Raw genomic sequence first — 114,806 nt, 5'->3', positions numbered from 1 at the left:
GCCGGACGCCGGACGCCGGACGCCGGACGACGGTGCGCAGCCGCCCGCGCCGTGGGGTGCTGGACAGCGGTCCTTCAGCCGAGGTGCGTCACCGTGAACTCGTTGCCGTCCGGGTCGAGCAGGAACGCCCGGCCGCGGGCCTTCTCACCGGCTGCGGAGCGGGTCGCGCCGAGCGAGAGCAGGCGGGCGGTCTCCGCCTCGAAGTCGGCGTCGGCGGGCAGTGCGAGCTCGAGGTGGAGCCGGTTGGCGCCGGACTTCGGCGCCACCGGGGGACCGCCCCAGGTGATCTTCGTGCCGCCGGCCGGGGACTGGATCGCGGTCTCCTGGTCCTGGTCCCAGACCAGCGGCCAGCACAGCGCCTCACTCCAGAAGTAGCCGACCTCCTGCGTGCCGTCGCAGGCCAGCGCTCCGACGGCGCCGGTGCCGGCGAGGAAGTTGTTGCCCGCCTCGATGACGCAGAACTCGTTCCCGTCCGGGTCGGCGAGCACCACGTGCCCCTCTTCCGGGAGCTGGCCCACGTCGATGTGTTTTCCGCCCAGTCGCAGGGCCCTGGCCACCGTCGCCCGCTGGTCCTGCGGGGACGCGCTCGTGAGGTCGAAGTGCGCCCGGTTCTGCCCGGCCTTCGGTGCCGGGCCCGGCAGGAACCTAAGGCGGTACCCGGCGCCGTCAGGGGGCAGGACCGCGAGGTCGTCGTCCGCGCCGGCGGACAGCTCCCAGCCCAGGACCCCGGACCAGAAGCGCGCCAGGTCCGAGGGCACGGAGGTGTTGAAACAGATCGCGAACAGCTGACTGGTCATACGCGGTGCAACCTCGATCCATGACGTGGTTCGCCCGTCCCGTGGCCGCAGCCTAGGGGTGGCCGGGCCGGCCCCGCATCCGGGTTTCCGGCCCGGGAGCGGGGGAGAGCGCGCCGTCCCTCATCCACATCCGGTACTTCTGAATCCAAGAAACCACAGCTGTTGGATTTCTGGATCAGCGGTTCCTAGAGTGAGCGCGGGGGACCCGCGCGGCACCCGCGCTCACGAGAGCGTCCAGGACGAGGAGAGCCATGCAGCAGCGCACCATCGGCGGCCGGTCCGTCTCCGCGATCGGCCTCGGCGGGATGCCGATGTCGATCGAAGGGCGCCCGGACCCGGAGCGGTCGATCGCCACCATCCACGCCGCGCTCGACGCCGGCGTCACCCTCATCGACACGGCCGACTCCTACCACCGCGACGCGAACGAGGTGGGGCACAACGAGGAACTCATCGCCCGCGCGCTGCGCGAGTACGGTGCGGCCGGCGCCGACGTCCTCGTCGCCACCAAGGGCGGCCACCTGCGTCCCGGTGACGGCACATGGACGCGCAACGGGGACCCCGCATACCTCAAGCGTGCGGCCAAGGAGTCCGCCCGTCGCCTCGGCGTCGACGCGATCGGCCTCTACCAGTTCCACCGCCCCGACCCCGCCGTCCCGTACGCCGACTCGGTCGGAGCCCTCCGCGAACTGCTCGACGAGGGCGTCATCCTGATGGCCGGGATCTCGAACGCCGGCATCGCGCAGATCGACGAGGCCCGCGAAGTCCTCGGCGGGCGACTCGTGTCGGTGCAGAACCAGTTCTCGCCCGCCTTCCGCTCCAGCCGGTCGGAGCTCGAACACTGCGCCGGGCTCGGTATCGCGTTCCTGCCGTGGAGCCCGCTCGGCGGTATCGCCAACGCCAAGGAACTGGCGGCGCGGCACGGCGTGTTCCAGCAGGTCGCCGGCGAGACCGGCACCAGTGTCCACCAGGTCGCACTCGCCTGGCAGCTGGCACTCGCGCCGGTGGTGATCCCGATCCCCGGCGCCTCGCGCCCCGCGAGCATCCGCGACTCCGCCGCCGCGGCCGACCTCGAACTCACCCGCGACCAGGTAGCGCTCCTGTCGGCCTGATCCGTCTCCGCCCGATCCGTCTGCCGCCCCGCCCGAGCCACAAGCGAAAGAGCCGCATGAAGACCTTCACCCTGCCCGGCACCGACATGGTCGTGCCCAACATCGTCCTCGGCCTGATGCGCATCCAGGACATGAACGACGACGAAGTGCGCACACTCGTGCACACGGCACGCGACGCCGGCATCACCTTCCTCGACCACGCGGACGTGTACGGCACGGGCAGCCACGGCTGCGAGCGCCGGTTCGCCGAGGCCCTGAAGCTCAGCCCCTCGGAGCGCGAGCAGTTCGTCATCCAGACGAAGGCCGGCATCGTCAAGGACGGTCCGTACTTCGACTTCTCCCACGAGCACATCGTGGAGTCGGTGAACGGCTCGCTCGAGGCACTGGGCACGGAGTACCTCGACATCCTGCTGCTGCACCGTCCCGACGCGCTGGTCGAACCGGAGGAAGTGGCTCGCGCCTTCGACGAGTTGTCCGCGGCGGGCAAGGTGCGTGCCTTCGGCGTCTCGAACCAGACGCCGCGCCAGCTCGACCTGCTGCGCAAGTACGTGCGGCAACCGATCGTCGCGAACCAGCTCCAGCTCTCGGTCACCCACGCGCCGATGATCGCCCAGGGCATCGCCGCGAACATGCAGGGTCTCGACCAGTCGGTGGTGCGCGACGACGGAATCGTCGACTACTGCCGCCTGCACGACATCACCGTCCAGGCCTGGTCGCCCTTCCAGGCCGGATTCTTCGACGGCCCCTTCCTCGGCTCGCCCCGCTACCCCGAGCTGAACGCCGTGATCGACCGGCTGAGCGAGAAGTACGGCGTGCCGGCCGAGGCGATCGCGGTCGCCTGGATCACCCGCCACCCCGCGCGGATGCAGGTCGTGCTCGGCACCACCACGCCGGAGCGGGTCGAGGCGGCCGCGCTCGGCTCGGACCTCCCGCTCACCCGGCCCGAGTGGTACGAACTGTTCCGCGCCGCCGGCTACACGGTGCCGTAACCGACGGCGCGGCCACAGGGGACGACGAGACGCGGAAAGGAACGAGGTGGCCCGGACGGGAACGACGGCGGTGCTGGCGCTGCTGCCGGACGCCGAACCGCTGTTGCGGGCCGCCGCCGCGGTGGACGGGTCGGCGGTGCGACCGGGCCTGCCCGCACACGCCACCCTCCTTTATCCCTGGCTGCCCGCCGACGAGGTGGGAGAGCCGGAGCTGCGGCGACTGCGGGCCGCCCTACCGGTCGGCCCGGTCCCCGTCCGGCTGGCCACGGTCGAACGAACCGGCGGGTTCGTCGGTGTCCCGGTGCCCGGACTGGACCAGGTGGCCGACGCCGTTCGCACGGCCTTTCCGGCGCAGGTGCCCTACGGTGGCCGATTCGGCCCCCGCCCCCAGGTGCACGTCACCGTGGCCCTGGACGCGGCACCGCAGGCCGCCGCCGACATCGCCCGCCGTACCGGCGCCGTCCTGCCGATCGCCACGGCGGTCAACACCTTGCACGTGGTCACCCTCGCCCGGGCGGGGTGGCGGGGCCTCGCGGAACTGCCGCTCAGCCGTCAGCACGGCGAGCCGCAACCCCTGGCACCCGATTCCTGACCCGACATCGGTGCACCCCAGCAGGGCGCTTCGAAAGTGCTGCGATCCGGCCAACCTCCGGCCATTTCCCACCTTCTGGACAACCGGGCATCCGAGCGCTCCCTCTCACAGCGCGGGCACAGCAAGTGCCCGCCTGCTTCCTTCCCCACGCACCCCCCCAGCATCTGAAGGACGAGGGATCGATGACCAGAACGCGCACCACCCGGCTGCGGCGTCCACTGCTCACAGGCATCACGGCGGTCGCCGCCATGGCCGTGACCGCCGGACTCGTGGCCGCCACCGCGGAGCCGGCGAAGGCGGCGACAGGGCCCAAGCTGAGCCTCATCGCCGCGACCACCTCACTCACGCTCACCTCCTGGAAGGAGGACCCGGGCGTCTACCTCGACCTCGGCACCTACCTCACCGCCGAGGGCAGGCCGCTGGAGCTGAAGGTGACCCGGAAGTCCTACAAGGACCCGGTGACCGTCACCCAGACCGTGTACGAGGGCGGCAAGGCCAAGGCCAAGACGCTGCCCAAGGGCACGGTGAAGGACTTCTCCGGACTGCCCGGCTTCGCGGAGATCACGGTCACCGACAAGGCGGGCAAGAAGGTCCTCAACCGGACCGAGGACTTCTGCCCGAACAACGCCAGCGGCCGGGTCCGCCCCGACGCCCCCGCCACCTCCAAGTATCCGGAGAGCTGCCCCACCAACCCCTTCACCCTCGGTTCGGTGTGGGGCGTCGAGCAGGGCTGGGCGGCCAACACCTACGCGGGTTCCTACACCGAGCCGGTCGCACTGGCGGCCGGGACCTACACCGCCAAGGTCGGGGTCGCCAAGAAGTACCGAGACCTGTTCGGCATCGCGAACAAGCCGGCCACCGTCAAGGTGACCGTCGTGGAACGGAGTTACGAGGACGACCAGGGTGCCGCCGGGTCGGCCGCGTCCCGGTCCGCGACGGCGGGCGAGCACGCCGGCCACGAGGCCGCCCACCAGGCTCCGGCCGCACACGCGGGCCACGGGCCGGGGCACGCGCCGATACCCGCGCAGGCCGCCGCGCCGGTCACGAGCGGTGCGGGTGCCTCGTACAACGTGGGCCACGGGCCCCTCAGGGCCGCGCCGCCCGCCCTGCCGTGGGCGCTGAAGAAGCAGCAGGCCGCGCGCTCCGCGCCGGTCGGCGACAAGGGAGGCCAGACCGACGGCTCGCGCAAGGCCCCGGCGCTCCAGCCGCTGGCGGAGCGACCCGCCGGCAAGGCCTCCGTCCCGGACGTTCCCAAGCCCGACCTGCGCTCGCTGCCGGCCTACGGCATCGTCGTCACCGACGGGGAGGAGGACATCCCCGGCAAGGACTACCTGGCCTTCAGCGCCAACGTGTGGAACGCCGGTCCTGCCCAGCTGGTGGTGGACGGCTTCCGGTCGCCCGGCAAGGCCAAGATGGACGCCTACCAGTACTTCTACGACGCCAAGGGCAAGCAGGTCGGCTACGCCCCGACCGGCACCATGGAATGGGACCCGCGTCCGGGGCACGTGCACTGGCACTTCACCGACTTCGCCAGCTACCGGCTGCTGAAGGCGGACAAGAAGGAGGCCGTGCGCAGCGGCAAGGAGGCCTTCTGCCTGGCCAACACCGACGCGATCGACTACACGGTGAAGAACGCCAACTGGCACCCGTTCAACACCGATCTCTCCACCGCCTGCGGTGAGGAGAACTCCATCTCCGTCCGCGAGGTGCTCGACGTCGGCTCCGGCGACACGTACTCCCAGGACCTGCCGGGCCAGTCCTTCGACATCACGGACGTGCCCAACGGCACGTACTACATCCAGGTGCTGGCCAACCCCGAGAAGCGGCTCAAGGAGACCAACCTCGACAACAACAGCGCGCTGCGGAAGATCGTGCTCGGCGGCAAGCCGGACGCCCGGACCGTGACCGTACCGGCACACGACCTGGTGAACGCGAACTGACCCGGCCTCGGGGCCGCCGGTGTCCCGGGCCGAGGAGCCGACGGCCACCACCTCGCGGTGGCCGTCGGCTCCACGCACCGAACGCCTCGGGGAGGCGGTCGACGTGGTCGAGGAAGACGAAGCCCTCCCTGCTCACCCGCCGTTCTCGGTGATCAGATCGATCAGGCCCTGAGCCGTGTTGTCGGGGGAGTCCATGCCGATCATGTCGTCGCCGGCCGCCTCGGCGCTGCGGGGGAACATGGCCCGCTCGTACTCGGCCAGCGCCGCCTCGACGTCGCCCGGATGAGCGGCGAGGGCCGTACCCAGTTCCGCCCCGTCGAGCATCGCGAGGTTGGCGCCCTCCCCGTTGGGCGCGGCGAGGTGGGCCGCGTCGCCCAGCAGGGTCACCCCCGGCACCCGCTCCCACCGGTGTCCGGTCGGCAGAGCGTGGAGGGCGCGCAGGGCCGGCGCGACATCGGTGTCGGTGATCAGCGCGGTGAGCTCCGTCGCCCAGCCGTCGAATTCCCGGGCGATGCGTGCGGTTGCCGCGGCGCCGTCGGTGAAGTCGATCCCGGTGAACCAGTCCAGCGGCCGGGACAGCCCCACGTAGGCGTGCAGGGTGTCGTCCTTCTCCCGGTGCGCGAAGATCTCCTTGCCCGGCGCGGGAGCGATCAGCATCCCGCCACCGACCGTCTTGGCGGCCACCGGGTGGCGTGTGCCGGCGTCGAACAGGTAGGTCTCGACCACCGACTTGCCGACGTACTCGGGTGTGGCGGAGGACAGCAGCGGCCGGACACGTGACCACGCCCCGTCCGCCCCGACCAGCAGGCGGGTGACGACCGTGCCGCCGTCGGCGAACGTCACCTCGTGGCGGCCGTCGCCGAGCGGACGGGCACGGCTGACCTTGTGACCCCACCGCACGGTGCCGACCGGGAGCGAGTCGAGCAGAATCTGCCGCAGGTCGCCGCGCTGCACCTCCGGGCGTCCACCGGTCCCGTCGTCGGCCCGGTCGAGCCGGACGGTGCCGTCCGGGTCGAGGACCCGCAGTGCCTGGCGGCCCTCCAGAACAATGGCCCGGAACTCGTCCGTCAGCCCGGCCGCCTCGACCGCGAGCTGCCCGTTGTAGTCGTGGATGTCCAGCAGTCCGCCCTGGGCGCGTGCCGAAGGTGACGAGTCGGCCTCGTAGACGGTGACCGGGATCGCGTGGACGTGCAGGACGCGGGCCAGTGTGAGTCCGCCGAGCCCGGCGCCGATGATCGTGACAGGGGTGTGCATGCTGGCTCCTTCGGGATCGAGCCGTCCGGTTCTTCTCCGGCCGGCCACCTCTCGAAGGTGACGGCTGTCGCCGACGAGCCACCGACATCCGACCGACAGCCCCTGACATCGCTCCTACGCGGTGTCGGCATGACACCGACACCGAAGGTCGGACGACGGGTTCAGGTGCGGCGGGCGCGGATCACGACGGCCGCGCCCGCCGCGACGGCGAGCACCGCCGCGCCGCCGAGGAACGCGGTCCGTCCGCTCGTGCCGGTACTGGCGAGGCTCGGCCGCGCGTCGCCCGCGGCCCGCAGGATCAGTGCGGTGACGTCCTCCGGGTTGGTCTCCATGACGGCATGCGGGGCGTCGACCTCGACGGTGGTGGCGTCGGCCCGCTTCGCCATGAAACGCAGGTTGTCGGTGCCGATGGTGCGGTCGTCGGTGGGGACGAGGTACCAGGACGGGATGGTCTTCCACGCGACGGCCCGCGTCGGTTCATTGCCGGACGCGGCGGTCGCGGGCCGCTGGGTGGCGGCCAGCACCTCGACGCGGCTCGCGTCGAGCCGGTCGCTCAGGAAGACGTCGCTGAACTTCTCCGGCTTGAGGTACAGGTCCACGTTCGTGGCGTCGCCGCCGAGCGGTACGGCGTTCAGCGCGGTGGGCACCGGCGCGTTCGGGTCGTCCGTCACCCGGCTGCCGGGGAACTTGGCCGCGAGCTGGAAGGCGGACTCGCCCATGTCGGGCGCGAACCCGGCGATGTAGACGAGGGACTTGACGTTGGGGTTGCCGGCGGCGGCGTTGGTGATGACGGCTCCGCCGTAGGAGTGCCCGACGAGCACGACGGGTCCCTCGATGGCCTTGAGCCGCGCGGCGAGGTAGTCGGCGTCGCCGGAGAGGCTGCGCAGCGGATTCGCGGTGGCCACCACCGGATAGCCCAGAGCCCGCAGGTGCCCGACGACGCGGTCCCAGCCGGAGGCGTCCGCCCAGTACCCGTGCACCAGTACGACCGTCGGCCTGTCGGCTCCGGACGTTCCACCGGGGGGTGTGGTACCGCCTCCGCTCTCGGACGCCAGACAGGGGCCTGCGGCCATCAGGGCGGCCGCGGGGAGGAGGACGGCCAGGGGTAGCGCCCGCCGGGTGGCGGCGCGTCGTATGTGCTCCATGAGTCTGCTTTCTCTGAGGGGAGGGACTGCAGACCACACTGCGTTCGGGTGATGGACGCGGCACCACGGATATGCCCGAAGGAGTGAAGATCGGTCACGGAGCGCAAAGGAGTGCCTCGCGCACCGGCGCGTTGTCGCCTCGACGTCGCGGCCGGTGGCGGAGCATGCCACCCATGCTGTCCGGTCTCGTGGCCAGATTGGTCAAACTGCTGCTCGGGCGCCACGGCGGTGCGCTGCACTGGAGGGCCGCGGGTGCCGCGACGGTCCTCCTGGTGATCGTCCTCCTCGCGGGCTCGTACTTGGCCGTCCTGGCTGAGCGCGGCGCACCGGGCGCGCAGCTGATCACGTATCCGCGGGCGCTGTGGTGGTCCGTGGAGACCGCGACGACCGTCGGCTACGGCGACCTGTACCCCGTGACTCTGTGGGGCCGGCTCGTGGCCGTGGTGGTGATGGTCGCCGGGATCACCTCCTTCGGTCTGGTGACCGCCGCGCTGGCCACCTGGTTCGTCGGCCGGGAACAAGAGCGCCGGGGCCACTTCGTGCGCCACTCCGAGAAGGCCGCCGAGGAGGCGTACACCCGGACGACCCGGGCGCTGCACGAGCGTTTCGACCGTTTGGAGCGAATGCTCGACGACAACCGCCGGTGACTCCGACGGTGAATCCCCGCGCGGACGCCGCACCGATGAGTCTGCGGCGGTTGTGCGGTCTACCCGTCGACGAAGGGAGCGCACCATGCGCAAGATCATCGTTTGCACGTTCCTGACGCTGGACGGCGTCATGCAGGCGCCGGGCGGCCCGGACGAGGACGCCGAGAGCGGCTTCGAGCACGGCGGCTGGCAGAAGCCGGTGGACGACGACGAGGTCGGCACGGCCATCGCCGGCTGGTACGAGGACTCCGACGCCATGCTCCTCGGCCGCAAGACCTACGACATCTTCGCGTCGTACTGGCCGACCGCCGACCCCGACAACCCGTTCACCCATCGGATGAACAGCATGCACAAGTACGTGGCGTCCCGGACCCTGACGTCCCTCGACTGGCAGAACTCGACCCTGCTGGAGGGCGACACCGTCGACGCCGTACGCAGGCTGAAGGCGTCCGACGGCGGGAACCTCAACGTCGTCGGCAGCGGCGACCTCGCTCAGACCCTCATGCGGCACGGCCTCGTCGACGAGTACCGGCTGACCATCCACCCGGTGATCATCGGGACCGGCAAGCGGCTGTTCGCCGACGGGGCGATTCCCACCGCACTGGAGCCGGTCAGCGTCTCGGTGACGAAGGGCGGCACCGTCGTCGGCGTCTACCGGCCGAGCGGTGCTCCCAGCTACGACAGCTACTAGGACGCCGGAGGAACCGAGGTGCCCCGGCGGGTCGGGGTCCGGTACTGTGCGGCTCATGTCGAGTCCCGAGTCAGACAGGGTGGGGGCTTTCGGTCACCCGTCAGCCCCCTGAATCACTGAGTGAGCAGCCCTGCGTCGTCGTACCGCTCCCGCCGGTCGGACGAGCGTGCGCATGGGGGCCGGCCGTGGTGACGAGATGACCCTTTCTCGTGCTTCTCCTCGCCTCGGAGCCACTCGATGCCTCTTCCGCTGTACCTGCTCGCCGTGGCCGTCTGCGCCATGGGCACCTCGGAGTTCATGCTCGCCGGTCTCGTGCCGGACATCGCCTCGGACCTCGGCGTCACCGTCGGGACCGCGGGCACACTCACCTCGGCCTTCGCGACCGGCATGGTCGTCGGCGCTCCCCTCGTGGCGGCGCTGGCCCGCACCTGGCCCAGGCGTTCCAGCCTCCTCGGATTCATCCTCGCCTTCGCGGCGGCACACGCCGTGGGGGCCGGCACCACGAGCTTCCCCGTCCTGGTGGCCTGCCGGGTCGTGGCCGCGCTCGCGAACGCGGGATTCCTCGCGGTCGCACTGACGACTGCCGCCGCACTGGTCCCTGCCGACAAGAAGGGACGCGCGCTGGCCCTGCTGCTGTCCGGCACGACGGTGGCCACGGTCGCCGGCGTCCCCGGCGGGTCACTCCTCGGCACATGGCTCGGCTGGCGGGCCACGTTCTGGGCCGTAGCCGTCTGCTGCCTGCCCGCGGCGTTCGGCGTGCTGAAGGCAATCCCCGCCGGACGTGCGACGGCAGCGGCGACCGGTGGGCCGCCGCTGCGAGTCGAGCTCGCCGCGCTCAAGACCCCCCGGTTGCTGCTGGCGATGCTGCTGGGCGCGCTGGTGAACGCGGCAACCTTCGCGAGCTTCACCTTCCTGGCCCCCGTCGTGACCGACACCGCAGGGCTGGGCGACCTGTGGATCTCTGTCGCCCTGGTGCTCTTCGGCGCCGGTTCCTTCGCCGGCGTCACCGTCGCCGGACGACTGTCCGACCGACGCCCCGCCCAGGTGCTCGCCGTCGCCGGTCCGCTGCTGCTCGTCGGCTGGCCCGCGCTGGCGATGCTGGCCGACCGGCCGGTCGCCCTGCTGACCCTCGTGTTCGTCCAAGGCGCACTGTCGTTCGCGCTGGGCAGCACGCTGATCACGCGGGTCCTCTACGAGGCGGCGGGAGCACCCACCATGGCCGGTTCGTACGCGACCGCCGCCCTCAACGTGGGCGCCGCGGCCGGACCGCTCGTCGCCGCGACCACTCTCGGCCACACGACCGGCAACCTCGGGCCGCTGTGGGCGAGCGGGCTCCTGGTCGCCGTCGCGCTGCTCGTCGCGTTCCCCTTCCGCACGGTGATCACGACGGCCGCACCCGCCGACGCGACCCGGTGAAACCGCCACCCGACTGGCGTGACCACGTCGTGTCCCGCGCACACCCGAGCGCGGCCCCGGGCGGCGGCCACGGTCCGGAGAGGCCACCATCGGACCGGGGGCGGTCACATCGCCTCGGCGCATGCGTCGACGTACGCGCAGAGCCGACGAACGAGACTCGGGAAGGAGGGGGTGGGGTCCGACCATGCCGAAGGACGCCGTGGCCGTGGAGCTGATCACAAGGCTCGGACGTCACGGCGTCCAGTGGTGGCGGGCGCGGGTCATGTCCACGCGCGCCCCGCGCATCGGCGTGCCCTCGTCCCGCAGAAGGACCGGTGCCCGCCCGCCGTGGCAGGAGGGCGGCGTCCCGTCCGTGTACACGACACGCCACCACGGCACGTTCTCGTCCAGCAGGCTCATGGCCCGACCCACCTGCCGTGCACCGACACCGACCCGTTGACCGACGTCGCCGTAGGAGGCCACGGCACCCGCGGGGATCGAGCACACCGCGTCCCGGACCTCGTCGACGACAGTCACGGCAGCTCCGCGTCGGGCGGTGGGTAGGTGAGGTGGCCGTCGCGGACCCGTGCGTGCTCGTTCAGGACCGCCGGCTTCGTGGCCGTCCGCGACATGATGTGCACGACCTCCACCCCGGCGACCAGCAGCGCGTCAGTGATCAGCCGGCGGTGGCAGCGCCACGGCACCGCCTCGCTGCACATGATCGCGGGCCGCTCGTGCCGCGCCAGCCCGATCAGCTCGTCCAGGCCCTCCGCGAATTCGTCCCCCGCCATGTAGTCGGCGTAGTCGCGGAACGCCTTTACGCGCCACGCACCGTTTTCACTGGGGACCCCTTTGGGGGTGTGTCGCCGACCGCCGAGCCGGGAGATCCAGCGGTACTCGATGTCGGGCGGCAGATTCTCCACGACAGCGGACTGATTCCACTGGGGATGTTTTCTCGACGACGGGTACGAGCGCACGTCGACCAGGCAGGTGATGTCATGGCCGCGCAGCATGTCCAGCACCTCGTCGAAGGCACGCGTCGAATGCCCGATCGTGTGGACCCGGCTCACCTCGGCCCCTACGCCTTCTTCAGCGCTCCGCCCTTGTGCATGGCGACATGGTCGGTCTTGTCGCTCCTGATCTCGTACTGCGGGTCGTCCGCCGAGCAGTGACGGGTACGGCCCTTGAATTCCACGTCGCGGGTGTGCTTCTTGACGACGACGCCCTCGACGTACCCGGCCTCGGAGTTCCAGCGCACGTGGTCTCCCACGGAAAAATCGTCCGCCATGCGATCCAGAGTCTCATGTGTGCAGGGCAGCGGCTATCCGGTGAATGGCTCAGTCCGCCGGGGGCGAAGTGGCCCACCCGGGCGGAGTGGCGGGAGCATACGGTCGAGGGCACGGCGCATCGCGTGCCCCCGTGACCGCGAGCGGGCACCGTGTGCGTGACGACTGCCGCTCGACCCCGAGGATCCGCTATGCAAGCCGTCTCCGTCCATGACCGTGACGCGGGCGCCGAAGGGCTCGCCCTGACGGACATGCCCTATCCGCACGCTGCCGAGAACGACGTCGTCGTGCGTGTGCATGCCGCCGGTTTCACCCGCGGGGAACTCACCTGGCCGGGTACGTGGACCGACCGTGCCGGACGCGACCGCACACCGAGTGTGCCCGGGCACGAGCTGTCGGGCGTGGTCGAGGAACTGGGGTACGGCACCACCGGCCTCACCGTCGGCCAGCGGGTGTTCGGCCTGGCCGACTGGACGCGCAACGGTTCGCTGGCCGAGTACACCGCGGTGGAGGCACGCAACCTGGCCCCGCTTCCCGCCGACGTCGACCACACCGTGGCCGCCGCGCTGCCCGTCTCGGGGCTCACCGCGTGGCAGGGGCTGTTCGACCACGGACGGCTCACGACGGGGCAGACGGTCGTGGTCCACGGCGCTGCCGGCAGCGTCGGTTCGATCGCGGTCCAACTCGCCCGCGAGGCGGGTGCCCGGGTGATCGCCACCGGTCGTGCCGCCGACCGGGACACCGCTCTCGGGCTGGGCGCCGAGGCCTTCCTGGACCTCCAGTCGGACCGGCTGGAGGACGCGGGAGAGGCCGACGTCGTGTTCGACGTCATCGGCGGCGAGATCCTGGACCGCTCGGCCGCCCTGGTACGTCCCGGCGGAACCCTCGTCACCATCGCCGCGCCCCCCGTCGTCAGGCCGGAGAACGGGCGTGCGGTCTTCTTCGTCGTCGAACCCGACCGGGTCAGGCTCGCCGACCTCGCGCAGCGGGTGAGGGACGGGCGGCTCAGGGTGTCCGTCGCGGAGGTGCGCCCGCTCGCCGAGGCACCCGCCGCCTTCGCGTCCGGCCGGGGCAGGCACGGCAGGACGATCATCCGCGTCGTGACCGGGGGACCCGACGAGGCGGCGGGCCTCCGGTGACCCGTATGTCGCTCGACGCCCTGCCCGTGCCCGGCAGCCCGGCATCGGCCGCCGCCCTGGACGTCGCGACCGCCTACCTTCCGCCCGCGCTGCTCAACCACTCGCTGCGCGCCTACGTGTGGGCGGCCGCCCGCGGCACGGCGGACGGCCTCACGTTCGACCCGGAACTCCTCTACGTCGCCGCGCTCCACCACGACATCGGGCTGGTCCCGGCGTTCGACAGCCACACCGTCGCGTTCGAGGAGGCGAGCGGCCACGTCGCCCGCGTCTTCGCGGCGGGCGCCGGATGGCCGGCGGAGCGCCGCGAGCGCCTGGCGGACGTGATCGTCCGTCACATGGCGCCGCAGGTGGATGCCGCCACGGACCCCGAAGGACACCTGCTGGCCCGCGCCACCGCGACCGAGATCACCGGCAAGGGCGCGGACGACTACCCGCCCTGCTTCCGCGACGAGGTGCTGGCACGCTACCCCAGGCTGGACCTCACCGAGCGGTTCCTGGCGTGCTTCCAGGCCCAGGCCGCGCGCAAACCCGGAAGTTCCGCGGGCGGTGCGGTGCGGTCCGGGCTCGCCGACCGGATGGCGGCCAACCCGCTCGGCCCCTGAGCCCGGCTCATGTTCTCCGAACCGGGCCCGTGGGCCGTGCCGGTTCAGCGCGAGGGCGTGAGGTAGCGCAGCAGCAGGGTGTCGTCCTCGGCGAGTGCGGTGGCCAGGCGCAGGCCGGTGGGTGGGATGGGTGGCCCGGTGGCGATCCGGCCGGCCGGCGTGCTGGCCGAGGCCGTCGCCGCGGACGGCTCCGGGGCGGTGCGGGAGGCCGTGGCCGCCGCCGCGCACGCGGCGGGCAGGTCGGCCGGTGGCGAGGACCTGACGGCGGCGCTGCGCGGCTGCGGCTACGAGCCCGCGACGACGGCCGGGGGAAGCATCGACCTGCGCAACTGCCCCTTCCACCGGCTCGCCCGCGAGCACACGGAACTGGTGTGCTGGCTGAACCTGCACCTGGTACGGGGCGTGCTCGAGGCCGGCGGACACCAGCCCGGACGCGCGGTGCTCGCACCCCGCCCCGGCCGCTGCTGCGTGGTCGTCGGCCCGCCGAGCAGGAGTTCGAAGCGGCCGCCCGACGTCCGCGCGGGGGCGGTCGGTAGCCCCTCGGAGGTGAGTCGATGACTGTCGTGGAAACGCCCGCCGTGCGCGGCGCCCGAGTCGTCCTCGTCTCCAGGGCCTCGGCCTGAACTGCGCCCGACCCTCCCTCGTAGGAGCGGATTCGGCATGCCTGTCGGGCGAACCGCTGTGCACCTGGACCGGTGACCACCCAGTCACGGGCACCGCAGTGGACATCAGCGCCACTGCCGTCGCCGGCTTCCTGGAACGGACGACGAACCGGCGCCCGAGGTGCGGGATGGTCTTGCCACCGAGCCCGTCCGCTACGCGCGCGCCGCGCGGGGCCGGAACGGCTCAGGCCAGCGCGTTCACCGCGGCCGAGAACACGCGGGGCAGACGAGCGGCGGTGGGCATGATGCGGGGGGCGAGCGCGGGCTGCAGGCGGGCTCGCAGCAGGAGTTCGGTCAGCAGCCGGTGCCTGCGGGTCGCCCTGCGCCAGTCGGCCTCGTAGCGGCCGGGTGTGCCCCGGCGCAGGTTGGCGACCAGGGCTTCGGCGCCGACGAGGGCGAGGGCGACGCCCTCACCGGTCAGGGCGTCGACGTATCCGGCGGCGTCGCCGACGAACAGGACCCTGCCGTGGGCCCGGGTGCGGGCCCGCTGCCGCAGGGGTCCCGCGCCCCGCACCGAGGTGACCGCCCGGTCCGGCGGCAGGCGGGCCGCCAGAGCGGGAAAGCCCTCCAGGTGGCTGGTGAAGGAGGCGCGCCGGGTGGTCAGCACGGCGATCCCGACGAGCCGGGGGCCGATCGGGGTGACGTACGCCTCCGCGTCGCTGCCCCAGTGCACTTCGACGTACGGCGACCAGGGCGCCACCGCATAGTGCCGGCGCAGCCCGTAGCGGGGCGCGCCACGGGTTCGCACCTCCAGGCCGAGGGAGCGCCGCACACGTGAGTGCAAGCCGTCCGCCCCGACCAGCCACCGGGAGCGCAGCCCCATGCCGGGCACGCTCACGCCCGCACGGTCCTGCCGCACCTCTGCCACGCGCAGCGGCAGCACCGGCACCCCGGCCGCCAGCACGGCGCGGTGCAGCACGCCGTGCAGGTCGGTGCGGCGCACGCCCATGCCGGGGCCGTGGCGGAACGCGGCCTGGACCCCGCGGGCGCCCTGGACGTAACGGATGCCGCTGACGGGGACGCCGGGGACCGCCAGGCCGAGCGCGGCGAGCGAGCGGACCGCGCCGGGCATCAGCCCCTCGCCGCATGCCTTGTCGACCGGCGCCGGGCGGGGCTCGACGACGACCGTGTCGAGACCGGCGCGCGCCGCGTGCAGGGCGGTGGCGAGACCGGCGGGCCCGCCCCCGACGATCACCAGGTCGTGGCGGGCACTCACGCGGGCGCCAACTGGGCGAGGGCCGTGTTCTCACAGCGCAGGCGGACGGTGAGCAGCATCGCGTTGGCCGCGGTGAGAACGGCCGCGGTCAGCCACGCCGAGTGCACCAGGGGCAGGGCGGCCACCTCCACCACGACCGCGAGGTAGTTGGGATGCCGCAGGAAGCGGTAGGGGCCGGCGCCGACCGGACGCGTTCCCGGAACGACGATCACCCGGGTGTTCCAGTAGGGCCCGAGCGTCGCGATGCACCACCAGCGCAGGGCCTGCGCCAACAGCGCGAGGGCCAGCATGGGCCACCCCAGGGCAGGCAGGAACGGGCGGTCGGCGAGCAGGGGTTCGAGCAGACAGCACGCGAGCAGCCCGGTGTGCAGGGCGACCATCACGGGGTAGTGGCCACGGCCGTGCTCCACTCCGGCGCGGGCGAGCGTCCACGCCGCGTTGCGGCGGGCGACGACGAGTTCGGCCACGCGTTCGACGGCGACGGCGAGGACGAGAAGCGCGTACCACGGCATGAGAGCACCTCACCAGCGCAGCAGGACGAGTTCGGAGCAGAACCCGGGGCCCATCGCCAGGAGCAGGCCCCAGGTGCCGGGCTCCGGTGCACGGCGTGCCCGGACGTCCTCCAGGATGTGCAGCACGGACACGGACGACATGTTCCCCACCGCCGCCAGGGAGCGCCGTGAGCGGTCCAGGGCGTCCTCGGACAGGCCGAGGGTCTCGCTCACCGCCGACAGGATCCGCGGGCCCCCGGGGTGGCAGATCCAGGTTCCGATGTCGTCGACGGTCAGCTCGTGCTCGGCCAGGAACGCGCGCAGATGCCGGCCGAAGTGGCCCCGGACGATGTCCGGGACGCCGGCGTCGATCACGACACGGAAGCCGGCGGCGCCGATCTCCCACCCGAGAAGCCCCTCGGTACCCGGGTACAGGTGACTGCGCGTGGCGACCACGCGGGGACCGGACGCGGGTGCGACCGTGCCGCTGCCGCTGCCGCTGCCGCTGCCGCTGCCGCTGCCGCCGTCGTCGGTGTTGACGCCGTCGGTGTTGCCGCCGCGGGCGACGAGCGCGGCGGCGCCGTCGCCGAAGAGCGCCCCGGCGACGAGGTTGGCGCGCGAGGCGTCCCCGCGCTGGAGCGTGAGCGAGCACAGCTCCACGGTGAGCAGTACCGCGGTGTCCTCGGGGTGCCCGCGGAGGTGGTCGTGCACCCGGGCGAGACCGGCCGCGCCCGCCACGCAGCCGAGCCCGAACAGCGGGAGCCGCTTGACGTCGGGCCGCAGCCCCATGCGCCCGGCCAGCCGGGCGTCGAGCGACGGCGCGGACACGCCCGTGATCGAGGCGAACACCAGCAGGTCGACGTCGGCCGGCGTCAGCCCCGCCTCGCGCAGCGCGCCCGAGAGGGCCTCCTCACCCAGTTCGAGACCCGTCTCGAGCCACGCGCCGTTGCTGCGCCCGAAGTCACCGAGCCGGGCGTACCGCTCGATCGGCAGGGCGAGGTGACGCGTACGCACCCCGGCGGACGCGTGCACACGGTGCAGCAGGGCGCGGTCCGCCCCGGGGGACAGGCACAGGTCGCCGATGGGCCCGGTGAGCTCGTGCTGGGCGTACCGGTGCGGGGGCAGCGCGCACCGCACGGCGGCGATGCGGGGACCCGCCGCGGACGGTGGCGGCGGGCGCCGCGCGACGGAAGCGGGAGCGGACGGCGAGGGAGCATGCTCGACGAGCACGGGGACACGCATGTCGTTCATGCCTTCCTCGGCCGCCGGCCCCACTACCGTGCGTATGTGTCACTCCACCCGTCCGGGGCTCTCCCGCGCTCGTCCGGCAGGGTCCTGGCGCTGCTGCGCGCCTGTCATCCGGAACCGACGGTCGCCGTCACCGTCTTCGTGGCGGTCCTGACGGTCGGAGCTGGCCGCGGGCCGGCCGGGTCGGTGGCCGTGGTGCTCGCCGTACTGGCCGGCCAGCTCTCCATCGGCTGGTGCAACGACGCCGTCGACGCGCGGCGCGACACGGCCTGCCGACGCGGTGACAAGCCGGTGGGCACCGGGGAGCTTCCGCGGGCCGCTGCCGCCGCCGCGGCGGGCACGGCCCTGGCCCTGTGCGTACCCCTGTCCCTGGTCTGCGGGCTCGCCGCGGGAGCGGTCCACCTGGTGGGGGTGGCCGCCGGCTGGGCGTACGACCTGCGGCTGAAACGGACGGTCCTCTCGCCGCTGCCGTACGCGGTGGGCTTCGCCTCCCTGCCGGCCTTCGTCACCCTCGGTCCGCCCCTGTCGGCCTGGCCCGCATGGTGGGCCACGACCGCCGGGGCCCTGCTGGGCGTGGGTGCCCACCTGGCGAACGTGCTTCCGGACATCGAGGACGACCTCGCCACGGGGGTGCGCGGGCTGCCGCAGCGGCTGCACCGGCCGGCCTGCCGCCGGCTGGCGCCGGTCGTGATGTCGGCCGCCGTGGGAGTGCTCGTCGTGGGACCGCCCGGTGCGCCCGGAGTCATGGACCGGGTGCTGACGGGGGCAGCCGTGGTCGCCGCCGTGGCGGGCACGGCCGTGCGGTCGGGAACCCGCAGCCGGTGGCCGTTCCGGACGGCCATCGTGGTGGCCGGCATCGCGGTGGCGCAACTGCTGCTGCACGCTCCCGACATGAGCTGAGCGCGGGCTGCGAACCCGGACCGGCCGCCCCGGAACGTGCCGGCGGCACCGTGCGCGGTCGGCCGCACTCCGAACAGACGCGGTGCGTTGGTCGGTTCGCGAGTCCTGGGGTGCACTGAGTCCGGTGGCCCCGAAGCGGGGCCGCGTGCTGCCCCGCGGGGCGGCCTACGGTCGAGGAGACCTTCATGAAACGCATCAGGACAGCCACCGCGCTGGCCGCGGCCCTGCTGGTCGCCGGCGCGGCGGCAGGGTGCTCGGACGACGGCGGCGCAGGCAGCGCCGGCGGTACGGAGACCCGCAACGCCGCGGACGCGCCGGACACCGACGTCGTCCCGGCCGCGACCTCGTCGAGCGCCCCCGCGGTCGACGTCAAGGACGGCACCTACGGCAAGTCGCTCGTCGACGAGAAGGGCCGGACCCTCTACCTCTTCGAGAAGGACTCGAAGGACAAGTCGAAGTGCGACGACGACTGCGCCAAGGCGTGGCCGCCGTTCACGGTCAAGGCGACCCCGACCGCGGGCAAGGGGGTGAAGAAGGACCTGCTCAAGACCATCAAGCGGGACGACGGCTCGGAGCAGGTGACGTACAACGGGCACCCGCTGTACCGGTTCGCCGACGACCAGAAGCCCGGTGACGCCAACGGGCAGGACGTCGACGCCTTCGGTGCCAAGTGGTTCGTCGTCGACCCCGACGGCGACAAGATCACCACCAAGCCCAAGACCGGCGACGGCGGCTACTGACCTCCGGCCGGACCGGCCCATCAGCGCTCGGAGACTCCATGCCGTTCCCGTTCCCCACCGGTGCCGCCCGGCTCGCCGCGGCGGCCTGCGCGCTCGCCCTGACCGCCCTCGTCGGCTGTTCCGACGGGGGAGGCGGTGGCGGCGGCGGCGCGACCGAGTCGGCCACCCGCTCGTCCGCGAGCGGCGGGACGCAGGTCACGATCAAGGACTTCACGTTCGAGCCCGCCTCCCTGACCGTCTCTCCCGGGGCGAAGGTCACCGTCGTGAACAAGGACTCGACCACGCACACCCTGACGGCGTCCAAGGGCGGTTCCTTCGACACCGGGGACATCGCCCCCAGCAAGAGCGCCACCTTCACGGCGCCGTCCACGGCGGGCGACTTCCCCTACGCGTGCACGATCCACCCGTTCATGAAAGGCACGCTCACCGTCCAGTGACCCCGGCCGGTGACCCCCGGCCGCGAGAACGGAGACCTGCCATGTCGTCACAGCCCACCGCTCCGCCCCCGCGCCGAGGCGGCGCCGGCCGGGTCGTACGGGGTGCCGTGCGAGTGCTCGCCGCGGCCGGTCTCGCCGTGGACGCGTATCTGCACGCACACCTCGCCGACCGGTACGACGCCATCGCGTCGAGTGTCGGCCAGGGCACCCTCTTCCGCCTCGAGGCGGCCCTCGCGGCACTGGCCGCCCTGCTCGTCCTCCTCTGGCGCCGCCTCCCCGGGGACCTCTTCGCCGCGTCGGTGGCGGTCGGCGGACTCGCGCTGCTGCTCGTGTACCGCTACGTGGACGTCGGCGAACTGGGTCCGATCCCGGACATGTACGAGCCGGTCTGGTACGGCGAGAAGGAAGTCACCGCGGTCGCCCAGGCGGTCGCCGCACTCGCCACGCTGTTCCTGCTGCTCGTCCGGCCCCGAGGCGGACGCGGCCGCTGAGCCCGCGGGCACGCCGCCGGAGCCCTCCCGAAGCCGTCGTCCCCGGTCGGGGAGAGCATTGGTGCGCGGCAATGGTTGAAGATGAATGTCGTTTTCTATTAACGTCTGACCATCGCGTGTCGGCCGCGCCCGCGGCCGCAGGGGAGGGGCCCTCATGACCTTGGCAGGCCAGGCGTTCGGATCCGGGAGAGTCGGCGCCGAGCGGGACCGGTGTGTCGGGGCGGGGCAGTGCGTCCTCGCCGCGCCGGGTGTCTTCGACCAGGACGAGGAGGACGGGCTCGTGCGCGTCCTCGCCGAGAGGCCCTCCGCGGCCGAGTCGGACGCCGTGCGCGCGGCCGTACGGGCCTGCCCGTCCGGAGCGCTCACTCTTCGGTAGCCCCCGCGGGCCGTCCCTCTTCCGGCCCCCCGCCTCGCCCACCGCCTCACTTCAGGCGCCGCAGGTGTCCCGCGGCGCCCGGTTCAGCTCAGCAGAACGTCAAGGAGAAGCATGTCCAGACAGATCGATCGCCGGTCCTTCCTCCGTCGCGGCGCGGCGGGCGCCGCGGCTCTCGCGGTGGGACCCGGCCTGCTGGCGGCGTGCTCCACCGACGAGCCCGGCTCCGCCGGAAACCCCGGACCGGGGTCCTCGCCCCGTTCCGGCGGCACGCTCCGCGCCGCCTTCGTCGGCGGCGGCGCCGCCGAGACCCTCGACTTCTTCAACGGCCCCTCCGCACTGGACCTCGTACGGGCCCGGGCCTGGCACGGCACGCTGGGCAACCTCGATCCCAGCGGCCCCGACGGGGTGCGGTACGGCGTGCTCAAGGGAATCGACATCGCCGACGACCTGTCGGCCTACACACTGCACGTGCGGCCCGGCGTCCGCTTCACCGACGGCTCCCGGCTGACCTCCGCCGACATCCTGCACTCACTCAGCGCGCTCGCGGCCCGGAGCAAACTGCCCGTGTACCGGCTCGCCGCCGCCAACTTCGACCTCGCGCGCGCCAAGGCCGACGGCGACCTGAAGGTCGTACTGCCCACCCTGCGGCCCATAGCCGACGGCCGCCTGATCCTCTGCCAGGGAAACTTCCTCGTCGTCAAGGACGGCACCAAGGCCTTCCGCGAGTCCATGCCCAGCTGCGGCCCCTTCCGGCTGACCGGATTCACGGCCGGTCAGGGCTCGGCGTTCGAGCGCTACGACGACCACTACGGTCACGTGCCCCACCTCGACGGCCTGGAGCTGCGGTCCATCGCGGACTCGACGGCCAGGGCGGGGGCGCTCACCGGCGGCGCGGTCGACTTCGCCCACGACCTCTCGCCCGTCACCGCGCGCACCCTCGCGGACGACGCGAAGGTCGAACTGGCCCCCACGAAGAGCCCCTACCTGGTCGGTCTCTCCTTCCAGCTGAACATGAGCGCCGAGCCCTTCGACGACCCGCGGGTCAGGGAGGCGTTCAAACTCGCGGTCGACCGCGAGGCCATGGTGAAGACCGTGTTCTACGGCAACGCCGAGATCGGCAACGACCTGCCCTCCCTCGGCTTCCCCGACTACGCCGACGGCATCCCCCAGCGCGCCCACGACCCCGGGCGCGCCCGCGCCCTCCTCGAGGAGGCCGGTGCGGACGGGGTGAAGGTCCAGCTGACCACCGGCCCCGAGACGCCGGGCATGGTGGAGATGGCCACCCTCTTCGTCGAGGACCTGAAGAAGATCGGCGTGCGGGCGTCCGTCCGTGAGCTGCCCCCGGGCCAGCTCTACGCCGACTTCCCCGCGTACTCGGCACTGCCGCTGGCCGGCTCGTACCAGATGCCCGTTCCCGCGCTGTCGACCTACCAGATGAACACGGCGGGCGGATCGCCGTCCGCGTTCGGCTGGAAGAAGTCCGAGACCGATGCCCTGGTGGCCCAGGCGCGCGCCGAGCGCGACCCGGAGCGGGCGAGGGAACTGGGCACACGGGCCCAGCGCACGCGTTGGGACGAGGGCAACCAGGTGGTGCCGGTCTTCAAGCCGAACCTGAACGCCCAGGCCAAGGGGGTCGACGGGATACCCGACGACCTCTTCGAACAGTTCCCCGGCTTCTCCCGGGCGTCGCTGGCGTGAACCTGCTCGCCTTCGCGGCCCGTCGCCTCGCGGGGGCCGTCGTCCTGCTCGTCCTGCTGTCGGCCGCGGTCTTCGCGGCCACGGCGGTCCTTCCCGGGGACGCCGTCAGCGCGGTCGCCGGCGTGGACGCCTCCGAGACGCAACGCGCCGAGGTCCGGGCCGAACTCGGGCTGGACCGGCCCGCCGTCCAGCGGTACGCCGACTGGGCGGCGGGCGCGGTCCGGGGGGATCTGGGCCGGGGCTTCGTGGGGGAGCGGCCGGTCGCCGACGTGCTCGCCACCCGCCTGCCCAACAGCCTGCTCCTCGCCGGACTGACACTCGCGGTCACCGCGCCGCTCGCCACGCTGCTCGGCCTGTGGACGGGGCTGCGCGGCGGCGTCGCCGACCGGGTCGTCTCGACGTCCGCCCAGATCCTGGCGGCCGTACCGGAGTTCGTCGTCGCCGCACTGCTCGTCGCGGTACTGGCGGTGTGGCTGGAGGTGCTGCCGCGGGTCTCCGTCATCCCCCTGGGAGGCACCCCGCTCGACGTCCCGGACGCGCTGGTGCTGCCCGTACTGACGCTCAGCGCGGTCGGCCTGGCGGTGGCCACCAGGCTGCTGCGGGCCTCCGTCGCGGACACCGCGGCCAGGCCGTACTGCGAAGCCGCACGGCTCAACGGCGTGCGCGGCGTGCGACTGGCGGTACGCCACATCCTGCCCAACGCGGCGGGACCGGCCGTGCAGGCGCTCACCCTCACCACGGGGGCCCTGGTCGGCTCCGCGGTGGTGGTGGAGAACGTCTTCGACTACCCGGGCATCGGCCGGGAGCTGCAACTGGCCGTCGCGGCACGGGACGTACCGATGGTGCAGGGCATCGCCACCGCCCTGGTCGCGGTGATGCTCGCGGTGCTGCTCCTGGGCGACGTCTGCGCGCGTCTGCTGGGAGCGCGGGAGGGGCACGGCCGATGACGACGGTACTGACACCACCGCGGCGGCGGGCACGCACGGCCCGCACCGCAGGACGCCGGCGACCGCCGCTGCTCACCGGGGCCCTCACGCTGCTCGTCCTCCTCCTCGCCCTCCTGGGGCCGCTGGTCGCGCCGCACAGCCCCACCGCGCAGCTCGCCGCACCCTTCCAACAGCCGGACGGGCGCTTCCTCCTCGGCACCGACGTGCTGGGCAGGGACGTGGCGAGCCGGGTGCTCGGCGGCGGCCGGACCATCGTGCTCACCGCGCTGGCGGGAACGGCAGGGGCCGGCGCCGTCGGCATGACCGCCGGCGTCCTGGCCGCCATGGTCTCCCGCCGGCTGGGCGACCTGACGGTCCGCTGCGTGGACGCCCTCGCCGTGCTCCCCGCCCTCCTGGTCGTCCTCGTGCTGGCCGCCGGTTTCCCCGGCAGCGACGCCGCCCTCGTGACAGCCGTCGCCCTGGCCACCGCCCCCTTCTCCACCCGGGTGCTGCGAGCCGCGGCGGACACCGTGCTGCACAGCGGGTACGTCGAGGCTGCCCTGGCCCGGGGCGACACCCGCAGGGCCGTGCTGCGCCACGACGTGCTGCCCAACATCGCCGGACCGGCCCTCATGGACACCGCGCTGCGCCTGGTCGCCTCCCTGCACCTCACCGCCACCGCGGGCTTTCTCGGCCTGGGACGGGGCGGAGCAGCGCCCGACTGGGGACGCATGGTGAGCGAGAACGTCCCCGGGGCGACACTGGCCGCCGCGCCCTTCCTCGCGCCCGCCCTGCTGCTCGTACTGCTCTCCGTCTGCGTCGGTCTGCTCGCCGGACGACTGGCGGACACGGTGGGGAAGGGAGCCGCATGACCGGGAACGCGACCGCCCGCCCGGTGGGGGCGGACCCGCTGGCCGAGATCAGCGGGCTGTCCCTGGGACCCGTGCAGGGCGGACCGCCCGTCCTGCACGACGCGCGCCTCACGGTGCCGCGCGGACAGGTGCTGGGGGTGGTCGGCAGGTCCGGATCGGGCAAGAGCAGCCTGGCGTACAGCCTGCTCGGGCATGTCCGCCCCGGCCTGGAGGTGCGCTCGGGAACCGTCCGCGTGGCCGGCCTCGACCCGTTCGACCGCGCGGACGCCCGCCGACTGCGGGGCCGCGTGGTGTCGTTCCTGGGGCAGGACCCCGCCTCCGCGCTCAACCCCGCACTCCGGATCGGCACGCAGATCGGCGAAGCGGTCCGACTGCGCTCGCCCGCCAGGCGAGCGCACGAGGTCCGTGCACAGGTCGAGGAACTGCTGCTGTCCGTGCGGCTGCCGGCCGACCGGGCCTTCCGGCGGCGGCTGCCGAGTCAGGTGTCGGGAGGGCAGGCGCAACGGGTCGCCCTCGCCCTTGCCCTGGCCGGTACGCCCGCCCTGCTGGTCCTCGACGAGCCCACCAGCGGTCTGGACACGGTCCTGGCGGACCGGATGCGCGGTCTGCTGGCCGAGGTCCTGTCCGGCGGGGACCGCGCCGCGTTGCTGGTCAGCCACGACCCGGCGTGGGTCGCGTCCGTGGCGCACGAAGTCGTCCGCCTGGAAGGAGGCCGGATCACCGGTGCCGGAACGCCCGACGCGCCGGTGCCCGCCCCGCGGTCGTCCGCCGGCTTCCCGGCCGGCGGCGGCCCCGGCCCGGGCCGCGCGCCGGGTGCCGGCTCCCGTGAAGCGCCGCGTACCGAGTCCCGTGAAGCGCCGGGTGCCGGCTCCGGCGGTGCGCTGTCCGTGCGCGGGCTGCACGCGGCCCACGGGCGTGTGTCCGTGCTGCACGGCGTCTCCCTCACCGTCCCGGCAGGTTCCTGCACCGCCGTCGTGGGCCCCTCGGGTTCCGGCAAGACCACCCTCGCCCGGTGCCTCGCGGGGCTGCACCGGCCCGCGCGGGGGACCGTCGAGTGGCGGGAGGACGGTGCCGAGGGAGGCCACGGCGCCCCCGTGCAGCTCGTCGCGCAGGATGCGCGCGGCGCCCTCAACCCGCGGGAGTCCGTACGCGCCGCGCTCATGCGGCCCCTCGGGCGGCGCCATTCCGCCGCCGACGCCGCCCGCGAAGCCGCACGGCTGCTCGACCTGGTCTCGCTGGACGCCGACCTGCTGGCCCGCCGGCCGGGGGAGCTGTCGGGAGGCCAGCGCCAACGCGTCGCGCTGGCCCGCACCTTGGCCGCGCAGCCACGTGTCCTGGTGTGCGACGAGATCACCTCCGCGCTGGACCGGGAGACGGCGAGCGGGATCCTGGCCCTGCTGGGCTCGCTGCGCCGGACGCTGGGAGTGACGGTGGTGATGGTGACGCACGACCTGACGGCCGCCGCCCACCACGCGGAGCGGGCCGTCGTCCTGGACGCGGGCCGGGTTGCCGAGGCCGGGCCCGTGGACCGGGTGCTCACCGCCCCCGAGCACCCCGTCACCAGGGCACTGCTCACCCATGCCGACGGCGTTGTCCTCGCCGTACCGGATCAGCGGCGGTGAGCGGCGTCTTACGACAGGCGGGAGGAGCACCCCGGTCACCGGGGGCTCCTCCGCGCCGGGTCTCACGGCCGGGGCAACTGCCGTGCCAGTGCCGCCTTGTCGACCTTCCCGACCGCGGTGAGCGGAAGCCGGGGGACCCGCACCACCTCGTCCGGAGCCTTGTACCCGGCCAGCCCGCGCTCCTTCAGATGGGCGGCGACCGCCCGGACGCCGGGAGCCGCGCCCGTACACACGACGAAGGCGACCGACCGCTCGCCCCACCGCTCGTCCGGCACTCCGACCAGCGCCGCCGCCGTGATCGCGGGATGCGTCAGCAGCTGCTCCTCCACCTCCACCGCGGCGACCTTCTCGCCGCCGCGGTTGATCTGGTCCTTGAGCCGCCCCACCACCACGAGGTGACCGGACGGCAGACGCCGCACCACGTCTCCGGAGCGGTAGTAGCCGTCCGGCGTGAACGCGGTGCGGTTGTGCTCCTCGGCGCGGTAGTAGCCACGCAACGTGTACGGACCGCGGGTGAGCAGCTCACCCTCCGTACCGTCCGGCACGGGCCTGCCGTCGGCGTCCACCACGAGCACCTCGTCGTCCGGCGAGACCGGCCGGCCCTGGGTGGCGCAGACCAGGTCCTCGGGGTCGTCGAGGCGGGTGAGGTTGATCAGGCCCTCCGCCATGCCGAAGACCTGTTGCACGGTCACCCCGAGCGCCGGTCCGAGCTTGCGGGCGTGGTCCTCGGGCAGCCGCGCCCCGCCGACCTGCACCACCGAGAGGCTGCCGAGGTCCCAGGAGCCGGACGCGGCCTCGTCCGTCCAGTGGGGGACGAGCGGGGGCGTCAGCGAGGTCAGGGTCACGCCCTCCCGCTCGACGAGGGCGAACGCCGTCTGCGGGCTGGGGTCGGGCGCGACGACGACGGTTCCCCCGGCCATCAGGGTGCCCAGCACACCGGGGCAGGCGAAGGCGAAGTTGAACCCGAGGGGCAGCACCGCGAGGTACACGGTGCGTGCGTCGAGTGCGCAGACCTCCGCGCAGGCACGCGCGTTGTAGGCGTAGTCGTCGTGGGTGCGCGGGATGAGCTTGGGAAGACCCGTGGTGCCGCCGGACAGCAGCAGGAGGGCGACATCGGAGGCGTCCGCGGCGTCCTCGCCGGATGCGACACCGGATGCGGGGCCGGATCCGGGGGCCGACGCGGACGATGTGTCCGTCCGCAGCGCCTCGAAGGGGACGAAGCCCTCGCCGGTCCCGGGCTCGCCGACCACCACGACGTGCCGCAGCGAGCCGCCCGGCCCCTGCTCCGCCCGTACCTCGCGCATCAGTTCGCGGTGGTCGAACCGGGCGTGCCGGTCCGGCACCACGCAGGCCACGGCGCCCGCCACGCGCACCAGGTGACCGATCTCCAGGCGCCGGTGACCCGGCATGGCGTGCACCGGAACGGCACCGACGCGCTGCAGTGCGAACCACACCAGCACGAACTCCGCGCAGTTGGGGAGCTGGACCACCACGCGGTCACCCCGCCCGATCCCGAGCTCTCGCAGCCCGCGGGCGACACGGTCCGCCTCGGCGTCCAGCTCCGCGTAGGTCCACCGCCGGTCGCCGTCGACCAGGGCGACGTGCCCTGCACGGACCGCCGCACTCTCCCGCAGCAGGGCGGCGAAGGTCACCCCCTGCCAGTGCCCGGCGGCACGGTAGTGCGCCGATTCGGCTTCGGACCAGGTCCGTTGAGTCTCGCTCACGGGCTACGCCTCTCATTCATTTCCCGGGCCCCCGGCTCTGGCGCCGAGTCCCGTCGTGTGATTACGATGTGAACTATAGAAATGATAATCATTTCTATCTAGCACCGTCCGACCGGAAGGCAGCACCAGTGAGCGATGAAGCAGTCGTCGAGGCGCGGACAGTGGAAGGAGACGCCGGCAACCGCGACCGCCACACCCCCGCCGCGGTACGGGAAGCCGTGGCAGGCGCGCTGGAGATCGCACCGGAGGAGCTGGACGACGACCGCGACCTCTTCGAACTCGGCCTCGACTCACTGGCGTTGATGTCCCTGGTCGGTACCTGGCGGCGCGAGGGCAGCACGGTCACCTTCCAGGACCTCACGAGCAGGCCGACCCTGCGGGACTGGACGGCCCTGCTCGCGCGGGCCGCGAACGACGACACGGCCACCACCGTTCCGCCCGGGCCACCCGCGCCGGTGACCGGTGCGGATCCGGACACGGACTCCTTCCCGCTGGCCACGATGCAGCACGCCTACTGGATCGGACGCCAGGACGGACAGCCCCTCGGCGGCGTCGCCGCGCACTTCTACGTCGAACTCGACGGCCACGGCGTCGACCCGGCCCGGCTGGACACCGCCCTGCGGTCGCTCGTGCTGCGGCACGGCATGCTCAGGGCCGTCTTCGACGAGGACGGCCGTCAGCGCTTCGGGGCCGCCGGAGCGCCGCTCGCCGTCCACGACCTGCGGGAACTCGCCCCCGTCGAGGCCGAGTCCGAGCTGGAGCGCCTGCGCGAGCGCAACACCCACACCCGCCCGGACATCGGCGCCGGTGACGTCTTCCGCACGGCCCTGTGCCTGCTCCCCGACGGCAGGACCCGCCTCCAGATCAACCTGGACATGATGGCCGGAGACGCGCTGAGCCTGCGGGTCCTCCTGTCCGACCTGCGCCGCTTCTACGAGTGCCCGGACGAACCGCCGCGCGAACTCGGGCTCGACTACCGGCGCTACCTCGCGGAGCACGACGCCCGACGACGGACCGAGCGAGAGCGGGACGCCGCCTGGTGGCGCGAGCGGCTGCCGGATCTGCCGCGGGCTCCGCGACTGCCGACGACCGTCGACCCGCTGACCCCGGTCACCGCGGACGACGGCACGCTGACCCACTCCCGCCGCCTGCACCACTGGCTCGGCCCCGCCGACAAGGCCGCCCTCCTCGGCGCCGCCCGTCGGCACGCCGTCACCCCCGCCGCCGCCCTGGCCACCGCCTTCGCCGAGGTGATCGCCGCCTGGAGCGACAGCCGGCGCTTCCTCCTCAACCTGCCGCTCTTCGACCGGGAGATGTTCGCACCCGAAGTCGCCGGACTCGTCGGCGACTTCAGCAGCTCGGTCCTGCTCGACGCGGACCTGAGCGCGCCCCTTCCCTTCTCCCGGCAGGCCCGCGGCCTCCAGGAGCGGTTGCAGGCCGGAATCTCCCACGGGGCGTACGGCGGTGTCGAGGTGCTGCGCGACCTCGCCCGCGCCGAGGGAGCACCGGTACTGGCCCCCGTCGTGTACACGAGCGCCATCGGACTGGGGGAGATCTTCGAGCAGGACGTCCAGAAGTCCTTCGGCCACCCCTCCTGGATCATCTCGCAGGGCCCGCAGGTGTATCTGGACGCCCAGGTCACCGAACTCGACGGCGGTCTCCTCCTCAACTGGGACGTGCGGGACGGCATGTTCGAGGCCGACGTGCCCGACGCCGCGTTCGACGCCTACCGCCGCCTCGTCACCCGCCTGGTGACCGACCCCGACGCCTGGGACCGGCCCGTGGACGGCCTGCTCGCCCCCGGTGTCCTGCCCCGGCGCGCGGCGGCGGCCCTGCCCGCCGCGCCCGTCGCGGACCGCGCCCTGCACACCCGCTTCTTCCGGCTGGCCGAGACCGAGCCGGGCCGCACCGCGGTGGTCCGCACGACCGGCGACACCCTCACCTACGGCGAACTCGCCCACGCCGCACGGCGGATCGCCGCGCTGCTGCACGACCACGGCGTGCGGGAGGGCGACACCGTCGCCGTCACCCTGCCCAAGGGCGACCGGCAGATCACCGCGATCCTCGGCATCCTGGCCGCGGGCGCGGCCTACGCCCCTGTCGGCGTGGAACAGCCCGCCGTGCGCCGGCAGCGCATCCACGCCGTGGCCGGCGCCTCCGCCGTACTCACCGACCGGGACCACGCCCACCTGTGCGAGGCCGCATCCCAGGCCCCGGTGGTGCTCGTGGACGACGCCGCGGGACTCCGGCCCGCACCGGTCGTCCGGCCCGACCCCGGCCTGGCCGCCTACGTGCTGTTCACATCCGGCTCGACGGGGCGGCCCAAGGCCGTCGAGGTGTCGCACCGGGCGGTCGTCAACACCGTCGAGGCGATGGAGGCACAGCTGGGGCTCGGCCCGGCGGACCGCACACTCGCCATCTCCGCGCTGGACTTCGACCTCGCCACCTGGGACGTCTTCACCCCGCTGTCCCTCGGCGGTCAGGTGGTGGCCGTAGGACAGGAACACCGCCGCGACGCCCACCACTGGGCGCGGCTGGTGCGCACGCACGGGGTGACGCTGGTCCAGTGCGTGCCCGCCCTGCTGGACCTGCTGATGGCCGCGGGGGAGGACGAGGGACTCGGGGACTCGCTGCGCATGGTGCTGCTCGGCGGCGACTGGATCGGGCTCGACCAGCCCCGCAGACTCCGCGCGCTCGTCCCCGGCTGCCGTTTCGTGGCGCTCGGCGGCATGACCGAGGCCGCCGTGCACTCCACGGTGTTCGAGGTGGAGGAGACCGACCCCGCCTGGAAGTCCGTCCCCTACGGCGTTCCGCTGCGCAACATGCGGGCCCGTGTCGTGGACGGACGCGGACGCGACTGCCCCGATCTCGTCCCGGGCGAGCTGTGGATCGGCGGCCCCGGCGTGGCCAACGGCTACCGCGGGGACCCCGGACGCACGGCGGAACGCTTCGTCGACCACGACGGCGAACGCTGGTACCGCAGCGGCGACCTGGCCCGCTACCGGCCCGACGGCGTGCTGGAGTTCCTCGGCCGCGCCGACCACCAGGTGAAGATCGGCGGCCACCGCATCGAACTGGGGGAGGTCGAATCCGCGCTGGAGGACGACCCCGCCGTCCTGCACGCGGTCGCGACCGTCCTCGACACCCCCGTACGCCACCTCGCCGCGGCCGTGTCCGCCCCCGCCGGGGCACCGGCCCCGGACGAGATCCGCCTGCGGGCGGCGGAACGCCTCCCCGCCCACATGGTCCCCGAGCGCGTCCTCGTCCTGCGCGACCTGCCGCTGACCGCCAACGGCAAGCTCGACCGGACGGCCGTCCGGCAGGCGCTGACCGAGACCGCCGGCCGGCCCGGACCCGCCACGTCGGCGCCGGCCGGCCCGGTGGAGACCGCCGTCGCGGCCGAATGGGCCGACCTGCTCGGTGTGGCCGAAGTGGGACGCGAGAGCGGCTTCTTCCTGCTGGGCGGCGACTCACTCGTCGCGACGCGCCTGATCGGCCGGCTGCGCGCCGCGGGCTTCCCGGGCGCCCGCGTGGCCGACCTCTTCGCCCGCCCCGTACTCCGGCACTTCTGCGAGACGCTGCGCCCCGCCACGACCACCGCCGAGGAGCCTGCCGCGGGCGCTCCTCCCGTCCTCGTGCCCGATCCGGACCACGCGCACGAGCCGTTCCCGCTGACCGACGTCCAGGCCGCCTACCACACCGGCCGCGACCCCCGGTTCACCCTCGGCGGCGTGGGCACCTGGCACTACACGGAGTTCGACGGCACCGACGTCGACCTGGACCGGCTGGAGCGCGCCTGGAACACCCTGGTGCGACGGCACGGCATGCTCCGCGCCGTCGTCGAGGACCGACACCAGCGTGTCCTGCCCGACGTACCTCCGGTGCGCATACCCGTGCACGACGCCCGAGCCGGTGGCGCGGCCGAGGCCCTGGCCGGCCTGCGCGCCCGCCTGTCCCAGCAGGTCCGCGACCCCGCCCGCTGGCCGCTGTTCGCCATCGAGGCGGTGCGCCACCGCGCGGACGAAGACACCGGCGAGAAGGGCGCCGAGACGCGGACCCGGATCGGCATCGGCCTGGACTACCTCGTACTCGACGCGCTGTCCATCACCACGCTCTACGCCGAACTGAACGCGCTCTACGCCGACCCGGAACACCAACTTCCCCCCGTCGGCGTGTCGTTCCGCGACTACCTGACCCGCCTCCCGGCCGACCCCGAGTCGACCGCGCGGGCCCGCGCCCACTGGCAGGCCCGCCTGCCGGAACTGCCACCGCCGCCCGCCCTCCCCTTCGACCGGGACCCGGCGACGCTCGACGCCCCCGTCTTCACCCGGCGCCGGCTGAGCCTGCCGGCCGGGGACTGGCAGGCCGTCAAGCGGGACGCCGCCCGGCACGGCCTGACCCCGTCCACCGTCCTGCTCGCCCTGTACGCGGAGGTCCTGGCGGCCTGGAGCGGGGCCGACGCCGTGACCGTCACGCTCACCCTCTTCAACCGGCGCGACGTCCACCCCCACATCCACCGGGTACTGGGCGACTTCACCTCCCTGTCCCTCGCCGGCTACCGGCGCGAGGGCGCCGACTGGCCCGCGGCGGCCGCCGAGCTGCAACGCCGCCAGGCCGAGGACCTCGACCACGCCGACGTGCCGATCGACTGGCTGCTGCGGGAGTTCGGCCGGCGCACGGGCACGGTGGACGCCGCCGCACCCGTGGTGTTCACCAGCGCCATCGGAGTCGGTGACGCGACGCTGGCCGGACCGGGCACCGGACTCCCCCCGAAGGTCTGGGGCATCTCCCAGTCGCCGCAGGTCTGCCTGGACAACCAGGTCACCGAGGAATCCGGGAACCTCGTCGTCACCTGGGACGCCGTCGAGGAACCGTTCGCCGAGGGTGTGCTGGACGCGATGTTCTCCGCGTACGAACGGCTGCTGCGGCACCTCGTGGACGGTGACTGGCAGGCACCCCTCCCCGACCTGGTGCCCGCCGCCCAGTACGAACGGCGGGAGGCCGCGGCACGGGAGGCCGCCCTGGAACCGGTGACACCGCGCCCGCTGCACCGGACGTTCTTCACCCACGCGGCGGCCACCCCCGACCGCACCGCCCTCGTCACGACGGCGGGCGAGGAGACGACCTACGGAACCCTCGCCGCACAGGCGCTGCGCACCGCCGCCGCGCTCGCCGCCGCCGGGGTGCGGCCCGGCGACCTCGTCGCGGTCACCCTGCCCAAGGGCCCGGAACAGGTCGCGGCGGTCCTCGGCACGCTCGCGGCCGGCGCCGCCTACGTCCCCCTGAGCCTCCAACAGCCCGCCGCACGGCTGGAGCGGGTGCGCGCCACGGCCGGTTTCGACGTCGTCCTGGGCGGCTGGCCCGCCACGGACGGCGCCGGCCCCCGCACCCTGTCCCCGGCCGACACGCAGGGCGCCGAGCCGCTGTCCACGCCGGTCGGAACGGCTCCCGACGCGCTCGCCTACGTGATCTTCACGTCGGGCTCCACCGGCGAGCCCAAGGGCGTCGAGATCACCCACGCCGCCGCCTGGAACACGATCGCGGACATCAACGCCCGCCACGGCATCCGTGGCGACGACCGCGTCTTCGCAGTGTCGGCACTGGACTTCGACCTGTCCGTGTACGACGTCTTCGGCCTGCTCGCCGCGGGCGGCTCCCTCCTGCTGCCCACCGAGGACCAACGCCGTGAACCGGCCCGCTGGCCGGACCTGATGGACCGGTACGGCGTGACCGTCTGGAACACCGTCCCCGCCCTGCTCGACCTGCTGCTCGACGCCGACGGACAGGAGGGACGGGAGGGCCGCCGGATCGCGGGGCTGCGAACCGCCCTGGTCTCCGGCGACTGGATCGGCCTGGACCTGCCCGCCCGGCTGCGCGCCCGAACCGGGCGGTCCTGCGCCTTCGTCGCCATGGGCGGAGCCACGGAAGCCGCCATCTGGTCCAACACCCTCACCGTCACCGAACCCGACCCCCGGTGGGTGTCCATCCCCTACGGCCGCCCCCTGACCGCCCAGCACTACCGCGTGGTCGACCGGGACGGCCGCGACTGCCCCGACTGGACGCCCGGCGAGCTGTGGATCGGCGGCGCGGGACTGGCCCGCGGCTACCTGGCCGACCCGGCCCGCACCGCCGAGAAGTTCGTCGAACGGGACGGGCGGCGCTGGTACCGGACAGGAGACCTGGGCCGGTTCCGGGACGACGGACTGCTGGAGTTCCTCGGCCGGCTCGACAGCCAGCTGAAGATCGCCGGCCACCGCATCGAGGCCGGCGAGGTCGAGGCCGCGCTGGAGGCCCACCCGGCCGTCGCGCGCGCCGCCGCCCTGGCCGTGGGGGAGCGCACCGCCAGACGCCTGGTGGCGTTCGTCGTACCGCACGAACCACCGCCCGCCGAGGAAGCCGAGCCGGTCGAGAACCCCGGACTCACCGAGGACCTCCTCGGCCTGCTGGCCGAGCGGGTACCGGTCTACGCCGTCCCGTCCCGCATCCTGTCCCTGCCCGCACTGCCCCTCACCGCGAACGGCAAGGTCGACCGGGCCGCCCTGACCGGCCTCGCGGGACCCGAGGCGGTCTCCACCGTCGCCGAGCCGCCACGGGGCGAGACCGAGACGGCCCTCGCCGCCCTCTGGCACGCATGCCTGCCGCACGGGTCGCCGGACCGCAACGCCAACTTCTTCACCGCCGGCGGCGACAGCCTCACCGCGCTGCGCCTGCTCACGGCGATCGAGCGCCGCTTCGGGGCCGCCGTCCCCGCCCGCCGCTTCTTCGCCGCACCGACCATCGCCGCGCTCGCCGCGGACATCACCCGAACGCTCGCGGCCCACGGGACCGCCTACGAGACCGGAGAGCTGTGAACATCGCTGAACTGCTGGCCCGATACGCGGACGAAGGCGTGGTGCTGTGGGCCGAGGACGGACAACTGCGGTTCCGGGCCCCGCAGGGCCGGCTCACCGACACGCACCGAGCCGAACTGCGCACGCACAAGGAAGCCGTCCTGCGCCATCTGGAAGCGGCGGAACCGGCGCTGCGGGCCGACCCCGACCACCGCCACGAACCCTTCCCCCTGACGGACATCCAGGCCGCCTACCTCATCGGCCGCACCGACGCCTACGCCTACGGGGGCGTCGGCTGCCACGCCTACGTGGAGCTGGCATATCCCGACCTCGACGTCGACCGAGTCACCTCCGTGTGGCGGCAACTGGTCCAGCGGCACGACATGCTCCGGGCCGTCATCCACCAGGACGGCCACCAGCGGGTCCTGCCCGAGGTGCCCGCGCTGTCCGTCGGGACCGACGACCTGACCGCCCTGCCGGCCGCCACCGCCGAGGCACGGATGCGGCACACCCGGGCGCGGCTGTCCGCCCGCGAGGCGCCCACCGACCAGTGGCCCCTCTTCGACGTACACGTGACCCGGACCGACCGGCGGGCCGTACTGCACCTCTCCTTCGACATGCTCGTCGTCGACCACGCCAGCCTGCGGATCCTGCTCGCCGAGTTCCGGCGGAGCTACGGCGGCACCGCCCTCACCGACGCGCCGCGGATCACTTTCCGCGACTACGTCCTGGCCCGCCGCGCCCTTGCCGACACCGACGGCCACGCCCGCGACCGCGCCTACTGGACCGAACGGCTCGACACCCTGCCGCCCGCCCCCGAACTGCCCCTCGCCGAAGCCTGGCAGGCCGCGGTGGACGACCCGGCGGAAGCGGGCCGCGTCCCGGCGCCCGGCGGCGACGCGGTGGCGTTCCGCCGGCTGGAGGTGCTGCTGCCCGCGCCCGACCGGGACCGGCTCACCGCACGTGCCGCGCGGCGCGGGCTGACCCCGTCGACGGCCCTGCTCACCGCTTACGCCGAGACGGTCGGCGCCTGGTCGCGCTCCAGCCGGTTCACCCTCAACGTGCCCACCGTCGACCGGCCCGCCCTGCACGAGGACATCGACCGCCTCGTCGGCGACTTCACCTCGCTCGAACTCCTCGCCGTCGACCTCGACACCCCGGCCACCTTCGCCGAACGGACCGGGGCGGTGGGCGAACAGCTCCTCGATGACCTGGCCCACCCGCTGTTCACCGGCTCGGAGGTGCTCGCCGAACTCTCCCGCAGGGCCGGCGCTCCGGTCCTCATGCCGGTCGTCTTCACCAGCGCACTGGGCGCGGGTGCCACCTCCGAGGGCGTGCCCCCCGAGGTGGAGTACGCCGTGACCCGGACACCGCAGGTGTGGCTCGACTGCCAGGTCATGCACCGCGGCGACACCCTCAGCCTGTCCTGGGACATCCGGGAGGGCGCGCTCGCCCACGGGACGGCCGACGCCATGTTCGAGGCGTACACGGCACTCGTGCGTTCGCTGTCGGCCGAGGGCGAGGCAGGCGAGAAGGCCTGGGACGCACCCGTCCGCATCCCGCTGCCCGCGGCACAGGCGGCACGCCGGGCCGCGGTCAACGCGACCGAGGGCCCCCTCCCGGACGCCCTGCTCCACGAACCCGTACTCGCCCGGGCACGGACCACACCGGACGCGATCGCGGTCCGCACCCCCGAACTGGCCCTCTCCTACCGGCAGCTCGTCACCCGCGCCACAGGACTCGCCCAGCACCTGACGGCCTCCGGACTGCGCCCCGGGGAACCGGTGGCCATCTGGATGGACAAGGGCTGGGAACAGGTCGTCGCCGTCTTCGGCACCCTCATGGCGGGCGGCGCCTACCTGCCCGTCGACACGGCCCAGCCGGCGGCCCGCCGGGACACGATCATCGGGGACGCGGGCGTCCGCACCGTCCTCACCCAGTCCTGGCTCGCCGAACTCGAGGACCTCCCCTCGACGGTGTCGCCGGTCGCCGTGGACCTCGTCGGGGAGGCCACCGCGGACCTCCCGCCCGCCGCCCGCCGGGACCCGGACGACCTCGCCTACGTCATCTACACCTCGGGCTCCACCGGCACGCCCAAGGGCGTGATGATCAGCCACCGGGCCGCCCTCAACACCGTCGAGGACATCAACCGCCGCTTCGCCGTCGACGAGCGCGACCGCGTCCTCGGCATCGCCGGACTCGGCTTCGACCTGTCCGTCTACGACCTCTTCGGACCGCTCGCCGTGGGCGCCACCCTCGTCCTGCCCCGGTCCGACCGGCGCGGCGACCCCTCCCACTGGGCCGAACTCGTCCGCGACTTCGGCGTCACGGTGTGGAACTCCGTACCGGGCCAGCTCCACATGCTGTGCGACTGGCTCCGCTCCGAGCCCCCCACCGACGACGGCTCCCTGCGCCTGGCGCTGATATCGGGCGACTGGATACCGGTCGCACTGCCCGACCAGGCCCGTGAACTCCTGCCCGGACTGGAGATCGTCTCCCTCGGCGGAGCCACCGAGGGCTCCATCTGGTCCATCGCCCACCCGATCGGCGAGGTCGACACCGCCCGCCCCAGCATCCCGTACGGCAAGCCCCTGACCAACCAGACGTTCGCCGTGCTCGACCGGCACCTGCGGCCGCGGCCCGAGTGGGTGCCGGGCGAGCTGTACATCGGCGGTGCCGGTGTCGCCCTGGGCTACCTCGGCGACGGCGAGCGCACGGCACAACGGTTCCTCACCGACTTGGCCACCGGAGAGCGGCTCTACCGCACGGGCGACCTCGGCCGCTACCTGCCCGACGGGACCATCGAGTTCCTGGGCCGGGAGGACGCCCAGATCAAGATCCGCGGATACCGGGTCGAACTCGCCGAGGTGGAGGCCGCCGTACAGACCCACCCCGCGGTCGCCGCGGGCGCGGTCGTCGTGGACGACTCGGCGGCGGGCGGGCGGCGCCTGGCCGCGTTCGTCGAGACGGCACGCAAGGACGCCGGGCCCGCCGTGACGAGCCGCGCACAGGCGCGCACGGCAGCCGCCGAAGCGGTACGCGAAGCGGGCGCGGCCGTCGGCGCCGCGCGGCTCACCGACTTCCTCGCCGCCCTCGACGACGTTGCCGTCGCCGAGATGACCCGGGTCCTCGCCGCCTCCGGAGTGTTCGACTCGGCCGCGGCACGCACCGCGGAGGAGGTGGGCACGGCACTGCGCGCCACACCGCGCCACCGGCACATCGTGCGCCGCTGGCTGCGCGCCCTCGCCGCCCGGGACCGGCTCACCCACCGGGACGCCGACGCGACCTACACCGGCCTGCGCCCCGTCTCCGCGCCCGAGGCCGAACGCCGGTGGCGGCGGGCCGCCGACCTGGAGCACGAGATCGGGTGGAGCACCGAACTGCTCACCGTCATGCGCACCTGCGCCGAGCGGCTGCCCGAGCTGGTCTGTGGGGACGTCGGCATCCGGGACCTGCTCTTCCCGGGCGCGGCGACGGAGGCCGCGGACGCCGCCTACCGGGACAACCTCGCCATCCGGCACCTCAACCGCGCCGTGGTCGCCGCGCTGCGCGAGATCGCCGCGGGCCACACCGGCGAGGAGCGGCTGCGGGTGCTGGAGGTCGGCGGCGGCGTCGGCGGTACCACCGGCGAACTGGTGCCCGTCCTCGCCGAGTACGGCGTCGACTACCTGTTCACCGATCCCTCGGCGTTCTTCCTGAACGAGGCCCGCGAGCGCTTCGCCGACCACGCCTGGGTCCGCTACCAGCGCTTCGACGTCGACGAGGACCCGCGCGCCCAGCACCTGCTGCCCAACACCTTCGACGTCGTGGTCTGCGCCAACACGCTGCACGCGGCAGCCGACGCGGACGCCGCCGTGGGCAGGCTGCGGGAACTGCTCGTACCGGGCGGACAGCTCGTGTTCGTCGAGAACACCCGCGACGAGAACCTCCCGCTGCTGGTCTCCATGGAGTTCCTGGAGGTCGCCGGCCGGACCTGGACCGACGTGCGCGAGCACACCGGGCAGTCCTTCCTCACCCACACCCAGTGGCGTGCCCTCCTCGACGGGCACGAGGCGTCCGGGGTCACCTCGCTGCCCGACGCCGGGGACGCCCTGGCCGGCACCGGACAGGAGGTGTTCATCGCCACGATGAAGGACGACCGGCACCACGTGCCGGTGGGGGAACTGGCCCGAACGGCGGCCACCCGGCTCCCGGAGTACATGCTCCCCGCGGTGTGGCAGGTGGTCGACGCGCTGCCCCGCACCGCGAACGGCAAGACCGACCGCGCGCGCCTGCGGTCCTGGCTGCCCCGGGAGAGCGCACCGGTCGTCGTGGACGAGCAGCCGAAGGACGAGCTGGAGCACAGCCTGGCCGACCTGTGGGCGGAACTCCTCGCGGTCGAAGGCGTCACCCGCAACGACGACTTCTTCGACCTGGGCGGCGACTCGCTCCTGGTGGCCCGGATGGTGGGCCGGCTGCGGGAACGCGTACCGCAGGCGGCGGACCTGGAGTGGGAGGTCGTCCTGCGCCACATGCTGCGCCGCCCCACGGTCGCGGGTCTCGCCGCGTTCCTGCGCGCTCTGGCCGGTCCCGAGGACGCGCCCGCGGCCGGTGCCGTACGCACGGACCCGGTGATCCACCTGCACGGCTCCCGCTCCGAGGACGAGCCGACGACCGTGCTGGTGCACGCCGGAACCGCCACGATCATGCCGTACCGGGCGCTGATCACCGAGATCAGGCGCCGCTCCCCGGGCCTCGCCGAGGTCGTCGGTGTGGAGGTCCCGGACCTGAGCGGATTCCTCGCCGCACCCCCGGACGGACTCATCGAGCGGATGGCGGCCGACTACGCGCGGGCGCTGACGGCGGACGGCCGCCGCCGCTTCCACGTCGTCGGCTACTGCCTGGGCGGCCTGATCGCCACCGAAGTGGCCCGCAACCTGGCCGAGTCGGGCGCGGAGGTGGAGAGCCTCACCGTCATCAGCAGCCACAGCCCCCGCTTCCGCCTGGACGACGAACTCCTCGCCGAGTACTCCTTCGCCGTCATGATGGGCATCGACCCGGCCGACCTCGGGTTCCCGGACGACCAGTACCGGGTGGCCGCCGCGGCCGACGCCGTCCTGGCCGCCAGTCCCGGCGTCCTGCCGGACGGCGGACTCGCCGCACTGGGCGAGGAGTTTGAGGACGTCGCGAGCCGCTTCCGGCGACTCGCCGACGTCCCCCGCGCCACCCGTATCGCCCGGATGTGCGAGGCGGTTCCCGCGTCGGCCGGCACCTACGAACCCGACCACATGACACGGCTCTTCCTCGCCTTCCGCCAGAGCGTCTTCGCCATCACCCGCTACCGGGCGGAGCCCTACGCGGGTGACATCACCTTCCTGCGCCACGACGGCGCCTACCCCTTCCCCGGCAGCAAGGACGCCGTCACCGCCTACTGGGAGGAACTGACCCTGGGAGACCTGGACATCGTCGACATCGGCGGAGACCACTACAGCTGCCTGTCCGTCGAACACGCGCCCGGGATCCTCAAGACCCTCGGCGAGCTGACCCAGGGGGCGATCACCCGATGACCAAGCCCGTGATCGGAGTCCTGGGCGCCTCCGGGGCGGTGGGTCGCGCCGCCGTACGCGAGTTGCGCGCGCTCGGCCACACCGGGCTCCGCCTGGGCGGCCGGACCGTCTCCACCCTGCGCGCGGTCGCCGAGGAGGGACCCGCGGGCCACGACGAGACCGTGTGGGCGGACGCCGACGCACCGGACGGCCTGCGTGCCTTCACCGAGGGCTGCGACATCGTCCTCAACTGCGTCGGACCCACCTACCGGCTGCGTGCCACGGTGGCCTCCGCCGCACTCGCCGCCGCGGCGCACTGCGTCGACGTGGCCGGGGACGACCCGGCCGCCGAAGACCTCCTGGCGGCCGGTGATCCGGCCCGCGACGGCCGCACGGTCGTCCTGTCCGCCGGCGCCCTGCCCGGCCTGTCCAGCCTCCTGCCCCGCTGGCTGGCCGGGCAGGGCCTGGACGGCACCTCCGCGCTGACCGCGCACTGCGGCGGTCTGGAGACCTGCTCGCCGACGGTGGCGCGCGACCTCATGCTCTCCCTCACCTCCGGAGGCGCGGACGGCGCGGCCTACGGCGAGGCACTCGCCGCCGTCCGCGGCGGCCGGCGCGTCCCGCGCGCCCTGCGCACGGCCGAGGACACCGAACACCGGTCCTTCCCGGGCCGGGTGGCCCTCCAGCCCTACCTCAGCCAGGAGAGCGAACGCCTCGCCACCGTCCTCGGCCTCGACCGGCTCGACTGGTACAACGTCCACCCCGGCCCCGCCGTACGGGCGCTGCTCAACCAGCTGCCGGGCCGCCTCGCCGCCGGGGACGACCCGGCGGAGCTGGCCGGCCGGCTGATCCTCGCCGCCGACCTGGACCTGGCCGGACGCAAGCCCTGGTACGTCATGGACTTCGAGCTGTCGGGCACCGCGTCCGGGCGGCCGGCCACCGCGGGGCTGACCCTGCGCGCGGCCAGCAGCTACCGGCTCACCGCGGCCGTGGGCGCGCTCGCGGTGGACGCGGTGCTGCGGGCCGGAGTACCGGCGGGCGTGCACTTCGCCTGCGACGTACTCGACCCCGAGGCCGTGGTGCGGCACCTGCGCGAGGGGAACGTCGCCGACCTCCGGCCCACCGGAGCGGCGGTCGGCGCCGACCGGGTGGAAGAGGGCGTGCTGTGAACACATCGACGCCCTTCAGGGTGCTGGTCTGCGGCACCAACTTCGGCCGCTTCTACGCCGAGGCGGTCCACCGGCGCCCCGGATACGCGCCGGCCGGCATCCTGAGCCGGGGCTCGGCCGCCTCGCGGGCCTGCGCGGAGCGACTCGGCGTCCCCCACTACACGGACGTCGCCGACCTCCCGGCCGGCATCGACGCCGCGTGCGTGGCGGTGAGCTCCGCCATCTCGGGCGGGCAGGGCACCGAGCTGGCCCGGGCGCTCATGGACCGGGGCATCCACGTCCTCCAGGAACACCCCGTCCACCTCACCGAGTTGACCGACAACCTCACCCACGCACGCCGCCGGGGAGTGCAGTACCGCCTCAACACCCACTATCCGCACGTCGCCCCGGTCCGCGACTTCGTCGAGGCCGCCCGCCGGCTCGTCGCACAACAGCGACCGCTCTTCGTGGACGCCGCCACCCCGGTCCACCTGATGCACCCCCTGGTGGACATCCTCGGGCGGGCGATGGGCACCCTGCGGCCCTGGCGCTTCGCGGACCCGGCGCCGCTGCCCGCCGACATCGGTCCGCAGCCCGTCCGCTCCCTGCACGGCATGCTGGCGGGCGTACCCCTCACCCTGCGCGTGCACCACCAGCTCGACCCGTCCGACCGGGACAACCACGCCCTGCACTGGCACCGGATCTCGATCGGCACGGAAGGCGGAGTCCTCACCCTGGCCGACACCCACGGCCCCGTGCTGTGGAGTCCCCGGCTGCACGTCGGACGTGACACCGACCGGCGCTTCGTCCTCGACGGACCCGGCACCGGCCACCTGGGCCTGGGCACCACGGCCGTCGTGGGGACCACGGGCACCTTCCGCACCGTCTTCACCGACCTGTGGCCGGAAGCGGTCGGCCACGCTCTCGACGGGCTCCGCGCAGCCGTCGAGCAGGGCGGCGACGCCCTGCGCGCGGGGCAGTACGACCTGGCCGTGTGCCGCATCTGGACCGACCTCGCCGCACGGCTCGGGCCACCCGACATCGTCCGTCCGGCCACCCCGCGGCCCCTCGCGGTCAGCGACGTCTTCCCCGCCCCGCGGCAGACTCGCGCCGACGTGCACCGTACGGCCACGGACGGGGCCGACACGCACCGCACCCGCGTCCCTTCGAGTGCCTCGCCCTACACCCCGTCGGCCGAGTTCTTCGACCTCGTCGCCGCCGAGCACACCGCGACCGCGAGCGCACCCGCCGTCGCCGCGCTCCTGGCCGACGCCGACCTGAGCGGCGGCCCGGTGGTCGACATCGGCGCCGGCACCGGTCTGGTGACCGAGGCCGTAGCCCGTGCCCGGCCGGACGCCGAGATCCTTGCCTGCGAACCGGCGGTCGGCATGCGCGCGGTGCTCACCAGCCGGGTCTTCAGCGACCCGGACCTGCGCTCCCGCGTCACCGTCACCGCGGACGCAGCGCCCGGCCTGGAGCTCCCGGACCGGGTGAGCGCCGTCCTGCTGTGCGGTGTCCTCGGCCACCTCGACGCCGACGGACGGGCCAGGCTCTGGCGACGGCTGAACCGGCGGCTGGCACCCGGTGGACTGGTGGTCGTCGAACTCATGCAGTTCGAGGAGCCGCTGACCCTCCCCGAGACCAGGCTCGCCACGGCGACCGCCGGGCGGCATCGCTACGAGTGGTCGTTCGGCGGAGCGCCGGACGAGACCGAGGACGGCGTGATGCGCCTGCACTCCACCTGGCGCGTCTACCGCGACGACGCCACCGAGGCGGAGCGCGAGGTGCACGACTCCTACCGGTGGGCGCCCTTCGGGCTGAAGGACGTGGTCGCCGAGTCCGGGATGACCGCCCGCGCCCTGCCCACCCGCCCCGGAGCGCCCCCGCTGGCCGTACTCACCCGGGCACCGGACGCCCCGAACACCCCTGCCCCCGTTTCCACCTCCACGCACGGCTGAGGACCACGATGACACCCCCCGAATCCCCGACGGCCTCCCACACCCCCGGCGCCACCCCGCCCCGCGACTTCCCGATCCAGCGCGGCTGCCCCTTCGCCGCGCCCGCGGAGTACGCCGCGCTGCGCACCGACGACCCGGTCGCCCGCGTCACCCTGCCGACCCGGCGGGAAGCCTGGGTGGTGACCCGCTACGACGACGTACGGGAACTGCTCTCCGACCCGCGCGTGAGCGCCGACATCCGCCGCCCGGGCTTCCCCGCCCTCGGAGAGGGCGAGCAGGAGGCCGGGGCCAGGTTCCGTCCCTTCATCCGCACCGACGCCCCCGAGCACACCCGCTACCGGCGCATGCTCCTGCCGGCGTTCACCGTGCGCCGGGTCCGCGCGATGCGGCCCGCCGTACAGGCACGGGTGGACGAGATCCTGGACGGCATGCTGGCCGCCGGCGGCCCGGTGGACCTCGTGAGCGCGTACGCCAACGCCGTCTCCACGTCGGTGATCTGCGAACTGCTCGGCATCCCGCGGCACGACCTGGAGTTCTTCCGGGACGTCACCCGGATCTCCGGCTCCCGCAACAGCACAGCCGAGCAGGTCTCCGAGGCCCTCGGCGGCCTGTTCGGCCTGCTCGGCGGGCTGGTCGCCGAGCGCCGGGAGGAACCCCGCGACGACCTGATCTCGAAGCTCGTCACCGACCACCTGGTCCCCGGCAACGTGACGACGGAGCAGCTGCTGTCCACCCTCGGCATCACCATCAACGCCGGCCGCGAGACCACCACCAGCATGATCGCCCTGAGTACCCTGCTCCTCCTGGACCGTCCGGAGCTGCCGGCGGAACTGCGCAAGGCCCCCGACCTGATGCCCGCGGCCGTCGACGAACTCCTGCGCGTGCTGTCCGTCGCCGACTCGATTCCGCTGCGCGTCGCCGCCGAGGACATCGAGCTGTCCGGCCGCACCGTCCCCGCCGACGACGGCGTCATCGCGCTCCTGGCCGGTGCCAACCACGACCCCGAGCAGTTCGACGACCCCGAGCGGGTCGACTTCCACCGCACGGACAACCACCACGTGGCCTTCGGCTACGGAGTGCACCAGTGCGTCGGCCAGCACCTGGCGCGGCTGGAGCTGGAGGTCGCCCTGGAGACACTCCTCCGCCGCGTCCCCACGCTGCGCCTCGCGGGGGAGCGGGACCAGGTCGTCGTCAAGCACGACTCGGCCACCTTCGGCCTCGAAGAACTGATGGTGACCTGGTGACCGCCGCCTTCCCCGCGCGTTCCTCCGCCCGCGCCGGGCGTGCCGACAGCCCCTGGATCAGACGGTGGAACGAGGCTTCCGCCTCCCGGCTCACGCTGATCTGCCTGCCGCACGCCGGCGGCAGTGCGGGCTTCTACCGGCCCTGGGCGGCACTCATGCCCCCGGAGGTCGAACTCGTCGCCATCCAGTACCCGGGCCGCGAGGACCGCTTCGACGACCCGGAGAGCGCCGGCATGGGCGAGCTGGTGACCGCGGTGGCGGACGCCGTGCTGCCGCTGCTCGACCGGCCCTACGCCCTCTTCGGACACAGCATGGGCTCCGCCGTCGCCTGGGAACTGGCCCACGAACTGGACCGCCGCCGGGCCCCCGGCCCGCGCCGGCTCTTCGCCTCGGGCCGGGCCGCCCCCGGCACGGCGGTGACCGGGCATCTGCACCGCCAGGACGACGACGTGCTGTGCGCGGAACTGGCCCGGCTCGGCGGCACGAGCCGTGAGGTCCTCGACGACCCGGGGCTGCGCTCCCTCGTCCTCACCGCCGTCCGCCACGACTACCGGATCATCGAGACCCACCGGCCCGAGGCGCGGCCGCCGCTGTCCTGCCCGATCCACGTGCTGACCGGCGACGCGGACCCGGAACTCGGCGAGCGGCGCAGCCGCGCGGGGGCCGGCGGCTGGGCGGACCTCACCACCGCCCGCACCGAGGTCCGGGTCTTCCCCGGCGACCACTTCTACCTCACCCCGCGACGCCGCGAGGTGGTCGCCACCGTGCTGCGCAGGATGGACCCCTCGCTGACCACGGACGCGCGGCGCACCTGGCCGAGCACCCCGTGAGGAGACTGTCGTGATCGACTACTACTCGACCTCGGCCGAGTTCTACGAGCTGGTCGCCACCCGGCACACCGCCAGCAGCGGCCCCCCGCTGACCCGCGTCCTGACGGGCCTGGACGTCACGCACGGCCCGGTCCTGGAGATCGGCGCGGGCACCGGACGCGTGACCGAGGTCGTCGCCGCCGCACTCCCCGAGGCGGAGATCCTCGCCGCCGAACCGTCGGCCACCATGCGGGCCATGCTCACCTCCCGGGTCGCCCGCGACCCGGACCTGCGGCGCAGGGTGACGGTGGTCGACGGCGCCGCGCAGGACCTCGTCCTGCCCGAACGGCTGTCCGCCGTCGTCATCTTCGGCGTGGCCGGCCATCTCACCGTCCCCGAACGCGTCGCGCTGTGGAAGCGTCTGGCGGACCGCCTGCCGGACGGCGCGCCCATCGTCGTGGAACTGATGGGGGTCTCCTCGCCCCGCCACATCCCCCCGGTGATGTCCCTGAGGGAGACCATCGGCCGCCAGACCTACGAGTGGTGGATCGGCGGCGAACCCACCGAGGGCGACGCCATGCGGTTCACCACGACCTGGAAGGTCCTGCGCGACGGCCGCACCGTGCGCGAGGTCGCCGACAGCTACGACTGGCACACCTTCGACGTCGCCCGCCTGGCCCGCGAGGCCGGCATGACCAGCCGCCGCATCACCGAGGCGGGCGGCCGGCCCATCCCCGAAATCGGAGTACTCGTCAAGTGAAGTCACAACCGCCCGAGACCGGCCCGGACCCGGTGGCCCGGACCCCGGCAGCCCGGACCCCGGCAGCCCCCGGCGCGGGCACCGGGTCACCCCCGCGCCCTCCGCGTCCCCTGCGCGAGCTGACCGGTCCCGTCCGGAACCGACTGGCCGTCTCCGTCGGCCTCCAGACCGTCGCGGCCCTGGCCGGAGTGGTGCCTTTCATCGCCGTCTCCGAGATCGCCGGCCGACTCACGACGGGGACCCCCGCCGACGGTGACACCCTGTGGCCGCTGGTCGCGCTGGCCTGCGCGGCGGGGCTCCTCGCCCTGGCGTGCGGCACCGCGGCCGGCGCCCTCGCCCACATCGCCGACAACGACCTCCAGCTCGCCCTCCGCCGCCGGCTCGCCCGGCACGTCGGACGGCTGCCACTGGGCCGGCTCACCGACCGGGGCACCGGCGAGGTCAAGCAGGCGGTGCAGGACGACGTGAGCGCACTGCACACGCTGTTCGCCCACACCCTGCTCGACGTCGTCGCCGTACTCACCGCACCGGTGCTGGCCCTGGCCTACCTGTTCACCGTCGACTGGCGCCTGGCCCTCGTCAGCGTCGTCCCCCTGCTGCTCGGCGTGCTCCTGTTCAGCCGGGCGATGGCGGGCGCCGCTGCCCAGATGGCCGAGTTCGGCGCCGCGCTGGGGCGGATCTCCACCGCCGCCGTGGAGTTCGCCTCCGGCATCGCCGTCTTCAAGAGCTTCGGCCGCGGCCGCAAGGCCCACGAGCGTTTCGTCGACGCCACCGAGGGCTTCGCCGACTTCTTCTCCCGCTGGGTCCGCACCACCCTGGTCAGTTCCACCGCCGCCGTGCTGGTGGTCGCCCCGGCCGTGGTCCTGCTGCTCCTGACCGTGGTGGGCGCCGTGCTCGTCACCCAGGACTGGCTGACCGGCGCCGAACTCGTCCCCTTCCTGCTGCTGGGCCCCGCCGTCGCCGCCCCCATGGGCGTCGTGGGCCCCCGCATCCAGCAGATCCGGGCCGGCCAGGCCGCCGCCGTACGCATCACGCAGCTGCTGCACGCCCCGACCCTCCCTGAGCCCGCCACCCCCGTCCTGCCCGACGGCCACCACGTCCGCCTGCGCGGGGTCACCTTCTCCTACGACGGGCGCACCGACGTCCTGCGCGACGTCGACCTCGATCTCGCGCCCGGCACGGTCACCGCCCTGGTCGGCCCCTCCGGCTCCGGCAAGTCCACCCTGGCCTCGCTCCTGCCCCGCTTCCACGACGTCACCGCCGGCACGGTGACCCTCGGCGGCGCCGACCTCCGCGACATCCCCGCGACCGAGCTGTACCGGCGGGTCGGCTTCGTCCTCCAGGACGTACGGCTGCTGCGGGCGAGCGTCGCCGACAACATCCGCCTGGGCCGCCCCGAGGCCACCGACGAGGAAGTCGAGCGGTGCGCCCGCGCCGCCCGCATCCACGACCGCGTCACGGCACTGCCCGACGGCTACGCGACCGAACTCGGCACGGCCGTCACTCTCTCCGGCGGTGAGGCACAACGCCTCTCCATCGCGAGAGCCCTGCTCGCCGACGCCCCGGTCCTCGTGCTCGACGAGGCGACCGCGTACGCCGACCCGCACTCCGAGGCCCTGATCCAGGACGCGCTGTCCGCGCTCGCGGCCGGCCGCACCCTGCTCGTCATCGCCCACCGGCTGTCGACCGTCCGCTCCGCCGACCGGATCGTGGTCCTGGAGGACGGACGCGTCACCGAACAGGGCCGCCACGACGACCTCGTCGCCGCGGGGGGCCGTTACGCCGCCCTCTGGGACGCCCAGAGCAGCAGCGCGGACGACATCCGAGAAGGAAGTGCACGATGATCCGTCAGCTCTACCGGGTCCTCGGGCCGGAAGGCTCCCGCCCGCTGAACCGGCTGCTCGTCCTCCAGTGCGCCGCCGCCGTCCTCCAGGGGGTGGCCTTCGCCCTCCTGGTGCCCGTCCTGCGTGCCCTGCTCGGCCCCGCTCCCGACGACGTGTGGCCCTGGCTGACGGCGTTCGCCGGCTGCGCGCTCGCGCACGCGGTGCTCCAGGGCGCGGCCGTCAGCGGCGGGTTCACGGTCGGCTCCCAGCTCTCCCGGGTGCTGCACCAGCGCATGGCGGACCAGGCACTGCGCCTGCCGCTGGGCTGGTTCGACACCGGCCGCACGGCCGAGTTCAGCCGGCTCGCCGGACAGAACGTCATCCAGGTGATGAGCACACCGGCCCACCTGCTGCGCCCGTTCATCAGCTCCCTGCTCACCCCGGCGACGCTGGTGGCCGCCACGTTCTTCTTCGACGTCCGCACCGCCCTGGTGCTGCTGGTCTGCGCGCCCGTGCTGTTCGCCGTCCAGGCGGCGAGCAGCGCCGTGATGCGCCGGCTCGACCTGGGCCGCGACGCCGCGATCGGCGAGTCCGCCGACCGGGTCCTGGAGTACGCGCGCAACCAGCCGGTACTGAGGGCGTTCGGCCGGACCGCCGAGGGATACGGCGCCCTCGACGACGCCCTGGTGGCCGAGGCGCGCGCGGACCGGCGGCTCATCGCGCGGGGGCTGCCCGGACTGGTCTCGTTCTCCTTCGCCACCCGGCTCGTGTTCGCCCTGCTGCTCGCCCTCGGGGTGTCCTGGCAGCTCGACGGCTCCCTCACCGGGCCCACCCTGCTGGCGCTCCTGGTGCTGCTGGTCCGCCTGATCGACGGCGTGTCGTCGGCCGCCGAGGCCGGCGCCGGGATGCGCATCGCCCGCAACACCCTGGAACGCCTCGGCGCGGTCCTCGACGAACCGCCGTTCCCCCAGCCCGCCGAGCCGCGGACGCCGCGCGACGCGAGCGTGGAGTTCGACAAGGTCGGCTTCCGCTACGACGGCGGCGCCGACCCGGTGGCCGGGGCAGCCGCACGACCGGTCCTGAACGACGTGACCTTCCGCCTGCCCGAGCGCAGCATGACGGCGCTGGTCGGGCCCTCCGGCGCGGGCAAGACCACGATCGCCCACCTGCTCGCCCGCTTCCGGGACACCACCGAGGGCACCGTCCGCATCGGCGGCGTCGACGTCCGCGAGATCGACGCCGACGACCTCGCGGACCACGTGTCCCTCGTCTTCCAGGACGTCTACCTCTTCGACGGCACGATCGAGGAGAACGTCCGCATCGCGGCCCCGCACGCGGACTCCGGCCAACTGGCCGAGGCCGCGGCACTCTCCGGCCTCGACCGCGTGGTCGAGGAGCTGCCCGAGGGGTGGGCCACGAAGGTGGGCGAGGGCGGCGCGCGACTGTCCGGCGGACAGCGACAGCGCGTGTCCATCGCCCGCGCGCTCCTCAAGGACGCCCCGATCCTCGTCCTCGACGAGGCCACCGCCGCCCTCGACCAGGAGAACGAGGCGCTGTTCGCCCAGGCCGTGCGGGCCCTGGCGGCCCGCAGGACCCTCCTGGTCATCGCGCACCGGCTGAGCACCGTCGTGGGCGCCGACCAGATCCTGGTCCTGGAGGACGGCGAGATCACCGAACGGGGCACGCACGACGACCTGGTGGCGGCGGCAGGCACGTACGCCTCCTTCTGGGAACGGCGCGCGCAGGCCCACGGCTGGCGACTGGAGTCGGCCCCGTCATGACCCCTGACCCGACAGCCACGACCACCCCGGCCCAGCGGCAGAGAGAAGGCACCACACGATGAGCACCGGATCCCGGAACATCTGGGAGGCATGGGCGAGGTCCGTCCCACCACTCGTGTGCGCGAGCACCCGCGAGCCCTGCCACGACCCGGCCGCCACCGCCACCCGCCTCGCACGGGCGGGCCTGGCGGGCCAGTACGTGGTGTACGAGTCGGAAGGCGGGGTCTGGCACTTCGCTGCGGGCTCCGACGTCAGCGTCACCGCGGATGCCACCGGCATCACCGCGCGGGCCGCCGGGCGTACCTGGACCTCGCGCACGCAGCGGCGGCCGTTGACGGCGTTCGCCGACGCCCTGGCCGCGTTGCCGCCCGTGTCCGGCTTGCCCGACGAGAGCGGCGAGGAGCGCCGCTTCTACGGCTGGGCGGCCTTCGAACTCGCCCACCTCCTGCACGCGGACCCCGCGACGGCCGGAGACCGGCCGCTGCTGCACGCCCTGATCCCGTCCGTTGAAGTGACCCTCACCGGCGACTCGACGGTGATCCGCGCGGTGGACGAGGCCTGGGCGCGCAAGGTCGCCGACCTGCTCGCGGAGCCCGCGGCCGAGCAGACCCCCCACGACGAACCGGCGCGGGACCGGACCGAGGACGTCATCGCCGTCGGTACCGCCGCCTACGGCCGAGCGGTCTCCCGCACGGTCCGGGACATCCGCGCCGGGTTGCTGGAGAAGGCCGTCGTCTCCCGGCAGGTCCCCCTGCCCGCCGAGCCGCGCCCCGACTTCCCCGCGACCTACCTCGCGGGCCGCCGGGCCAACACACCGGCACGTTCCTACGTGCTGGACCTCGGCGGTTACCGGGCTGCCGGATTCAGCCCCGAGACCGTTCTCGAGGTCGAAGACGACGGGCGGGTCAGCACCCAGCCGCTCGCGGGCACGCGCGCCCTGGGCGCCGACCCGGCGGAGAACGAGCGCCGGCGCGCGGAACTGCTCAGCGACCCCAAGGAGATACACGAACACGCCGTGTCCGTACGTCTCGCCTGGGAGGAGATGGCGGCCGTGTGCCGTCCCGGCTCCGTGGTGGTCGAGGAGTACATGGCGGTCCGCCCACGAGGATCGGTGCAGCACCTGGCCTCACGGGTGACGGGCCGGCTCCGGCCGGACGCCGGACCCTGGGACGCCTTCGCCTCCCTGTTCCCCGCGATCACCGCCACCGGAGTCTCCAAACGCGCCGCGCTCCAGGCCCTGGCCCGCCACGAGGAAGGGCCACGCGGCCTGTACGGCGGGGCGGTCTTCCGGGGCAGCACCAGCGGCGCCCTCGACGCCGCCCTCGTCCTGCGCACCCTGATCGGCGCGGGCGACGAGGCGTGGCTGCGAGCCGGCGCCGGGGTCACCGCCCAGTCCAGCCCCGAGCGGGAGACCGAGGAGACCTGCGAGAAACTCCGCAGCGTCGCCCCGTACCTGAGGTTCTCCCTGACCTGACCGGACTTCCGCGGTCATGCTCGCCCTCGTCCACCGGCAGTCGTCATCGTGCGGGGCCGGTGGTGGCTGCCGGGGCGTTGCGCGGGGAGCGAGCGCCTGTGCGCCCCACAGGCCCTCTCCCCGACGTGGCGCGGTGCGGCGCACGGTCGGATGCATGGGGCATACAGGTGAGGCGTGCGCGGGACGCGGAGACGGCACGGACTGCCCGAACGGGGAGGACGCCGTCGTGGACGGGCCGCGGTGCGAGGAGTGCCGGTACCACTGGGAGCTGGACCAGACCGAACCCGGCCGGCGTGCGGCCCCGGACGACGGGATGACCCGGCCACTGGGGGAGCCGGGGGAGGCCGGGAAGGAAGGCGCGTGGATTCGGGCTCATGATCGGCACTTCCGTGCCGAGAGGTCAGGAGCGCAGCAGATCGGTTGAGACGGTCCACAGGCGCTTGGCGGCGGCGGGATCAAGCGCCCACTCCTTGACACCGTGCGGGTGCTGCGCGAGGTCGGCATCGTTCGGCACCGTGTAGGCCTCCTGCCCGTCGTCGAGGTAGTGACCGCCGGAGTGGGCGAACTCGGGGGCGACGGCCGCGACGACACTGGTGGCGGCTCCCTGCTCGACCGTCTTGTACGTGAAGACTCCGGCAGCCTCGGCCGCGTCGAGCGACGCCTTCTGTTCCGGCGTGAAGTTCCGCTGCAGACCCGTCGCGACACCGCCGGGATTGACCGCGTTGGCGACGATGCCGGCGGACCCCCACCGGCGGGTCGCCTCGACGGCGAAGAGGGAGTTCGCCGTCTTCGACTGTGCGTAGGCGGTCTGCGGGTCGTGGCTGCGGCGCTCGAAGTGGAGGTCGTCGAAGTCGATGCCGGACCGCATGTGCGCCGTCGAACTGACCGAGACGATCCGTGCTCCGCCGCGCTCGGCCGCACCGCGGGCCAGGGCCTGGTGCAGCCCGGTGGCCAGGGCGAAGTGGCCGAGATGGTTCGTCGCGAAATGCAGCTCCCAGCCCTCGGGCGTCCGTTCGAGCCCGCCGGTCACCACGCCGGCGTTGTTGACGAGCAGGTGGAGCGGGCCGTCCCACGCGTCGACGAACCGGGTGACGCCGGCTCGGTCGGCGAGGTCGAGTCGGACGACGCGGGGCGGGGCCGCTCCGGTCGACCTGGCGATCGTCTCGGCGGCGGAGGCACCCGCAGCCGTGTTCCGCACGGCGAGCGTCACCTCCGCCCCGGCCGCGGTCAGCGCACGAGCCGTCTCGATGCCGAGTCCGGAGGACGCTCCCGTCACGATTGCGCGGACACCGGTGAGGTCGACGTCCTCCAGTACCTCGTCCGCGGTGCTGGAGGCGGTGAACGGCGTGGAGACGAGCGGGCGGGTATCCATGGCTCAACTATACGAACTGGACATGATTTGTATAGTGCGGTCCATGCTCGTATGCTCGCCGCATGAGCAGGAGCGACGCCGGCCGCCCGGCCCCGACCGGCGCGGATGCCGACCGACGGACCATGGTTCTGGAGTCCGCCATGGCGACGTTCGCGCGTTTCGGATACCGGAAGACGTCGATGGAGGAGGTGGCGCGGGCGGCGCACATCTCCCGGCCGGGCCTCTACTTCCTGTTCTCCACGAAGGAGAGCCTGTTCCGTGCCGCGGTCACCCAGGCCCTGCACCGCGACATCACCGCGGTCGAACAGGCCCTGGCCGACGGTGACCGCCCCCTTCCGGAGCGCCTCGTCGAAGCCTTCGACCACTGGGCGGGCCGCTACGTCGGCCCGCTGACGCGTGACGTCGCGACGGTGATCGAGGCCAATCCCGGCATCCTCGGAGAGGTCGTCGAGGTCCTGCCGCGACGTTTCGAGGAACTGGTCACGGACGCCATCACCGTCGCGACAGGGCGGGAGGAGGCCGTCCGGATCGCGCAGACGATGATCAGCGCATCGACGGGACTCAAGCACCAGGTCGGGTCGAGGGAGTCGTACCTCGAACGCCTGACGGTGGCCGTCGGCCTCCTGCTGCGCTGAAACGCTCCGGCGACGCCCGCGTTCCGCGTCGGTCGGCGCGGCGTTCCGCCGGTCAGGCGCGGTCGTGGAGGGTGACGTGGTAGCCGTCGGGGTCGGCGAAGGTGAACGTCCGGCCGAACGGGCCGTCGACCGGTGCGGACACGATGGTGTGACCGTCGGCGACGAGGGCGTCGTGGATGGCCTGGACGCCGGTGCCGTGGAGCCAGATCGCGGCACCGATGCCGGGCTGCGCGACGGAGGCGAGGTCGGTGCCGGGAACGACGTCGCGGAGTGCGAACGCGATCGGCTTCGTCTCGAAGACGACGGCGTGCGGCGGCCCGGCCTGCGAGCGGACGAGGCCGAGGTACTGCTCGTAGAACGCCTGCGCGGCGTCGAGGTCGCGTACCTGGAGGGAGACGAAGTCGGGACCGGTGACGGGCATGGTGGTGCTCCTTGTCTTGGCGTCGGACCTTCGTGTCAGATTCCTGACACAGGTCAAGCTATGTCAGAATGCTGACATGAGTCAAAAGGGCGCCGGCATCGACCTGGACAAATCACTGGGCTACCTGCTCAAAGAGGCTTCGAGCGCCCTGCGCGCAGCCATGGAGGAAGTACTGCGGCCACTCGGGATGAGCGTGACGCACTACTCCTGCCTCGAACTGCTGGCGCAACGGCCGGGCCTGTCGAACTCCGAGCTCGCGCGGGGGGCGTTCGTGACCCGCCAGTCGATGAACGTGCTGCTCCAGGCCCTGGAACGGGACGGCTACGTGACCAGGCCCGCGGAGGCGCCCGTCGGGAAGGCGCTTCCCGCGCGGCTCACTCCTCGCGGCCGGCGGAGCCTGGAGAAGGCGACCGTGGCGGTCCGTTCCGTCGAGCTCAGAATGCTGGCCGGTATGACCGAGAGCGAGCAGTCGGGCGCGTTCCGGATCCTGCAGAGCATGATCCGTTCCCTGCGCGACGACGAGGGCGTATAGCCCCCGTCAACTCCCCGAGGGGCAGGGCCGATCCGTTCACCCCTCGGCCACGCATCCGTCGCCGGCGGGCTGCCCGGGCGACGCGCGTCCTCCGCCTCCGTTGCCGATCATGTGACGCCGCCCCAGTGGTGGGTGCGGCCGCGCTCCGTACGTCGCGGGCGCGTGGCCGTCACCCGTTCCCCGACGAAGGAGACAGCTCGTGCACGCGTTCACAAGACGCCTTTCCGGTGTCGTCGCGGCGACGGCGACCCTGGTGTTCACCGCCGCCGCGGCCGTGCCCCCGGCGGACGCCTCGGCACTCGCCGCGCCCCCCGAGGTCCTTCCCCGCGCCGAGACCGCCGCGCTGTTCGACGACGACGCCGGCGGCAACGCGAACGCCGACGACCCGGCGATCTGGCGCAACTCCGCCGACCCGGACGCCAGCCTCGTCGTCGCCACGGCGAAGGAGGGCGGCCTGCGGGTCTACGATCTCGACGCCCGGCAGGTCCAGTCGGTCCCCGCGCCCGAGGCGCCCGGAGCGGACGACGCCCCCGGCCGCTTCAACAACGTCGACCTGGTGCACGGCATGTCCCTGGGCACCGGAGCCACGGACCTGGCGGTCGTCAGCGACCGCGGCAGCGACAAGCTGCGCGTCTACCGCGTCGACGGGGACCGGCCGCACGCCCCGCTCACCGATGTCACCGACCCCTCCGCGCCGTGGATCTTCTCCGGCTCCCAGGATGAGGTCAACGAGGAGAGCACCGCCTACGGCCTGGCCACGTACACCGACTCCGTGACCGGCAGGTCCTACGCGCTCGTCAGCCAGAACGCGACCACCCACATCGCGCTGCTGGAGCTGACCGCGACGCGTGAGGGCACGGTGAACTACCGGAAGGTCCGCACGCTGGACCTGCCGGCCACGTTCACCATGCCCGACGGCACGAAGTGGTCCCCCTGCGGGGAACCCGGCGAAGGCCCGCAGGTCGAGGGCATGGCCGTCGACCCGGAGACGGGCACACTCTTCGCCGGGCAGGAGGATGTGGGCATCTGGCGCCTGCGGGCCGACCTCAGGGGCCGTCCGGTCCTCCAGGACAAGGTCCGTGAGTACGGCGTGCCGGCCACCTACGACGAGGCCTCCGACGAGTGCGTGGCCGGCGCCGACCCCGGCTTCGGGGGTGCGCGGGTGTCGGCGGACGTCGAGGGCCTGACCCTGCTCGAGCAGGAGGACGGGGACGGCTACCTGCTCACCTCCAGCCAGGGCGACGACACCTTCGTCGCCTACGACCGCGAACGGTCCGACGACTACGAGTACGAGGGCCGCTTCCGGGTCGGTGCCGCGTCCGAGGCGCTGGACGGATCCGAGGAGTGCGACGGCGCGGACGTCCTCGCCGAGCCTCTCGGCAGCAGGTACCCGAACGGCCTGCTCGTCGTCCAGGACGGTCACATGGCGCCGGAGGACGGCGACCGGGAGGCAACGGGCTTCAAGTTCGTCGACCTCGCCGACGTCCTGGAGGCGCTCGACGACTGAGAGCCACCGGCGGCCCGGGCCCGGGCCGCCGCCCGAACGGCGAAAGGCGCCGAGTGCCGGCCACGGCCGGCCCGGGCTGTCCGGCGCCCCGGGTCAGGCGATGAGCAGGCGCAGGCCGAGATCCGCCGCCTCGAGGCCGGCGAGGTCGCTGTTCCGCTCGGCCCACCGGCCGGAGCCGAGGTCGTCGCCGAGACTGCGCACCGCCCGCCGCTCGACCTCGGGCCCGACCTTCGTCCACACCGACGCGGCCCGGCGCACATGCTCCGCCAGATACGCCTCGGGCCGGCGCCAGTACGCCTCGAACAGACCGTCGGCGCAGTCCCACGGAACGGGCACCGGCTCGGCGCGGGCCCCGATCGCCTCGGCCATCCCGGCAAGCGAGGGAAACTCCGCGAGGACGGTGGCGAACTCGGGTAGGTAGTCGCGGGTGAGCCAGAACCGGTCCTGCCAACCGGGCTCGTCGGTGTCGAAGGTGAGCACCACCACGCGGCGGGCCACGCGCCGCATCTCGCGCAGCCCCGCCATCGGGTCCCCCCAGTGGTGAACGGTGGAGACGGCCATCGCGACGTCGAAGGAGCCGTCCGCGAACGGCAGCCTCTCCGCGGCGGCGGCCACGCACGGCGCCGCCCCGGCAGGCCGCTGCTTCCGCATGACCGCCGACGGCTCCACCGCGGTCACCTCGCGATCGGCGGGCTCGTAGGAGCCGGTGCCGGCCCCGACGTTCAACACCGTCCGCGCGTCCCCGAGCGCGTCCCAGATCCGCGCGGCGATCCGCGGCTCGGTACGCCGTGTCGTGGTGTATGCGCCGCCGATCTCGTCGTACAACCGTGCGCCGAGCGCCTCCAGTTGCTCCTCCGGTGTCACCTTCAGTCCCTTCGCCCGTACGTCGAGTTCCCTGTCGATGGCCGCCACCATGGCGTCGGTGCGAGCACGCCGTTCCAGCAGCAGGCCGCGCAGTCGGCGCAGGTGCGCGACGGCGTCGGCGGACGGGTCGCCGACGAGTTCCGCGATCTCCCGCAGCCCGAAGCCCAGCCGTCGATAGCCGAGCACCTCCCGGAGCCGCTCCACGTCGTCCGCCGAATAGGCCCGGTACCCGGCAGCGGTGCGCCCCGACGGCCGAACGAGCCCGATCTCGTCATAGTGATGCAGCGTGCGGACGCTCACGTGGGCCAGCTCGGCCACGCGCCCCACGGTCCAGTGATCCTCCACGGCCCCGACTATGCCGCCTGACGCCACGTGAGGGTCCAGACCTCTCTCGCAGAGCAATCTCGACCGACGGGCCGATAAACCGCATTCGACCGATTGTCACTGCTTCGGGGTAAGCCTCCCGGCACCTTGGTGGATGCGGCCGTTCCACCAGCTAGCTTTCTGAAGGCGGACGGATTCACGTGATCCCTCCGGCTCGTTGTCCACCCCCTCCCGACCTCCCGTCGGCGCAGCCGTGTGCGCCGGTCTCCCCGTCGTGCAAGGAGAAGGCCTCCCGATGTCCGTCGACAGCATCCCGGAAGCTCAGACCCCACCCGAGACGCCGCAGCAGTCCCTGGGTACCGCGGCTGCCCGCAACCTCGCCAGCACCACCAAGTCCGTCCCGCAGATGCAGGAGATCACCTCCCGCTGGCTGCTGCGCATGCTGCCCTGGGTCGAGGCCGCAGGCGGCGCCTACCGGGTCAACCGACGGTTGCGCCACACGCTCGGCGACGGCCGCATCGAGTTCGTCCAGGAGGGCGCCCGGGTCCGGGTGATCCCCGGAGAACTCACCGAGCTGGCCCTGCTGCGCGGCTTCACGGACACGGACGTCCTCACCGCCCTCGCCGACCGTTGTACGCAACGTGACTTCGCGGCGGGTGAGGTCCTCGTCGCACGCGGCGGCCCCGCAGACCGCATCCACCTCATCGCCCACGGCCGCGTCAGCCAGACCACCGAGGGCAAGTACGGAGGTGAGATCACCACCGCGGTGCTCGCGGACGGCAGCCACTTCGGCGAGCAGGCGCTGTCGGACCCCGACGCCCGCCACGACTGCACCTTCACCGCCGAGACCTCCGGCACCCTCCTCACCCTCACGCGCGCCGACTTCACCGCGGTCCAGGCCTCCGCGCCGCAGCTGCGGGCCCACGTCGACGACTTCCACACGCGCGCGCGGCAGCGGCAGACCAAGCACGGCGAGGCCGAGATCGCCCTGTCGGCCGGTCACGTCGGCGAGGCCGAACTGCCCGGTACCTTCGTCGACTACGAACTGCGTCCGCGTGAGTACGAGCTTTCGGTCGCACAGACCGTCCTGAGGATCCACACCCGGGTCGGCGACCTCTACAACGGGCCGATGAACCAGAGCGAGGAGCAACTCAGGCTCACGGTCGAGGCACTGCGCGAGCGCCAGGAACACGAGCTCGTCAACAACCGCGAGTTCGGGCTGCTGCACAACGCCGACTTCAAGCAGCGCATCCAACCCCGCACCGGCGCGCCGACCCCGGACGACATGGACGAGCTGCTCTGCCGCCGACGTGGCACGAAACTGTTCCTCGCCCACCCCAGGACCATCGCCGCCATCGGACGCGGCTTCAACGCCTGCGGTCTCTACCCCGACCACGTCGACCTGGGCGGACAGTCCGTCCCCGCCTGGCGCGGCGTGCCCATCCTGCCGTGCAACAAGATCCCGATCAGCAAGGAGCAGACCAGCTCCATCATCGCGATGCGCACCGGCGAGAAGAACCAGGGCGTGATCGGCCTGCGGCAGACGGAACTGCCGGACGAGTACGAGCCGGGCCTCTCCGTGCGGTTCATGGGCATCAACGAACAGGCGGTCATCTCCTACCTCGTCAGCACCTACTACTCCGCCGCGGTGCTCCTGCCCGACGCCCTCGGAGTGATGGAGAACGTCCAGATCGCCCCGGTGTCGCGCTGAGGCCCCGCACCGCCCACAGGGCCGGCCCCGACCCGCCGCACGCGCAACACATCGCCCACTCCGCCGCAGCAAGGAGCCACCGATGCCCGACTCCGGGACCCTCGGAACACCACCCCCCGAGCAGGGGCCGACGCCGCCCACAACCCTGCCGGACGTGCCCGCCCCGGTGATCCCGAGCGCTTCGGTCACGTCGGCCGCGTCCGACTTCCTGGCCGCGCTGCATCCGCCGGTCACGGTTCCCGACCCGGCACCACCCCCGCCGCCCGCCCCCGCCGCAGGGAACCCGCCCGACACGGTCACGGGCGACTCCGTCCTCCAGCGGATCCTGCGTGGGCCGACCGGGCCGGGCACGACCTCGCTCGCCCCGGCCGTCAGATACGGGCGGCAACCGGGCCCGGAGGCTCCGGCATCCGCTCCGCCCGCCGCCGGACGAGCCGTCCCCGGCCTCTACCACCACCCCGTCCCGGAACCCGACCCCGTGCGCGTCGAGGAGGTGAGCCGCCGTATCAAGCGCTGGGCCGAGGACGAGGTCCAGCTGTATCCCGAGGAGTGGGAGGGGCAGTTCGACGGCTTCTCGGTGGGCCGCTACATGGTCGGCTGCCATCCCGACGCACCGACCGTCGACCACCTGATGCTCGCGACCCGGCTGATGGTCGCGGAGAACGCGGTGGACGACTGCTACTGCGAGGACCACGGCGGCTCACCCGTCGGTCTGGGCGGGCGCCTCCTGCTCGCGCACACCGCGATCGACCACTTCCACTCCACGGCCGAATACACGCCGACGTGGCAAGCGTCCCTCGCAGCGGACGCCCCGCGCCGGGCGTACGACAGCGCCATGGGCTACTTCGTGCGGGCGGCGACTCCGTCCCAGTCCGACCGCTACCGGCACGACATGGCCCGGCTGCACCTGGGCTACCTCGCCGAGGGCGCCTGGGCACAGACCGGACACGTCCCGGAGGTGTGGGAGTACCTGGCGATGCGCCAGTTCAACAACTTCCGCCCCTGCCCCACGATCACCGACACCGTCGGCGGCTACGAACTGCCCGCGGACCTGCACGCCCGCCCGGACATGCAACGGGTCATCGCCCTCGCCGGCAACGCGACGACCATCGTCAACGACCTCTACTCCTACACCAAGGAACTCAACAGCCCCGGTCGCCACCTGAACCTTCCGGTGGTGATCGCCGAGCGCGAGCAGCTCTGCGAACGCGACGCCTACCTCAAGGCCGTCGAGGTCCACAACGAGCTCCAGCACTCCTTCGAGGCCGCCGCGGCCGACCTCGCGGAGGCCTGCCCCCTGCCCCCCGTGCTGCGCTTCCTCAGGGGCGTCGCCGCCTGGGTCGACGGCAACCACGACTGGCACCGCACCAACACCTACCGCTACAGCCTGCCCGACTTCTGGTAGAGAACGGACGTATCTGTGACCACTGAGACCACCACCGCCACCGCCACCGCCACCGCGAAGATCCCGGCTCCGGCGACGCCGTACCAGGAGGACATCGCCCGCTACTGGAACAACGAGGCGCGGCCGGTCAACCTCCGCCTCGGTGACGTGGACGGGCTCTATCACCACCACTACGGCATCGGCCCCGTGGACCGTGCCGCGCTCGGCGACCCGGAGCACAGCGAGTACGAGAAGAAGGTCATCGCCGAGCTGCACCGGCTGGAGTCGGCGCAGGCGGAGTTCCTCATGGACCACCTCGGCCAGGCCGGTCCCGACGACACCCTCGTCGACGCCGGCTGCGGACGCGGCGGTTCCATGGTCATGGCCCACCGCCGGTTCGGCAGCCGGGTCGAGGGAGTGACCCTGTCCGCCGCCCAGGCCGACTTCGGCAACCGGCGCGCGCGGGAACTGCGCATCGACGACCACGTCCGCTCCCGCGTGTGCAACATGCTCGACACGCCCTTCGACAAGGGCGCCGTCACGGCCTCGTGGAACAACGAGTCGACCATGTACGTCGACCTCCACGACCTGTTCAGCGAGCACTCCCGCTTCCTGAAGGTCGGCGGCCGCTACGTGACGATCACCGGCTGCTGGAACCCCCGCTACGGCCAGCCGTCGAAGTGGGTCTCCCAGATCAACGCCCACTTCGAGTGCAACATCCACTCCCGGCGGGAGTACCTGCGCGCCATGGCCGACAACCGGCTCGTGCCGCACACCATCGTCGACCTGACCCCGGACACGCTGCCCTACTGGGAGCTGCGGGCCACGTCCTCGCTGGTCACCGGAATCGAGAAGGCGTTCATCGAGTCCTACCGTGACGGCTCCTTCCAGTACGTCCTGATCGCGGCCGACCGCGTGTGAGCGACGCGGACCCCGGGTGAACGACTGCTCCCAGCACGATGCGGCCCGTTCGCGGCCGCATCTCCTGGACAAAAGCATGATGTTCAAATGTCTGATGTTTGTGTACGCTGCCGCCATGAAACGCATCAGCGCACCGCGACGGACGGCCAGCCTGTCCGCGCAACTGGTCGACAGCCTCCGCTCGCACATCGAGTCGGGGGGCTGGCCCGTGGGGACGCGGATCCCCCCGGAGCACGCCCTCATCGAGGAGCTCGGGGTCGGACGCAGCACCCTGCGGGAGGCGATCGGTGCACTGGTGCACCTGGGTCTGCTGGAGCCGCGAGCCGGCGACGGCACCTACGTCTGTTCGTCGAGCGAGCTGCAGTCCGTCATGGTGCGGCGGGCGAGTTCCGCGCAGCGGGACAAGGTGCTGGAACTGCGCACCGTTCTGGAGGAGTACGCCTCGGGAGCCGCGGCCCTGCGCCGGAGCGAGAGTCAGTTGCAGCAGCTGCGGGAACTGCTGGCCGACGCCGACGCGGCCTGCGCCGGTGAGGATCCGGCCGCGGCCACGGGCGTCGACGCGCTGTTCCACCGGGCCGTGGTCCGGGCCAGCGGGAACGACCTGCTGGTCGAGGTGTACGACCACCTCGGTACAGCCCTCACCGCGTCCCTCGGGGGCCTGCCCTGGGACGCCGGCCACGCCGCGGAGCACGCCCGCCTGCACCGGCGGCTGGTCGACGCGATCGAGGCCCGGGACACGGGCGGCGCCCGGGACGCGGCGGCGGCGATCGTCCGGCTCACCCGCGACCACGAGACCGACGCGTCACGCACCGCGGGGGAGCGATGAGTCCGCAGCCGGCTTCGGCCTCCCGCCGGTACTCCGCCTCCGAAACACCGGCCGCCGACCGCGCCCGGTCCGCCCGGCCCGTCGTGTCGGTCGGGCTCGTCGTCGCGATCTGCCTCGTGGCGGCGAATCTGCGCACCACTCTCACCGGTGTCGGCGCACTGCTGCCCGAGATCGAGCGCGGCAGCGGTCTGTCATCGAGCTGGGGCGGGCTGCTGAGTACGCTCCCGCTGCTGACGTTCGCCGCGACGTCGCCGCTGGTCGCCCGGGCTTCCCACCGGTGGGGCAGCGCTCGCCTGCTGGTGGCGTCGCTCGGTGTGCTGGCCGTCGGAACGGTGGTCCGCTCCCTTCCCTCCGTCGTCTTCCTGTTCACCGGAACGGTGATCCTGTCCGCCGCCATAGCCTTCGGCAACGTGCTGCTGCCCGCCCTGATCAGAAGAAGCGTGCCCGCGCACCGCATCCAGGGTGTCAGCGCCCTCTACGTGACCGTCATGGGCCTCATGGCCGCGGTCTCCTCGGGGGTGTCCGCGCCGCTGGCCCACACCGTGCCGGGTTCCTGGCGCACGGCGCTCGCCTGGGGTGTCGCCTTCACGGTCGCCGCGTTCCTCGCCTGGCTGCCCCGGATGCGAGGTGACAAGCCCCAGGCGTCCACCGGCGGGACGCACAGCCCGGTGCCCTGGCGGTCGCGGCTCGCCTGGCAGGTCACCTTCTTCATGGGCCTGCAGTCCCTGGCCTTCTACACCGCCGTCGCGTGGCTGCCGAGCATCCTGATCGACCGCGGGACGAGCAGCACCACGGCCGGATGGATGCTGTTCTACTACCAGGTGGTGTCCTTGGCTTCCAGCAGCCTCCTGCCCCTGCTCACCCGCGGCCGGCACGATCAGCGATGGACCGCGGCCGGGGCCTCGGTCCTGGTGGCGGGCGGCTTCACCGTGCTGGTCGCCGCTCCCGCGCTGACCGTCCTGGCGTGCACCCTGCTCGGACTCGGCGGCGGCGCCTGCCTCGTCCTCGCGCTGACCTTCCAGAGCCAGCGCGCCGGCAGCTCCGGCGAAGCCGCCGCGCTGGCGGGCATGGCACAGTCCATCGGCTACCTCGTGGCGGCGGCCGGCCCCCTCCTGCTGGGCATCCTGCACGACACCACGCACAGCTGGACACTTCCGCTCAGCGTCCTGGCCGTCCTCGGGATCGCCACGGCAGTCGCCGGACACGGGGCGGGACAGGACCGGCACCTGCGTCAGGACGCCCGCTGACACGGTCCCGACCACGCGGCGAACGTGTTCGTTACGATCGGGGGCATGGCAGCGAGAAGAGCCCCGATCAGCCGCCGGGACCGTCCGGCGAAGCCCGCACTGTCCCGGCGGTGGATCGTCGACACCGCGGTGGCGCTCATGCGTGCGGAGGGGCTGGAGAAGGTCACCATGCGCCGTCTGGCGCAGGAGCTGGACACCGGCCCCGCCTCCCTCTACGTGTACGTGGCGAACACCGCCGAACTGCACGCGGCCGTGCTGGACGCGCTGCTGGGCGAGGTCGACCTCACCGGTGCGGGCGCCGAGGAGGACTGGCGCGAGCAGCTCCGGGCCGTACTGACCTCGTACACCCTCGTCCTGTTCGCACACCCCCAGCTCGCCCGGTCGGCTCTGGTCGCCCGCCCCAGCGGAGAGAACTACCTGCGTCTCGTGGAACGGGTCCTCGAACTGCTCGCCCGCAGCGGAGCCCCTGGCGCGCAGGTCGCCTGGGGCGTGGACAAGCTCTTGCAGGACGCCACCGCCACCGCCGCCGAGCAGGCGACCCAGGAGCACGATCCGGCGTCCCACGAGGACTGGAGCGCCACCGTCCGGGCCCTGCGCGACGCGGACGAGGCCACCCATCCCGCGATCGCCTCCCACATGCCCCTGCTCATCGCAGGCTCCGCCCACGACCGCCTGCGCTGGTCGTTCGACGTCCTGGTCAACGGCATCACCCGCACGCCCGTCCCCGGCCCGGCGCGCGGCGCGGCCGGCTGAGGGGGCCGCATCCAGCTGTCGAACCCGTCGCTGCCCAGCCCTTCTGCATGCGCATGGGCGAACTTGTTCGCTACGAACATGTTCGTTACGCTGGAGGTGTCCGACCGCGCACCCCTGGAGGCCACCATGAGCACCCCTCACCACCCCGTCGCGATCATCGGCGGCGGCCTGGGCGGCCTCACCGCCGCCCGGGTCCTGCACGTCAACGGAATCGAGTCGGCGGTCTTCGACCTGGAGTCGGGCCCCGAGGCCCGCACGCAGGGCGGCATGCTCGACATCCACGAGGAGAACGGCCAGGAGGCGATCCGCGCCGCCGGCCTCCACGACGAGTTCCGCGAGATCATCCACGAGGGCGGTCAGGCGATGCGCCTGGTCGGCCCCGACGGCACGGTCCGTGTCGCCACCGAGGACCAGGGCGACGGCGGCCGCCCCGAGGTCGACCGGGGCGACCTGCGCGGCCTGCTGCTGAACTCCCTCCCCGACGGCACGGTCCACTGGCGGCACAAGGCCACCGGAGCCCGAGCACTGGACGACGGCCGGCACGAGGTCACTTTCGCCGACGGCTCGGCCCTCACCACCGACCTCCTCATCGGTGCCGACGGCGCCTGGTCCCGCATCCGGCCGCTGCTCTCGGACGCCGAGCCCGCCTACACCGGCATCTCCTTCGTGGAGAGCGACCTGCACGAGGCCGACACCCGCCACCCGCGCAGCGCGGCCCTCGTCGGCGGTGGCTTCTTCATCAGCCTCGGCGACCGGCGCGGCTTCCTCGCCCACCGCGAGACCGACGGCAGCCTGCACGTCTACACCGCGCTCAGGGCGGACGCGGGCTGGATCGACACCGTCGACTTCACCGACCACGCCGCCGCCAAAGCCGCGGTCCTCGCCCACTTCGACGGCTGGGACGAGGGCCTGCGCGGCCTCGTCGCCCACGCGGAGACCATTACTCCGCGCCGCATCCACGCCCTGCCCGTCGGACACCGCTGGAAGCGGACCCCCGGCGTCACCCTGCTCGGTGACGCGGCCCACCTGATGTCCCCCTTCGCCGGTGAGGGCGCCAACCTCGCCATGTACGACGGCGCCGAACTCGCCCTCGCCCTCGCCGCTCACCCCGGCGACACCGAGGCCGCGCTCACCCAGTACGAGGAAGGCCTCTTTCCCCGCAGTGAGGCGTCCGCCGTCGAGTCCGCCGGAAGCCTGGACACCATGTTCGGCACGGACGGCCTGGAGCAGATGATCGGGTTCTTCGGCGCCGGCCGCGCAGAGGCGTGACCAGGCACTCACGGATTCCGCTCGCGGACCGGCTCGCGGAGCTCAATTCCCGGCCGAGTCGGACGCGCCCTGCCGCCGCTCACCGGCGTGCAGCGAGCCGAGTAGGCCCAGGGCGTGGGCCGACGGGCTGCCCGGCTCGGCGTGGTAGATGACGAGCTGCTGCCCCGGAGCGTCGCGGACGTCGAAGGACTGGTACGTCAGCGAGAGGGTGCCGACGTCCGGGTGGAGGAGCCGCTTGGCGTCCTGGGTCTTGCCGCGCACGGAGTGCTCCGCCCACAGGCGCCGGAACACGGCGCTGTGCTCGGTGAGCGTGTCCACCAGGCGCCTCAGGCGCGGGTGCTCCGGATCAAAGCCGTGCGCCTGGCGCAGGTCGGCGACGACGGCCTGGGCGGCTCGGTCCCACTCCTGGTAGAACTCCCTGCCCGCCGGGTCGAGGAAGATCATGCGGGCCAGGTTGTCCGCGGGCGTGAAGGGGGCGTAGAGCGCGTCGGCCAGGGCGTTGGCGGCCAGGACGTCGAGGGTGCGGCTCATGACGAAGGCGGGGGTGTGGGCGTAGCCGTCCATCAGCTGACGCAGTGCGGGGCCGACCCGTTCGGTCGCGTGCAGCGAGTCCCGGCCGGCCGGTGACACCCCGGCCAGGCGGTGCAGGTGGGCGCGGGCCTCCGGGTCCAGGCGGAGCGCGCGGCCGAGCGCGTCGAGTACCTGCGGAGACGGGTGACGCTCGCGGCCCTGTTCCAGCCGGGTGTAGTAGTCGGCGTTGACCCCGGCCAGGACGGCGACCTCCTCGCGGCGCAGTCCGGCCACCCTGCGCAGGCCGTGGCTCGCCATGTTGACGTCCTGCGGCCGCAGACCGGCGCGGCGCGCGCGCAGGAACTCCCCGAGGTGGTTGTCGTCCATGCCGCCAAGGCTAGGCGGTGCTCCGGTGCGCTGCCCGGGTGTGCCGCACCCAGGCAGCGAACGTCCTGGATCCTCCTGGCCGACCCGCGCAGACTCGGCTGTGCAGAGGCCACGCCCACCGAGGAAGGGAAGGTGCGATGACAGCGAACGCGCGGGACCGGAGCAACCGTGAGAACGCCGACGTGGTCGGCACGTGGGTGACCGCGGACGGCCACATCCGTCAGGAGCTGCTGCCGGACGGGCGCTACGACGAGGCCCGGGGGGATCGGCGCAGCGCGTACACGGGCCGCTACACGGTGACCGGCGACCACCTCGACTACGTCGACGACACCGGCTTCACCGCCACCGGAGACCTGCGGGACGGCGTGCTCCACCACGAGCACCTCGTGCTGTACCGCGAGGAGAAGCCCTCGGCGTCATAGGCGTCGGCACGCCGCGACCGGCGCCGCCGGACCTCACCCGATCCGGACACTCGCGCCCGGTGCCAGCCGACGGTAGCGAGCCGGGACCCCGGGGCCCCGCTCCCCGAGGAAGCCCTCGACCATCGCGGTGCCGACGTCGTTCAGGGCGCCGTCATGGACGGCGTAGGCATCGCGGGGAGCGACCTCGCGCACGTAGTCGATCAGATCGCCGACCGTGGACCAGGGAGCGTGCACGGGCAGCAGCAGCGTGCCGACCGGAGCGTCCGGGACGGTCAGGGCGTCGCCGGGGTGGAACAGGGACTCGTCCACCAGGAACCCGATGTTGGGCATGCGCGGGACATCCGGGTGGATGACCGCGTGCCAGGTTCCGTGCACCGTGAGGTCGAAGCCCGCGACGCTGAAGGCGTCCCCCTCCCCGGTGGTGGAGACCTGCGCGCCGAGACCGTCCAGCCGCTTGGCGACGGAGGAGTTGGTCCAGATGCGCAGACCCGGACGCGCCGCGGCCGCCCGGCGCAGCAACTCCTCCGAGAAGTGGTCGAAGTGCTCGTGCGTCACGAGCACCGCGTCAGCGCCGTCCAACGCCTCGGGGCCGGTCAGACCGCCCGGGTCGACGACCAGGCGGCGCCCGTCCTTCTCGAGCCGCACACACGCATGACCGAACTTGGTGAGTTCCACGACCGCCATGTCCTTGTCCTCCGCCTTCATCGAGCAGCACGTGTGCTCGTTTGTTTTGTACAACCTAACTGTACAACTGGATGTGGGAGAACCGGCTAGGATGTCTCCATGGACGAAGACGCGCTGGCCGAGGAGCTGCGACGGTCGATCGGTGAGCTGGTCCGGGCAGTAAGAGCCGTGGACACCATGCCCCCCGGCGAAGCCGCCATCCTCGGATTCCTCGACCGCGACGGCCCCCTGACCACGGCCGACCTCGCCCGACTGCGCGGCGTCACACACCAGTCGGCCGCCAAGTCGGTCAAGGACCTCTCCGCCGCCGGCCTGGTCCGCGGGGAGCCGCACCCCGGCGACGGCCGCAAGCTCCTGCTGCGCCTCACCGACGCCGGCCGCTCCCGTCTCCGGCGCGAGCGCACCCGTCGCGCGGGCGCCCTCGGCACCGCCATCCGCGAGACCTTCGACCCCGACGAGAGACGGCGGCTGAGCGAGTCGGTCGCCCTGCTGTCCCGCCTGACGGCCCACCTCACCGGACGCCGGTAGGCGGCCGCCTTCGAGAAGCCGATCGGAGTTCACCTGCGACGGCACTCGTCGGCAGGTGGACGGAAAACCGGGGGACGCCGGCGATCACTGCCGGGATACTGGTCGCCCATGGATGAGGTCGAAGTCGTCGTCGCCCATTCCGAGCGTGCGACCCTGCGCGTCGGTGACGTGTTCCTGAAGGTGGACGCGGACCAGGCGCGCATCGACGCCGAGATCGAGACGATGTCCCGCGTGCCGGTCCCGACCCCGCAGGTCCTGTGGCACCAGCCGCCCGTGCTCGCGATCACCGCACTGCCGGGGACGACGCTCGGTCGCCTCGGCGGGCCGTCGACCGGGTCGCCGGCGGGGTGGGCCGCGGCGGGCGCCGCCATCCGGAAGCTGCACGACGCGCCGTTGCCGCCCTGGCGGGGCCGGGCCGGCCGGAGCGTCGCCGCGCTGGCGGCGGAACTCGACGACGAGTGCGCGTCGCTCGTCACGAACGGCGTCCTGCCCGCCGACCTGGTCACCCGCAACCGCCGGGTCGCCGAGGCAGCGCTCCGGCCGTGGACTGCGGCGTTCACGCACGGCGACCTGCAGATCGCACACGTCTTCGTCGACGGCGACGAGGTCACGGGCATCATCGACTGGTCCGAGGCGGGCCAAGGAGACCCCCTGTACGACCTCGCGACATTCACCCTCGGACACGAGGAGCACCTCGACGACGTCATCGCCGGCTATGGCGCCGACATCGACATCGACGTGATCCACGCATGGTGGTCGTTGCGAAGCCTGCTGGCGGTTCGCTGGCTGAGCGAGCACGGCTTCGACCCCTTCGCGCCGGGCTGCGAGGTCGACGTGCTGAGATCCCTGATGTGAGGCCACGGCCCACGCGGGCGACCTCCGCGCCCGAGCCGTACCGCCGTCGGCGGTCGCGGTGCGGGGCGCACGGAATGAGACTTTCGGCAGTGGCCGGCCGTCGTCCGAGGTCCGTACCGTCACCTCCGTGGACAGCACACTGACCGACAACGGGACGGCAGCAACGCCCCGGAACACGCTCCCGCGGCTGGTACGTGATCCAGCGACCCTCCTCAACACGGCCACCGCGGTGGCCGCCGGCCTGAGCGTGACCGACCTGCGGTGGACGGTTCCGACCGCCGTCACCGCGTTCCTCGCGGGACGCCGGCCCGGGCGGACGGCCCCGACGGCGCTCGCCCTGCTCGCGGTTCTCGCGGCCGGTGTGACCGCCCTGGCCGTCGTTCCCGCCTGGCTCCCGCTGGCCGGCCGGTTCGTGGCCGTGGTGGTCGCCGCCATGATGCTGCCCTGGTTCGCGGGCCGGTTCTGGTGCCAGTACCGCCAGCTCGTCCGGGCCGGGTGGGAGCGCGCCGGTCAACTGCAACGCGAGCAGCAACTGATCGCCGACCAGGCGAGGTTGCGGGAGCGGACGCGCATCGCGCAGGACATGCACGACGTGCTGGGACACGACCTCAGCCTGATCGCCCTGTCGGCCGGCGCGCCCAAACTCGCGCCGGACCTCGCGGAACACCACCAGAGGGCGGCGGCCGACATCCGGGCCAGGGCGGCGGGCGCGGTGGAGCGCCTCGGCGAGGTGATCGGTGTCCTGCGGGAGGAGACCGGCGCGACCCCGGTCGAGCCGGACGACCCCGGCCTCACCCGGCTGACCTCCGAAGCGTCCGAGGCCGGCCTCCCCGTGGAGCTGCGCGTCGACGGCGAGACGGACGATCTGCCGCCCGTGGTGGCGCGGGCGGCGCACCGGGTGGTGCAGGAGGCCCTCACCAACGTGGCCAAACACGCGCCGGGCGCGAGGACCACCGTTCATGTGACGCACACGGCAACCCGGACGGAGGTCGTCGTGGAGAACGGCCCACCGCCGTCCGCCGACCGGGTACGGACCCGGCCCGGCATCGGAGGGCTCGGCCTGATCGGCCTCGGGGAACGGGTGCGGCTGACCGGCGGCTCGTTCCGGCACGGGCCGCGCGACGGAGGCTACGCGGTCGTCGCCCGCATTCCGCACCACCCCTCGCCGCCCGCGCACCACCCCTCGCCGCCCCCGCCCTCGCCGCTCGCGCTCCCGGCCTCCCGCGACGACGCGCTGCCGCAGGAACACCGCCGCGCCCGGCGCAGGGCCGGCCGGACCCTGGTCGCCGCGGCCATGGTGCCCCTGGTGACGGCGGCGCTGCTGAGCGGGGTGCTCATGGTCTGGGAGACCCGGTCGGCGGCACAGTCGGTCCTGGACCCGCGTGACTACGCCCGCCTGCACGTGGGGCAGGATCGTTCCGAGGTACGGCGCTTCCTGCCGGAACGGCAGACCGACTACCGGCCGCCGACCGACGAGCCGATGGGAGAGGGCACGACGTGCGAGTACTACGCGATGACGGCCGACCGCTTCGACGACCGGTCCGGCGACGCCTACCGGCTCTGCTTCCGGGAGGACACCCTGGTGTCCCTGGGTACGGTCGCCCCGTGAGCGCGCGATGATCCGGGTGCTGATCGCCGACGACGAGCCGATGATCCGTGCCGGGGTGCGCGCCGTCCTCGCCACCGCCGCGGACATCGACGTCGTCGCCGAAGCCGCCGACGGGCACGACGCCGTGGAACTGGTGCGACGCCACCGTCCCGCGGTCGCCGTACTCGACATCCGCATGCCGGGCCTCAACGGCATCGACGCCGCCGCGGAGATCCGCACCGCCGTGCCGGGCACCGGCGTCATCATGCTCACGACCTTCGGCGAGGACGACTACATCCTGCAGGCCCCGGGCGGCGGCGCGGCCGGTTTCCTGATCAAGTCGGGCGAGCCCGAGGAACTGCTCACCGGAGTCCGCGCGGTGGCCGGGGGAGCCGCCTACCTGTCACCGCGGGTCGCGGCCCGGGTCGTCGCGCACCTCGCCGCCACGGGAGCCGGCACCCTGGCCGGTCGGCGTTCCGCTGCCCGTGACCGGGTCGCGGCCCTCACCGCCCGGGAACGAGACGTACTCGCCCTTCTCGGCGCCGGTCTGTCCAACGGTCAGATCGCCCGGCGACTGCATGTGGTGGAGGGAACGGTCAAAGCCCACGTGAGCTCCCTTCTGGCGAGGCTGGGCGTCGACAACCGGGCCGCCGCCGCGGTCGTGGCTCATGAGGCCGGCATCATCGCGCCGCAGCCTCCCCAGCCGTGAGGCCGCACCCTGGGCCGCGGGCCAGAACACGAGGAGCACCGCCGCCACGACGGCGCCGCCGAGCGTCGCACCGGCAAGCACGTCGTGCGGGTAGTGCACCCCCACCAGCACGCGCAGCAGTGCGGCCGCCCCGGCCAACGGCAGCGTGACCACGGCGAGCCGGGGCCGCAGGACGGCGAGCCCGACGGCCAGCCCGGCGGCCAGGGTGGCGTGGTTGCTCGGGAACGACCAGTCCCCGACGCCCGGGCACTCCGCGACCGACTCGGCCCCGGCATCGAGCGCACGGCAGGGACGTTCCTCGTCCACCACGAGTTTCAGTGCCTCACTTCCCGCGTAGGCCACGACGGTGCCGAGGCCGGTCAGCACGGCCCCGGCGACCCCTCGGGCGTCCTTGCGGCGCACCGCCGTCCACGCCGCCCACAGCAGCAGCGCTCCGAGGATCACGAGCGTGCCCTCGGTGGCCGCTTCCAGAGCGGCCGCCGCCCATGACGGCGCGTCCGCCAACGCCCCCGTGACCGACCGGTACGCGGACGCCGAAGCCCCGCCGGTGACCTCGACGGGGCCGGCCCGGCCCAGCCCGCCGGGGGACAGCCACGCGAGCACTCCTGCTCCCGTACCCAGGACGGCCGACGCACCGAGCCACCGGCCGGCCCGGACCTTCTTTCGCGGTTCTCGTTCCATGAGCGGAAACGTAGAAGCACGCCCGCCCGGACACCCGGGCCGAACGGCAACCCCGGGCCCCGACGATCGTCGGGGTTGACAACGCGTCGAAGTCGCCAGCGAGCGATGTCCGGTGTCCGCCGGGCTTGTTAGCCTGCGCCCATGTCAGACCTGGGGCCCGTCGCTTGGCCGCCCGTACCGATCAGAACCGCGAGACTCGTGCTCCGGGAGCCCGGGGCCGCGGACCGTGCCGCGTTCGTCGAGCTGCTGGCGTCGCCCGAGGTGCACACCTACCTCGGCGGTCCGCGCCCCCGTGCGGAACTGGAGCGTGAGCTGCCCGGGACCCCCGAGCGATGGCCCGGGAGCTTCGTCGTCGACCTCGACGGGGAGATGATCGGGCAGGTCCTGCTCAGGCGAACACGGGAGCACTGCTGCCCGGTTGCGGTGGGGAAGGTCGATCTCGGCTACCTGTTCCTGCCGCGGGCGTGGGGACTCGGGTACGCCGCCGAGGCGTGCGCGGCGGCACTGGACTGGCTCGACGGCGTCCTTCCGGGCGAGCCGGTGGTGCTCAACACGCAGACCGCCAACACCGGCTCGATGCGCCTGGCGGCCAAGCTGGGCTTCACCGAGGTGGAGCGGTTCCGGGCCTGGGACGCCGAGCAGTGGCTGGGCCTGCGGCCCCCGCTCACGCCGTCCGTCTGAGCCCGCGGCGCCGGGAAGTTCGGTACTTCGCTCCCAGCCGTACTGCGTTGTGTGAAGCTTCGTCCATGACTGATCCGCGCGAAGAAGCCGGGGCGCGACTGCAGACCGATCGGCCGCACTCCGCCCGGGTCTGGAACTACCTGCTGGGAGGCAAGGACAACTACCCCGTCGACAGCGAGGCCGGCGACGTCATCCTGACGACGTTTCCGGAGTTCGCCGCCGTCGCCCGCCTGCAACGGCGGTTCCTGGCACGCGCGGTACGCTTCCTGGCCGGCGAGGTCGGCATCCGCCAGTTCCTCGACATCGGCACCGGACTGCCCACCGCGGACAACACGCACGAGCTGGCCCAGCGCATCGCGCCGGAGAGCCGCATCGTGTACGTGGACAACGACCCCCTCGTCCTCACACATGCCCGGGCGCTGCTCACCAGCACACCCGAAGGCGCCTGCGCCTACGTCGACGCCGATGTCAGGCACCCGGAGCGGATCCTGGCCGAAGCCGCCAGAACCCTGGACCTCAGCCGCCCCGTCGCGCTGACCGCCCTCGGGATCATGGGGCAGATCTCCGACGCCGAGCGTCCCGCGGAGCTGCTGGACACACTGATGGCGGCGCTGCCCCGGGGCAGCTGCCTGGCCCTGAGCGACGGCACCGACAACAACGAGGCACTGAACAGGGCGGTCCAGGTCTACAACGGCCAGTCGGCCAACACCTACCACCTGCGCTCCCCGCAGGAGATCGCCGCCTTCTTCACCGGACTGGACCTGGTGGACCCCGGGGTCGTCGCCACGGCTTCCTGGCGCCCGGACGCGGGCAGGCCCGAAGAACCCACGGCCGACGTGTCCGTCTGCGGGGTCGCGGCCAAGAACTGACGCACCGTGCCGCCGGCCGGAACGGGTCCGGTCCGGCCGCCGACCTGCCGGGCTCGGCCATCGGCCCCGACCGGGGAAGGCTCGCCGCCGCAGCCGTCGGGAGGCGCCTCGCCCGGACGGACCCATGCCTCGGCGCGTTTCCCTGGGCCACCGAAGCACCGGGCTAGTGTCGACGGGCGCGCCGCAGACTGCGGATCGTCTCGTGCCCCGCCCCGTCACCCGTCGCCCCGTCGCCGCCGCCGTCCCGAGGGAGCGTGTTCAGCTTGGCCCGGAACCGTCGTCTGATCCTGAGTACCCCGTCCGAGGTCTGGAGCCTGCTCTCCGACGGACACCGCTACGGGGAATGGGTGACCGGAACCCAGCGGGTCCTCGCCGCGGACCCGCACTGGCCCCAGGTGGGCGCCCGGTTGCGCGTCCGGGTCGGGGCCGGCCCGCTGGTCCTCGACGACACCTGCGTCGTCCGCATCTGCGAACCCGAACGCCGCCTGGAACTGGAGGCGCAGGCCGAGCCGTTCGGCGCGGCCCGCATCGCCATGAAGCTGGTGCCCTGGGGCGACGCCACGCTCTTCGTACTCGACTGGCACGCCTTGCGGGGCCCGGGCATCCGGATGCACGGACTGCCCGTGGACTACCTGGTCGAGGTCCGCAACGGCATGATGCTGACCAAGCTGGCCCGGATCGCGGTCCGGGAGCACGACCGCACCCTTCAGCGGGGCTGACGGAGCGGACGGCACGATCTCGACAGAGGTTCGCGGTGGCGTGCGGGCCGGGGTCACATGTAGATCGTGGCAAGGTAGATCTCGTCCACTCCGGTGATCCCCTTGATGCCGTCCGTGCCGGCCGAGGGGTCTACGTCGAACTCGATGTCATCGTCTCCCCAGCCGGCCGTCGCGACGGTCGAGACCTTCACGCCGGAGGCCGTCTCCCAGCCGATCTCCCACATCACGAGAACGGCGCCGAACGCGGTGCAGTGGAGGTCGCCGTAGGCCCGGGCGGAGCCGTCCTCGTTGACGCACACGGTGATCGTTCCGTAGCCCTTGCTCACCTCCTTGGTCTCGGTGACACAGCCGGGCGCCGCCGACGCGGTGGCGCCCGGCGCGGTGACCGCCGAGGCGGCGGGTGCGGCGGCGACGGACATGCCGCCGAGGAGAACTGCGGAAAGCAGGGCAGAGGCGAGCTTCTTCACGGGATGCCTTTCACCGAACACGACAGGGTCACCGTGAAGCTAGCGGCGAGCGTTATCGTCGGAATATCCAGAGATGCACACGGCAGATGCCGATCGCCCCCACTCAGCCGGAAGGGTTCTGTGCCGCCTCGCGGGCTTCGGTGAGGGCGCGCTGCCTGAGGCCGCCGAACAACCGCATCGTGGTGGCGGCCAGGATGTCATCCCTGCCGATGGTCCGTCCGTCCGCGCTGCGGGCGGACAGGGCCCCAAGGAAATCCTTGGGGAACGGAGCCGGGGCCGGTTCGTCCGGCATGGCCTGGACGACCGAACCGAAGCGTTTGACCCCGCCCTCACGGACGACCATGGCCGCGTCCCGGGCCAGGTCCGTCAAGAACACGCTCGCGATTCCGTCCAGGTCGCGGACCATCGCCGGGACGGCCGCCGTGCCCCGGCTCCGCAGCAGCTTCCTGACCCCCGCCTCGAACCTGTGGGCGCCGACCACAGCACTCGGCCTGCGCGACCCGCCGCGCCCACGCGACGGCACGACGACGCCCTCCGCGTCGTACACGACACCGGTCAGGCCTCGAAACGTCGGGCTGTGGTCGTACCACGTGGTCCCCACCTCCAACTCGACGTTCCGGTCGATCGCCGAGAGAAGGTCCCCGGGAATCAGCTTCCTCCGGTCCTCCTCCGCCGCCGCTGCCCTCGCACCCTGGACGATCTCCGTCAGCACCGTCCGCGTCACCGACGCGGCGGCCCACGCGGCCGACCGGGAGACGTGCATCGGGGTCACGTCCCTGAACACCGCTTTGACGAGAGGGGGCTTGAACGGCGACTCACTCGTGACCGAGGTGCTCTGCGGATCGCTGCGCCCGGCGCCTGCGTGCTGGGTGGTCATCGGAGGAAGCGCTCCCTGCTGCCGAAGTTGCCAAAGGCCCGTCGAAGCGGCGCCCGGGCAGGGTGCCGACGGTCCCGTCCCGGGTCGCGCGGCAGTGCAGGGGGCGGCGGATGCCCCAGCTGCGTCGGTGTCACGGCTGCCCACCTTGCTCCGCGGCGTCGAACGCGGGCGCGAGCGGGGCCAGCGCCGCGCGGAGCTGGTCCGCCAGTGAACCGGAGGGCACGAGCAGTCCTCCGGCGGCGAGACTCCCGGCGGTCTCCGCGCTCCCGGCAGGCCGCAGCCAGCCTTCCAGCGCGATGCGCACCGCCGCGGTCACGCTTGCCGCGAGGACGCGGGCCGGGTGGGCTTCGGCGTTTCGCAGGCGTTCGGCGATCACCGCGGTGAGAGGGAGCTCGATGCCGGCCGTGGTGTCGAGGAACGCGTCGCGCAGCGCGGTCCGGGTGGTGATCAGCAGCAGCGCCCGGTGTTCACGCTCGCCGGTGTTCGTGTACTGCTCGACCACTGCTTCGGTGACGGCGTCGGCCAGGCGCACTCCTGCGGGCCGGGCCGCGACCGCCGCGGCGATGCGCGCCTCCCGGTCCGCGGTCACGGCGGAGACGATGGCCTGCTCGCGGCTGGCGAAGTAGTTGTTGTAGGTGCGCGGCGAGACCCCGGCCGCCTCGGCGATGTCCTCGACCCGCACCCGGTCCGGTCCGCGCTCCACGGCCAGGCGCAGCGCCGCTTCGCGCAGCGCCTCGCGCGTGGCCCGCTTCTTCCGCTCCCGCAGCCCCGGTGGTGGTGTCGTCACGGTGTCAGCTTTCCACGCGCGACTGCGTGCCCGCAAACTTGCGCACACGTAAATATGCGGAAGCGCAAACTTGCGTGTACGCACTTTCCCTGTCACTCTCGACCCGCCGACACCGACGGAGAGGACAGCGGCACCATGCGAGCAAGAGGAATGACCTACGACACCGGATTCGTCGTGCACGGCCAGCCGTCCCGCGAGCACTTCGACCCCGCCGTGGTCCGGCGCGAACTCGCCGTCATCCGCGACGACCTGCACTGCAACGCGGTCCAGATCATCGGCGGCGACCCGGACCGCCTGGAGCTGGCCGCCGGCGCCGCCGCCGAGCTCGGCCTGGAGGTCTGGTTCTCGCCCTACCCGCTGGAACTGGACCCCGAACCGATCCTCACGCTCTTCCGCGACTGCGCCGAGCGCGCGGAACGGCTCCGGCAGCGGGGGGCCGCCGTCGTGTTCGTCGCAGGGGTCGAGCTGAGCGTGATGAACCGCGGGTTCCTGTCGGGGGACAGCCCGGAGGAGCGGGTCGAGCACCTGATGCGCCGGCCCGAGCGGCGAGCCGAAGCGATGCGCGAGCTCGGGTCGCGCATCAACGCGTTCCTCCGCGAGGCCGCGGCCACGGTCCGCGAGCGCTTCCGGGGCAGACTCACCTACGCGGCCATCCAGTTCGAGCAGATCGACTGGACCCCGTTCGACATGGTGACGTACGAACTGATCCGCTCCGCAGAGGTCGCCGACCGGTTCCGGGACGCGGTGCGCACCTTGGCGCAGGGTCCGAAGCCGCTCGCCGTCACCGGGTTCGGCACCGCCGCCTACCGCGGCGCGGGGGACCGTGGCGGTCGGGTGCTGGAAGTGGTCGAGCACGACCCGGCGACCAGGGCCCCGGTACGGCTGACCGGCGTGTACGAGCGTGACGAGGCCGGCCAGGCCGCGTATCTGAGCGAACTGCTGGAGATCTTCGAAACCGAGGGGGTGGACAGCGCGTTCGTGTTCCTGTTCGCCCTGCCCGGCTACCCCCACCGCCCGGACGGCGACCCCAGGGACGACCTGGACCGGGCCGGCCTGGGCATCGTCAAACTCCTCGAAGGACGCCGGGGGCAGACCTACCCCGACATGGAATGGGAGCCCAAGGCCGCCTTCACGGCCGTCGCGCAGCGGTACAGGCGGTGACCGAAACGCCAGTCACGCGAGGAGCCTTTGAGCGCCCGTTCGGGAAGGGGGTATGGCGGCCTGGAAAATACGGTGCCGTCGGCTGATCCGGGGTGATAGGCAAGCGATGTGACAGACAGTCTTGAGTACGCAGCCCTGCTGCGACTGATCGACGAGCGGTCGGCCGCGTTCCGGAGTGCGGTTGCCGCCGGGGCGAGCCTCGACGCGCCGGTGCCGTCCTGCTCCGAGTGGACGTTGTTCGATCTGGTGCGGCATCTGGGTACCGGCCAGCGCTGGTGGGCCGCGATCGTCGCCGCGGGCCCGGCCGAGGCTCCGCCGGCCAAGAACACCGCGGGGGTGCCGCGCGAGCTCGAGGCGCTGCTGGCCTGGTACGCCGAGTCGAACGAGCTGCTGCTGAGTGCGCTGCGAGAGGCCGGTCCGGAGCGTGAGTGCTGGACATGGTGGGGCGCCGGCCTGTCGCCGGCGAATGCCTGGGGTGTCGCACGGCGCCGGGTGCACGAGGTACTGGTGCACACCTACGACGCCCAGCTCGCCGCAGGCACCGTGCAGCCGATGCCGCCCGACGTCGCGATCGACGGCGTGGCCGAGTTCCTCGACACCTGCAACTCCACCCCGGCCGCCTGGCCGCACGAGGCCGCCACCATCCACTACCACGCCACCGAGGGCCGCTCCTGGCTCCTGGAGCTCGACGGCACCGGGGCCTGGCCCGCACCCCTCACGGACAGCGCCGCGACCCCCTCCGCTTCGGCCACGGGCACGGCCGAGCAACTGCTCCTCTTCGTCTGGGGCCGCCTCACGCTGAGCGACCTGAAGACCGAGGGCGACCAGCAGGTGTTCGAGCGGCTGATCGCCTGGGAGCCCGAGGAATAGCCTCCGCGTTCGCCGATCACACCCACCCGGTACGCACGACATCGCGCTCACGGATCGCGCGCACGGCCGCAGGCGTCGGAGCAGGCGGCGCAATGGCCCTGGCGCGTGGTGCGGCGGTGCCCACCGCCGGCCGGATCCGTACCTGGCACTCCTGCGCAGCCACTGGCACGGGCCGGGGCGCCGGACCACGTACGGGATGTCGAGAATACGAACGGCCCATGGAAGGTTCATGACGCATGATCGATGAATTCGCGAAGCACACCCTGCACGGGAGACTGCGGCGGGACCGCGAGGCGCTGCTCTGGAAACTCGACGGCCTGTCCGAGTACGACGCCCGCAGACCTCTGACGGCGACCGGGACCAACCTCCTCGGCCTGGTCAAACACGTCGCGACCGTCGAGGCCAGGTACTTCGGCGAGGTCTTCGGCCGCCCCTCCCCGGAACCGCTGTGCCGGTGGCAGGATTCCGACGGCAGCGATCGGTGGGCGGCCGCGGACGAGACCCGCGATCAGATCACCGGCTTCTACCGGCGCACCTGGCAACACTCGGACGCGACGATCAACGAGCTACCCCTCGACGCCCCCGCCCACGTGCCGTGGTGGCCGCAGCCCTGGTCCGACACGAACCTGTTCGCCGTCATCGTCCACGTCCTCGGCGAGTCCGTCCGGCACACCGGGCACGCCGACATCCTGCGCGAGGGCCTCGACGGCCGGACCGGGCTGCGCGCCGAACACGAGGAGCAGATCGACGAGGAAGCCCGGGCCGCCCACCGCGCGCGGATCGAACAGGCCGCCAGGTCGGCCGCCACACTCAAGTCCTGACGCCGCCCGCCACCGCGCACCGCCGGCCCATCCACTCACCCTCGTCGGCCAGGAGCACGGGCGGCTCAACTCGCGCGACGGACCGGCCTGGAAGCCGCTGCTTCCGTCGGGCGAGGTCCAGGGGGTGACCCGGCAGATGTCGATCCACGGCGGAAGACGGTGATGCCTGACCCAGGGCGGCGTCACGGGTAGGTACGCAGCAACGCGGCGATGCCCTCCCGGTTCTCCGGCAGCCCGGCCGCGCGGAACCACAACCAGTTGCCGCCGATGCTGCCCGTCGTCTCGTCGGTGTCCACGAACGCCCCCAGCAGCGCGCGTTGGGCCGAGGTGAGCGAGTGGGCCGGCTCGTAGCCACCGGGGAAGGCTCTGAACAGGATCGGCCCGTTTTCGTGGTCGACGACGGATCTGCGGCCGGCGGCCACCATGGCGGTGGTCACGGCTGCCACCTCCTCGAACGACACGGCCAGATCGAGCGCGGAACGCAGTACGGTGAACCGGAAGCACCCGTCGACCCCACGCAGCGGCTCGGGGGAACCATCCGTCCGTCGTGCGGGGGTCCCGCAGCGCGTCGAGGAGCACGGCGAGAGCGCGGGGCCGGTCGACTCGGACGGGACCGAGCGCGGCGCAGACCCGTACGGCCGGGTCGGAGTCGGCGAGCAGGTCGGAGGTGTCCATTCCCCAAAGGCTCAGCGCCCGCGCCACGGCGGCTCGTTCCCGACGGCCCGTCATCGTGCCCAGCCGGCCCCGCAGCAGCGCGGCGGCGCGCGGTACCCGGTCGGCGAGGGCCGGAGCCGAAAGGAGCGGCAGCGCGACGCCGAGCGCGGACTCATAGATGTGAGGGTCGCAGGAGGAGAGGAACGGTTCGACGGCGTCGTACAGGGCGGGACGGATGTCCCGGCACGCTTGCAGTGCGGCGAGCTCGTCGGGGTCGCGCTTGCCCCGCGTGTCCTCGTGCCAGGGCTGCCACTCCCAGTTCGCCCGGTCCCGCGCCGGATCCTCCCCGTAGGCAGCCGACTCGGCCACCTGGCCCAGCCAGTCGAGCAGGGCGGCCCGCAAGCTGCGCGGCGGCCCGTCGTCCCACGGGAGGTGCCCCTCGTGCTCGGCGAGGCACAGGGGATGGTCGAGGATCGCGGCGACGAACAGCGCCGCGGGGGCGGTGACCGTGTACAGAGAGCCCTGATGCAGCACGCCCATGTCCAACACGGCCAGCGCCTCGGACCGCACCCCGGCATCCTTGTCCAGGAGGGAGCACAGGGCGACGGGTATGTCCTCGCCGGAGCCGTAGGCGTGCCGGTGGGAAGCCCAGTCCGTCTCCAACAGCACTCCTCGAGCCGCTGCCGGCAACCCGCCGAGGATCCGCGTCATGCGATCACGCTCGCTGTTCGTCATGCACGCACCCTGCCAGGACCCACTGACAATCACGGGTGCGGCCCGGCAGGGCCGGTCCAACCCCCTGTCGTCGGCGATGCCTTGCTCCTCGACCTGCCGTGTCCTCTAGCCGTAGGACCCCCACGTGCGGCCCAGGGTGTCGTACATGTACCGCGGCAGGCCCTCGATGGCGGTGGTGCGGAACGGGCGTCCGTCGTCGTCGATGCGCACGGTGCCCGTGCGGCCCTGCGAGGACCAGTCCAGCTCCAGGTACCAGCGGCAGTCGCACGCGCCGGCCGTGGCCGTGACCAGCAGGACCTCGGGGTCCTTTGCCGAGACGCGGTAGGGCATGCGCACGGCCGGGATCGGCGTGCCGGAGTCGTTTCCGGCGACCGCGCGGGCGATGGGGCGGTCCTTGTCCAGGTCCACGGCGAAGGACCGGGGGGTGATCGAGCCGCCGCAGCCCTGGTCCATGGCGTAGGCGTTGCCCTCGACCGGAGCCGCACGGCCGGTCACACGCACGCGCAGATCCTCCAGTACGACGGCGGTGTCGCTGCGCCCCTGCACCGACAGCTGCACGAGCGTCTCTTTGCCGTGCACCGCGTTCTGTGTCGCCGCCCAGGGTGCGGCGTCCTGCGGAGCAGGGGGAGGGGGTACCTGGCTCGGTGGCTTGGCGATGACGTAGTCGTGGCCGCAGCCGAGTTTCCAGGCCTGGGAGTTGACGGACCAGGTGAGCGGCAGCCCGGTCGGCTGTTCGCCGGGGGAGGGGGCGGCAGTCGTTCCGTGCGGGCGGGAGGTGCCTGGCTGCTGTTTCGGGGTGGCTGGGCCGCGCGGCTGCTCGGAGGTGTCGGCGGTGGGGGAGCCGCTCGGACTGGGTGACGCGTCCCGCGGCTCGGACCCTCTGGCCCTGGCCGTACCGGACGCCGTCGGACCGGAGGCGGGTGCGGGACCGTCGGCGGACGCCCGTTGTCTGTCCGGCAGTGCGGACAGGGCTCCGAGCGTTGCGAGTACGGCACAGACGCAGGCAGTCCCCGCCACGAGCGGCCTACGGCGGTACCAGGGGCGGCGCGGGGGCGGGGGTACGGGGGCCGTTCCGGCGGACGGGGCGCCGGTGGGTTGCGGCGTGGCGTCCGTGCCGCCGTCGGTCTCCTGCTCCGTGTCCGCTTCGGCGGCGCCGGGCGCGCCCTGCCCCGGTTCCGCCGTGCGGGGCCGGTGGCGGGCCGCTACGGCCAGCAGCCAACGGCGGTGGAGTTCGAGGCGTTGACCCGGGCTCGCCCCGCACAGGGCGGCGAAGCGCTCCACGGGGGCGAAGTCGAGCGGCACCGTGTCACCGGCGCAGTAGCGGTGCAGCGTCGAGGTGTTCATGCCCAGACGGCGGGCCAGCGAGCCGTAGCTGCGGTCCGTGTGCTCTTTGAGCTCCCTCAGCAGCGCCGCGAACTCGTCGACCGCGTCCGTGCTGTCGCTGTCGTGCTGTGCCGGCACCGGTCTCCCCGTCCTCGTACTGCCCCTGTCCAGCCCGGGACGGCATCCCAGGCATCCCATGTACCTGCACGTCAGACGGGCTGGGATGGTTCCACCGTGCGGGACGGGCCGTCGGCTGTTGCGCCCGCCGCGTGTGTCCGCCGATGCTCTTGGTGCCGCACCGACCAGGCCCGGGGCGACCCGGCGGGCCTCCCGCGGCACCCACGTTCCACGCTTCCGTCCACGGGGGGAACACCCATGTCCCTGCACCGCCCAGCAAGCGCGCTCCGCGCACTCACCGTCGCCGCCCTGGCGGCGGGCGCGGTCCTGACGGCACCGGCAGCCGACGCCGCTCCGAAGGAAGCCGCGCCCGCGCTGTCCGCCACGCCCGCGTTCCTGTCGGCGTCCCAGCTGCCGCCGCACCCGACGTCGTCCTGGACGGCCGGGCCGGTCACCGACGGCTTCCCGGACGAACTCGGCCTGTGCGTGAGCACGGAGGGTGTGCCCGGCCACGACTACCGGCACCGCCGGTTCTGGACCGACCTGGACGCCGGCGCCGTGCAGTTGACCGTCGTCGCGGGCACATCCGCCCAGGCCAAGGCACTTGCGCAGCACTACGACGACCTGATCCGCACCTGCGCCGACCGCATCGAGGAGTCCTCGCCCGACGTCGAGGCCGAGGGCCGCGACTACGGCACCCTGCCGGTCGAGGAGGGTGCCCGCGTCCGGGGCCTGCACACCGAGACGTCCTGGGGCGCCACCGACATCGCTCTGCTGTCGGTCGGACGGGACGGCAGGACCGTCACCGTCGTGAAGTGGGGACAGATGGGCGACTTCCGGGACGCGCCGGTGGCCGCCTTCAAGAAGACCACGCGCACGGCCGTCAACAAGCTGTACTGACCGGGCGGCCACGGGAAAGAGCTGGGGCCGTCCTCCCGCCACGGGGGTCGGGAGGACGGCCCCGTATCGATCGGCCGCCGGGGCGTGCGCTGCGTCGGACTCCCTGCACGGGCGGGCGTGTCGCCGACGGCTCAGGGTGCGGGGCAGTGGCCGGTGGCGCGGATCGGATCACCGACGCGGCTTCTCAGAGAGTGACCACGATCTTTCCGTGGACGCCGCGTCCTGCCTGCAGTTCTACGGCTTCCCGGATTCTTTCGACGGGGATTCGTCGCTTGCCCGTCAGGCTCGCGCTGAAGTGCGTGCCGGGGGCTCGGCCGTATAGAGGCCGGTCCGGATGGGCTTCGCCCCGCGGGGTCAAGGGCGGCGTGCGATCCAGGTGGTGCGAGTGGTGTGCACGCGCGGGTCGTCGCGGTGCGCGACGGCGTGCGGCTGCGTCTCGTCCAGCAGTGCGTCCCAGGAGGCCGGTCGTCCGCGTCCAGGGCGTCGGTGGCGTGGGAACGCAGCTTGGCCAGGAACCCCTGCGCGTAGGCGTTCACGGACGGCCCCGCCCGGGCGTGGTCGAGACGAATCCGGAAGGGCCGCTTCTCGACGGTGAACCCGGTCTCCGACCGAAGTCCGGGACCGGAAGCCGCCCTTGTCGCCGAGCGCCCGCCGGGGCCTCCAAGCGGGCTGTCCAGAGGAGCATGTCTGTCCGGTTCGTACGAGTGCCCGGGATCGACCGTGGTTGACCCGTCAACCAGCTGCCTCTAGCGTAGGTGACGCGTCAACCAAAAGGTGTGTGGCCACCGGCCCGGCCATCCCGTATGTGCCTTACTCGGGGCATCGAGATGTCGGTGTACTGCCGGAGACCCGCGGACGCTAAGTGCCCGAAGGGGAATCCTGTGAGTACTGGGGACAAGGCCGGACTCGGCGCGCTGCTGACGCCCGAGGAGAGTGTGCTCGCCCTCATCGACCACCAGCCGTTCCAGGTCGCCAACCTGCACAGCCACGAACCGACGATGGTCATCAACAACGCTGTCGGGCTTGCCAAGGCCGCCAAGGTGTTCGAGGTTCCGACCATTCTGACCACCGTCCTGGAGGAGCGCGGCGGCCTCATCCTTCCGGGGCTGCAGGAAGTGTTCCCGGAGCAGAAGCCGATCAACAGGACCTTCATCAACACCTGGCAGGACGAGCGTGTCGTGGACGCCGTCAAGGCGACGCGACGCAAGAAGCTGATCATTGCCGGCCTCTGGACGGAGATCTGTGTGGCCATGCCGGCGATACAGGCGGTGGGGGAGGGCTTCGAGGTCTTCGTCGTCACCGACGCGTCGGGCGGTGTCTCGAGGGAGGCCCACGACATGGCAGTGCAGCGCATGATCCAGGCCGGCGTGGTCCCGATCACCTGGATGGCCGTGCTGGGGGAGTGGCAGCGCGACTGGGCCCGCGAGAAGACCGTGGCGGGGGTTGCCGAGGTCCAGGCGCAGCACGGCGGCGCCAGCGGTGTGGCCTTCGCCTGGGAGATGCAGCTCCTGGCCACGACCGCCGGAAGCGAGGCCTGACAACTCCGCGGGGGCGGCCGAGCGGGCCGCCCTCGCGGAGTTCGTTCGGCAGGGCGGGCAAGTCCGCGCAGAGCTGCATGCACCAGCCGGACCGATCCGCCTTCGCGGTCGCGGCGATGCCGTCGAACACCTCCTGCGGCATGCCGTCATGACCGTGGCGGCTCACGCAGCGGACCATGCCTGTGCCGGGTCGTTCCGTGTCGGAATCCCGGCTTGACACACGCTGTCCACGACCTGGATTCGGCCGCCGTCCCCGGAGTCGGGTTCAGGATCGGGCACGATCGAGTCCGGGCCGGCGAGGCAGACCTCGTGGCCACGCGGCGTCCGCCGGCACTTGCTATCCGGGCGTCAGAGGTTGACGGGGCAATCATGCTGGCACGGGGTTCCGGTCAGTCCGGCTGCTTCTCCATGTGATCCAGCACGCGCTGGGAGAGTCGGCCCAGCGTGTTGAGCTGGTTGGGGGTGAGGGCGTCGACGAAGAGGCGGCGGACGTGCTCGACGTGCATCGGTGCGGCCTCCTCGATCGCCTCGTAGCCGGCCGGGGTGGCGACGATGAACGCGCCGCGTCCGTCGTCGGGGCACTCCTCCCTGGCCACGAGCCCGCGTTTGGCCATCCGTGTCACCTGGTGGGACATCCGGCTCTTCTCCCACTCGACGAGCTTGGCCAGATCCAGGAACCGCATCCGGCCGTTGCCCCTCTCGGTGAGGCTCACGAGTACGACGTAGTCGGCCGCCGACAGCCCGGAGTCGACCTGGACGCGTCGGGACAGTCGTCCGATGAGTTTCTCCTGCATACGGATGAAGCTGTCCCAGGCGGCCTTCTGTTCCGGGTCGAGCCAGCGCGGCTGTGCGTCCATGACGGCAGTCTAACGAAATCGTTGACAGCTCATCTATCCATGGCACCGAAGGTGCGACCCTCACCGCCGCTGCTCCTGCCGCGTGGTTAAGTTGATGCATCAACCTTGTGGAGTTAGGGTGACGCTCTGGCTCACGGGATCAGGAGGACACATGACGGTCGAAGTGGGCGACGTGCCCGAGGCGAAGCGCTACGAGGCCCGTGTCGACGGGGAATCCAAGGTGGCGGGCGTCGCGGAGTACATCCGTACGGCGGAACTCGTCGCGTTCGTGCACACCGAGGTCGAGGCGGAGTACGAGGGGGCGGGAGTCGGGTCCGCACTGGTCCGAACGGCCCTTGACGAGGCTCGCGCCGCGAATCTCCGGGTGCTGGCCACCTGTCCCTTCTTCGCGGGGTGGATCAGCCGCCATCCCGAGTACCAGGACCTGCTGTACCAGACCCGCAGCAAGGTCAGCGACTGAGGTCGCCGTGCCGCCGGGCAGCCGACCGTGCGTGGAGGCCCGGACCTGGCCGCCTCCATGGCATCAGAGTTGATGTGACAACTGGAATACTGAGGAGGTGCTCTCCGTGAACAGTCCGGAAGGCGATGTGGACGCTCTGCGCCGCGGTGTCGACCCGCTCGCCGAAGGCGACCGGCCGGCCGGTTCCCCCCGAGTCGGTGTCCTGTCGGCGCGTGAGGTTCCGCTCGGCGGCCCCCGTGCGATGCGTGTGCGTCGGACGCTGCCCCAGCGGGCGCGCACGCTCATCGGCGCCTGGTGCTTCGCCGATCACTACGGCCCGCTCGAGGTCGCCACGTCGGGCGGCATGGTCATGTCTCCGCATCCGCACACCGGTCTGCAGACGGTGAGTTGGCTGTTCGGCGGAGAGATCGAGCACCGCGACACCCTCGGCACCCACGCGTTGATCCGGCCCGGCGAGATGAACCTCATGACCGGTGGGCACGGTATCGCCCACTCGGAGGTCTCCACCCCGCGCACCACCGTCCTGCACGGCGTTCAGCTGTGGGTCGCTCTGCCGGAGGAACACCGCCACACCGCCCGGGACTTCCAGCACCACGTGCCCGCGGCGGTACAGGTGGACGGAGCTGAGGTGAGGGTCTTCCTCGGTTCGCTGGCGGGCCTGACCTCCCCGGTCCGGACCTTCACGCCGCTGCTCGGCGCCGAGATCGTCGTCGAACCCCGCGCGACGCTCACCCTCGGTGTGGACGCGGCCTTCGAGCACGGTCTCCTCGTGGACAGCGGGGACGTCCGCCTGAGCGACACCGTGCTGAGGTCGGCCGAACTCGGCTACGTCCCGCGGGGCGCGGAGACCCTGACGATGGTGAACGAGACCGACGCCCCGGCGCGGACCATCCTCCTCGGAGGGCCTCCCTTCGAAGAGGAGATCGTCATGTGGTGGAATTTCATAGGCCGCAGCCACGAGGACATCGTGAAGGCCCGAGAGGATTGGGAGGCCTCCACCGACCGCTTCGGCGTGGTCGAGGACTTCCCCGGCGGCCGTCTTCCCGCTCCGACCCTGCCGAACGCCGTGATCAGGCCGCGCCGGAACCCACCGACCCGCTGATGTCCCCATCGACCTCCCTGACGAAAGGCGCACCATGACCGAGTCCTCCGCCCCCGCAGTCGTCGAGCGGGCGGACGCCGATAGCCGGTACGAGATCCTGGTCGGCGGCCAACGCGCCGGTCTGACCGCATACCGTGATCTGGGCGCGCAGCGGGTCTTCTTCCACACGGAGATCGACGAGGCGTTCGCCGGCCAGGGGCTGGCCTCGCAACTGGTCCAGCAGGCGCTCGTCGACGTACGTGCGTCCGGGATGCGGATCGTTCCGGTCTGCCCCTACGTCGCCAAGTTCCTCAAGCGACACGACGAGTTCGCGGACATCACCGACCCGGTCACCCCTGAGGTCCTGCGGTGGCTGGAGGCGCAGCTCGGCTGAACGAGCGCTCTCCGGAGCGCCTGGGGGAATCCCGGCGGTAGGTGTCACGAGGCGGCTTCCAGCGCGGTCCCGGCAGCGACGGCAGGCAGCGGCACCTCGGCCGCCGGCCGGAACACGCCCCTGCCGCCTCGTACGGGTGCCCGTCGGACACCCCGAGGGCGCGGTGCCGGTCGCCGGGCCGACACCGTCCGGAATCCCTCACCAGCGACGTGACCGACGGCCCGGACGGGAGCACGTGCGCCCTCGGCGGCGGACTGGTCGACCTCCTCGCCGGCAAGCCGAACAGCGGCTTCACCCCTGATCCCTGACCCCTGCGAAGGGCGACCGACCCGGCAGCCATCGCACCGCCGTGGGCCCGGCCCACGTGGCCGGGTCCGGCCGTTGCGATGCGGGGCAGGGCTCAACCTCGCAGGGACTCCGCGCCGACCGGAGGAGGCCGTCGAGCAGCGAGCGCCATGAAATCCGCTCGACCTGCCCCTCTCCCACAAGAGATCTTTGGGCATGGAGTTCCTCTGCTACCACCGCGACCGGCCCGCCTCCCTGTCCCTGCGCTACGAGCTGGGGGAAGCGCACTGGTCGTACATGGACCAGTACGCGAAGGAGATGATCGCCCGGGGCCCGACTCTCGCCGACGACGGGGAGACGCTCACCGGAAGCGTGCACATCCTCGACCTGCCAGATCCCGCCGCTGCCCGCACATTCGCCTTCGACGAGCCGAACTACCAGGCCGGCGCCTACCGCGACGTGCTGCTACGACGGTGGCGCAACACGCTGGGGCGCACCATGTGGGAGTTCCCCGGCGGCCGGACCGGCGGCAACCGGTACCTGGTGCTCGGCCTCGGCGCCGGAGAGGCCGCCGACCTCGAAGTGCCGCCGGACCGGAACGAGCTGATCGCCTACGGACCGCTGCTGTCCGACGACGGCGCTACCTGGTTGGGCACGGCGGCGCTGGTCCGAGCGCCCGGCCCGGACACGGCACGCGCCATCCTGACCCCGGACCGGTACGCCGACATCGAGGTGCACAACTGGCAGTTCGGCGGGCGCCCGTCCTAGGTCAAGCCTCTCCCAACTCCTCCGGGGCGGGCGCGGAGGCTCTACGCTTGCCTGCGCGGCGTGTTTGCGGCCGGCTCAGCGGATCGTTGGAGCCGGCGGCGCGACCACTTCGCGCAGTTCGGCGGCGGCTTGGGCCATGACCTGAGCGAGGGTGGTGTCCGGCTCGGCCAGCCAGCGGGGCACGGCTCGCCGGTGGATCGCCAGTACCACGTCGATGATGAATCGTGCCTTGCCGGGCTCGACGCCGCGGCGCTCGGGCGCCGCAGGATGCGGTTCATGTGAAAGCAGCTCGCTGCCGCAGGGCTCGTCACCACACTGGCTGAGCTGCTCGACAGTACTCAGACTGGTCAACTATCGCTCTCTGTAAGTGGGCGGCGGGCGGGGTGTCATCGGCTGGGCGGCATCGGGTTCGTGGTGTGGGTGTGCTGGTAGGGGGCGTGGGGGTGGGGCCGTGGAGTCGTGGTGGTTGTCACGGGGTTCCCCAACGGGCCGGCCACTGCTGTGCCGGAGGTTGCTTCGGGGCTGCTCGGGTTTGACAGGGGGCGGATCACCACTGCGGCGGGCCTCTGCGGGCGGGGTCCGCTGCTGCCGCCGAGGCGGCCATGCCATCCATGTCCCGCATCCGCATCCGCATCCGCATCCGCCTCCGTGGAAGGAAACAACGGTTCGTTGTTTCCTTCCACGGAGGCGGTAGCATGCCGCCATGGCAGCTGAAGCTCATGGCCGGGCCCGCGCGCGGCTGTCCGCGGTTGCGGAGGATCCGGCCGGCGGATGGGACCCGGCGATCCGTCTGGCACAGGACGCTGCGCTGCTGGGGCGTCTGCTGGCGGCCGCCGCAGGCCAACGGCAGGACGGTGGGCAGTGTCCTGACGTGAGTGCTGACGAGGTGGCCGCTGGGCTGAGTCTCTTCGAGGTGATGCGCGTGGCGCTGGACCGGCTGGAGACACAGGTCGTCATCGAGGCCCGGCGCCGGGGTATGGACTGGCGGCAGATCGCCGGGCATCAGGGCCTGAATTCCTCCCAGGCGGCTTCCCAGCGCTACCAGCGGCTGGTGACCCGCCTGGAGGAGATCCGTCAGGGTGTCCGGTAGAGGAGCGCAGCAGATGACGGACCAGCCGCAGCCTTTGTTCGCCGCCGTCGACGCACTGCTCGCCGCCGTCGACGACGGCGGCGTACTGCCTGTCCCGGACGAGCGGGTCCGCCTGCGTGAGGCGGCCGGACTGACCCAGGCCGCCGTCGCACAGGCCCTCGGTGTGCGTGTAGCCAGCATCCAGGCATGGGAGACGGGCCGCGCCGAACCGAAAGCCGAACGCATCGAGGCCTACCGCAGACTCCTGGAGGGCCTGTCCCGGCGTTTCCCGGCGTCCGCCGTGCCGCCCGGCAGCAGTGAGGCCGCGCCGCGGCCGGACCCGGGCGCCCCCTCGCCGTCCGCACCTGCCGCCCCGCCGTCCGTACTTGCCGCCCCGCCGTCCGTACTTGCCGCCGTGCCTTCCGCATCGGCCGCCGCGCCGACGGCACCGTCCCGCCCGGCGGCGCCCGGCAGACAGCCGGCGGCCAGGCGTGCGGATGGGAACCAGAGCGCTGCCTCCCTCCGCACCACCGCGGCCGGTGGCACGGATCCGCGGTTCGAGAACGGCCCGTTGGCGGTCGTCGATGTCGAGGACGGGCAGGTACGGGCGTACTGCACGGGCGGCCTGGTCCTGGACGTGCCCGCCAAGAGCCTTGCGGCCCTGGTGGACTGGACCCTGGCGGAGGCGAAGCTCGGGCAGCCGAAGCTGTCCGGGCCGGGCAAGGACGCCGACCCGCTGCTCGTGCTCACCGAAGCCGCTCTGGACCGCTACGGCCTGCCCGTCACGCTCACGGACGAGGAGCGGCTCGCCGGCCGGATCCCGGAGGGTCACAAGGCCGTGAAGCAGCTCGCCCGCGCGCACTGGAAGCTGACCAAACGCGGCTTCGGCCCGTGGGCGCGGATCTACCGCCCGGCGCAGGGTTCGGAGCGGGCCTGCGTGCAGTTGTGCATCCCGTCCTGGCACGCGCTGGACACCCGGCACTGGGGCCACGCCGGGCAGCTCCCGCCGGCCGAACTCGCCCGCGTCCTGGGCGTGTACGCCTCAAGGGTGATGACCCCGCGCGGTTCGACCGCCGTCACCGGCCTGGAGCTGATGACCGCCCTGCACCCGCCGACCCGCGCCTCCCAGCCGGACGCGGCAGGCAGGCGGCACTCCGAGCGCAACCCCGGCAGTCTGGGCCAGGACCCGGTCGACTGCGCGCCCTGCGAGGCCCCTGACGGCCACCCGCTCCTGGCCGCCCTGCCGCGCTTCCACGTCCGAGGCCCGGCGGAGAAGCTGTTCGAGGAGGCCTACGACTGGGCCCGGCCCATGACCGACGACGAATGCATGCTGCGGTACCTGGTCGGCATCGACGTCAACATGGCCTTCGCCGCCGGCGCCAACGGTCTGACCGTGGGCTTGGGAGCGCCCACCCGCGTCGAGCGACCGGCGTTCGATGCGAAGCTGCCGGGCTCGTGGCTGGTGGACCTCTCCCACGTCGACCTGTCGCGGGTGAAGGTGGGCAAGGAGTGGGCGGAGCTGGACGCCTCGCTGTTGCCCAGCCCGTTCACGCCGAAGGGCGAGCGTCCCGAGGGCCCGGCCTGGTACGCGACGCCCACCGTCGCGTACGCGAAGGAACTCGGCTACGAGGTACGTCCGGTCGAGGCGTGGGTCCGGTACGAGAACGGCCGCTACCTGGACGGCTGGTACCAGCGGCTGCGGGATGCCTACCTCGCCACGATGTCCGACCTCGGCGTCGACGCCGACCGCACGCCGGACGACTTCCTCGCCGCGATGGACGGCTACAGGAGCCGTGACCCCGAGCTGGCGATCGTTGTCTCGGCGATGAAGGCGACGGTCAAGGGCGGTCTGGGCAAGCTGCGCGAGCGCCCCCGCGGCGAGGGCTGGAAGCCCGGGCAGCCGTGGCGCGCCCTGTCCCGGCCCACGTGGCGGCCGGACATCCGCGCGGCGGTCATCTCCCGCACACGGATCAACCTGCACCGCAAGATCGTCAAGCACGCGGCGTTCACGGGCCAGTACCCCATCGCGATCCTGTCCGACTGCGTCGTCTACGCGGCGGCCGGTCCCTCGCCGCTGGACTTCCTGCCCTACCGCGACGGCAAGCCGCTGCCCGGTGGTTTCAAACTGGGCGTCAACCCGGGCCTGGTCAAACATGAGGGCACGCAGAGCGTCCTGTGGGGTGAGGAGGTCCGCGAGCGGTTCGACGCCCCGGAGCTGAACCTCGCCCGGTACATCAAGGACGGCACCGTCACCGACGCCGACAGCGGAGAGTAGGAGCCGGCGATGAGCCTGTTCGGCAACGGCCTGGACGCCGCCGTGCAGAAGGCGTTCACCCGCCCCGCGCCCAAGAGCGCGGGCGCGCAGATGCGGTACCTGGTCAAGCAGCTCAAGGGCACCAAGGCGGTGGCCCAGATGCTGCGGGTCTCCCAGCGCACCGTCGAGCGCTACGTGAAGAACGAGATCAAGAGACCCCGTCCCGACCTCGCTGCCCGTCTGGAGCGCGAGGTGAAGGCCCGGTGGCAGCCGCAGGTCCGGGCCAGGGCCCGGCAGAAGGCGGCAACCACCGACGGCATCGTGATCGACACCCGCGCCCGCCTCGGCTACACCGCACCGATCGGGTCGACGGACCAGGACCGCATCCGGCACCTGACCGTCGCCCTGCCGCCGCAGTACGCAGGCCGCCTCTTCGACGCCCATCAAGCCGGTGCCACCGACCAGCAGCTCCAGGGCATCGCGGCCGAAGCACTCAAGGAGGTGTACTTCCAGGACGGAGGCCGCCGCGCCGGCTCCCTGGAGGAGGTCCGTTTCACGGACATCGAGCACCTGGAGTTCGACCTGTAGGACGGTGACGTTCCAGGCGGCGCGCGTCGCGAAGGCACGCGAGCTGCTTGAGCCGACCGATGAGCTGGTCGCCCAGATCTCCCGCAGCGTCGGTTACCTGCACGTGTCGAACCTCCGTCGGCTCTTCCGGCCCGCCACGGGCGTCACGCCGTCGGAGTACCGGAGCCGGTCCGGCAGCGCGGTGCGAGTCAGTCATCAGAAGGACCTGTCGACTGGTCAGTCGGCGAGGATCCGCCCCACTCCCAGCACCGTGTAGCCGATCTTCCGGCCGGTCCACAGGGGACACGGTCTCAGCCGGCCTGGGCCCTTCCGCACCGGTCTGCGGGGTCGGCGCAGCTCACGGCGGCAGCCTGGGCCGGGCCGTGCGGCAACTGGAGGTCCACTCTCTCGGAGGGGGCCACGGCGGTGCGGTCCAGGTCCGGTGCGAGTGGGTCCAATGCTCGTACGAGCGCGGTCAGGGTCGAGTCGAGGCGATCGATGTGCAGCAGCAGGCGGTACTCCAGCGACAGCCGGCTGCGGCACACGCGCTGCTCCTCCGAGAGCAGGGACAGCGTCGTGGTGACCTTGGGTCGTGCCACACGCGAGACGGTGCTCGGTCGATCGCCGGTGACGCGAATCAGGTGGGTGACGGTCTCGTGCGCGTGGTCGGCCGCGGCGGTGAGGCGCATGGCGTACTCCGGGACGTGGCCCGCCGGCAGACGCTCGGCCGTGGCTGCCAGGCTCCGTACGTGGTACGCGCCGACGTCGAGGAGTTCCAGTAGGTGGCGGGCGCGGTGACGGCGGCGGCGCTGCGGAGCGAACGGATGAGTGAGCGGCAGACTGGCTTTGCGGAAGGATTCCAGGGCCTGGTCGAGGTCGTGTGCCGCGTGGACCCGGCTCGTCGGGGTTTCCGTGCCCGGGCTTCCCGAGGCGACAGCCCGCAAGAGGTGGTCGAGGGCGCGCAGGAAGCCGGCCAGTGCGTCGTCGCCGGCGCGGCGGACCGTGGTGGGAAGGACGAGGACGGCGGCGAGAAGCCCGCAGGACACCCCCAGCGCGGTCTCCTGGACGCGCAGGAGCAGCACCTGCGTCGAGAAGGTGTCCGTCAGCGCGAGCAGCATGCTGAGCGTGCCGGTGATGAAGAACGTCACGGCCCAGTAGGCGTGCGACGGGGTGTAGAAAATCCCGAACATGCACAGCAGGAGCAGGCTCAGGAGGGCGGGGCCGTCTCCGTTGACCAGGGCGGCGAGGCCGTAGCCGAACACCACGCCGATGACGGTGCCCGCCAGCCGCCGGAGGCTCTGCAGCAGTACCTCGCCGGTGCTCTCGTTCTTGATGGACACGACCCATACGGCCGTGACGGCCCAGTACCACAGGTGCGGGGACAGGAGATGACCGGCCGTGATGGCGATGGCCGAGGCAGCCGTCACCTGAAACGCCTGGCGGGTGGCTCCCCGTTTCAGGCCTTCCTCGTCCGTGTCCCGGCGCGGGAGCGCTCCGAAGGTGGGTGAGGCGGGCTTGCGCGAAGCTGTCCGGCGTGCTCTCGGGCGGCCGCGTGGACCGAGAACCCGCAGGGCTTCGGCGAGTTCGTCGACCGCAGGGAAGCAGTCCAGCACGAATGCGGAGCCGGTCGGCCAGTTTGCCGAGTCGCCTTCGTACCCTTCCGCACACCGCTCGGCTCCGCGAGTGGTTCCCACGGTGGGTTGGTACCGGAGAGCCCGGATCCGCTGTGCGAGCCGTTGTCGCGCCGTCCGTTCCGCCGGATCGTTGCGGGCCGCCGGGGTGTGCATCGCACGGACCGCCAGTACGGCCAGGCGCTGCGCTGCCACTTCCACCCGACTGAGGTGCGGCCGCAAGGCCTCGGTGTCCTCGCCTGCGGCGCGCTCGTCGAGCAAGTTCTCGATCAGCAGTACGGACTCGTGCAGCCTGTCGAGGCGGTCCTGCAACGAGCGGCTCCGGGTGCCGACGTCCTGCCCGGTGGCGAGGACCATCGAGGCCGTGTCCCGCAGGACGTCGTGCAAACGCACGTCGAATGCGTGCCGTAGCCGCCTCAGAGCCCCAGGCCCTGTGACGGGGCCGACGCAGCACCACACGATCGTGACAGCGCCGAAAGCCACAAGTACCGATGCGCCGAGCCGCGGAAGCTGGTCTGCGCGGGCCGGGGCGAACTGGGACAGCAGGAAGGCCATGAAACCGAAGATCCCCAGGCCCAGTCCTCGTGGGCCGAACCGGCGGGCCTGAACCGCGAGGCAGATCAGCACCAGGAAGGTCAGTTTGGCCGCTGTCGGGTAGGGCGTAAGCGCGGTTCCGACGGCCAGACACGCGAGGGAGAGCGGAAGGCCGAGCCCGAGCGTGATCAGCTGGCTGCGCGGGTGCAGGTCACTGATGGCCAGAGAGGTCGTCATTGCGGTGAAGCCGCCGACCACCAGCGCCGTCTCGGGCGCACGCAGCGCTGTCAGCAGGGCGAGCGTCGCGGCGGTACCGAGCACGGCACGCATCGCGGAGGTCAGACGGATCAGCCCCGGGTCGAAGCCCGCGAACCGGTCCCACAACGATGTCGTCGTCCTTCCCGTCATGGTGATCTCCGTAGGTCCTTTCGCGTGTGCACGGCCGCGAGAGAGCCTTCAGGGTCTGACCGGCCATCGCCCGCATCACCAGTCTCGGCACGTGGGATTCCGTTCGGTATGCGTCAGGTGACTGCTTTGGGAAGCTCCACGCCTTGTGAACGTCCGTCCGTTCCGAACCAACCACGCCGTCGACGACGTGCAAGTGGCGTACAAGCTGGATCGCTCCGCGCGGCGTAGCGCCGTATCGCCGAGGCCCGTCCGCTGTTGAGCAGCGCCTTCGAAACCATCCGGTGCCTCGGCGCGCGGCCGTGGGGCGAGCGGGCACAGGCGGAACTGCGCGCTGCCAGCATCGAAGCGACCGACATCGTACCCAGCGCCTTCACCGAATTCAGCCCCCTGTAAGAGCTTTGCGCAGGTAGATCGCTCGCTCATGCGGATACAGGTACACTCCTCGGCCACCCCGGGACCCCTCAGGGCTCGGTCGATGCCGTACTCCGAGAACGGGTCGAATCGTCACAGACTGCATCTTCCGGCGGCGAGTGCCGTGATCGCGCACTCGGCGGCGTGCCGTGCCGCGAGTGCGGAAGGGATAGGTCCACAGTCATGGGAGGTGCGCCCGGTCGGTCCGTTCGTGATCCGCCACTGCCAAGCGATACGTGCGACTGAGGGGGGCGTGCGGTGCCAGACGGGCTGTGCGGCAGAGGGCGAGTGCTCCCCCTTCTGGAGCGCCACGTGGTGGATCACTCCGCCGATCACGGCCGAGGCCCGCCATCCGCCGTCGTGGGCGGTCCAGTCGAGGAGTGTGGGGGTGGACTCCGACGCTTCCAGGAGAACGTCGGCGAGGTCGGCCAGAGTCCGGTACAGCGCGGCACGAACGGCGTCGGTGTGCTGCCGTCCCCACCGGCACGGGGTCCGTTCGGCGAGTTCGTCCACGATGGCCTGCGCAGCGAGTACGTCGAGAGGGTCGGGCTGTGCGAGGCGTTCCCCCGCCAGGGTTGCGGTAGCGCCCCATGCCAGTTCGTCGAGGGTCATGGCGGTGTCGCGAGCCAGCGTCCAGAGGTCGGCGGGACCCAGGTCGTCGACCGTCTGCTGGATGCAGCGGGCGGTGGCGTCCGAGGCGGACGGTACGTCGGCGTTCAGGAGGCCGGCGCGTACTTCGGTGGCCGCACTCACGTCGCCCGGTTGCAGTGAGCCCACCGGCAGCGAGGCCACTGCGTGGAGCACGTGCTCGTGGACGCATCGTGACAGATGGCCTCCGGCGGGTGGCGAGGGGCGTCCTGACAGGGAACAGAGGGCGTCCAGCAGGTCTGCCGGCACCACTCTCAGGTTGGTGCACGTCTTCGACAAACGGCCATCCATCCTGTCCTCCCCCTTCTCGCTCTCTGGGATGGCTGGCCGGTCCGGCGCGGTCCGGTCTCCCGTTGCACCGCATCGGACCGGCCAGTTCTGTGGCTGTGTCAGTCGTCCAGCACGGCCAGGGCGTCGATCTCCACGAGGAGACCCGGCGGGAGCTGCATGTAGACCGTGGTGCGGGCGGGGAAGGGCTCGCCGACCGCAGTCGCGTAGGCGTCGTTCAGCTCGGGCAGGTGGGCGGGGTCGGTGAGGTAGACGCGGAGCATGACGACGTCCTCCAGGCCCGCTCCGCCTGCCTCGAGGACGGCGGTGACGTTGCGCAGGACCTGTGCGGTCTGCTCGGCGACGGTGGTTCCGACGACCGCGCCGGTGTACGGGTCGATGGGGAGCTGTCCGGAGATCTGCAGGACGGGGCCCTTGCGGATGCCCTGGGACAGGGGGGCCGGCAGGGAGGGGGCGTTGTCGGTGGTGATGACGGATCTGGTCACGGTGTTCCTTGAAGTGGTGGTGTTCCGTGGAGGGGCTGGGCAGGCGAAGCCGGTATGGGCTTCAGCTCCACACCTCTCGTTCCTTGCTGCGGGGGTCGTCGATCTGGCTCCATTCGGCGTCGATGCGCATGGTGGCCCGGCGGTCGGTGTCGTAGGGGTCCCAGCCGGGGTCGCCGGTCCGGGCGAACCGGATCCAGGTCGCGTGGACGCGGGCGGCGAGGTCGGCGGGGGCCTGCTCCGGGCCGAGCAGGGCGGCGGGGCCGTTGAGTTCGGGCCGGTCCGCGAGGTCGAAGACGAAGGGCAGTTCGACCGCGTGGGTGGCGCCGAGTTGTCCGTCCAGGGCGCGGGAGCGCCAGGCGAACTCGTAGGCGTAGGTGGCGGTCCGCGGGTGGGTGGTATGGGCGCTCGCCAGCGCGCGGCTGCCCGCGCCGAAGAGGGCGTCGGCCATGACGGCGGAGCGCAGTTCCGCGAAGGTGGCCTCGGGGCGTGACGTGCGGTAGGCCGCTACGAGCTGTGCCGGGTCGGGGTGTGCGCGTGCGGCGGCCTCGTCGACGTCGGCGGCGGTGGAGGTGGCGTACTTGCCCACCGGGACCAGGTAGAGGTTGCCCTCTTCGGTGTTGGTGCCGACGAGGAGGTCGACGTCGGCGGCGCGGCCGGCGGCGACGGGAAATGCGGGACGAGCCAGCCGGAACCGGACTCCCAGACTTCCTTCGAGCTTTCCGGGAAGAACATGTCGGACGTCATGCCGACGGAACCGGAGTATTCCCATACCCGAGTGATGGAGACATTTCCGAGCGTGATTTGTTGCATAGGATTTCCTTGAAATTCGGGGGATCGATTCAACCGTACGAGCGGCCCGGTGGGTGCGGTATCCGTCACGTGACTGCACCTGCGCGTACGGTCTGAGCACGGGACTTCCCTCTTGCGGGCAGGCAAGGGGACACCTGTTAAGCGTTCCAATACCTCTTCAACGGGCACATGGCGACCTCGCTGCGTTCACGAGGCCGGAGCCGGGTCCGTTTCGCGCCGCTTGCCGGTCATGCCGGGTGGCCGTCCCGAGTTTCACGTCGGCGGCTTCGACGGTCCGCCGAGACCTCTTACAGCGCCTCACGAAATGGGCGCTTGGTGTCTGCGGTTACAGATGTCCCGCCTCGCCGTCGGCGATGAACCGTGTCAGGGAGTGCTCCAGCATCTCCAGGAACTGCCGTAGGTCATCGGCTACCTTGTCGAACACGGCCCACAGTTCCGGTTCGCTGTTGGGCAGCGGCTTGTCGAGGACCTTTTTCCCGGCCGGGGTGAGCCCGTGGCCGTGGTGGGCGGCCTTGCCGACGTCCAGGCCAAGGAACACACCCACGTCGTCGATCTCGAACATCGTGCCCTTCCCGGGGTGTTGACGGTCCCGGCCTCGGCCGGGGTGTCGTGCTCGCGCATCCACCCCATGCAGACCTGCCGCCCGCGAACCGTTCGGCGTTGCGCCGGACCGGACGGTGGCCGGCCCTCTGATCAGCGCCTCCGAGGAACCCCCCGCCCGGAAAACATAACGGGGGCTGCGCCGCGCCCTTGTACAGCGACAGCAGCTCCAGGCCTATGGGCGCTTCCAGCAAGCCGAAGGGGCGTTTGCGGAGATCGGGTCGGTCGTCGGCCTCGGAGCCGGGGGAGCCGGAATCCGGTCTCGTGCGGACGCCGACCGTGGCCTCGTTCCGGAAGGCGGCGGCCTCGTCCTCCTCGTTGAAGAAGGCAAGGCGGAACACGTCGAAGCATTTCAGACCGCTTCGAGGCGGGCGAGGTCTTCGCTTTCGGCAGCAACGGCTCGTTTAGTGATCACAGTTCGTCCGACGCGATCCACGGTTGTGGCTGACGGCCTTCCATGCCCAGACATACGAGCGCGGGAGGCCGACTGGCCCACGATAAGCAGCCTTTGTCGGGGCCGGTCATTCGCCCGTCACCGCCCGTTGATGTTCGAAGCGCGGGGGTTGAAACCGTGCGGATGCGGGCCCCGAAGTGCTCAAGAAGGGACGGTTTTGGCGAGGTGCACCACACCGGCGTCCGCTTCCACGCGAAGCGGGGCGTACCCCTGACTCTCGTAAAGGGCGAGGTTCCGGCTGCTGGCGGCGCCGGTGGACAGGACGATGCGCCGGCAACCCTCCCCGGCTGACTCGGCCATGCGGAGCAGCCATCGGCCCAGACCGACTCCACGCAGGTCGGGGACGACGGCGAGCCGCCCGATGCGCAGCTCGGCGCCGCTGCGACGCGTCCGCACCATCCCGAGAAGCCGACCGTCCTGCCACAGGCCCGTTGCATGCCAGTCGGTCAGCCAGGCGCGCACCTGGTGGGGCGACTCGTGCAGGGCCGGTATCGCGAGGGTGCTGTTGGCGACCGCCTCCTCGGCCCAGCAGCAGCGCTGCAGCACCGTTACCTCCGGGGCGTCATCCGGGGTGAGGCGCCGTGCGTACGAGCCTGCGACGGGCCCTGCCACCGCGCTCACGCGCTCACGCTCGCGAAGCGGGGTCAGGGCGTGAGCGACCCGCACCAGTTCCGCAAGCAGCCCCTCGGCGGCGTCACTTAGGGACGCTCGAGGCTGGAAGCGGTCTTCTCGCATAGCGTCCGTGATCTGGATCGCGACGGTCGAGCCCAGGGGGACGAGGCGAAGAGTAGTCATCACCTGTTTGGCGTGCTGGACCGCCCGGGTGCCGGCCGAGGTGTTGCCGTAGCTGACGAAACCGACCGGCTTCCAGGCCCACTCGGGGCCAAGGTAGTCGAGCGCGTTCTTCAGGGTCGCGGGCATCCCGTAGTTGTACTCCGGCGTCACGACGACGAAGCCGTCGGCCTCGTCGACGATCGCGCTCCAACGGCGCGTGTGCTCGTGCCGGTAGACGCCGGTCGAGGGGTGCTCCTCCTCATCCAGAAAGGGCAGTCGCAGATCACCGAGGGCCAGCGGCACCAGGGCCGCATCCAGCGTGAGGGCGGTAGGTGCGAGCGTCTCGGTCAGCCACTTGCCGACTGCCGGGCCGAGCGCGCCGGGACGAGTACTGCAGATCAGTACGAGAACGCGCGTCCTTTTCGTTGACATGGAAATGAAGCTAGCTGGTAAGTTGATTACATGTCAACGAAGAGGTCGGATACTGCTGCTCGCTGGCTCGGTCCGGAAGAGGAGCACGCCTGGAGGGCATACCGCCGCATGGTGACCGTCGTGCAGGCCCGCACCGCACAGGACCTGGCCGAACTCGGTTTGTCCGAACCCGACTACGAGGTACTCAGCACCCTGTCCGAGCGCTCCGACGGCAGTGGCACCCTGCGTGAGCAGGCAGCCAAGATGGAGTGGTCCCGAAGCCGCTTGTCCCGCCACGCCACTCGCATGGAGGCGCGTGGGCTCATCCGCCGTGCGCCGGACCCGGATGACGGCAGAGGTTGTCTGCTGGTTCTCACCGAGATGGGACTGGGTACTCTCCGGCAAGCCGCTCCTACTCATGTCGCGTCAGTGCGGCGCCACTTCGTCGACCAGCTCGACCCCCAAGAGCTCGCAGTTCTCGGCCGTATCGCCGCCAAACTTGCCGGCGAGCCGGAGGATTCCCTGTAGGCCCCCGGGTTGCGGGTCCACCCCGTTCGTCAGCCGCAAGCCGTGGCCGTCCGCAGCCGGCAGACGACCTCCTGCGGTTCCTTGTCCGCGGCGTCTCATTTGCCGCGAACCGGTACGCCTGCTACGTCGACCGAGGCGTACCGGAGTGCGCCGAGCACGTCGCCGAGATTGCCGTCGCCGAATCCACCCGGCTGGAAGGTGGTTTGCGCGATCGGGGGGCGCTCCGTCAGGTCGTCCTGTCCCGCCGATGAGGGCGAGTTGTCCGCACGCCGCGGACGAACATCGCCGCGAGTGCATGCACCGCGCCCGACGGCGCAGTCATCGCCGCCACGGACCCGGGCCGGTGGGCCGGCCAGGCGGCACGCGTCGTCGCGGGGCGCCGTTCGGGACGATCAGCAGGCGCGCAGCATGACCCGCCCTGGGAGCGGATGCCGAGCGGCCCGAACGCGTCGAACGCGAACACCCGGTCCGAGCGGCGGGGCCGAGGGTAGACCGTGCCCGGCACGGCTCGGCCGCACTTGGCTGAGCGTTTCACCTGGGCCGGCTCATCGGCTGCAACGCTCGAACGGCGGTGCGTGACCGCAGGTACGTCCACGGAGCGCGAGGTGCTGGCGAGGCGAGAGGCCGCGCGCATGTCGTGGTCCTGGACGGGCATCCGTGGTTCTTGACTGGTCGATACCGACAGTCGCTTTCATGGAGTTCGCGAAGGAAGTAGGTCTGTACCGGTGGAGAGACCCAGCGCGGTCGAGCGCTCTCTGCGTGAAGCCGCGCCCCATGAGATCTTCGATGTGCTGCGCTCCGCTGTCGAGCATCGCCATCGGGCCAGGGCGGTGGATCTGTTGTTGGCCGACTACGCCATGACGAGGCTGCAGCCCGTCGGGGTGCTACCGCACACCTGCGCTCCGGTGTCCATCCATGACAGTGCTCCGGGTCGTGCGTTCGGCGCTCAGGAACCGCACTGTGTGTACGACCGGTCGGCGTCCGAGGTGACGGTGCACCTGCCGGTCAGCGTCCGCGGCGACCGCCTGGGCATCCTCAGTGTGACGTTGCCGGAGAGTGACGGACCGGCCCCGGACGTGCTGGAGGACCTGCAGGGGTGTGCCGATGCGCTGGCACATGAGGTGGTGGTCGCGGAGCGGGACACGGATCTCTTCCTGCGGGAGCGACGGGTGGAGCGGCTGACGCTGGCTGCCGAGATGCAGTGGCAGTTGCTGCCCGGGCGCTCGTGTTCCCGGCCGGAGTACAGCCTGGGCGCCCAACTGGAGCCCGCCTACGCCATTTTCGGTGATTCCTTCGACTGGTCGGCTTCGGCCGATGACCTGTACGTGACCGTGAGCAACGGCATGGGAGAGGGCATCGACGCCGCCTTGTTGACGAATCTCGCCGTCAACGCGCTGCGCAACGCCCGCCGTGCCGGGCTGAGCCTGAGCGATCAGGCGTGCCTGGCGGATCAGGCGGTGTACGGGCAGTACAAGGGAAGTCGGTACCTTTCGACGCTGTTGTTCCGCTTCCACCTGCCGACCGGGCACGTGGAGATCGTTGACGCGGGCTCCCCGAAGGTCTGGCGGGTGCGCCGGGGGGTGGTCGAGACGATCGAGATGGAGGAGCAGATGCCGCTGGGCATGTTCGAGGACACCGAATACGTGCCGCAGCACTTCCAGGTCGAGCCGGGGGACCGCCTGCTGTTCATCAGCGACGGCGTCTATGACGCGCTGTCCCCGGGCGGTGAGAGGTACAGCGTCCGGGCACTTGCCGCCTCGATCAACAACACCCGCTTGCTGCCCGCCGCGCAGGTGCCGAGGGTGATGCTGCAGGAGCTGTTGGGACATCGCGGTGCCACTCCGGCGGCCGACGACTCTTTGGTGCTGTGCCTGGACTGGCACGGTCCTTCCGCTCGCCGCTGACCCTCAAACACCGGTCACATAGTCCTCGTGTGTAGGTTTTGTGCCTTCTTCGTGAGGAGTCCGAGGGAGGGATGGGGTGGGTTGCCAAGCAGGGGTGACAGGGGAGACTGTTGCCTCTAGGCAATCGTCTAGTTGATGAGGTGAGGGGTTCGCCCAGCGAATCCTCAACATTTGGTTTCGAATCAAGCGCAGACCGTTTCGGACGCGGGGCCGGACCAGCCGTGGGGCCGGTCCCCGTACCCGGTGCTGGTCGCTGACGTCCGCGGCACCGTGGTGCGGTGCAATGACGCAGCAGGCCTTCTCCTGCCCGCGGCAGTGCCGGGAGCTCTCCTGGCGGACGTGGCCCCCGCCTGGCTCGCTGCCGCGCACACCACGCTGAGCTACGACGGACCGCACGCCGTCGTCCCCCACGCCGTCGTCCCGGACGACGGAGGACCGCTGCGCGGAGACTTCGACGGACGGCGTTTCGAGGCCCACCCCAGCGTGCGCGGCGACGGCTCGGTGGCGTGGTGGCTGGTGGATGACACCGATCACCAGCTTGCCCGGGAAGCCTTGCACATGGAGCAGGAACGCAGTGCGTTCCTCGCGAAGGCGTCCAGCGCCCTGCTTTCCTCGCTCAACCTGGAACGTTGCATGGACGTGAGCGCGCAGTTGGCCGCCGATTCTCTCGCGGACGCGGCACTGACCGTCGCGCCGGCGCGCGGGAGGCGGCTGCCGGTGGTGACGTGCCTGCGCGGCGGCGTGCCCGCTTCGTCCACCGTGAAGGTCGACCCTGACGACGTACCGGGGCTCGGCGAGGCACTGCGCGGATTCCCGCCCGTGCCCTCGCGGTGGATCGACCCGGCCCACGCTCCCGAATGGATGCTGCCCGACGGGTTCGGGCCGGTCGGCTCGATAGTGATCACTCCGTTGCCCGGTCATGGTGTGCCCGCAGGAGCGCTCATTCTGCTGCGCAAGGCGAAGACCGCGAGTTTCAGCGACGAGGAGGAAGTCTTCGCCCGGCTCTTCGCCGCCCGTGCCGGAGCGGCGATGTCGGCCGCCCGCCTGTACGCGGAACAGACCGCGATCACCAATGTGCTGATGCGCGAACTCATGCCTCCGGTCCTGCATCAGATCTCCGGAGTGGACTTCGCCGGCCGCTACCGGCCCTCTGCGGACCACGAGCGCATCGGGGGTGACTTCTACGACGTGCACCCCGCGGCCGTTGAGGGTGAAGCGTCCCTGGTCTCGCTCGGGGACGTGTGCGGCAAGGGCTTGGAGGCCGCCGTATTGACGGGCAAGATCCGCAACACCCTGCACGCCCTGCTGCCCCTGTCCAACGATCACCACCGGATGCTCGGCCTGCTGAACACCGCGCTGCTCAGCTCTCACCACACACGCTTCGCCACCCTGGTGTTGGCCTCCGCAGTACGCCGGGAGAACAGGGTGGACCTCAAACTCACCAGCGGCGGCCACCCCAGGCCGCTGATCGTCCGTGCGGACGGCACCGTCGAGGAGGCCGACACCCACGGCACCCTGATCGGAGCGCTCCCTCACATCTCTTCCACCACCGTCAGCGCCTCTCTCGCGCCCGGAGAGTCCTGCGTCCTCTACACCGACGGGATCACCGAGGCCAGGGGCGGACCGCTGGGAGAGGATATGTTCGGCGAGGAACGCCTCAAGCGCACCCTTTCCGGGTGCGCGGGCATGCCCGCCGAGGGGATCGTGGATCACGTGCAGATGCTGGCCGCCCAGTGGCTGGGCAACCGTCCCCACGACGACATGGCCGTCGTGGTGATCTCCGCTCCCCGCACCCACCACCTGAGCGCGGTGAACGGGCACACCCGGGGCAGGTTCACCGCATGAGCACGAGCACCCCACCCCACATCCCGCACGCCCGTGACGTGCAGCGGGCGGCCGATCAGCTGTGGCACGCCGTCACGGGCGGGGATGAGTACGCGGCCACCGAAGTCGTCCTGCGCATACTCGACGAGGGGGCCGCCCCGGAGAGCGTCCTGCTCGATGTGATCGCCCCGGTCCAGGGCCGCGTCGGCGAGGAATGGGCAGCCAACCGGATCAGCGTCGCCCAGGAACACGCGGCGACCGCCATCAACGAGCGGGCCGTCGCCGCCGTGAGCGTGCACCCCGTCGTCCGCACGACAGCCACCCGTGGCCGGATCGCGGTGGCCTGCGTGGACGGCGAATGGCACGCCCTGCCCGCCCGCCTGCTCGCAGAGGTCCTGAAACTGCGCGGCTGGCAGGTCGACTACTTCGGCGCTCAGGTCCCCACTGCGCACCTCATCGCCCACCTCCACAACGCCCGGACTGACGCGGTCGCCCTGTCCAGCTCAATCGCCACCCGACTGCCCACCGCACACGCCGCGATCACCGCCTGCCAGGCCGTCGGCGTACCCGTCCTCGTCGGCGGCGCCGCTTTCGGGCCCGGCGGCCGCTACGCAGTGCTGCTGGGTGCCGACGCCTGGGCCGCGAACGCCCGCGCCGCCGCTGACCGCCTCGCCCAGAGCCCGCTGCCCCGCCCGCAGCCCGATCACCAGCAGTTCGATGACCTGCCGCACCTGGCGGACCAGGAATACACCCTGGTCACCCGCAACAGCGTCACGCTCGTTCGGACCGTCTTCAGCGCGCTTGAGGACGCCTTCCCCACGATGCGCTCCTACAGCAGTGACCAGCGTGAACGCACTGCGGAAGACCTTGCCCACATGGTGGAGTTCCTCGCTACGGCCCTCTACCTCGACGACGAGGAGCTCTTCACCGGGTTCCTCACATGGACCGCACAGATCCTCGAAGCACGAGATGTCTCCGCTCGCAGCCTGCCCCCGGCACTGAAGCTTCTGGCCCGGGAACTCCAGGACTTCCCCAGGGCCGTCCGCATCCTCAAGGCGGCGACGTGCGCTCTCACCACCGCCCCCTCTACCGTCGCCGGGACCACCGCATGACCACACGCCCCGACCACCACCTTCAACCGACCACGGTCGACAGCCAGGACAGCCTCCGCATAGAAGTCCGCGGAGACCTCGACTACGCCAGCGCCGACCTTCTCGTGGCGGAGGTCACCGCCGGGCTTTCGGGCCAACCCGCTCTGACCGACCTGCATCTGTCCTGCGCGGGCCTCGGCGCGGTCGACTCCATGGGCCTGTCCGCACTGCTGATGATCGGCCGCCGCACCACGGCGGCAGGCGTGCGTCTGCACCTCGACGACAGACCTGCCAACCTGAACCGGCTTCTGGAACTCACCGGGACCCTTGAACACCTCACGGCTCCTTCGCCCGTCGGTGCCGAGGAGACCCCGGGGACCGGGGACAGCACTGTGAAGGCCCGGCCCACCGGGCAGGACGCAAACACCTGAGCCACTGCCCTGCCGCGCAGCCGGCGCAAGCGCCCACCGACAGGAAGATCGTGACCGCACCAAACAACGACCCCAGCGACACCCGGCACGTGGCGATTCAGTCCGCCGGCGCCATCACCGAGCTTCTCGACGTGATGTGGGAACACGCAAGGCATTCCAGCGCCGACACCACCGCCCCCAGCTCGACGTCTCAGCTGCGCCTGATGTACGTGGTCGACGGCGAGGACGGCATACGGATGCGCACCGTGTGCCAGCGCCTCGGCTCCGCGCCCCCGACCGTGACTCGCATGTGCGACCGCCTGCAAGCCATCGGTTTCCTCGAACGGCTGCCCTGCCCCGACAACGGCCGCGAGATCGCCCTGCGGCTCACCCACACCGGCAAGAAGCACTTGCAACGCATCCGCGAACAGCGCGACACCATGCTGCACCAAGCCATCGATGGCATGCCGCCCGCCCAACGCCGCGCCCTGGCCACGGGACTCGCAGCACTTCAGACGCAGCTGAACGCCGTTCACGGCGAGAGACACCACACATCCGGCTCCCATTCCGCAGCGTGATCAGTCGCTGACGGAGAGGTTGGGTCCGGCTGGGGTTCCCCGTCGTACCCCCCGGGGCAGCAGCGTGCACGGCGCGGACGGGGAACCGATGACCGGGCCGATGATCGCCTCGCTCGTCTGCACGCCCTTGTACTTCCGGCGCTGTCGCATCGAGGGCAAGCAGGCGCCGGAGAGCCCTTCGGGAACGACGAGGTTGTACCGTGCGCGCTGTTGGGGGAGTGCTCGCTCGTGCGCGGGGGCTTGCTGCTTCTTCCGGTTCTCGTTCTTGTTCTCGTTTTAGTTGTAGTCCGTGTCAAGAGGTCGCGCGCCGGGCGGACCGGTGGCGAAGCCACAGGGGCAGTGCGTACCAGGACAACGCGAACCAGACCATCACGCCGCCGACGAGCAGTTTCGCCATGTGTCCCGGCACAACGACGTGCAGGATCAGAAGCAGGGTGCAGCCGATGGTGACGGCCATCAGGAGCATGCCGCACATCATCAACCGGTGAGCGACTTCGACCATCTCGTCCTTCATCCGCTGCCCCGAGAGGAAGCGATGGATGGAGACCGGGGCGATCAGGCAGGCGGTGGCCGTGGCACCCGAAATGACCGTGGTCACGTAGACGGCGTGGTCGAAGGTGCCCAGGTCGTGGAAGAGCGGGGTGAACGCGACGCTGAGCAGGAAGCCGAACAGGATCTGGACTCCTGTCTGGGCGACGCGTGTCTCCTGCATGATTTCGTTCCAGCGGCGGTTGACCCGCTCGCGTGGGGTTTCGGGTGTTTCGTCCGCGGCCTCACCGGCGTGCCCTTCGCACCTACAGCGTTCGTGCGTCGACGCCTCCGGCCGCCTGATCGACTTGGTCGTCATGAGCGTGTTTCCCTCCCTGTGTGGACCGTTCAACTGCCCGTTGAAGCTGGTCGCATGCCGGGGAGCGACGGCCGGGACGGGAGCCGGGGCCTACTGCTCGCCGGTTTCGCGGGCGCCGGCGTGGGCGCCGGCGCCGGGCCTGGGTGCCGGGTGGCTCGTGGCTCGTCCGCGGTCGGTTTCGTCCTGGACGAGCAGGGAGAGCAGCGCGGCGACGGTCAGGCCCGCCTCGGCGGGGTGGCGCAGCACCTTTTCGGGCTCGATGCGGTAGGTGTTCGTTCGTCCGTCGCGGGTGTGTGAGAGGTATCCGTCCTGTTCGAGATCCGAGATGATCCGCTGGACGGCGCGCTCCGTGAGCCGGCAGTGCGCGGCGATGTCGCGGATCCGGGCATTCGGGTTGTCGGCGATGGCCGCCAGTACACGGGCGTGGTTGGTGACGAACGTCCATCCGGAGTGAGCTTCAGGTACCTCTGCCATGCACGGCATCCTACCGACTCTCTTTGCGTGAACCCTAGTACATGACATAGTTTTCGTGTAACGATGGACGGGATTTGTGTACGTGTGGGAGGGATCCGAGGTGTCTTTGCACAAGGCGGTCACTGGATGCACGGACGCTGCCGACGTGAGTCGGCCGCAGGACCTCGACCAGGCCTCGGTGGTGTTGTACGAACGGTGCGGTGTCCCGGTCGTCGGCGTGCGTGGCGAGTACGACCTGCACTCGATCACTCCCTTGTCGCAGGCACTGGGCACGGCGGCGCGAGAGCACACCAAGGTGGTGCTGGAGGCCTCCGGCATCACTTTCGCCGACTCGGCACTGCTGAACCTCCTGATCCTCACCCAGCGGTCCGTCGATCTGCGAGTGGCTGCGCCCGCGCGGCAGTTGCGTCGCCTTCTGGAGATCACGGGGGTCGACGCCGTGCTGAAGGTGCGATCGACGGTGGAGGAGGCCGCCACCTGCTAGGCCTCACGGCATGAACCTTTCGACCCGGGGCATCCGGGGTTCTGTTTGACGTGGCCCGTCAGTAGCGGCGCCGCGGAATTGATGGAGACAGTCACCCTCGCGGTGTGCGGCGGCCTGCCGCTCCGTGGGCGGGACTCACCAGGGGAGAGGTATCACGATGATCCTTCCGGCGGAGAAGGAACTGCGTGCGGTATTGGCCCGGTTCGCGCAGGCGCGCATCGACCACGACGTGCGTCCCACCGGCCGCACCAGCAGGGCACTCGACGACGTCACCTACACGCTGTGTGTGATCACCGGTGCTCGCACCGCCGAGGAAGCCCTGCGCACGGCGGACGCCTTGCTCGCTCGCTACGTCGACCGTACGAGCGCTGCCCAGGACGACGAGACGTTGGCCGCCTAGCCAGGGTGCTGCGGGAGGCCGTGATCGCGCAGGCCGGAGCGATACTCGTGTGTGATCAGGCGACCAGCCCGGTGTTGATGCCGGCCCTGTCACCGAGAGCGGTCACGCCCGCGCGAAGCGGGGCAAGGCCGGAGTCCCGCCGGGCTTTCCCGTCCGCCGCGCCACCGCACACCCACCGCGTCGCGGTGATCGCCAGGCGTGCCCCGGCGTCCTCGCTGACCTGCACCTTCGTCGAGAACCGATAGTTGCGGGAGGAGGCACCGCCCTTGGAGCCGCGCGGACCGGGACGAGAGTGCCTCGCACGATCCACAGGCGGTCGAACGGCGGGGCGAGCGGCCGGATGGTGAGTCCGGTGCGATGGTGCACCGCCACGAGCAGCACCCGCTCGGCCGGCGGGCACCGACATGTAGGCCCGAGCCGTACCACTCGCCGTACCCCTCGCCACTACGTTCCCTCACGGCTTTCCGCAGCCGGCCGAACTGACCGGCCCGCACCCCGGTGATCTCCACCGACACTCGCCCGGCCCGGCCGTCCCAGCCCTTCAACGGCTGTGCTCGGTTCGCGTCCCTCCGCGACACCCCGTGGGCGAGAAGAGGCTGGTCAGCGCGCCCGCAGAGGCCCTTGGCGGGGAGGGGACGCGCAGGAGCGGGATCACACCCTGGCCGGATGAGAGCTTGATGCTTTCGAGGGGCATAGAGGAGAGAGGAGACGGGCCTCAGCTGCGTGGGAGGCACCCTTGAGGGCAGTAGCCACCGGGCAGCACGTGTCTGGGAGGAGAACGTAATGACAGGGGCGCATGACGAGACCGGCGGGCACCCGGTGGTCCCGGGAGCCACCGCGGCTGTGGAGGCCCTAGGGGCCAGTGCGTACCTCGTCGACGAGCAGGGTTGCATCGTCGCGGTCAACAGTCTTGCCGAGCGGATGCTGGGCCGCCGGGCCGAAGAGCTTGTCGGGCAGGATGCCCACGAACTGCTGCACCGCGGGGCCCAGGGCCAGCCGTTGCATGTCAGTCAGTGCGCCATGCGGCAGGCGTTCCACGCCGGGCACCCGGCGCAGGGCGACGACGACTACTTCGCTCACGCGGACGGCTCCGTCCTGCCCGTCTCCTGGTTCATCGCTCCGTACGCTGTGGACGGCCGAAACGTCGGCACGCTGGTGCTCTTCCATCCGCGACCACAGGCGTCCGCTACCGGGCCGCATCCGGAACGGACCGCGGAACCGCTGAGTGAACTGGAACGACTGGCCCTGCTGGCCGAGACCACGACGCGCCTGACGTCCACCCTCAACGTCGACGAGGCGCTGCACCGACTGGTCGAACTGGTTCTGCCCAGGCTCGCGGACTGGGCCGTCATCGATCTGATCACGGAGCACGACGAAGTGTGGCGCACCGCCGTGGTCCACTCCGAGGAGGAGCGCCTCGTGCCGTACGAGGAACTCCAGGGGCCCATGCCGCCCGTGCCCGAGCACTCCGCGATGCCGTTGTCGCGAGCCCTGCGCGGAGTTGCCTCGGCGCTGGTCGAGCCGGACGTCTACGACAGGCCCCCGGACTCCGGCATCGCCGTCGAGCAGCGCCGTCTGTTCGACGCCACCGGCATCCGGTCGGCCGTCGTCGTTCCCCTCCGCGGGACCCGGGAGGTTCTGGGAGCCTTCACGCTCGGCCGGACGCAGAAACAGGGGAACTTCACCACCGCGGACCTGCCTCTGATCGAGGACATCGCCCGTCGCGCGAGCCTGGCACTGGACAACGCCCGTCTCTATCAGCGTCAGCGCGCGGTCGCCGAGACCATGCAGAATCACCTGCTGCCGCAGATGCCCCGTGTGCCCGGGCTGCAATTGGCCGTGCGCTACCTTCCCGCGCCCGACGCCTCACAGGTGGGCGGAGACTGGTACGACGCCTTCAGCCTGTCTGACGGCGCGACCGCACTGGCCATCGGTGACGTGGTCGGTCACGACCTGGAGGCCACCGCCGGTATGGCCCAGCTGCGCAACATGCTGCGCGCCTACGCGTGGTCGCAGCAGACACCGCCCAGCCGCATCGTGGAGCGCCTCGACGAGGCCATCATGCCGATCACCGACGTCACGATGGCCACCCTCATCTGCGCCAGAGTCACTCGGACGGACAGCGGAAGATGGCACCTGACATGGACCAACGCGGGACACCCCCCGCCTCTGCTCGTCACCCGTGACGGTCTGACCGAGTACCTGACCGACGGGCACAGCCTGTTGCTGGGGACCGGTCTCGGCTCTCGCCGCCCCGACGCCACGGTCGTGTTGCCGCCAGGCTGCACGCTGCTTCTGTACACGGACGGCCTCATCGAGGTACCGGGCCAAACCCTAGACGAGGGTCTGGACCGACTTCAGCAGCATGCCGCGGCCCTCGCCCACCGCCCCCTGCCGTCCTTCACCGATCAACTTCTTCGGCGGGTCCAGCCGCCCGGACTCGACGACGTCGCCCTCCTCGCACTGCGTACACCGAAGGAACCCCTGTCACGAAAGGCGGCAGACACGTTGGGGTGACACCAAGATCGGTCCGCCGCGAAAGGCACCGCGGCAGACCCGCGGCAGACGCCGGCAACCCGCCTACCGCGTCGGGCCAGCTCGGAGCAAATGTCCGGGCGCGGACCGACCGTACGACGACCACCGGCAGGCCGGGAGGCTGGATGAAGCGATGCGTGGTGGTGCGGTGGACAGTGCCGCCGAGAAGGCGGTGGGAAGGATGCCGCCATCGACGCGGAACTGCGCGCCGGTGGGCCACTTCGCACGGTCGGAGGCGAGGAAGTCGATCATGTCCGCGACGTCCCCGGGAGCGCCGGAGCGGCCCAGGGATACTTTCAGGGCGTCCACGATCTGCTGGGTGACCGCCTCGGTGCTCATGCCCTGCTTCTCGGCCATGCGGCGCAGGTGGGCGGTCGCGCCGTCGGTAACGACGAAGCCGGGAAGACACACACCACGCGCACGCCGTGCTCACCGACCTCTGTGGCCAGTTCCCGGCTGTAGGTGTTCAGCGCGGCCTTGGCGGCGGCGTGGGACGCCTCGGTGCGTTGGGGCAGTTGGCCGGCGATCGAGGAGACATCCATGCAAGGCCACCGTCCGCCGCCGGCGCGACGAGCTGATCATCCTGCTCGCCGCGCGGGCGCCGCGCCTGGACCGCGCCCTGAAGAAGGTCGTCAGGCAGGGCGGGAGGTCGTCCCGATCGACGGCACCCTCATCCCCACCCAGCGCCGCCGCACCGGGAAGGCCGACCGGCGAACTACTCCGGCAAACACCGCAGTCACGGCCTGCACTTCCTCACCCTGACCGACGTGAGAGGCCGCCTGAGCTGGATATCCGCAGCCCGGCCGGGCCGCACTCACGACAACACCGCGGCCCGTCACGATCACATTCTGGCCCACCTGCGCGCCGCCGGCCTCGGTGCTCTCGCGGACCTCGGGTCCCGCGGCTTGGACAACGACGTGCGCGACCCTGTGATCGACACGGGCTTCCATGCCAGCCGCACCCACAAGCTGACTGCTGGTCAGAAGAACGCCAACCGAGTGCTCGCCATCGCACGCGCGCCAGTCGAGCACTGCTTCGTCCACCTCAAGAACCGGCGGATCCTCGCCAAGCTCCGCACTGACCCCGGCCGCGCCACCCAGCTCCTGCGCGCCCTGCTGGTTCTGACGAACCTCGAAGTCAACCGCCGACGGAGGTGAGGCCGCACCGTCTGAACGTTCAAACTTACTCAGCGAGGGTGAGCGAACGAAGATCAGCGTCCAGCATGCGGATCAACTCACCAACCCGTCCGCCGCCACTCGGCGGCGCCGGGAAGCGTTTGAGTACGTCAACGACGACCGACGTCGCACGATGCAGCGTCTGCTCAAGGTGTCCGGCACCAACACTCCGATCGTCGTCGGCGACGAGTTCGGCCGCTCTGGCCGCGTAAGCGCCAGCTCCGAGAATGTGCTTGACCTGGGTCGCCTTGGCCAGCGGATGCAGGTAGGCGGCGCCTGCCGCAGCCATCGCTGCCCGAGCCGCCTCGCGCGCAGCCGCAGTGTCCGCGCTCTTGGCTGCCGTGAGTGCCGCCCACGCTCTGTCGCGCAGAGCCTTCCCTCGCTCACCACCTCGAGCGAACTCCCACGCGGCGTCGATAGCGTCTCGAGGCCGCAAGTCGTCCGGCTGATCGCCCTCGAACACCTCGAGCACCGCTTCCGCGCACGCTGCAGCGAACGCGGTGACCTCGCGAAGATCTTGCTTACTCAGAACGATCCCGCTCGCTTCCCCTGTCATGACTCCATCCTCGACCATTGCGCTGGACAGCCAGGCGGTCGGGGCGGCTCCGGGTGCTCTATCCCCACTGGCTCCCCTCCACACCGGATCCTGCAGAGCCACCAGTTGTGTCCGGTGTGTCGCAGGAGTTTTCGGCCGAGGACCGACCTGTACATCAACAACCGTGCGACAAGGGCTTTTGGGCCTGGTTGCGGCAGGTCATCGCTTGCTGGTAGCCGACCTGCTGTGTTTCAGCGAGCCGGTGCGGGGTCGGAGAGCGGAGCGTTGACCGCGGGCAGGTCCAGACGTGCCGGCGCCGGGGGCGCCCCAGGTGATGCCATCGCGGCGCCGACCCGCAGTGCGCCCGCACTGTTCAGTCCACTGACCCAGCTGACCGGCGACGTCCGCGCCGCGCACCTGGAGGGCCGCTCCGTCGCCGCCCTCGCCCGCGACCACCCGACCAGGGCGTGACCGTATGACGCGGCCATGGCTACACCCTGCGCGTCTCTCGAACGAACCCGCCCCCGGCGTTCCTGATCTGGCCCGATCTCTCCTTCCTTGATCACCATGGGTACTGATGTGCTGACGCGTTGTCAGTGCCTCCTGTCAGCATGGGTGGCTGTGCGGGGAGTTGCTACGAGGGGGTGGCTTGTATGCCTTGGGTACGGTCGTATGTGCGTTCTGACGGGACACCGGTTCGCGGTCATTCGCGGTGGGCTCCGGGTGCCAAACGGGAAGCGATGATCCTCGGGGTGGTTGCCTTGGCCGTGGTCGGGCTGGGCAACAGCAACGTCTCGACGGGGGAGGGGGCTCCGCGGCCGGAGACCACGGTTCAGTACCCGATCCGGTGGGAGCGGTGACCCGGCGGCGGTCGCCGGTGAGGCGGCGTACGAGGCGGTCCAGCCGGAGGCAGCAGCAGCGGGACGCACGGCTGATCGCCTTCACCGTGGTGGCGGCGGTCGGCATCGGTCTGGCGGTGATGGTGGTCAACTGGCTGCTGGTGCACTGGTGGGTGTTGGTCGTGGTCCTGGTGCTCGCCGTGCTGGCGGGCGCCGGCTGGCTCTACAACCGGCAGCAGCGGGTCCAGTGGGAGGCGGTGCGGGCGCAGGGCCTGCGCTACGGACTGCCGCAGCTGGACGCGCTGCACCACACGCGGTTCGAGGACGCGATACGGGAGCTGATGCGGCGGGACGGCTGCCGGGACGCCCAGCGGGTCGGCGGCCGTGGTGACCTGGGGGCGGACGTCAAGGCCACGGATCCGTACGGGCGGCGCTGGGTGATCCAGTGCAAGCATCGCCGCGCCGGTGCCCGGGGCTCGGCGGTGGGCACGCCGGATCTTCAGGTGCTCAACGGAACGGCCCGGCAGGTGCACGGCGCGGACGTTGCGGTGATCGTCACGAATGGACGGGTGACGGGACCGGCGGTCACGTTCGCCAAGCAGCAGCGGCTGCACGTCGTCGACCGGCAGACGCTGGCGGTGTGGGCGTCGGGGTCACGTCCGTTGTGGGAGCTGTTGCGGGCGGTGCCACCGCCGCGTCGCCCGTCGTCCCTGAGCTGAGAGTCGCGGAACGCCATCCATCGCCGGGCTCGAACAGAGTCTCCAGCTTGCTCCCGGTTGCCCCTGGGCCGGGAGCCCGGCAACGCCGATTCTCCGCGAGCCGTGCTACCGAGCGACAACGCGGCCGTCGTCGATGCGGTGGCGGTCGGGGCCTGGGAACCGGGGACGCCACCCCGGGTGCGGGGGACCAGCCGGTGCCGGTGGCGGGGGTCCTGCCGCTTGCCGTTGCTCCCCGCCACCGGTGGGGTGCCGGAGGGCCGTGTCCTGGGGCTGCTGTTCGTACACAAGACCCTCAGCCCCGCCCCGTAGATCGGGAATGGGCCGGTCGTTCGCCACCCGTCTGCACGCGGTCGCCGACGAGGCCTCCGAAGCGGGAGGGTGCGGCAGGGGCAGATGCCGTCGGACAGTCGGAGAAACGTGTCGTGGCTGGTCGTGTCATGTCGGGGGATCGCTGCTGCCATGACTTCGGCGGAGGGGTGGACGTGCTCGCCCACGAGGGTGCGGTTGAGGCCGACGCGATGGCCCAGGCACCGGCGCCGAGGCACCTGTTGGTGATCTCGCAGTTGAAGCCGATACTCACGCCGGGTGTCAGGTGCGTGTGACCGCGGACGATGGTGAACTCCCAGACCTTGACGCCGGAGCCAATGATGACGTCGTCATTGACGATCGCGGTGGGGTGGATCCGGGCGGTGGGGTGGATGCGGCGAGGGGGGAGAGCCTTGAACGGCTGGGGATCGTGTCGTTCCGGATCGCGAGGAGGCGGCCGGCGGTACGGTCATCACCCGCATTGTGGGACGAATACCAATGGCCGAGTCCAGAAGGCCGCCCAGTGCAGGCTGCCGGCCTGCGGCGAGTAGGCTGGTCGTTTGCCATCGGACCAGGGAGGTCGGTGTGGACTATGGCGACAAGCTCTTCTGGCTCTCGGTTGTGATTCAACGCAAGTACGCGGAGGTCTGCGCCGAGTTCGATCTGACCCCCGCGCAGGCGACGCTGCTCTGCGCGGTCAGGAACGAGCCGCGGCGGATGGCTGACCTCGCCGCGTCGTTGGGTATGACCAAGAACGCACTGAGCCAGCTGGTCGATCGCACCGAGCGGCGCGAGTTGGTCGGCAGGGCAAGCTCGGCGCAGGACCGACGGGTCGTCATGCTCAGTGCGACGCCCACGGGCAAGGTGCTCGGCGAGGCCGTTTATGCCGAGGTCGCCAAGCGCCTGCCCGAGATCGCGAGGAATCTCGACGCCGACGACCAGCGCGACTTCGAGCGCGTGGCCACCGCCATCGTGGACACCTCGGACCTCTCTCCGCCCACCTCGAACCAACGCGTCACACCGTGAGGTCCCGCTGCACTCGCACCTTGACGAAGTTCATGCCGTGAACTAGTTTCGTTCATGGCATGAACTAGTGAAGGGTGGAAGCGATGAGCACACAGACGACCGGCACGATCGCGGTCTTCGGCGCGACGGGGCAGCAGGGCGGGGCGGTGGTCGACGCGCTGCTGGACCACAAGGCGCGGGTACGGGCCTTGGTCCGCGACCCGCAGTCCGACCGGGCTCAGGCGCTGGCCGCCCGCGGCGTCGAGCTGGCGGCCATCCGGGCCGACGACCCGGCGTCGCCGGCCGCCGCGCTGGCGACGGTCGAGGGGTTCTACTTCATGACCCCGGAGGCGAACAGCCTCGAAGAGGTCGAGGCGGAGATCCGCATCGGTACCACGCTCGTCGACGCGGCGGTCGAGGCCGGCGTCCCGCATGTCGTGTTCAACTCGGTCTTCGGGGCGGACCGGGAGTCGGGTGTGCCGCACCACGACTCGAAGCACTCGATCGAGGAGCACCTGAGGAAGTCCGGCCTCAGGGCCTCGATGGTGCGCGCGACCGCCTTCATGGAGAACTTCGCGAGCGTGATGGCACCCAGCCTGGAGCACGGGGAGATCGTGCTGAGGCTGCCGCTGCCGGAGGACGTCCCCCTGAAGATGATCTCGGTCAGGGACATCGGCCGGGTCGCCGCCGCGCTCCTGCTCGGCATCGCGGAGGCGCCCGGCGGAGCCGTCGAGCTCGTGGGCGACGAGCTGACGGGCCCCCAGATCGCCGCGGCGTTCGGCGCACGCGCCGGGCTCCCGGCACGGTACGAGGCCCTCCCGTTGAGCGTGCTTCCCAACGACCTCGACAGGGTGATGTTCCGCGAGTTCGCGGAGGCGGCGGAATACCCTTCGGACCTCTCCGCGGTGCGCGCGATCGAGCCGGCCGCCCTGGACCTGGCCGAGTGGATCCGGGCGACCGGCTGGACCGCGCC

Annotated in this window: 103 protein-coding genes and 6 pseudogenes (1 of these 109 cut by a window edge); 75 read left to right on the top strand and 34 right to left on the bottom strand. The window is 72.0% G+C overall.

The window, feature by feature from the left end; translation table 11 throughout:
- Positions 1–74: 74 nt before the first annotated feature.
- Entirely contained in the window at positions 75–797 is a 723-nt protein-coding gene (locus R2E43_RS00885; protein WP_093457717.1) for a VOC family protein, read from the bottom strand.
- A gap of 251 nt (positions 798–1,048) precedes the next feature.
- Here R2E43_RS00885 and R2E43_RS00880 point away from each other — a divergent pair, with 251 nt between their 5' ends.
- The 4 genes from R2E43_RS00880 to R2E43_RS00865 all read left to right on the top strand — a co-directional run bounded on the left by R2E43_RS00880 (position 1,049) and on the right by R2E43_RS00865 (position 5,427).
- Complete coding sequence (locus R2E43_RS00880) at positions 1,049–1,906, top strand: aldo/keto reductase (protein ID WP_191850256.1); 858 nt, start codon at positions 1,049–1,051, stop codon at positions 1,904–1,906.
- Positions 1,907–1,962: 56 nt separating this feature from the next.
- Entirely contained in the window at positions 1,963–2,895 is a 933-nt protein-coding gene (locus R2E43_RS00875; RefSeq protein WP_030864483.1) for an aldo/keto reductase, read from the top strand.
- Between the two features lie 46 nt (positions 2,896–2,941).
- Complete coding sequence (locus R2E43_RS00870) at positions 2,942–3,487, top strand: 2'-5' RNA ligase family protein (protein WP_234328618.1); 546 nt, start codon at positions 2,942–2,944, stop codon at positions 3,485–3,487.
- A 182-nt stretch (positions 3,488–3,669) separates the two neighbouring features.
- The gene (locus R2E43_RS00865; RefSeq protein WP_332055800.1) at positions 3,670–5,427 is read left to right on the top strand and encodes a lysyl oxidase family protein; all 1,758 of its coding nucleotides are present in this window, start codon (positions 3,670–3,672) and stop codon (positions 5,425–5,427) included.
- A 132-nt stretch (positions 5,428–5,559) separates the two neighbouring features.
- On the opposite strand, the gene R2E43_RS00860 is transcribed toward R2E43_RS00865, so the two are convergent.
- Positions 5,560–6,681 carry an FAD-dependent oxidoreductase gene (locus tag R2E43_RS00860; RefSeq protein WP_332055799.1) on the bottom strand — a complete coding sequence of 374 codons (1,122 nt, stop codon included), beginning with the start codon at positions 6,679–6,681 and terminating at the stop codon, positions 5,560–5,562.
- A 161-nt stretch (positions 6,682–6,842) separates the two neighbouring features.
- Entirely contained in the window at positions 6,843–7,826 is a 984-nt protein-coding gene (locus tag R2E43_RS00855) for an alpha/beta fold hydrolase (RefSeq protein WP_265700968.1), read from the bottom strand.
- 164 nt (positions 7,827–7,990) lie between these two features.
- On the opposite strand from R2E43_RS00855, the gene kcsA reads away from it, so the two are divergent.
- From kcsA to R2E43_RS00840, 3 genes are all read left to right on the top strand, one after another.
- Positions 7,991–8,473, top strand: coding sequence for a pH-gated potassium channel KcsA (kcsA, locus tag R2E43_RS00850; protein WP_332055798.1), 483 nt, complete (start codon positions 7,991–7,993; stop codon positions 8,471–8,473).
- Between the two features lie 85 nt (positions 8,474–8,558).
- The gene (locus tag R2E43_RS00845; protein ID WP_162495312.1) at positions 8,559–9,164 is read left to right on the top strand and encodes a dihydrofolate reductase family protein; all 606 of its coding nucleotides are present in this window, start codon (positions 8,559–8,561) and stop codon (positions 9,162–9,164) included.
- A gap of 237 nt (positions 9,165–9,401) precedes the next feature.
- The gene (locus R2E43_RS00840) at positions 9,402–10,580 is read left to right on the top strand and encodes a Cmx/CmrA family chloramphenicol efflux MFS transporter (RefSeq protein WP_332055797.1); all 1,179 of its coding nucleotides are present in this window, start codon (positions 9,402–9,404) and stop codon (positions 10,578–10,580) included.
- 231 nt (positions 10,581–10,811) lie between these two features.
- On the opposite strand, the gene R2E43_RS00835 is transcribed toward R2E43_RS00840, so the two are convergent.
- The 3 genes from R2E43_RS00835 to R2E43_RS00825 are packed head-to-tail and all read right to left on the bottom strand — an operon-like array spanning position 10,812 to position 11,847.
- A complete protein-coding gene (locus R2E43_RS00835) occupies positions 10,812–11,096 on the bottom strand; it encodes an MGMT family protein (RefSeq protein WP_011031812.1) in 285 nt (94 codons plus the stop codon).
- Positions 11,093–11,629 carry a DUF488 domain-containing protein gene (locus tag R2E43_RS00830; RefSeq protein ID WP_011031813.1) on the bottom strand — a complete coding sequence of 179 codons (537 nt, stop codon included), beginning with the start codon at positions 11,627–11,629 and terminating at the stop codon, positions 11,093–11,095. The genes R2E43_RS00835 and R2E43_RS00830 overlap by 4 nt, the downstream gene beginning before the upstream one ends.
- 8 nt (positions 11,630–11,637) lie before the next feature.
- Entirely contained in the window at positions 11,638–11,847 is a 210-nt protein-coding gene (locus tag R2E43_RS00825) for a hypervirulence associated TUDOR domain-containing protein (protein WP_011031814.1), read from the bottom strand.
- A gap of 189 nt (positions 11,848–12,036) precedes the next feature.
- On the opposite strand from R2E43_RS00825, the gene R2E43_RS00820 reads away from it, so the two are divergent.
- From R2E43_RS00820 to R2E43_RS00810, 3 genes are all read left to right on the top strand, one after another.
- Positions 12,037–12,984 (top strand): NADP-dependent oxidoreductase, encoded by a 948-nt coding sequence (locus R2E43_RS00820; protein ID WP_003971479.1) that lies wholly within the window; start codon positions 12,037–12,039, stop codon positions 12,982–12,984.
- A gap of 5 nt (positions 12,985–12,989) precedes the next feature.
- Positions 12,990–13,586 (top strand): HD domain-containing protein, encoded by a 597-nt coding sequence (locus R2E43_RS00815; protein ID WP_003971478.1) that lies wholly within the window; start codon positions 12,990–12,992, stop codon positions 13,584–13,586.
- A gap of 138 nt (positions 13,587–13,724) precedes the next feature.
- Positions 13,725–14,144, top strand: coding sequence for a helix-turn-helix domain-containing protein (locus R2E43_RS00810; RefSeq protein ID WP_329429349.1), 420 nt, complete (start codon positions 13,725–13,727; stop codon positions 14,142–14,144).
- Positions 14,145–14,432: 288 nt separating this feature from the next.
- On the opposite strand, the gene R2E43_RS00805 is transcribed toward R2E43_RS00810, so the two are convergent.
- Genes R2E43_RS00805 through R2E43_RS00795 form a run of 3 tightly spaced genes read right to left on the bottom strand, consistent with a single transcriptional unit; the run spans position 14,433 to position 17,197 of the window.
- Positions 14,433–15,464, bottom strand: a complete 1,032-nt coding sequence (locus R2E43_RS00805) for an NAD(P)/FAD-dependent oxidoreductase (RefSeq protein ID WP_332055796.1) — start codon at positions 15,462–15,464, stop codon at positions 14,433–14,435.
- Complete coding sequence (locus R2E43_RS00800; RefSeq protein WP_189284080.1) at positions 15,461–15,976, bottom strand: isoprenylcysteine carboxyl methyltransferase family protein; 516 nt, start codon at positions 15,974–15,976, stop codon at positions 15,461–15,463. Before R2E43_RS00800 ends, R2E43_RS00805 begins: the two co-directional genes overlap by 4 nt.
- A 9-nt stretch (positions 15,977–15,985) precedes the next feature.
- Entirely contained in the window at positions 15,986–17,197 is a 1,212-nt protein-coding gene (locus tag R2E43_RS00795) for a type III polyketide synthase (RefSeq protein ID WP_404780941.1), read from the bottom strand.
- A gap of 45 nt (positions 17,198–17,242) precedes the next feature.
- Between R2E43_RS00795 and R2E43_RS00790 the strand changes: the two genes are divergently transcribed.
- The 9 genes from R2E43_RS00790 to R2E43_RS00750 all read left to right on the top strand — a co-directional run bounded on the left by R2E43_RS00790 (position 17,243) and on the right by R2E43_RS00750 (position 25,265).
- Complete coding sequence (locus R2E43_RS00790; RefSeq protein WP_332055794.1) at positions 17,243–18,103, top strand: UbiA family prenyltransferase; 861 nt, start codon at positions 17,243–17,245, stop codon at positions 18,101–18,103.
- 185 nt (positions 18,104–18,288) lie between these two features.
- Positions 18,289–18,843: a lipoprotein gene (locus R2E43_RS00785; protein WP_003971468.1), complete on the top strand. Its 555-nt coding sequence runs from the start codon at positions 18,289–18,291 to the stop codon at positions 18,841–18,843.
- A 38-nt stretch (positions 18,844–18,881) separates the two neighbouring features.
- Entirely contained in the window at positions 18,882–19,280 is a 399-nt protein-coding gene (locus R2E43_RS00780; protein ID WP_332055793.1) for a cupredoxin domain-containing protein, read from the top strand.
- A gap of 41 nt (positions 19,281–19,321) precedes the next feature.
- Positions 19,322–19,771 carry a hypothetical protein gene (locus R2E43_RS00775; protein ID WP_016328177.1) on the top strand — a complete coding sequence of 150 codons (450 nt, stop codon included), beginning with the start codon at positions 19,322–19,324 and terminating at the stop codon, positions 19,769–19,771.
- Between the two features lie 154 nt (positions 19,772–19,925).
- The gene (locus tag R2E43_RS00770; protein ID WP_003971465.1) at positions 19,926–20,147 is read left to right on the top strand and encodes a ferredoxin; all 222 of its coding nucleotides are present in this window, start codon (positions 19,926–19,928) and stop codon (positions 20,145–20,147) included.
- 111 nt (positions 20,148–20,258) lie between these two features.
- Complete coding sequence (locus R2E43_RS00765; RefSeq protein WP_016328178.1) at positions 20,259–21,845, top strand: ABC transporter substrate-binding protein; 1,587 nt, start codon at positions 20,259–20,261, stop codon at positions 21,843–21,845.
- Positions 21,842–22,792, top strand: coding sequence for an ABC transporter permease (locus R2E43_RS00760; protein WP_003971463.1), 951 nt, complete (start codon positions 21,842–21,844; stop codon positions 22,790–22,792). Before R2E43_RS00765 ends, R2E43_RS00760 begins: the two co-directional genes overlap by 4 nt.
- Positions 22,789–23,643, top strand: a complete 855-nt coding sequence (locus R2E43_RS00755; RefSeq protein WP_011031824.1) for an ABC transporter permease subunit — start codon at positions 22,789–22,791, stop codon at positions 23,641–23,643. Before R2E43_RS00760 ends, R2E43_RS00755 begins: the two co-directional genes overlap by 4 nt.
- Complete coding sequence (locus R2E43_RS00750) at positions 23,640–25,265, top strand: ABC transporter ATP-binding protein (protein WP_011031825.1); 1,626 nt, start codon at positions 23,640–23,642, stop codon at positions 25,263–25,265. Before R2E43_RS00755 ends, R2E43_RS00750 begins: the two co-directional genes overlap by 4 nt.
- Positions 25,266–25,327: 62 nt before the next feature.
- On the opposite strand, the gene R2E43_RS00745 is transcribed toward R2E43_RS00750, so the two are convergent.
- Positions 25,328–26,989, bottom strand: coding sequence for a (2,3-dihydroxybenzoyl)adenylate synthase (locus R2E43_RS00745; RefSeq protein ID WP_332055792.1), 1,662 nt, complete (start codon positions 26,987–26,989; stop codon positions 25,328–25,330).
- A 161-nt stretch (positions 26,990–27,150) separates the two neighbouring features.
- Here R2E43_RS00745 and R2E43_RS00740 point away from each other — a divergent pair, with 161 nt between their 5' ends.
- From R2E43_RS00740 to R2E43_RS00695, 10 genes are read left to right on the top strand one after another with little or no spacing between them, the layout of a single operon-like run.
- A complete protein-coding gene (locus tag R2E43_RS00740; protein ID WP_332057097.1) occupies positions 27,151–33,840 on the top strand; it encodes an amino acid adenylation domain-containing protein in 6,690 nt (2,229 codons plus the stop codon).
- Positions 33,837–39,365 (top strand): non-ribosomal peptide synthetase, encoded by a 5,529-nt coding sequence (locus R2E43_RS00735; RefSeq protein WP_332055791.1) that lies wholly within the window; start codon positions 33,837–33,839, stop codon positions 39,363–39,365. The genes R2E43_RS00740 and R2E43_RS00735 overlap by 4 nt, the downstream gene beginning before the upstream one ends.
- Positions 39,362–40,513, top strand: a complete 1,152-nt coding sequence (locus tag R2E43_RS00730; RefSeq protein ID WP_332055790.1) for a saccharopine dehydrogenase NADP-binding domain-containing protein — start codon at positions 39,362–39,364, stop codon at positions 40,511–40,513. The genes R2E43_RS00735 and R2E43_RS00730 overlap by 4 nt, the downstream gene beginning before the upstream one ends.
- Complete coding sequence (locus R2E43_RS00725; RefSeq protein ID WP_332055789.1) at positions 40,510–42,450, top strand: Gfo/Idh/MocA family oxidoreductase; 1,941 nt, start codon at positions 40,510–40,512, stop codon at positions 42,448–42,450. The genes R2E43_RS00730 and R2E43_RS00725 overlap by 4 nt, the downstream gene beginning before the upstream one ends.
- 8 nt (positions 42,451–42,458) lie before the next feature.
- Positions 42,459–43,694 (top strand): cytochrome P450, encoded by a 1,236-nt coding sequence (locus R2E43_RS00720; RefSeq protein ID WP_319119857.1) that lies wholly within the window; start codon positions 42,459–42,461, stop codon positions 43,692–43,694.
- On the top strand, positions 43,691–44,524 hold the full coding sequence (locus tag R2E43_RS00715) for a thioesterase II family protein (protein WP_011031832.1): 834 nt from the start codon (positions 43,691–43,693) through the stop codon (positions 44,522–44,524). Before R2E43_RS00720 ends, R2E43_RS00715 begins: the two co-directional genes overlap by 4 nt.
- Positions 44,525–44,534: 10 nt before the next feature.
- On the top strand, positions 44,535–45,263 hold the full coding sequence (locus tag R2E43_RS00710; protein ID WP_003971452.1) for a class I SAM-dependent methyltransferase: 729 nt from the start codon (positions 44,535–44,537) through the stop codon (positions 45,261–45,263).
- The gene (locus tag R2E43_RS00705; RefSeq protein ID WP_332055788.1) at positions 45,260–47,107 is read left to right on the top strand and encodes an ABC transporter ATP-binding protein; all 1,848 of its coding nucleotides are present in this window, start codon (positions 45,260–45,262) and stop codon (positions 47,105–47,107) included. The genes R2E43_RS00710 and R2E43_RS00705 overlap by 4 nt, the downstream gene beginning before the upstream one ends.
- Complete coding sequence (locus tag R2E43_RS00700) at positions 47,104–48,867, top strand: ABC transporter ATP-binding protein (RefSeq protein ID WP_332055787.1); 1,764 nt, start codon at positions 47,104–47,106, stop codon at positions 48,865–48,867. The genes R2E43_RS00705 and R2E43_RS00700 overlap by 4 nt, the downstream gene beginning before the upstream one ends.
- A 58-nt stretch (positions 48,868–48,925) precedes the next feature.
- Positions 48,926–50,341, top strand: a complete 1,416-nt coding sequence (locus R2E43_RS00695) for a salicylate synthase (RefSeq protein ID WP_030864550.1) — start codon at positions 48,926–48,928, stop codon at positions 50,339–50,341.
- A 400-nt stretch (positions 50,342–50,741) separates the two neighbouring features.
- Here R2E43_RS00695 and R2E43_RS00690 read toward each other — a convergent pair whose 3' ends face one another.
- Entirely contained in the window at positions 50,742–51,713 is a 972-nt protein-coding gene (locus R2E43_RS00690; protein ID WP_003971447.1) for an SDR family NAD(P)-dependent oxidoreductase, read from the bottom strand.
- A 62-nt stretch (positions 51,714–51,775) separates the two neighbouring features.
- Between R2E43_RS00690 and R2E43_RS00685 the strand changes: the two genes are divergently transcribed.
- A complete protein-coding gene (locus R2E43_RS00685) occupies positions 51,776–52,348 on the top strand; it encodes a TetR/AcrR family transcriptional regulator (protein ID WP_332055786.1) in 573 nt (190 codons plus the stop codon).
- Between the two features lie 52 nt (positions 52,349–52,400).
- On the opposite strand, the gene R2E43_RS00680 is transcribed toward R2E43_RS00685, so the two are convergent.
- Positions 52,401–52,769, bottom strand: a complete 369-nt coding sequence (locus R2E43_RS00680) for a VOC family protein (protein ID WP_003971445.1) — start codon at positions 52,767–52,769, stop codon at positions 52,401–52,403.
- Between the two features lie 76 nt (positions 52,770–52,845).
- Between R2E43_RS00680 and R2E43_RS00675 the strand changes: the two genes are divergently transcribed.
- Together R2E43_RS00675 and R2E43_RS00670 are read left to right on the top strand one after the other, a co-directional pair.
- Positions 52,846–53,301, top strand: coding sequence for a MarR family winged helix-turn-helix transcriptional regulator (locus R2E43_RS00675; protein ID WP_003971444.1), 456 nt, complete (start codon positions 52,846–52,848; stop codon positions 53,299–53,301).
- A 199-nt stretch (positions 53,302–53,500) separates the two neighbouring features.
- Positions 53,501–54,808 (top strand): phytase, encoded by a 1,308-nt coding sequence (locus tag R2E43_RS00670; protein ID WP_136207849.1) that lies wholly within the window; start codon positions 53,501–53,503, stop codon positions 54,806–54,808.
- A gap of 93 nt (positions 54,809–54,901) precedes the next feature.
- Here the strand turns inward: R2E43_RS00670 and R2E43_RS00665 are convergent, their stop codons facing one another.
- Entirely contained in the window at positions 54,902–55,999 is a 1,098-nt protein-coding gene (locus R2E43_RS00665) for a MerR family transcriptional regulator (protein ID WP_016328190.1), read from the bottom strand.
- 292 nt (positions 56,000–56,291) lie between these two features.
- Here R2E43_RS00665 and R2E43_RS00660 point away from each other — a divergent pair, with 292 nt between their 5' ends.
- The 7 genes from R2E43_RS00660 (at position 56,292) to R2E43_RS00630 (ending at position 64,107) form a co-directional block, all read left to right on the top strand.
- A complete protein-coding gene (locus R2E43_RS00660; protein ID WP_003971441.1) occupies positions 56,292–57,707 on the top strand; it encodes a family 2B encapsulin nanocompartment shell protein in 1,416 nt (471 codons plus the stop codon).
- Positions 57,708–57,789: 82 nt separating this feature from the next.
- Positions 57,790–59,112: a family 2 encapsulin nanocompartment cargo protein terpene cyclase gene (locus tag R2E43_RS00655; RefSeq protein ID WP_011031839.1), complete on the top strand. Its 1,323-nt coding sequence runs from the start codon at positions 57,790–57,792 to the stop codon at positions 59,110–59,112.
- Between the two features lie 15 nt (positions 59,113–59,127).
- Positions 59,128–60,012 (top strand): geranyl diphosphate 2-C-methyltransferase, encoded by an 885-nt coding sequence (locus R2E43_RS00650; RefSeq protein WP_093457745.1) that lies wholly within the window; start codon positions 59,128–59,130, stop codon positions 60,010–60,012.
- Between the two features lie 115 nt (positions 60,013–60,127).
- Positions 60,128–60,838: a FadR/GntR family transcriptional regulator gene (locus R2E43_RS00645; protein WP_003971437.1), complete on the top strand. Its 711-nt coding sequence runs from the start codon at positions 60,128–60,130 to the stop codon at positions 60,836–60,838.
- Positions 60,835–62,085: a CynX/NimT family MFS transporter gene (locus tag R2E43_RS00640; protein WP_003971436.1), complete on the top strand. Its 1,251-nt coding sequence runs from the start codon at positions 60,835–60,837 to the stop codon at positions 62,083–62,085. The genes R2E43_RS00645 and R2E43_RS00640 overlap by 4 nt, the downstream gene beginning before the upstream one ends.
- Before the next feature lie 45 nt (positions 62,086–62,130).
- On the top strand, positions 62,131–62,838 hold the full coding sequence (locus R2E43_RS00635; RefSeq protein WP_078653048.1) for a TetR/AcrR family transcriptional regulator: 708 nt from the start codon (positions 62,131–62,133) through the stop codon (positions 62,836–62,838).
- A 78-nt stretch (positions 62,839–62,916) separates the two neighbouring features.
- Entirely contained in the window at positions 62,917–64,107 is a 1,191-nt protein-coding gene (locus R2E43_RS00630) for an FAD-dependent oxidoreductase (protein WP_319127879.1), read from the top strand.
- A gap of 42 nt (positions 64,108–64,149) precedes the next feature.
- Here the strand turns inward: R2E43_RS00630 and R2E43_RS00625 are convergent, their stop codons facing one another.
- Complete coding sequence (locus R2E43_RS00625; RefSeq protein ID WP_003971433.1) at positions 64,150–65,004, bottom strand: helix-turn-helix transcriptional regulator; 855 nt, start codon at positions 65,002–65,004, stop codon at positions 64,150–64,152.
- Between the two features lie 137 nt (positions 65,005–65,141).
- Here R2E43_RS00625 and R2E43_RS00620 point away from each other — a divergent pair, with 137 nt between their 5' ends.
- The gene (locus R2E43_RS00620) at positions 65,142–65,426 is read left to right on the top strand and encodes an Atu4866 domain-containing protein (RefSeq protein ID WP_003971432.1); all 285 of its coding nucleotides are present in this window, start codon (positions 65,142–65,144) and stop codon (positions 65,424–65,426) included.
- 33 nt (positions 65,427–65,459) lie between these two features.
- Here R2E43_RS00620 and R2E43_RS00615 read toward each other — a convergent pair whose 3' ends face one another.
- On the bottom strand, positions 65,460–66,110 hold the full coding sequence (locus R2E43_RS00615; RefSeq protein WP_011031843.1) for an MBL fold metallo-hydrolase: 651 nt from the start codon (positions 66,108–66,110) through the stop codon (positions 65,460–65,462).
- 99 nt (positions 66,111–66,209) lie between these two features.
- Here R2E43_RS00615 and R2E43_RS00610 point away from each other — a divergent pair, with 99 nt between their 5' ends.
- The 4 genes from R2E43_RS00610 to R2E43_RS00595 all read left to right on the top strand — a co-directional run bounded on the left by R2E43_RS00610 (position 66,210) and on the right by R2E43_RS00595 (position 69,790).
- Positions 66,210–66,638, top strand: coding sequence for a MarR family winged helix-turn-helix transcriptional regulator (locus R2E43_RS00610; protein ID WP_030864577.1), 429 nt, complete (start codon positions 66,210–66,212; stop codon positions 66,636–66,638).
- Positions 66,639–66,746: 108 nt separating this feature from the next.
- Positions 66,747–67,493: a phosphotransferase family protein gene (locus R2E43_RS00605; protein WP_003971429.1), complete on the top strand. Its 747-nt coding sequence runs from the start codon at positions 66,747–66,749 to the stop codon at positions 67,491–67,493.
- A gap of 58 nt (positions 67,494–67,551) precedes the next feature.
- The gene (locus R2E43_RS00600; protein WP_332055785.1) at positions 67,552–69,102 is read left to right on the top strand and encodes a sensor histidine kinase; all 1,551 of its coding nucleotides are present in this window, start codon (positions 67,552–67,554) and stop codon (positions 69,100–69,102) included.
- A 7-nt stretch (positions 69,103–69,109) separates the two neighbouring features.
- Entirely contained in the window at positions 69,110–69,790 is a 681-nt protein-coding gene (locus R2E43_RS00595; protein WP_332055784.1) for a response regulator transcription factor, read from the top strand.
- Here R2E43_RS00595 and R2E43_RS00590 read toward each other — a convergent pair.
- A pseudogene (locus tag R2E43_RS00590) lies at positions 69,782–70,471 on the bottom strand (phosphatase PAP2 family protein); the annotation flags it as partial. The gene R2E43_RS00595 and the pseudogene R2E43_RS00590 overlap by 9 nt on opposite strands.
- 141 nt (positions 70,472–70,612) lie before the next feature.
- Here R2E43_RS00590 and R2E43_RS00585 point away from each other — a divergent pair.
- The 3 genes from R2E43_RS00585 (at position 70,613) to R2E43_RS00575 (ending at position 72,740) form a co-directional block, all read left to right on the top strand.
- On the top strand, positions 70,613–71,152 hold the full coding sequence (locus tag R2E43_RS00585) for a GNAT family N-acetyltransferase (protein ID WP_030864582.1): 540 nt from the start codon (positions 70,613–70,615) through the stop codon (positions 71,150–71,152).
- A 65-nt stretch (positions 71,153–71,217) separates the two neighbouring features.
- The gene (locus tag R2E43_RS00580; protein WP_030864584.1) at positions 71,218–72,021 is read left to right on the top strand and encodes an SAM-dependent methyltransferase; all 804 of its coding nucleotides are present in this window, start codon (positions 71,218–71,220) and stop codon (positions 72,019–72,021) included.
- Positions 72,022–72,284: 263 nt separating this feature from the next.
- Positions 72,285–72,740 carry an SRPBCC family protein gene (locus R2E43_RS00575; protein WP_011031851.1) on the top strand — a complete coding sequence of 152 codons (456 nt, stop codon included), beginning with the start codon at positions 72,285–72,287 and terminating at the stop codon, positions 72,738–72,740.
- Between the two features lie 53 nt (positions 72,741–72,793).
- On the opposite strand, the gene R2E43_RS00570 is transcribed toward R2E43_RS00575, so the two are convergent.
- The 3 genes from R2E43_RS00570 to R2E43_RS00560 form a co-directional block, all read right to left on the bottom strand.
- Positions 72,794–73,207 (bottom strand): hypothetical protein, encoded by a 414-nt coding sequence (locus R2E43_RS00570; protein WP_003971423.1) that lies wholly within the window; start codon positions 73,205–73,207, stop codon positions 72,794–72,796.
- Between the two features lie 103 nt (positions 73,208–73,310).
- The gene (locus tag R2E43_RS00565; protein ID WP_332055783.1) at positions 73,311–74,084 is read right to left on the bottom strand and encodes a hypothetical protein; all 774 of its coding nucleotides are present in this window, start codon (positions 74,082–74,084) and stop codon (positions 73,311–73,313) included.
- A 130-nt stretch (positions 74,085–74,214) separates the two neighbouring features.
- Positions 74,215–74,871: a TetR/AcrR family transcriptional regulator gene (locus tag R2E43_RS00560; RefSeq protein WP_030864587.1), complete on the bottom strand. Its 657-nt coding sequence runs from the start codon at positions 74,869–74,871 to the stop codon at positions 74,215–74,217.
- 150 nt (positions 74,872–75,021) lie between these two features.
- On the opposite strand from R2E43_RS00560, the gene R2E43_RS00555 reads away from it, so the two are divergent.
- The 3 genes from R2E43_RS00555 to R2E43_RS00545 all read left to right on the top strand — a co-directional run bounded on the left by R2E43_RS00555 (position 75,022) and on the right by R2E43_RS00545 (position 77,723).
- Entirely contained in the window at positions 75,022–76,032 is a 1,011-nt protein-coding gene (locus R2E43_RS00555) for a hypothetical protein (protein ID WP_030864589.1), read from the top strand.
- Positions 76,033–76,140: 108 nt separating this feature from the next.
- Positions 76,141–76,902, top strand: a complete 762-nt coding sequence (locus R2E43_RS00550) for a maleylpyruvate isomerase family mycothiol-dependent enzyme (RefSeq protein ID WP_332055782.1) — start codon at positions 76,141–76,143, stop codon at positions 76,900–76,902.
- A 236-nt stretch (positions 76,903–77,138) separates the two neighbouring features.
- The gene (locus tag R2E43_RS00545) at positions 77,139–77,723 is read left to right on the top strand and encodes a DinB family protein (RefSeq protein WP_189284102.1); all 585 of its coding nucleotides are present in this window, start codon (positions 77,139–77,141) and stop codon (positions 77,721–77,723) included.
- Between the two features lie 182 nt (positions 77,724–77,905).
- Here the strand turns inward: R2E43_RS00545 and R2E43_RS00540 are convergent, their stop codons facing one another.
- On the bottom strand, positions 77,906–78,160 hold the full coding sequence (locus R2E43_RS00540; protein ID WP_332055781.1) for a hypothetical protein: 255 nt from the start codon (positions 78,158–78,160) through the stop codon (positions 77,906–77,908).
- A gap of 1,057 nt (positions 78,161–79,217) precedes the next feature.
- Positions 79,218–80,633 carry a helix-turn-helix domain-containing protein gene (locus tag R2E43_RS00535; RefSeq protein WP_247703456.1) on the bottom strand — a complete coding sequence of 472 codons (1,416 nt, stop codon included), beginning with the start codon at positions 80,631–80,633 and terminating at the stop codon, positions 79,218–79,220.
- Positions 80,634–80,810: 177 nt separating this feature from the next.
- On the opposite strand from R2E43_RS00535, the gene R2E43_RS00530 reads away from it, so the two are divergent.
- Both R2E43_RS00530 and R2E43_RS00525 read left to right on the top strand, forming a co-directional pair.
- Entirely contained in the window at positions 80,811–81,452 is a 642-nt protein-coding gene (locus tag R2E43_RS00530; RefSeq protein ID WP_003971415.1) for a hypothetical protein, read from the top strand.
- Between the two features lie 881 nt (positions 81,453–82,333).
- Entirely contained in the window at positions 82,334–82,990 is a 657-nt protein-coding gene (locus R2E43_RS00525) for a hydrolase (protein ID WP_093457753.1), read from the top strand.
- Between the two features lie 389 nt (positions 82,991–83,379).
- Here the strand turns inward: R2E43_RS00525 and R2E43_RS00520 are convergent, their stop codons facing one another.
- On the bottom strand, positions 83,380–83,847 hold the full coding sequence (locus tag R2E43_RS00520; RefSeq protein ID WP_003971411.1) for a MarR family winged helix-turn-helix transcriptional regulator: 468 nt from the start codon (positions 83,845–83,847) through the stop codon (positions 83,380–83,382).
- Positions 83,848–83,998: 151 nt separating this feature from the next.
- Here R2E43_RS00520 and R2E43_RS00515 point away from each other — a divergent pair, with 151 nt between their 5' ends.
- From R2E43_RS00515 to R2E43_RS00500, 4 genes are all read left to right on the top strand, one after another.
- A complete protein-coding gene (locus R2E43_RS00515; RefSeq protein WP_011031863.1) occupies positions 83,999–84,307 on the top strand; it encodes a GNAT family N-acetyltransferase in 309 nt (102 codons plus the stop codon).
- A 106-nt stretch (positions 84,308–84,413) separates the two neighbouring features.
- Positions 84,414–85,409, top strand: coding sequence for a pirin family protein (locus R2E43_RS00510; RefSeq protein WP_332055780.1), 996 nt, complete (start codon positions 84,414–84,416; stop codon positions 85,407–85,409).
- 34 nt (positions 85,410–85,443) lie between these two features.
- Positions 85,444–85,782 carry a GNAT family N-acetyltransferase gene (locus tag R2E43_RS00505; protein ID WP_332055779.1) on the top strand — a complete coding sequence of 113 codons (339 nt, stop codon included), beginning with the start codon at positions 85,444–85,446 and terminating at the stop codon, positions 85,780–85,782.
- 501 nt (positions 85,783–86,283) lie between these two features.
- Positions 86,284–86,835, top strand: coding sequence for a YciI family protein (locus tag R2E43_RS00500; RefSeq protein ID WP_011031866.1), 552 nt, complete (start codon positions 86,284–86,286; stop codon positions 86,833–86,835).
- A gap of 75 nt (positions 86,836–86,910) precedes the next feature.
- Here the strand turns inward: R2E43_RS00500 and R2E43_RS00495 are convergent, their stop codons facing one another.
- Positions 86,911–87,186: a hypothetical protein gene (locus R2E43_RS00495; protein WP_332055778.1), complete on the bottom strand. Its 276-nt coding sequence runs from the start codon at positions 87,184–87,186 to the stop codon at positions 86,911–86,913.
- 352 nt (positions 87,187–87,538) lie between these two features.
- Here R2E43_RS00495 and R2E43_RS00490 point away from each other — a divergent pair, with 352 nt between their 5' ends.
- From R2E43_RS00490 to R2E43_RS00475, 4 genes are read left to right on the top strand one after another with little or no spacing between them, the layout of a single operon-like run.
- Positions 87,539–87,925: a hypothetical protein gene (locus R2E43_RS00490; protein WP_030873355.1), complete on the top strand. Its 387-nt coding sequence runs from the start codon at positions 87,539–87,541 to the stop codon at positions 87,923–87,925.
- 13 nt (positions 87,926–87,938) lie between these two features.
- Positions 87,939–90,179: a telomere-associated protein Tap gene (tap, locus tag R2E43_RS00485; protein ID WP_332055777.1), complete on the top strand. Its 2,241-nt coding sequence runs from the start codon at positions 87,939–87,941 to the stop codon at positions 90,177–90,179.
- A gap of 9 nt (positions 90,180–90,188) precedes the next feature.
- A complete protein-coding gene (gene tpg, locus R2E43_RS00480) occupies positions 90,189–90,746 on the top strand; it encodes a telomere-protecting terminal protein Tpg (RefSeq protein WP_003971403.1) in 558 nt (185 codons plus the stop codon).
- A gap of 4 nt (positions 90,747–90,750) precedes the next feature.
- On the top strand, positions 90,751–91,002 hold the full coding sequence (locus R2E43_RS00475; RefSeq protein WP_332055776.1) for a helix-turn-helix domain-containing protein: 252 nt from the start codon (positions 90,751–90,753) through the stop codon (positions 91,000–91,002).
- A gap of 34 nt (positions 91,003–91,036) precedes the next feature.
- Here the strand turns inward: R2E43_RS00475 and R2E43_RS00470 are convergent, their stop codons facing one another.
- Positions 91,037–93,148, bottom strand: a complete 2,112-nt coding sequence (locus R2E43_RS00470; protein ID WP_332055775.1) for an FUSC family protein — start codon at positions 93,146–93,148, stop codon at positions 91,037–91,039.
- Positions 93,149–93,553: 405 nt separating this feature from the next.
- Here R2E43_RS00470 and R2E43_RS00465 point away from each other — a divergent pair, with 405 nt between their 5' ends.
- Positions 93,554–93,691: a hypothetical protein gene (locus R2E43_RS00465; protein WP_159025369.1), complete on the top strand. Its 138-nt coding sequence runs from the start codon at positions 93,554–93,556 to the stop codon at positions 93,689–93,691.
- A gap of 111 nt (positions 93,692–93,802) precedes the next feature.
- Here R2E43_RS00465 and R2E43_RS00460 read toward each other — a convergent pair whose 3' ends face one another.
- From R2E43_RS00460 to R2E43_RS00440, 5 genes and pseudogenes are all read right to left on the bottom strand, one after another.
- Complete coding sequence (locus R2E43_RS00460; protein ID WP_189284111.1) at positions 93,803–94,513, bottom strand: hypothetical protein; 711 nt, start codon at positions 94,511–94,513, stop codon at positions 93,803–93,805.
- 233 nt (positions 94,514–94,746) lie between these two features.
- Positions 94,747–95,130 (bottom strand): RidA family protein, encoded by a 384-nt coding sequence (locus R2E43_RS00455; RefSeq protein ID WP_332055774.1) that lies wholly within the window; start codon positions 95,128–95,130, stop codon positions 94,747–94,749.
- 61 nt (positions 95,131–95,191) lie between these two features.
- Positions 95,192–95,809 (bottom strand): annotated as a pseudogene (locus R2E43_RS00450) (carboxylesterase family protein); the annotation flags it as partial.
- Between the two features lie 540 nt (positions 95,810–96,349).
- Positions 96,350–96,502 (bottom strand): annotated as a pseudogene (locus R2E43_RS00445) (IS110 family transposase); the annotation flags it as partial.
- Positions 96,503–97,135: 633 nt separating this feature from the next.
- The gene (locus R2E43_RS00440; protein ID WP_332055773.1) at positions 97,136–98,200 is read right to left on the bottom strand and encodes a bifunctional NAD(P)H-dependent oxidoreductase/GNAT family N-acetyltransferase; all 1,065 of its coding nucleotides are present in this window, start codon (positions 98,198–98,200) and stop codon (positions 97,136–97,138) included.
- 30 nt (positions 98,201–98,230) lie between these two features.
- On the opposite strand from R2E43_RS00440, the gene R2E43_RS00435 reads away from it, so the two are divergent.
- Entirely contained in the window at positions 98,231–98,707 is a 477-nt protein-coding gene (locus R2E43_RS00435) for a MarR family winged helix-turn-helix transcriptional regulator (protein WP_030873321.1), read from the top strand.
- A gap of 361 nt (positions 98,708–99,068) precedes the next feature.
- Here the strand turns inward: R2E43_RS00435 and R2E43_RS00430 are convergent.
- Positions 99,069–99,182 (bottom strand): annotated as a pseudogene (locus R2E43_RS00430) (IS630 family transposase); the annotation flags it as partial.
- A 250-nt stretch (positions 99,183–99,432) separates the two neighbouring features.
- Between R2E43_RS00430 and R2E43_RS00425 the strand changes: the two are divergent.
- The 5 genes from R2E43_RS00425 (at position 99,433) to R2E43_RS00405 (ending at position 104,514) form a co-directional block, all read left to right on the top strand.
- Positions 99,433–100,611 (top strand): PP2C family protein-serine/threonine phosphatase, encoded by a 1,179-nt coding sequence (locus tag R2E43_RS00425; RefSeq protein ID WP_332055772.1) that lies wholly within the window; start codon positions 99,433–99,435, stop codon positions 100,609–100,611.
- 243 nt (positions 100,612–100,854) lie between these two features.
- On the top strand, positions 100,855–102,456 hold the full coding sequence (locus R2E43_RS00420) for a PP2C family protein-serine/threonine phosphatase (RefSeq protein ID WP_332057096.1): 1,602 nt from the start codon (positions 100,855–100,857) through the stop codon (positions 102,454–102,456).
- Positions 102,453–103,547, top strand: coding sequence for a cobalamin B12-binding domain-containing protein (locus R2E43_RS00415; protein ID WP_332055771.1), 1,095 nt, complete (start codon positions 102,453–102,455; stop codon positions 103,545–103,547). Before R2E43_RS00420 ends, R2E43_RS00415 begins: the two co-directional genes overlap by 4 nt.
- The gene (locus tag R2E43_RS00410; RefSeq protein WP_003971387.1) at positions 103,544–103,957 is read left to right on the top strand and encodes an STAS domain-containing protein; all 414 of its coding nucleotides are present in this window, start codon (positions 103,544–103,546) and stop codon (positions 103,955–103,957) included. Before R2E43_RS00415 ends, R2E43_RS00410 begins: the two co-directional genes overlap by 4 nt.
- Before the next feature lie 50 nt (positions 103,958–104,007).
- Positions 104,008–104,514, top strand: coding sequence for a MarR family winged helix-turn-helix transcriptional regulator (locus R2E43_RS00405; protein WP_003971386.1), 507 nt, complete (start codon positions 104,008–104,010; stop codon positions 104,512–104,514).
- A gap of 292 nt (positions 104,515–104,806) precedes the next feature.
- Here the strand turns inward: R2E43_RS00405 and R2E43_RS00400 are convergent, their stop codons facing one another.
- Together R2E43_RS00400 and R2E43_RS00395 are read right to left on the bottom strand one after the other, a co-directional pair.
- Positions 104,807–105,361 (bottom strand): DUF6328 family protein, encoded by a 555-nt coding sequence (locus R2E43_RS00400; protein ID WP_332055770.1) that lies wholly within the window; start codon positions 105,359–105,361, stop codon positions 104,807–104,809.
- Between the two features lie 90 nt (positions 105,362–105,451).
- The gene (locus tag R2E43_RS00395; protein WP_332055769.1) at positions 105,452–105,835 is read right to left on the bottom strand and encodes a helix-turn-helix transcriptional regulator; all 384 of its coding nucleotides are present in this window, start codon (positions 105,833–105,835) and stop codon (positions 105,452–105,454) included.
- Between the two features lie 145 nt (positions 105,836–105,980).
- Here R2E43_RS00395 and R2E43_RS00390 point away from each other — a divergent pair, with 145 nt between their 5' ends.
- The 3 genes from R2E43_RS00390 (at position 105,981) to R2E43_RS00380 (ending at position 109,236) form a co-directional block, all read left to right on the top strand.
- Positions 105,981–106,319 (top strand): STAS domain-containing protein, encoded by a 339-nt coding sequence (locus R2E43_RS00390; RefSeq protein ID WP_234328763.1) that lies wholly within the window; start codon positions 105,981–105,983, stop codon positions 106,317–106,319.
- Positions 106,320–106,476: 157 nt separating this feature from the next.
- Complete coding sequence (locus tag R2E43_RS00385; RefSeq protein WP_003971382.1) at positions 106,477–106,719, top strand: DUF5133 domain-containing protein; 243 nt, start codon at positions 106,477–106,479, stop codon at positions 106,717–106,719.
- 783 nt (positions 106,720–107,502) lie between these two features.
- Positions 107,503–109,236: a SpoIIE family protein phosphatase gene (locus R2E43_RS00380; protein WP_003971380.1), complete on the top strand. Its 1,734-nt coding sequence runs from the start codon at positions 107,503–107,505 to the stop codon at positions 109,234–109,236.
- 189 nt (positions 109,237–109,425) lie between these two features.
- Here R2E43_RS00380 and R2E43_RS00375 read toward each other — a convergent pair.
- Positions 109,426–109,790, bottom strand: a pseudogene (locus R2E43_RS00375) (SDR family oxidoreductase); the annotation flags it as partial.
- A gap of 201 nt (positions 109,791–109,991) precedes the next feature.
- On the opposite strand from R2E43_RS00375, the pseudogene R2E43_RS00370 reads away from it, so the two are divergent.
- A pseudogene (locus R2E43_RS00370) lies at positions 109,992–110,411 on the top strand (transposase family protein); the annotation flags it as partial.
- 25 nt (positions 110,412–110,436) lie between these two features.
- Here the strand turns inward: R2E43_RS00370 and R2E43_RS00365 are convergent.
- Positions 110,437–110,985 (bottom strand): putative immunity protein, encoded by a 549-nt coding sequence (locus R2E43_RS00365; RefSeq protein ID WP_037665939.1) that lies wholly within the window; start codon positions 110,983–110,985, stop codon positions 110,437–110,439.
- Positions 110,986–111,249: 264 nt separating this feature from the next.
- Between R2E43_RS00365 and R2E43_RS00360 the strand changes: the two genes are divergently transcribed.
- The 4 genes from R2E43_RS00360 to R2E43_RS00345 all read left to right on the top strand — a co-directional run.
- The gene (locus tag R2E43_RS00360) at positions 111,250–111,435 is read left to right on the top strand and encodes a hypothetical protein (RefSeq protein WP_240804654.1); all 186 of its coding nucleotides are present in this window, start codon (positions 111,250–111,252) and stop codon (positions 111,433–111,435) included.
- Between the two features lie 406 nt (positions 111,436–111,841).
- Positions 111,842–112,522: a restriction endonuclease gene (locus tag R2E43_RS00355; RefSeq protein WP_319218088.1), complete on the top strand. Its 681-nt coding sequence runs from the start codon at positions 111,842–111,844 to the stop codon at positions 112,520–112,522.
- An 891-nt stretch (positions 112,523–113,413) separates the two neighbouring features.
- On the top strand, positions 113,414–113,854 hold the full coding sequence (locus R2E43_RS00350) for a MarR family winged helix-turn-helix transcriptional regulator (RefSeq protein ID WP_332055768.1): 441 nt from the start codon (positions 113,414–113,416) through the stop codon (positions 113,852–113,854).
- 83 nt (positions 113,855–113,937) lie between these two features.
- Positions 113,938–114,806 carry the 5' portion of an NmrA family NAD(P)-binding protein gene (locus R2E43_RS00345; RefSeq protein WP_136208491.1) on the top strand. 22 nt of this gene lie beyond the right edge of the window, so the window shows 869 of its 891 coding nt (coding positions 1–869); its start codon is at positions 113,938–113,940; its stop codon lies off the right edge, out of view.

Source organism: Streptomyces violaceoruber (assembly GCF_033406955.1).
Taxonomy (GTDB): domain Bacteria; phylum Actinomycetota; class Actinomycetes; order Streptomycetales; family Streptomycetaceae; genus Streptomyces; species Streptomyces violaceoruber.
This window is presented reverse-complemented; position numbering and strand designations above follow the sequence as displayed.

Coding starts and splice junctions, on each gene's coding strand:
- R2E43_RS00580 (WP_030864584.1), top strand. CDS start 71,218: ATGACTGATCCGCGCGAAGAAGCCGGGGCGCGACTGCAGACCGATCGG.
- R2E43_RS00625 (WP_003971433.1), bottom strand. CDS start 65,004: ATGGACGACAACCACCTCGGGGAGTTCCTGCGCGCGCGCCGCGCCGGT.
- R2E43_RS00840 (WP_332055797.1), top strand. CDS start 9,402: ATGCCTCTTCCGCTGTACCTGCTCGCCGTGGCCGTCTGCGCCATGGGC.
- R2E43_RS00880 (WP_191850256.1), top strand. CDS start 1,049: ATGCAGCAGCGCACCATCGGCGGCCGGTCCGTCTCCGCGATCGGCCTC.
- R2E43_RS00785 (WP_003971468.1), top strand. CDS start 18,289: ATGAAACGCATCAGGACAGCCACCGCGCTGGCCGCGGCCCTGCTGGTC.
- R2E43_RS00765 (WP_016328178.1), top strand. CDS start 20,259: ATGTCCAGACAGATCGATCGCCGGTCCTTCCTCCGTCGCGGCGCGGCG.
- R2E43_RS00385 (WP_003971382.1), top strand. CDS start 106,477: ATGATCCTTCCGGCGGAGAAGGAACTGCGTGCGGTATTGGCCCGGTTC.
- tpg (WP_003971403.1), top strand. CDS start 90,189: ATGAGCCTGTTCGGCAACGGCCTGGACGCCGCCGTGCAGAAGGCGTTC.
- tap (WP_332055777.1), top strand. CDS start 87,939: ATGACGGACCAGCCGCAGCCTTTGTTCGCCGCCGTCGACGCACTGCTC.
- R2E43_RS00530 (WP_003971415.1), top strand. CDS start 80,811: ATGTCCCTGCACCGCCCAGCAAGCGCGCTCCGCGCACTCACCGTCGCC.
- R2E43_RS00690 (WP_003971447.1), bottom strand. CDS start 51,713: ATGGATACCCGCCCGCTCGTCTCCACGCCGTTCACCGCCTCCAGCACC.
- R2E43_RS00535 (WP_247703456.1), bottom strand. CDS start 80,633: ATGGGATGCCTGGGATGCCGTCCCGGGCTGGACAGGGGCAGTACGAGG.
- R2E43_RS00615 (WP_011031843.1), bottom strand. CDS start 66,110: ATGGCGGTCGTGGAACTCACCAAGTTCGGTCATGCGTGTGTGCGGCTC.
- R2E43_RS00695 (WP_030864550.1), top strand. CDS start 48,926: ATGAGCACCGGATCCCGGAACATCTGGGAGGCATGGGCGAGGTCCGTC.
- R2E43_RS00440 (WP_332055773.1), bottom strand. CDS start 98,200: ATGTCAACGAAAAGGACGCGCGTTCTCGTACTGATCTGCAGTACTCGT.
- R2E43_RS00770 (WP_003971465.1), top strand. CDS start 19,926: ATGACCTTGGCAGGCCAGGCGTTCGGATCCGGGAGAGTCGGCGCCGAG.
- R2E43_RS00680 (WP_003971445.1), bottom strand. CDS start 52,769: ATGCCCGTCACCGGTCCCGACTTCGTCTCCCTCCAGGTACGCGACCTC.
- R2E43_RS00865 (WP_332055800.1), top strand. CDS start 3,670: ATGACCAGAACGCGCACCACCCGGCTGCGGCGTCCACTGCTCACAGGC.
- R2E43_RS00380 (WP_003971380.1), top strand. CDS start 107,503: ATGACAGGGGCGCATGACGAGACCGGCGGGCACCCGGTGGTCCCGGGA.
- kcsA (WP_332055798.1), top strand. CDS start 7,991: ATGCCACCCATGCTGTCCGGTCTCGTGGCCAGATTGGTCAAACTGCTG.
- R2E43_RS00635 (WP_078653048.1), top strand. CDS start 62,131: ATGGCAGCGAGAAGAGCCCCGATCAGCCGCCGGGACCGTCCGGCGAAG.
- R2E43_RS00675 (WP_003971444.1), top strand. CDS start 52,846: ATGAGTCAAAAGGGCGCCGGCATCGACCTGGACAAATCACTGGGCTAC.
- R2E43_RS00435 (WP_030873321.1), top strand. CDS start 98,231: ATGTCAACGAAGAGGTCGGATACTGCTGCTCGCTGGCTCGGTCCGGAA.
- R2E43_RS00845 (WP_162495312.1), top strand. CDS start 8,559: ATGCGCAAGATCATCGTTTGCACGTTCCTGACGCTGGACGGCGTCATG.
- R2E43_RS00645 (WP_003971437.1), top strand. CDS start 60,128: ATGAAACGCATCAGCGCACCGCGACGGACGGCCAGCCTGTCCGCGCAA.
- R2E43_RS00800 (WP_189284080.1), bottom strand. CDS start 15,976: ATGCCGTGGTACGCGCTTCTCGTCCTCGCCGTCGCCGTCGAACGCGTG.
- R2E43_RS00505 (WP_332055779.1), top strand. CDS start 85,444: ATGACCGAGTCCTCCGCCCCCGCAGTCGTCGAGCGGGCGGACGCCGAT.
- R2E43_RS00875 (WP_030864483.1), top strand. CDS start 1,963: ATGAAGACCTTCACCCTGCCCGGCACCGACATGGTCGTGCCCAACATC.
- R2E43_RS00585 (WP_030864582.1), top strand. CDS start 70,613: ATGTCAGACCTGGGGCCCGTCGCTTGGCCGCCCGTACCGATCAGAACC.
- R2E43_RS00815 (WP_003971478.1), top strand. CDS start 12,990: ATGTCGCTCGACGCCCTGCCCGTGCCCGGCAGCCCGGCATCGGCCGCC.
- R2E43_RS00595 (WP_332055784.1), top strand. CDS start 69,110: ATGATCCGGGTGCTGATCGCCGACGACGAGCCGATGATCCGTGCCGGG.
- R2E43_RS00885 (WP_093457717.1), bottom strand. CDS start 797: ATGACCAGTCAGCTGTTCGCGATCTGTTTCAACACCTCCGTGCCCTCG.
- R2E43_RS00520 (WP_003971411.1), bottom strand. CDS start 83,847: ATGGACGCACAGCCGCGCTGGCTCGACCCGGAACAGAAGGCCGCCTGG.
- R2E43_RS00655 (WP_011031839.1), top strand. CDS start 57,790: ATGCCCGACTCCGGGACCCTCGGAACACCACCCCCCGAGCAGGGGCCG.
- R2E43_RS00825 (WP_011031814.1), bottom strand. CDS start 11,847: ATGGCGGACGATTTTTCCGTGGGAGACCACGTGCGCTGGAACTCCGAG.
- R2E43_RS00620 (WP_003971432.1), top strand. CDS start 65,142: ATGACAGCGAACGCGCGGGACCGGAGCAACCGTGAGAACGCCGACGTG.
- R2E43_RS00750 (WP_011031825.1), top strand. CDS start 23,640: ATGACCGGGAACGCGACCGCCCGCCCGGTGGGGGCGGACCCGCTGGCC.
- R2E43_RS00395 (WP_332055769.1), bottom strand. CDS start 105,835: ATGGCAGAGGTACCTGAAGCTCACTCCGGATGGACGTTCGTCACCAAC.
- R2E43_RS00400 (WP_332055770.1), bottom strand. CDS start 105,361: ATGACGACCAAGTCGATCAGGCGGCCGGAGGCGTCGACGCACGAACGC.
- R2E43_RS00515 (WP_011031863.1), top strand. CDS start 83,999: ATGACGGTCGAAGTGGGCGACGTGCCCGAGGCGAAGCGCTACGAGGCC.
- R2E43_RS00565 (WP_332055783.1), bottom strand. CDS start 74,084: ATGACCACCCAGCACGCAGGCGCCGGGCGCAGCGATCCGCAGAGCACC.
- R2E43_RS00640 (WP_003971436.1), top strand. CDS start 60,835: ATGAGTCCGCAGCCGGCTTCGGCCTCCCGCCGGTACTCCGCCTCCGAA.
- R2E43_RS00415 (WP_332055771.1), top strand. CDS start 102,453: ATGAGCACGAGCACCCCACCCCACATCCCGCACGCCCGTGACGTGCAG.
- R2E43_RS00610 (WP_030864577.1), top strand. CDS start 66,210: ATGGACGAAGACGCGCTGGCCGAGGAGCTGCGACGGTCGATCGGTGAG.
- R2E43_RS00855 (WP_265700968.1), bottom strand. CDS start 7,826: ATGGAGCACATACGACGCGCCGCCACCCGGCGGGCGCTACCCCTGGCC.
- R2E43_RS00780 (WP_332055793.1), top strand. CDS start 18,882: ATGCCGTTCCCGTTCCCCACCGGTGCCGCCCGGCTCGCCGCGGCGGCC.
- R2E43_RS00775 (WP_016328177.1), top strand. CDS start 19,322: ATGTCGTCACAGCCCACCGCTCCGCCCCCGCGCCGAGGCGGCGCCGGC.
- R2E43_RS00700 (WP_332055787.1), top strand. CDS start 47,104: ATGATCCGTCAGCTCTACCGGGTCCTCGGGCCGGAAGGCTCCCGCCCG.
- R2E43_RS00545 (WP_189284102.1), top strand. CDS start 77,139: ATGATCGATGAATTCGCGAAGCACACCCTGCACGGGAGACTGCGGCGG.
- R2E43_RS00795 (WP_404780941.1), bottom strand. CDS start 17,197: ATGCGTGTCCCCGTGCTCGTCGAGCATGCTCCCTCGCCGTCCGCTCCC.
- R2E43_RS00500 (WP_011031866.1), top strand. CDS start 86,284: ATGGAGTTCCTCTGCTACCACCGCGACCGGCCCGCCTCCCTGTCCCTG.
- R2E43_RS00410 (WP_003971387.1), top strand. CDS start 103,544: ATGACCACACGCCCCGACCACCACCTTCAACCGACCACGGTCGACAGC.
- R2E43_RS00820 (WP_003971479.1), top strand. CDS start 12,037: ATGCAAGCCGTCTCCGTCCATGACCGTGACGCGGGCGCCGAAGGGCTC.
- R2E43_RS00730 (WP_332055790.1), top strand. CDS start 39,362: ATGACCAAGCCCGTGATCGGAGTCCTGGGCGCCTCCGGGGCGGTGGGT.
- R2E43_RS00605 (WP_003971429.1), top strand. CDS start 66,747: ATGGATGAGGTCGAAGTCGTCGTCGCCCATTCCGAGCGTGCGACCCTG.
- R2E43_RS00630 (WP_319127879.1), top strand. CDS start 62,917: ATGTTCGTTACGCTGGAGGTGTCCGACCGCGCACCCCTGGAGGCCACC.
- R2E43_RS00720 (WP_319119857.1), top strand. CDS start 42,459: ATGACACCCCCCGAATCCCCGACGGCCTCCCACACCCCCGGCGCCACC.
- R2E43_RS00685 (WP_332055786.1), top strand. CDS start 51,776: ATGAGCAGGAGCGACGCCGGCCGCCCGGCCCCGACCGGCGCGGATGCC.
- R2E43_RS00860 (WP_332055799.1), bottom strand. CDS start 6,681: ATGCACACCCCTGTCACGATCATCGGCGCCGGGCTCGGCGGACTCACA.
- R2E43_RS00365 (WP_037665939.1), bottom strand. CDS start 110,985: ATGACAGGGGAAGCGAGCGGGATCGTTCTGAGTAAGCAAGATCTTCGC.
- R2E43_RS00490 (WP_030873355.1), top strand. CDS start 87,539: ATGGCAGCTGAAGCTCATGGCCGGGCCCGCGCGCGGCTGTCCGCGGTT.
- R2E43_RS00755 (WP_011031824.1), top strand. CDS start 22,789: ATGACGACGGTACTGACACCACCGCGGCGGCGGGCACGCACGGCCCGC.
- R2E43_RS00660 (WP_003971441.1), top strand. CDS start 56,292: ATGTCCGTCGACAGCATCCCGGAAGCTCAGACCCCACCCGAGACGCCG.
- R2E43_RS00555 (WP_030864589.1), top strand. CDS start 75,022: ATGACCTACGACACCGGATTCGTCGTGCACGGCCAGCCGTCCCGCGAG.